The sequence below is a fragment of the Chryseobacterium turcicum genome (genome assembly GCF_021010565.1).
Taxonomy (GTDB): domain Bacteria; phylum Bacteroidota; class Bacteroidia; order Flavobacteriales; family Weeksellaceae; genus Chryseobacterium; species Chryseobacterium turcicum.
Window position 1 is genome coordinate 2,986,178 of the sequence record NZ_JAJNAY010000001.1, and the last position, 115,343, is coordinate 3,101,520.

At 33.6% G+C, this 115,343-nt stretch carries 107 protein-coding genes, 2 tRNA genes, 3 rRNA genes, 2 pseudogenes and 1 riboswitch (2 of these 115 running past the window's edge); of the genes and pseudogenes, 57 read left to right on the forward strand and 57 right to left on the reverse strand.

Going from position 1 to position 115,343, the window contains the following annotated elements; genetic code table 11:
• The 3 genes from LO744_RS13585 to LO744_RS13595 form a co-directional block, all read right to left on the reverse strand.
• Positions 1-1,288: the 5' end (the start) of a T9SS type B sorting domain-containing protein gene (locus tag LO744_RS13585; protein ID WP_230670090.1), read on the reverse strand. Its footprint begins 2,912 nt before the window's first position; only the first 1,288 of its 4,200 coding nucleotides appear in the window; its start codon is at positions 1,286-1,288; its stop codon lies off the left edge, out of view.
• Between the two features lie 290 nt (positions 1,289-1,578).
• Positions 1,579-1,923, reverse strand: a complete 345-nt coding sequence (locus LO744_RS13590) for a phage holin family protein (protein WP_230670092.1) — start codon at positions 1,921-1,923, stop codon at positions 1,579-1,581.
• 94 nt (positions 1,924-2,017) lie between these two features.
• Positions 2,018-2,416 carry a PaaI family thioesterase gene (locus tag LO744_RS13595; protein ID WP_230670094.1) on the reverse strand — a complete coding sequence of 133 codons (399 nt, stop codon included), beginning with the start codon at positions 2,414-2,416 and terminating at the stop codon, positions 2,018-2,020.
• A 272-nt stretch (positions 2,417-2,688) separates the two neighbouring features.
• Between LO744_RS13595 and LO744_RS13600 the strand changes: the two genes are divergently transcribed.
• From LO744_RS13600 to LO744_RS13610, 3 genes are all read left to right on the forward strand, one after another.
• Positions 2,689-3,426, forward strand: coding sequence for a hypothetical protein (locus tag LO744_RS13600; protein WP_230670096.1), 738 nt, complete (start codon positions 2,689-2,691; stop codon positions 3,424-3,426).
• A 39-nt stretch (positions 3,427-3,465) separates the two neighbouring features.
• Positions 3,466-3,690 (forward strand): hypothetical protein, encoded by a 225-nt coding sequence (locus tag LO744_RS13605; RefSeq protein ID WP_230670098.1) that lies wholly within the window; start codon positions 3,466-3,468, stop codon positions 3,688-3,690.
• 118 nt (positions 3,691-3,808) lie between these two features.
• The gene (locus LO744_RS13610) at positions 3,809-5,116 is read left to right on the forward strand and encodes a DEAD/DEAH box helicase (RefSeq protein WP_230670100.1); all 1,308 of its coding nucleotides are present in this window, start codon (positions 3,809-3,811) and stop codon (positions 5,114-5,116) included.
• A gap of 64 nt (positions 5,117-5,180) precedes the next feature.
• Here LO744_RS13610 and LO744_RS13615 read toward each other — a convergent pair whose 3' ends face one another.
• Positions 5,181-6,071 (reverse strand): SMP-30/gluconolactonase/LRE family protein, encoded by an 891-nt coding sequence (locus tag LO744_RS13615; protein ID WP_230670102.1) that lies wholly within the window; start codon positions 6,069-6,071, stop codon positions 5,181-5,183.
• Positions 6,072-6,327: 256 nt separating this feature from the next.
• On the opposite strand from LO744_RS13615, the gene ccoG reads away from it, so the two are divergent.
• The gene (ccoG, locus tag LO744_RS13620; RefSeq protein ID WP_230670104.1) at positions 6,328-7,770 is read left to right on the forward strand and encodes a cytochrome c oxidase accessory protein CcoG; all 1,443 of its coding nucleotides are present in this window, start codon (positions 6,328-6,330) and stop codon (positions 7,768-7,770) included.
• A 5-nt stretch (positions 7,771-7,775) separates the two neighbouring features.
• On the opposite strand, the gene LO744_RS13625 is transcribed toward ccoG, so the two are convergent.
• Positions 7,776-8,654, reverse strand: coding sequence for an AraC family transcriptional regulator (locus LO744_RS13625; protein WP_230670106.1), 879 nt, complete (start codon positions 8,652-8,654; stop codon positions 7,776-7,778).
• Positions 8,655-8,768: 114 nt separating this feature from the next.
• On the opposite strand from LO744_RS13625, the gene LO744_RS13630 reads away from it, so the two are divergent.
• Positions 8,769-9,113, forward strand: a complete 345-nt coding sequence (locus tag LO744_RS13630; protein WP_066677715.1) for a MerR family transcriptional regulator — start codon at positions 8,769-8,771, stop codon at positions 9,111-9,113.
• Between the two features lie 454 nt (positions 9,114-9,567).
• Complete coding sequence (locus LO744_RS13635; protein WP_230670108.1) at positions 9,568-10,872, forward strand: helix-hairpin-helix domain-containing protein; 1,305 nt, start codon at positions 9,568-9,570, stop codon at positions 10,870-10,872.
• 134 nt (positions 10,873-11,006) lie between these two features.
• Here LO744_RS13635 and LO744_RS13640 read toward each other — a convergent pair whose 3' ends face one another.
• The 6 genes and pseudogenes from LO744_RS13640 to LO744_RS13660 all read right to left on the reverse strand — a co-directional run bounded on the left by LO744_RS13640 (position 11,007) and on the right by LO744_RS13660 (position 16,384).
• Positions 11,007-13,130, reverse strand: a complete 2,124-nt coding sequence (locus LO744_RS13640) for a type IA DNA topoisomerase (protein WP_230670110.1) — start codon at positions 13,128-13,130, stop codon at positions 11,007-11,009.
• 207 nt (positions 13,131-13,337) lie between these two features.
• A pseudogene (locus LO744_RS20495) lies at positions 13,338-13,493 on the reverse strand (putative phage abortive infection protein); the annotation flags it as partial.
• 72 nt (positions 13,494-13,565) lie between these two features.
• On the reverse strand, positions 13,566-14,090 hold the full coding sequence (locus tag LO744_RS13645; RefSeq protein ID WP_230670111.1) for a hypothetical protein: 525 nt from the start codon (positions 14,088-14,090) through the stop codon (positions 13,566-13,568).
• Between the two features lie 131 nt (positions 14,091-14,221).
• Positions 14,222-14,776, reverse strand: a complete 555-nt coding sequence (locus LO744_RS13650) for a DUF2652 domain-containing protein (protein WP_230670113.1) — start codon at positions 14,774-14,776, stop codon at positions 14,222-14,224.
• 230 nt (positions 14,777-15,006) lie between these two features.
• Positions 15,007-16,062, reverse strand: a complete 1,056-nt coding sequence (locus LO744_RS13655; RefSeq protein ID WP_230670115.1) for a saccharopine dehydrogenase family protein — start codon at positions 16,060-16,062, stop codon at positions 15,007-15,009.
• Between the two features lie 91 nt (positions 16,063-16,153).
• Positions 16,154-16,384, reverse strand: coding sequence for a metallophosphoesterase family protein (locus LO744_RS13660; RefSeq protein ID WP_230670117.1), 231 nt, complete (start codon positions 16,382-16,384; stop codon positions 16,154-16,156).
• Between the two features lie 328 nt (positions 16,385-16,712).
• Between LO744_RS13660 and LO744_RS13665 the strand changes: the two genes are divergently transcribed.
• From LO744_RS13665 to LO744_RS13680, 4 genes are all read left to right on the forward strand, one after another.
• Positions 16,713-17,741, forward strand: coding sequence for a methionine ABC transporter ATP-binding protein (locus LO744_RS13665; protein ID WP_230670119.1), 1,029 nt, complete (start codon positions 16,713-16,715; stop codon positions 17,739-17,741).
• Complete coding sequence (gene metI / locus LO744_RS13670; protein ID WP_230670121.1) at positions 17,734-18,390, forward strand: methionine ABC transporter permease MetI; 657 nt, start codon at positions 17,734-17,736, stop codon at positions 18,388-18,390. The genes LO744_RS13665 and metI overlap by 8 nt, the downstream gene beginning before the upstream one ends.
• A gap of 144 nt (positions 18,391-18,534) precedes the next feature.
• Positions 18,535-19,344: a methionine ABC transporter substrate-binding lipoprotein MetQ gene (metQ, locus tag LO744_RS13675; protein ID WP_230670123.1), complete on the forward strand. Its 810-nt coding sequence runs from the start codon at positions 18,535-18,537 to the stop codon at positions 19,342-19,344.
• Between the two features lie 438 nt (positions 19,345-19,782).
• Complete coding sequence (locus LO744_RS13680) at positions 19,783-22,044, forward strand: glycoside hydrolase family 3 C-terminal domain-containing protein (RefSeq protein WP_230670125.1); 2,262 nt, start codon at positions 19,783-19,785, stop codon at positions 22,042-22,044.
• 519 nt (positions 22,045-22,563) lie between these two features.
• On the opposite strand, the gene msrB is transcribed toward LO744_RS13680, so the two are convergent.
• The 4 genes from msrB to LO744_RS13700 form a co-directional block, all read right to left on the reverse strand.
• Positions 22,564-23,652, reverse strand: a complete 1,089-nt coding sequence (gene msrB / locus LO744_RS13685; protein WP_230670127.1) for a peptide-methionine (R)-S-oxide reductase MsrB — start codon at positions 23,650-23,652, stop codon at positions 22,564-22,566.
• 10 nt (positions 23,653-23,662) lie between these two features.
• Positions 23,663-24,115 carry a DUF417 family protein gene (locus tag LO744_RS13690; protein ID WP_230670129.1) on the reverse strand — a complete coding sequence of 151 codons (453 nt, stop codon included), beginning with the start codon at positions 24,113-24,115 and terminating at the stop codon, positions 23,663-23,665.
• A 79-nt stretch (positions 24,116-24,194) separates the two neighbouring features.
• On the reverse strand, positions 24,195-24,467 hold the full coding sequence (locus tag LO744_RS13695; protein ID WP_230670130.1) for a hypothetical protein: 273 nt from the start codon (positions 24,465-24,467) through the stop codon (positions 24,195-24,197).
• A 9-nt stretch (positions 24,468-24,476) separates the two neighbouring features.
• Positions 24,477-25,031, reverse strand: coding sequence for a sigma-70 family RNA polymerase sigma factor (locus LO744_RS13700; RefSeq protein WP_230670132.1), 555 nt, complete (start codon positions 25,029-25,031; stop codon positions 24,477-24,479).
• Between the two features lie 533 nt (positions 25,032-25,564).
• Here LO744_RS13700 and alaS point away from each other — a divergent pair.
• A complete protein-coding gene (gene alaS, locus LO744_RS13705) occupies positions 25,565-28,168 on the forward strand; it encodes an alanine--tRNA ligase (RefSeq protein ID WP_230670134.1) in 2,604 nt (867 codons plus the stop codon).
• A gap of 712 nt (positions 28,169-28,880) precedes the next feature.
• Here alaS and LO744_RS13710 read toward each other — a convergent pair.
• Entirely contained in the window at positions 28,881-29,573 is a 693-nt protein-coding gene (locus LO744_RS13710; protein WP_230670136.1) for a hypothetical protein, read from the reverse strand.
• Between the two features lie 526 nt (positions 29,574-30,099).
• Here LO744_RS13710 and LO744_RS13715 point away from each other — a divergent pair.
• A pseudogene (locus LO744_RS13715) lies at positions 30,100-30,372 on the forward strand (DHHA1 domain-containing protein); the annotation flags it as partial.
• 575 nt (positions 30,373-30,947) lie between these two features.
• On the opposite strand, the gene LO744_RS13720 reads toward LO744_RS13715, so the two are convergent.
• A complete protein-coding gene (locus tag LO744_RS13720) occupies positions 30,948-31,478 on the reverse strand; it encodes a hypothetical protein (RefSeq protein ID WP_230670138.1) in 531 nt (176 codons plus the stop codon).
• A 525-nt stretch (positions 31,479-32,003) separates the two neighbouring features.
• Between LO744_RS13720 and LO744_RS13725 the strand changes: the two genes are divergently transcribed.
• Entirely contained in the window at positions 32,004-34,487 is a 2,484-nt protein-coding gene (locus LO744_RS13725; RefSeq protein ID WP_230670140.1) for a hypothetical protein, read from the forward strand.
• A 343-nt stretch (positions 34,488-34,830) separates the two neighbouring features.
• Here LO744_RS13725 and LO744_RS13730 read toward each other — a convergent pair whose 3' ends face one another.
• From LO744_RS13730 to LO744_RS13775, 10 genes are all read right to left on the reverse strand, one after another.
• Positions 34,831-35,448, reverse strand: a complete 618-nt coding sequence (locus LO744_RS13730; RefSeq protein WP_317207266.1) for an ISAon1 family transposase — start codon at positions 35,446-35,448, stop codon at positions 34,831-34,833.
• Positions 35,420-35,710, reverse strand: coding sequence for an ISAon1 family transposase N-terminal region protein (locus tag LO744_RS13735; protein ID WP_230670142.1), 291 nt, complete (start codon positions 35,708-35,710; stop codon positions 35,420-35,422). The genes LO744_RS13730 and LO744_RS13735 overlap by 29 nt, the downstream gene beginning before the upstream one ends.
• A gap of 294 nt (positions 35,711-36,004) precedes the next feature.
• A 5S ribosomal RNA gene (rrf, locus tag LO744_RS13740) occupies positions 36,005-36,112 on the reverse strand.
• A 147-nt stretch (positions 36,113-36,259) separates the two neighbouring features.
• Positions 36,260-39,020: ribosomal RNA gene (locus LO744_RS13745) — 23S ribosomal RNA — on the reverse strand.
• A gap of 221 nt (positions 39,021-39,241) precedes the next feature.
• A tRNA-Ala gene (locus LO744_RS13750) sits at positions 39,242-39,315 on the reverse strand.
• Positions 39,316-39,401: 86 nt separating this feature from the next.
• Positions 39,402-39,475: transfer RNA gene (locus tag LO744_RS13755), tRNA-Ile, on the reverse strand.
• A gap of 298 nt (positions 39,476-39,773) precedes the next feature.
• Positions 39,774-41,290 (reverse strand): 16S ribosomal RNA (locus LO744_RS13760).
• The 16S, 23S and 5S rRNA genes sit together here with 2 tRNA genes alongside, the layout of an rRNA operon.
• A gap of 1,065 nt (positions 41,291-42,355) precedes the next feature.
• Positions 42,356-42,718 (reverse strand): transposase, encoded by a 363-nt coding sequence (locus tag LO744_RS13765; RefSeq protein ID WP_230667909.1) that lies wholly within the window; start codon positions 42,716-42,718, stop codon positions 42,356-42,358.
• A complete protein-coding gene (locus LO744_RS13770; RefSeq protein ID WP_230667906.1) occupies positions 42,688-43,047 on the reverse strand; it encodes a hypothetical protein in 360 nt (119 codons plus the stop codon). Before LO744_RS13770 ends, LO744_RS13765 begins: the two co-directional genes overlap by 31 nt.
• Positions 43,048-43,053: 6 nt before the next feature.
• Positions 43,054-43,434, reverse strand: coding sequence for an IS110 family transposase (locus tag LO744_RS13775; protein WP_230667904.1), 381 nt, complete (start codon positions 43,432-43,434; stop codon positions 43,054-43,056).
• 547 nt (positions 43,435-43,981) lie between these two features.
• Between LO744_RS13775 and LO744_RS13780 the strand changes: the two genes are divergently transcribed.
• Both LO744_RS13780 and LO744_RS13785 read left to right on the forward strand, forming a co-directional pair.
• Positions 43,982-46,354, forward strand: a complete 2,373-nt coding sequence (locus LO744_RS13780) for a hypothetical protein (RefSeq protein WP_230670144.1) — start codon at positions 43,982-43,984, stop codon at positions 46,352-46,354.
• A 40-nt stretch (positions 46,355-46,394) separates the two neighbouring features.
• Positions 46,395-46,631 (forward strand): hypothetical protein, encoded by a 237-nt coding sequence (locus tag LO744_RS13785; protein ID WP_230670146.1) that lies wholly within the window; start codon positions 46,395-46,397, stop codon positions 46,629-46,631.
• Between the two features lie 90 nt (positions 46,632-46,721).
• On the opposite strand, the gene folP is transcribed toward LO744_RS13785, so the two are convergent.
• Positions 46,722-47,576: a dihydropteroate synthase gene (gene folP, locus LO744_RS13790; protein WP_230670148.1), complete on the reverse strand. Its 855-nt coding sequence runs from the start codon at positions 47,574-47,576 to the stop codon at positions 46,722-46,724.
• A gap of 113 nt (positions 47,577-47,689) precedes the next feature.
• Between folP and LO744_RS13795 the strand changes: the two genes are divergently transcribed.
• The 10 genes from LO744_RS13795 to LO744_RS13840 all read left to right on the forward strand — a co-directional run bounded on the left by LO744_RS13795 (position 47,690) and on the right by LO744_RS13840 (position 57,552).
• Positions 47,690-48,253 (forward strand): DUF1599 domain-containing protein, encoded by a 564-nt coding sequence (locus LO744_RS13795; RefSeq protein WP_230670150.1) that lies wholly within the window; start codon positions 47,690-47,692, stop codon positions 48,251-48,253.
• A gap of 6 nt (positions 48,254-48,259) precedes the next feature.
• A complete protein-coding gene (locus tag LO744_RS13800; RefSeq protein ID WP_230670152.1) occupies positions 48,260-49,369 on the forward strand; it encodes a BT_3928 family protein in 1,110 nt (369 codons plus the stop codon).
• A 92-nt stretch (positions 49,370-49,461) separates the two neighbouring features.
• Positions 49,462-49,812, forward strand: coding sequence for a TerB family tellurite resistance protein (locus LO744_RS13805; protein ID WP_230670154.1), 351 nt, complete (start codon positions 49,462-49,464; stop codon positions 49,810-49,812).
• Between the two features lie 26 nt (positions 49,813-49,838).
• Positions 49,839-51,965 (forward strand): S9 family peptidase, encoded by a 2,127-nt coding sequence (locus LO744_RS13810; protein WP_230670156.1) that lies wholly within the window; start codon positions 49,839-49,841, stop codon positions 51,963-51,965.
• 44 nt (positions 51,966-52,009) lie between these two features.
• Positions 52,010-52,387, forward strand: coding sequence for a GxxExxY protein (locus tag LO744_RS13815; protein ID WP_230670158.1), 378 nt, complete (start codon positions 52,010-52,012; stop codon positions 52,385-52,387).
• 113 nt (positions 52,388-52,500) lie between these two features.
• Positions 52,501-53,259, forward strand: coding sequence for a triose-phosphate isomerase (gene tpiA, locus LO744_RS13820; RefSeq protein ID WP_230670160.1), 759 nt, complete (start codon positions 52,501-52,503; stop codon positions 53,257-53,259).
• A 31-nt stretch (positions 53,260-53,290) separates the two neighbouring features.
• Positions 53,291-53,584, forward strand: a complete 294-nt coding sequence (locus tag LO744_RS13825) for a hypothetical protein (protein ID WP_230670162.1) — start codon at positions 53,291-53,293, stop codon at positions 53,582-53,584.
• 111 nt (positions 53,585-53,695) lie between these two features.
• A riboswitch (cobalamin riboswitch) is annotated at positions 53,696-53,883 on the forward strand.
• 103 nt (positions 53,884-53,986) lie between these two features.
• Positions 53,987-55,258 carry a YncE family protein gene (locus LO744_RS13830; protein WP_230670164.1) on the forward strand — a complete coding sequence of 424 codons (1,272 nt, stop codon included), beginning with the start codon at positions 53,987-53,989 and terminating at the stop codon, positions 55,256-55,258.
• An 8-nt stretch (positions 55,259-55,266) separates the two neighbouring features.
• A complete protein-coding gene (locus LO744_RS13835) occupies positions 55,267-56,379 on the forward strand; it encodes a T9SS type A sorting domain-containing protein (protein WP_230670166.1) in 1,113 nt (370 codons plus the stop codon).
• Positions 56,380-56,433: 54 nt separating this feature from the next.
• Positions 56,434-57,552 (forward strand): T9SS type A sorting domain-containing protein, encoded by a 1,119-nt coding sequence (locus LO744_RS13840; protein WP_230670168.1) that lies wholly within the window; start codon positions 56,434-56,436, stop codon positions 57,550-57,552.
• A 74-nt stretch (positions 57,553-57,626) separates the two neighbouring features.
• Here LO744_RS13840 and clpP read toward each other — a convergent pair whose 3' ends face one another.
• On the reverse strand, positions 57,627-58,313 hold the full coding sequence (gene clpP, locus LO744_RS13845; RefSeq protein ID WP_230670170.1) for an ATP-dependent Clp endopeptidase proteolytic subunit ClpP: 687 nt from the start codon (positions 58,311-58,313) through the stop codon (positions 57,627-57,629).
• Between the two features lie 229 nt (positions 58,314-58,542).
• Complete coding sequence (dnaG, locus tag LO744_RS13850) at positions 58,543-60,528, reverse strand: DNA primase (RefSeq protein ID WP_230670172.1); 1,986 nt, start codon at positions 60,526-60,528, stop codon at positions 58,543-58,545.
• Between the two features lie 133 nt (positions 60,529-60,661).
• On the opposite strand from dnaG, the gene LO744_RS13855 reads away from it, so the two are divergent.
• The 12 genes from LO744_RS13855 (at position 60,662) to LO744_RS13910 (ending at position 72,770) form a co-directional block, all read left to right on the forward strand.
• Complete coding sequence (locus LO744_RS13855) at positions 60,662-61,255, forward strand: transglycosylase domain-containing protein (RefSeq protein ID WP_230670174.1); 594 nt, start codon at positions 60,662-60,664, stop codon at positions 61,253-61,255.
• Between the two features lie 184 nt (positions 61,256-61,439).
• On the forward strand, positions 61,440-64,925 hold the full coding sequence (locus tag LO744_RS13860; RefSeq protein WP_230670176.1) for a T9SS type A sorting domain-containing protein: 3,486 nt from the start codon (positions 61,440-61,442) through the stop codon (positions 64,923-64,925).
• A gap of 101 nt (positions 64,926-65,026) precedes the next feature.
• Positions 65,027-65,434, forward strand: a complete 408-nt coding sequence (gene tsaE / locus LO744_RS13865; RefSeq protein ID WP_230670178.1) for a tRNA (adenosine(37)-N6)-threonylcarbamoyltransferase complex ATPase subunit type 1 TsaE — start codon at positions 65,027-65,029, stop codon at positions 65,432-65,434.
• A 69-nt stretch (positions 65,435-65,503) separates the two neighbouring features.
• The gene (locus LO744_RS13870; protein WP_230670180.1) at positions 65,504-66,697 is read left to right on the forward strand and encodes an alanine dehydrogenase; all 1,194 of its coding nucleotides are present in this window, start codon (positions 65,504-65,506) and stop codon (positions 66,695-66,697) included.
• A gap of 73 nt (positions 66,698-66,770) precedes the next feature.
• On the forward strand, positions 66,771-67,142 hold the full coding sequence (locus LO744_RS13875; RefSeq protein WP_230670182.1) for a hypothetical protein: 372 nt from the start codon (positions 66,771-66,773) through the stop codon (positions 67,140-67,142).
• An 81-nt stretch (positions 67,143-67,223) separates the two neighbouring features.
• Complete coding sequence (locus LO744_RS13880) at positions 67,224-67,994, forward strand: histidine kinase (protein WP_230670184.1); 771 nt, start codon at positions 67,224-67,226, stop codon at positions 67,992-67,994.
• Complete coding sequence (locus LO744_RS13885; RefSeq protein WP_230670186.1) at positions 67,972-68,682, forward strand: LytR/AlgR family response regulator transcription factor; 711 nt, start codon at positions 67,972-67,974, stop codon at positions 68,680-68,682. The genes LO744_RS13880 and LO744_RS13885 overlap by 23 nt, the downstream gene beginning before the upstream one ends.
• Before the next feature lie 199 nt (positions 68,683-68,881).
• Entirely contained in the window at positions 68,882-69,754 is an 873-nt protein-coding gene (gene bla-A, locus LO744_RS13890; protein ID WP_230670189.1) for a CGA/CIA family class A beta-lactamase, read from the forward strand.
• A 30-nt stretch (positions 69,755-69,784) separates the two neighbouring features.
• Positions 69,785-70,201: a hypothetical protein gene (locus tag LO744_RS13895; protein WP_230670191.1), complete on the forward strand. Its 417-nt coding sequence runs from the start codon at positions 69,785-69,787 to the stop codon at positions 70,199-70,201.
• Complete coding sequence (locus LO744_RS13900) at positions 70,201-71,091, forward strand: 3-hydroxybutyryl-CoA dehydrogenase (protein WP_230670592.1); 891 nt, start codon at positions 70,201-70,203, stop codon at positions 71,089-71,091. The genes LO744_RS13895 and LO744_RS13900 overlap by 1 nt, the downstream gene beginning before the upstream one ends.
• 38 nt (positions 71,092-71,129) lie before the next feature.
• A complete protein-coding gene (locus LO744_RS13905) occupies positions 71,130-72,491 on the forward strand; it encodes a hypothetical protein (RefSeq protein ID WP_230670193.1) in 1,362 nt (453 codons plus the stop codon).
• 39 nt (positions 72,492-72,530) lie between these two features.
• Positions 72,531-72,770 carry a hypothetical protein gene (locus LO744_RS13910; RefSeq protein ID WP_007845674.1) on the forward strand — a complete coding sequence of 80 codons (240 nt, stop codon included), beginning with the start codon at positions 72,531-72,533 and terminating at the stop codon, positions 72,768-72,770.
• A 51-nt stretch (positions 72,771-72,821) separates the two neighbouring features.
• On the opposite strand, the gene LO744_RS13915 is transcribed toward LO744_RS13910, so the two are convergent.
• From LO744_RS13915 to pheT, 3 genes are all read right to left on the reverse strand, one after another.
• On the reverse strand, positions 72,822-73,232 hold the full coding sequence (locus tag LO744_RS13915) for an META domain-containing protein (protein ID WP_230670194.1): 411 nt from the start codon (positions 73,230-73,232) through the stop codon (positions 72,822-72,824).
• An 85-nt stretch (positions 73,233-73,317) separates the two neighbouring features.
• Entirely contained in the window at positions 73,318-74,397 is a 1,080-nt protein-coding gene (locus LO744_RS13920) for a hypothetical protein (protein ID WP_230670195.1), read from the reverse strand.
• A gap of 77 nt (positions 74,398-74,474) precedes the next feature.
• Positions 74,475-76,877: a phenylalanine--tRNA ligase subunit beta gene (gene pheT / locus LO744_RS13925; RefSeq protein ID WP_230670196.1), complete on the reverse strand. Its 2,403-nt coding sequence runs from the start codon at positions 76,875-76,877 to the stop codon at positions 74,475-74,477.
• A 461-nt stretch (positions 76,878-77,338) separates the two neighbouring features.
• Here pheT and LO744_RS13930 point away from each other — a divergent pair, with 461 nt between their 5' ends.
• The 6 genes from LO744_RS13930 (at position 77,339) to LO744_RS13955 (ending at position 81,466) form a co-directional block, all read left to right on the forward strand.
• Positions 77,339-77,971: an NAD(P)H-dependent oxidoreductase gene (locus LO744_RS13930; protein WP_230670197.1), complete on the forward strand. Its 633-nt coding sequence runs from the start codon at positions 77,339-77,341 to the stop codon at positions 77,969-77,971.
• 27 nt (positions 77,972-77,998) lie between these two features.
• On the forward strand, positions 77,999-78,436 hold the full coding sequence (locus tag LO744_RS13935) for a MarR family winged helix-turn-helix transcriptional regulator (RefSeq protein WP_230670198.1): 438 nt from the start codon (positions 77,999-78,001) through the stop codon (positions 78,434-78,436).
• The gene (locus LO744_RS13940; protein WP_230670199.1) at positions 78,433-78,855 is read left to right on the forward strand and encodes an organic hydroperoxide resistance protein; all 423 of its coding nucleotides are present in this window, start codon (positions 78,433-78,435) and stop codon (positions 78,853-78,855) included. Before LO744_RS13935 ends, LO744_RS13940 begins: the two co-directional genes overlap by 4 nt.
• 97 nt (positions 78,856-78,952) lie before the next feature.
• The gene (locus tag LO744_RS13945; RefSeq protein WP_230670200.1) at positions 78,953-79,432 is read left to right on the forward strand and encodes a hypothetical protein; all 480 of its coding nucleotides are present in this window, start codon (positions 78,953-78,955) and stop codon (positions 79,430-79,432) included.
• 177 nt (positions 79,433-79,609) lie between these two features.
• Entirely contained in the window at positions 79,610-80,731 is a 1,122-nt protein-coding gene (locus LO744_RS13950; RefSeq protein ID WP_230670201.1) for a lactonase family protein, read from the forward strand.
• Between the two features lie 282 nt (positions 80,732-81,013).
• Entirely contained in the window at positions 81,014-81,466 is a 453-nt protein-coding gene (locus LO744_RS13955; RefSeq protein ID WP_230670202.1) for a hypothetical protein, read from the forward strand.
• A 30-nt stretch (positions 81,467-81,496) separates the two neighbouring features.
• Here LO744_RS13955 and LO744_RS13960 read toward each other — a convergent pair whose 3' ends face one another.
• The 9 genes from LO744_RS13960 to LO744_RS14000 form a co-directional block, all read right to left on the reverse strand.
• Positions 81,497-82,126 (reverse strand): peptide deformylase, encoded by a 630-nt coding sequence (locus LO744_RS13960; RefSeq protein ID WP_230670203.1) that lies wholly within the window; start codon positions 82,124-82,126, stop codon positions 81,497-81,499.
• Between the two features lie 238 nt (positions 82,127-82,364).
• Positions 82,365-83,237, reverse strand: a complete 873-nt coding sequence (locus LO744_RS13965) for a ChaN family lipoprotein (protein WP_230670204.1) — start codon at positions 83,235-83,237, stop codon at positions 82,365-82,367.
• A 287-nt stretch (positions 83,238-83,524) separates the two neighbouring features.
• Entirely contained in the window at positions 83,525-84,553 is a 1,029-nt protein-coding gene (locus LO744_RS13970; RefSeq protein ID WP_230670205.1) for a hemin-degrading factor, read from the reverse strand.
• A gap of 5 nt (positions 84,554-84,558) precedes the next feature.
• Complete coding sequence (locus LO744_RS13975; RefSeq protein WP_230670206.1) at positions 84,559-85,209, reverse strand: class I SAM-dependent methyltransferase; 651 nt, start codon at positions 85,207-85,209, stop codon at positions 84,559-84,561.
• On the reverse strand, positions 85,210-85,980 hold the full coding sequence (locus tag LO744_RS13980; RefSeq protein ID WP_230670207.1) for a heme ABC transporter ATP-binding protein: 771 nt from the start codon (positions 85,978-85,980) through the stop codon (positions 85,210-85,212). It abuts the gene before it with no gap.
• A complete protein-coding gene (locus LO744_RS13985; RefSeq protein WP_230670208.1) occupies positions 85,980-87,020 on the reverse strand; it encodes a FecCD family ABC transporter permease in 1,041 nt (346 codons plus the stop codon). The genes LO744_RS13980 and LO744_RS13985 overlap by 1 nt, the downstream gene beginning before the upstream one ends.
• Entirely contained in the window at positions 87,004-87,882 is an 879-nt protein-coding gene (locus tag LO744_RS13990; RefSeq protein WP_230670209.1) for a heme/hemin ABC transporter substrate-binding protein, read from the reverse strand. The genes LO744_RS13985 and LO744_RS13990 overlap by 17 nt, the downstream gene beginning before the upstream one ends.
• Positions 87,883-87,905: 23 nt before the next feature.
• Complete coding sequence (locus LO744_RS13995) at positions 87,906-89,015, reverse strand: HmuY family protein (protein WP_230670210.1); 1,110 nt, start codon at positions 89,013-89,015, stop codon at positions 87,906-87,908.
• Between the two features lie 10 nt (positions 89,016-89,025).
• Positions 89,026-91,146, reverse strand: a complete 2,121-nt coding sequence (locus LO744_RS14000; RefSeq protein WP_230670211.1) for a TonB-dependent receptor plug domain-containing protein — start codon at positions 91,144-91,146, stop codon at positions 89,026-89,028.
• A gap of 254 nt (positions 91,147-91,400) precedes the next feature.
• Between LO744_RS14000 and LO744_RS14005 the strand changes: the two genes are divergently transcribed.
• Positions 91,401-92,219: a T9SS-dependent choice-of-anchor J family protein gene (locus LO744_RS14005; protein ID WP_230670212.1), complete on the forward strand. Its 819-nt coding sequence runs from the start codon at positions 91,401-91,403 to the stop codon at positions 92,217-92,219.
• Between the two features lie 198 nt (positions 92,220-92,417).
• On the forward strand, positions 92,418-93,695 hold the full coding sequence (locus tag LO744_RS14010) for a T9SS type A sorting domain-containing protein (RefSeq protein ID WP_230670213.1): 1,278 nt from the start codon (positions 92,418-92,420) through the stop codon (positions 93,693-93,695).
• 260 nt (positions 93,696-93,955) lie between these two features.
• On the opposite strand, the gene LO744_RS14015 is transcribed toward LO744_RS14010, so the two are convergent.
• From LO744_RS14015 to LO744_RS14040, 6 genes are all read right to left on the reverse strand, one after another.
• On the reverse strand, positions 93,956-94,246 hold the full coding sequence (locus LO744_RS14015; RefSeq protein ID WP_230670214.1) for a putative quinol monooxygenase: 291 nt from the start codon (positions 94,244-94,246) through the stop codon (positions 93,956-93,958).
• Positions 94,247-94,490: 244 nt separating this feature from the next.
• Positions 94,491-95,375, reverse strand: a complete 885-nt coding sequence (locus LO744_RS14020; RefSeq protein WP_230670215.1) for a sulfite exporter TauE/SafE family protein — start codon at positions 95,373-95,375, stop codon at positions 94,491-94,493.
• A gap of 19 nt (positions 95,376-95,394) precedes the next feature.
• Complete coding sequence (locus LO744_RS14025; RefSeq protein WP_230670216.1) at positions 95,395-96,636, reverse strand: sulfate adenylyltransferase subunit 1; 1,242 nt, start codon at positions 96,634-96,636, stop codon at positions 95,395-95,397.
• A 121-nt stretch (positions 96,637-96,757) separates the two neighbouring features.
• Positions 96,758-97,666 (reverse strand): sulfate adenylyltransferase subunit CysD, encoded by a 909-nt coding sequence (cysD, locus tag LO744_RS14030; protein WP_230670217.1) that lies wholly within the window; start codon positions 97,664-97,666, stop codon positions 96,758-96,760.
• Positions 97,667-97,691: 25 nt separating this feature from the next.
• The gene (locus tag LO744_RS14035; protein ID WP_230670218.1) at positions 97,692-98,384 is read right to left on the reverse strand and encodes a phosphoadenylyl-sulfate reductase; all 693 of its coding nucleotides are present in this window, start codon (positions 98,382-98,384) and stop codon (positions 97,692-97,694) included.
• 86 nt (positions 98,385-98,470) lie between these two features.
• A complete protein-coding gene (locus LO744_RS14040) occupies positions 98,471-98,878 on the reverse strand; it encodes an RrF2 family transcriptional regulator (RefSeq protein WP_230670219.1) in 408 nt (135 codons plus the stop codon).
• A 166-nt stretch (positions 98,879-99,044) separates the two neighbouring features.
• Between LO744_RS14040 and LO744_RS14045 the strand changes: the two genes are divergently transcribed.
• The 7 genes from LO744_RS14045 (at position 99,045) to LO744_RS14075 (ending at position 104,925) form a co-directional block, all read left to right on the forward strand.
• Entirely contained in the window at positions 99,045-99,473 is a 429-nt protein-coding gene (locus tag LO744_RS14045) for a DUF4268 domain-containing protein (protein ID WP_230670220.1), read from the forward strand.
• Between the two features lie 2 nt (positions 99,474-99,475).
• Positions 99,476-99,787 (forward strand): hypothetical protein, encoded by a 312-nt coding sequence (locus LO744_RS14050; RefSeq protein WP_230670221.1) that lies wholly within the window; start codon positions 99,476-99,478, stop codon positions 99,785-99,787.
• Positions 99,788-100,012: 225 nt separating this feature from the next.
• Positions 100,013-101,335, forward strand: coding sequence for a DUF2314 domain-containing protein (locus tag LO744_RS20415; RefSeq protein ID WP_317207259.1), 1,323 nt, complete (start codon positions 100,013-100,015; stop codon positions 101,333-101,335).
• 313 nt (positions 101,336-101,648) lie between these two features.
• The gene (locus LO744_RS14060; RefSeq protein ID WP_230670222.1) at positions 101,649-102,467 is read left to right on the forward strand and encodes a DUF2314 domain-containing protein; all 819 of its coding nucleotides are present in this window, start codon (positions 101,649-101,651) and stop codon (positions 102,465-102,467) included.
• Positions 102,468-102,493: 26 nt separating this feature from the next.
• Positions 102,494-103,246 (forward strand): YwqG family protein, encoded by a 753-nt coding sequence (locus LO744_RS14065; RefSeq protein WP_230670223.1) that lies wholly within the window; start codon positions 102,494-102,496, stop codon positions 103,244-103,246.
• Positions 103,247-103,391: 145 nt separating this feature from the next.
• Positions 103,392-104,303, forward strand: coding sequence for a hypothetical protein (locus tag LO744_RS14070; RefSeq protein WP_230670224.1), 912 nt, complete (start codon positions 103,392-103,394; stop codon positions 104,301-104,303).
• Positions 104,290-104,925, forward strand: coding sequence for an ABC transporter ATP-binding protein (locus tag LO744_RS14075; protein ID WP_230670225.1), 636 nt, complete (start codon positions 104,290-104,292; stop codon positions 104,923-104,925). Before LO744_RS14070 ends, LO744_RS14075 begins: the two co-directional genes overlap by 14 nt.
• A 171-nt stretch (positions 104,926-105,096) precedes the next feature.
• Here LO744_RS14075 and LO744_RS14080 read toward each other — a convergent pair whose 3' ends face one another.
• A complete protein-coding gene (locus tag LO744_RS14080) occupies positions 105,097-105,771 on the reverse strand; it encodes a YceI family protein (RefSeq protein WP_230670226.1) in 675 nt (224 codons plus the stop codon).
• Positions 105,772-106,184: 413 nt separating this feature from the next.
• Between LO744_RS14080 and LO744_RS14085 the strand changes: the two genes are divergently transcribed.
• The 5 genes from LO744_RS14085 to LO744_RS14105 all read left to right on the forward strand — a co-directional run bounded on the left by LO744_RS14085 (position 106,185) and on the right by LO744_RS14105 (position 108,924).
• Positions 106,185-106,856 carry a TlpA family protein disulfide reductase gene (locus tag LO744_RS14085; RefSeq protein ID WP_230670227.1) on the forward strand — a complete coding sequence of 224 codons (672 nt, stop codon included), beginning with the start codon at positions 106,185-106,187 and terminating at the stop codon, positions 106,854-106,856.
• 15 nt (positions 106,857-106,871) lie between these two features.
• The gene (locus tag LO744_RS14090) at positions 106,872-107,201 is read left to right on the forward strand and encodes a hypothetical protein (protein WP_230670228.1); all 330 of its coding nucleotides are present in this window, start codon (positions 106,872-106,874) and stop codon (positions 107,199-107,201) included.
• A 53-nt stretch (positions 107,202-107,254) separates the two neighbouring features.
• Positions 107,255-108,295, forward strand: a complete 1,041-nt coding sequence (locus tag LO744_RS14095) for a tetratricopeptide repeat protein (RefSeq protein ID WP_230670229.1) — start codon at positions 107,255-107,257, stop codon at positions 108,293-108,295.
• A gap of 71 nt (positions 108,296-108,366) precedes the next feature.
• The gene (locus LO744_RS14100) at positions 108,367-108,606 is read left to right on the forward strand and encodes a hypothetical protein (protein ID WP_230670230.1); all 240 of its coding nucleotides are present in this window, start codon (positions 108,367-108,369) and stop codon (positions 108,604-108,606) included.
• 3 nt (positions 108,607-108,609) lie between these two features.
• Positions 108,610-108,924: a type II toxin-antitoxin system RelE/ParE family toxin gene (locus LO744_RS14105; RefSeq protein ID WP_230670231.1), complete on the forward strand. Its 315-nt coding sequence runs from the start codon at positions 108,610-108,612 to the stop codon at positions 108,922-108,924.
• Between the two features lie 51 nt (positions 108,925-108,975).
• Here the strand turns inward: LO744_RS14105 and gldG are convergent, their stop codons facing one another.
• From gldG to LO744_RS14145, 8 genes are all read right to left on the reverse strand, one after another.
• Positions 108,976-110,643, reverse strand: a complete 1,668-nt coding sequence (gene gldG, locus LO744_RS14110; RefSeq protein ID WP_230670232.1) for a gliding motility-associated ABC transporter substrate-binding protein GldG — start codon at positions 110,641-110,643, stop codon at positions 108,976-108,978.
• 4 nt (positions 110,644-110,647) lie between these two features.
• The gene (locus LO744_RS14115) at positions 110,648-111,376 is read right to left on the reverse strand and encodes an ABC transporter permease subunit (RefSeq protein ID WP_230670233.1); all 729 of its coding nucleotides are present in this window, start codon (positions 111,374-111,376) and stop codon (positions 110,648-110,650) included.
• A 73-nt stretch (positions 111,377-111,449) separates the two neighbouring features.
• Positions 111,450-112,004, reverse strand: coding sequence for a CopD family protein (locus LO744_RS14120; protein ID WP_230670234.1), 555 nt, complete (start codon positions 112,002-112,004; stop codon positions 111,450-111,452).
• Between the two features lie 14 nt (positions 112,005-112,018).
• A complete protein-coding gene (locus tag LO744_RS14125) occupies positions 112,019-112,477 on the reverse strand; it encodes a hypothetical protein (protein WP_230670235.1) in 459 nt (152 codons plus the stop codon).
• 121 nt (positions 112,478-112,598) lie between these two features.
• Complete coding sequence (locus LO744_RS14130) at positions 112,599-113,039, reverse strand: toxin-antitoxin system YwqK family antitoxin (protein ID WP_230670236.1); 441 nt, start codon at positions 113,037-113,039, stop codon at positions 112,599-112,601.
• 69 nt (positions 113,040-113,108) lie between these two features.
• Positions 113,109-114,305: a glycine C-acetyltransferase gene (gene kbl, locus LO744_RS14135; RefSeq protein WP_230670237.1), complete on the reverse strand. Its 1,197-nt coding sequence runs from the start codon at positions 114,303-114,305 to the stop codon at positions 113,109-113,111.
• Positions 114,306-114,508: 203 nt separating this feature from the next.
• Positions 114,509-114,916, reverse strand: coding sequence for a hypothetical protein (locus LO744_RS14140; RefSeq protein ID WP_230670238.1), 408 nt, complete (start codon positions 114,914-114,916; stop codon positions 114,509-114,511).
• Between the two features lie 62 nt (positions 114,917-114,978).
• A protein-coding gene (locus tag LO744_RS14145) for a M1 family aminopeptidase (protein WP_230670239.1) crosses the window boundary here: on the reverse strand, positions 114,979-115,343 show its 3' portion. The gene runs 1,558 nt beyond the window's last position; the window shows 365 of its 1,923 coding nt (coding positions 1,559-1,923); its start codon lies off the right edge, out of view — the gene reads right to left on this strand; it ends in the stop codon at positions 114,979-114,981.

Here is a 115,343-nt window from a genome sequence, read left to right on the forward strand (position 1 = left end):
TTCCATCATTGTTGGTATCGCAAAGCGAAATAGTATTCGTTAAAAGATTTTTAGTCGTAAAATTCAAGGTAAGAACCGCAACTCTAAAACATCCGGGAACATTGGGATTCTGAATTCTTACATATAAAATTTTATTGCCGTTCAAAGCATAGTTTGTAGAAATACTGTTTTGATTATTCTGTGCATCTGCTAAAGAATTATGAAAAGTAAAATTAAAATTCGCAGGATTCTGTGAAGTTACGTTGGCTTTAAAATCATTTAAATTAAGCTGAACCGGTGCATTTCCGCAAAAATTTTGGGTATAATTTCTTGAAATAGGATAAGAAGCATCAAAATCAAGCGTAAAATCATCCGTTAATGTCAAATTACTATTTCCACAAATATTAAAAATAACATTAGCAGTATATACTTCATTCTGTGTAGGGCATAAAGTAGCCTGAATTCCTGATGCTACGGTTTGTCCTGCAGAATTAGTCCATGTCACCGTTGGCTGAATCACACTTCCATTAGGTGTAAACTTCCATGATTCCTGTAAAGCCTGCCAATTTCCGGTATTTCTTGAAGGCGGAGAATATCCTAAACTTCCGGTATCGTTTATAATGCCTATTACAGCATTTTCAAACTTTCTGGTTGGGCATGGTGTCAGTTTTTTGTCTACAAAAACTTCTACAATATTTGTAGTTTCGTGCAAAACAATTTGTGACGAAGAGCGGTCGGTACACCCCGCAACTCTTCCGTCATAATAACTGATGACAAATTTTCTGTAAGGCGCTGTTCCCACTGTTGAATAATAAATCTCTGATGCATCTGCAGCAGAAAAAACCATATCGTGATACACTCCGAAAATAGAATTCTTAGGCAAACCAGCATTTGGATTTTGCCAAAGAACATTAGGGTAATTAATATTTCCCTGCTGACTTAAATCGAAAGTGACCATTCCGTTTGATCCAATCACAAGAGCTTCGAAATATTGATTGAAAAAACAAAATTTAAACGGTAAATCTATTTTTGGGGTGAATACATCATCAAAGTTAGCGTTCAGCGCCGTTCCCTGATTCATCGGAATGGGTGGATTATACGTTCCCTGAGTAAGTTGGTACGTTGTAGATTGTTTCAGCTCCGGATATTCTAAATGAAGCGGAATACAGCCATTAGCATCGAGGTCGTTTGTACAGGTTACGTGAAAATTTTCATTCCCTAAAGCGTCTTTAACTTTAATACTTACGGGAGCCTGAGAATAAACATAGCAACTGATAAACAGTAAGTAAATCTGTAAATATTTTGTCATAAAATTTGGTGTTACGAAATTATCAATTAATCAAAAAATGATTTATCAATAAATATACTTCAAAAATAACACTTTTATTTTACAAAATAAATAAACATAAATAATTATTCACAATCAATTAAAAATTAATTAATACTATAACAATAACCGAATATTAAAGCATTATACTCCCATTTAAGTACCACATAAACTCTAAAATACTCATTTTTAAAGCCTTAAAAATTCATCCATTTCATAAAAAAGTGGAAATCTTTAAAATTTCCACTTTTTTTACTTTAAAATTATATTAATTAATCTCCATCTGAAAACATAGAATTGGCAAGTGATGTCACTACAGACAGTGCAATACTGAAAATAAATGCCCACCAAAAGCCGTCTACCATCATGCTATCGATAAAGTAATCTGCTATAAGAATAATAATCGCATTGATTACCAAAGCAAAAAAGCCTAAAGTAATGATGGTTAAAGGCAAGCCAAAAAGACTTAAAATAGGTTTTACAATAAGATTTAAAAGTCCTAAAACAATTGCAAAAATAATTGCCGTTGAAAAACCATCAAAATGTACACCCGGCAAAATCTTGGTCAGTAAAAATGCGACAATAGCTGTAACCAGCAGTCTAATGATAAGGTTCATAGTATTTAATTTTTTAATATTATTGACTTTTATAAACAAAACTTATTCCAATCACACTCAATTGCCGATGAATAATGCTTTTGCTATTGTAAATCTATTTAATTTTCATCATTGTTACCAAAGAAGTTGCCACATGACTTTCAGAACTTCGGTTTTCATCGACTGTATAAATTTCAGTTCTAATGACACTGATTTTAGAACCACCTTTCACAACATACGCTTTTGAAACCAAAGCATCACCCATTGCAGGACGAAGATAATTAACCTTCAACTCTACCGTCACCACATAGCAATCTTCTTCATAATGGCTTACTGCAGCATAGCCAGACGAAACATCAACCAAAGAGGCAATCATTGCCCCATTAAACATTCCTGCTTTTCGGGTCATCAATTCCATTTTTGGGATTTTTATAGATACATAATCGGTTTCTACTTCTAATAATTCGGCTTTGTAGAATTTTAAAGTTTCTGAACGGTCGAAACTGTCGGTCATTAATTTTCTTTTTTCAGGAGTCATGTCTATAGTGAGTGTTTGAGTGTTTGAGTGTTTGAGTGTTTGAGTGTTTGAGTGTTTGAGTGTTTGAGTGTTTGAGTGTTTGAGTGTTTGAGTGTTTATGCAAATTTCTTTAAATTATTTTGAATACAAAACACAATGGTTTATGTTTATTATATGCTATTCTTTATATTTGACAGACAAAAAAAATGAATTAAGGTTAGAGCTACTACCTGTATAAATACCTATATCAAGAAGAGATTTTCAAAAATATGACACGAATTATATTATTTTATTTACTTACCACTTGTTTTTACAGTTTCGGACAAAAAACAACAACTAACACTGACATAGCAGATTCTAAAAACCCTTTATATATCGATTTAACTGAATATGATATTAATAAGCAAAAAGTTGATTATATCGCTAATTTAGATTTTAAAAATGCCATAATAACAAGTGACCTTAAATTTTCCCCTAATAAATATGACTTCTATAATGTTTATAAAAGTCCTCATCATGGTAATGTAAAACAAGTTAAAAGCTTAAAAAAAGGGAATAATTCATTTAAAATAGACAAGTTTAACGATAAAGGATACTTAATTGAGTCTGAATATTCCTCTGGTGGTAATTTTTATTACACTTATGATAAAAACAACAATTTGATTAAGGAAATTAAAATTAAAAATGGAGATACAGTTAAAGTTAAAAATCTCTACTATAACACCAATGGAAAGATTGAAAAAATAATAGAGAATAATCTAAAAGAAAAAAAGGATTACGAATTTAATTTAGATATTTTAATAACATATGATGGTGAAGGAAGACCTACAAATATCACAAACAACAATCTAAAAAGAAAATATGCAAAAGAAATATCTTACAAAGACAATAAGGTAATCATCTTATACAAGTCAAAGAATATAGAGGACAAAGAAGTTTATATATACTCACGTGAATACAAATTATTGAAGGAAGAAAATCAAAATTACATTACAATAAATAAATAAATAAATAAATATGATGAATCTAGCAGACTAATTAGCTGTATGACCTATAGAGATAACGAATATTGTTGTACTGATTTTTATAACCATGACCAGAAAGGCAATACTACGGAGAGAACTTTCACCAATCATTTAAAAAACCACAAAGAAGTAACTACTTACAAATATGAATTTGATAATTTGCAAAATGTAACTTATGAGTTTAGTTCAAATAATATTTCTGGGAAAGAATATGAAACTTACTATGAAATTGAATATTTTGAGTAATAAAAAATCCTATCAACAATACTCATTTTATTTCTAAATTATTCTAAAAAGTGATTTCTTTTAAAGTGATTTAGTAGAGGTTTTACTATTTCCATCCAAAATCTCCTACCTTTGCACCATGGAATTAGAATCTATTTATAAAAAACTGCAGATTCAGGATATGAATCAAATGCAGAAATCTACATACAAAACTTCCGAAAACAATACCGATGTTGTGTTGTTATCACCTACAGGATCAGGGAAAACGTTGGCTTTTCTCTTCCCTTTATTGAGAAATTTATCTAAAGAATCTACAGGAATTCAAGCTGTTATTTTGGTTCCAGCAAGAGAATTAGCTTTGCAGATTGAGCAGGTTTTTAAATCGATGGGGTCAGATTTTAAGGTGACGGTTTGCTATGGCGGTCATGATAAAAAAATTGAGGTTAATAATCTAAAGGAAGCTCCAGCGGTATTAATCGGAACTCCCGGAAGAATTGCCTATCATCTAAGAAATAAAAATCTTGATGTAAAAACAATTAAATATCTGGTTCTCGATGAGTTTGATAAAGCCTTAGAATTTGGTTTTCACGATGATATGGAGTATATCATTGAAAATATGTACAACCTTTTTCAAAGAATTTTGACTTCAGCAACTTCAATGGATGAAATTCCAAGTTTTACAGGTTTGAAAGACGAAAAAGTAATTGACTTCCTGAAAACCGGAGAAAACAAACCTGATATTCAATTAAAAAAGGTAATCACCACTTCTGAGGAAAAATTGGATACTTTATTTCACCTTATCTGTAAAATAGGAAATAAAAGAATGCTTATTTTCTGTAATCACAGAGAAGCAGTAGACCGTATTTCTGAGCTTTTGCGTGAAAAAGGTATTGACCGTGAAACGTTCCATGGCGGAATGGAACAAGACGAAAGAGAACGTGCATTATTGAAATTCAGAAACGACACCGCAAGAGTATTAATCACCACAGATTTGGCGGCAAGAGGTCTAGACATCCCAGAAGTAGAATCGATTGTGCATTATCAGCTTCCAACAACTGAAGATGCTTTCATCCACCGAAACGGAAGAACAGCTAGGATGAACGCGAAAGGTTCTGTTTATTTAATTATGACTGAAACCGAAAAGTTCCCATTCATCAGAAAAGACACTCCTGAAGAGTCTGTAACAGAATTTTCTACCGTTCCTAAAAACTCACCATTCCAGACGATTTACATCAGCGCCGGAAAAAAGGACAAGGTAAATAAAGTAGATATCGTAGGATATTTAATAAAAAAAGGGGAACTGCAGAAAGAAGATTTAGGTCTGATTGAAGTAAAAGACACCACTTCTTATGTAGCTGTTTCCAGAAATAAAGTAAGAGAATTACTTAAAAAACTAAGCACCGAGAAGCTAAAAGGTAAAAAAGTAAAAATGGAGGTTGCTTATTAATTTGAGATTGAGGCTAAGGTTGAGACTAAGAAAAATCAACCTTAACCTTAACCTTAACCTTAACCTATTTCAATCCTGTTGTTTTCGTTGGTAAAATGTAAACTGATTTTGAAGCAGTAATAAACAAAACATTATTCTTTTCGCCTCCGAAAGTTACATTTCCTGTCCAGTCTTCAGGAATTTTAACGTGATGTACTTTTTCACCTTGAGTATTAAAAACAGTGACCCCATCTCCTGTGATGTACAAATTCCCTTGTTTATCAAGCGTCATTCCGTCTGAACCCATCTCACAGAAAAGTTTCTTTTCAGACAATTTCCCTTCACCCAGAATATCATAAACATAGGTTTTTCCGGCATCAATATCTGAAACATAGAGTTTTTTCAACTTTACGCTTCCAATAATCCCATTAGGCTGAACAAAAGTTTCCAGTTTTGAAATTTTACCGTTTTTATTTCTGTAATACAGATTTTTCTCAGGAATTTCTACTTTAAAATCTTGCCAATACTCTCTTTTATACAAAGGATCGGTGAAATAAATTCCACCATTACCATCTAACCAAAGGTCATTGGGGCCATTTAATCGTTTTCCTTCAAAACCTTTAGATAAAACCTCAACCGACTTATCTTTACCAATTTTCCAAATCTCACCTTCATTGTCTGAACACGTAATCAGATGATCATTTTCATCGAAATAAGTTCCGTTAGCTCGACCTGTTTTATCTAAAAACAAGGATACTTTATTGGTTTTCCAATCCCAGAAATAAATCTTATCGTTGGGTTGGTCTGTAAAATAAACATTTCCGGCTTTATCTGCGGCAGGACCTTCGGTAAATGAAAATTGGCTGGATATTAATTGCGGTTCGGCATTTTCAAGCATAGCATTATAATTTGTTGACTGGCAACTGGTCAATGCCAAAAGCAAACCAACAAGACCTGCATTCAATATATTTTTCATTTCTATAAATTTAAGGCATACAATTTACGATTTGTAGAAAGCTTCCCCCAATTTAAATGAGCAATTATTTAGTTTAAGTAAAAATAACAGAATGTCTCATCTGTCCTATTCTATAAGTATATAATATTATTTATTAAAACTTAAAATTAAGAGCTTTGTACCATCATTTATTAAGGACTATTTAGTCTGAATATTATTTCAGAATTGATTCATTAGTCATCTAAAAAAGTCCTTTTTATTAAATAAAATTCAAAAGATGAGCATTCAGCAGGGAAATATAAAAATTCCGGGAAGTGATGGGGAAGCGTTCAGAGATTCTGTAGGAACAATGGACGATACAGGAAAGCGAAAATGGGTATTTCCAAGAAAACCAAAAGGTAAATTTACCAATTACAGAGATTATACAAGTTATGTCTTATTAGCGTTATTTTTTGGAATTCCATTTTTAAAAATCAATAATAATCCGTTTCTATTAATCAATCTTATCGATAGAAAATTTTTTATTCTGGGGCAATCTTTCTACCTGCAGGATTTTTTCATTTTAGCTTTGGGAGCGGTGATTTCTGTTATTTTTGTCATGCTTTTCACTGTCGTTTTCGGAAGAATATTTTGTGGATGGCTGTGTCCGCAAACCGTTTTCATGGAAATGGTTTTCCGTAAAATAGAATATTGGATTGAAGGTGACCGTAACAAACAAATGAAACTCGCCAGACAGAGTTGGGATTCTGAGAAAATAAGAAAGAGACTTTTAAAATGGTCAGTTTTCTTTATGACGTCAGTGATTATCTCCCACTTTATGTTTATGTACATTGTTGGATATGAAAACATTTTTAAAATCATTCAGGAAGGACCAGTAGAACATCCTTTGCATTTTACGGCAATGCTTTCTTTTTCATTAGTCTTTTATTTTGTTTTTGCCTGGTTGCGTGAGCAGGTTTGCACCTTAATCTGTCCTTATGGAAGACTGCAAGGCGTACTAATAGACAAGCAAACCATCAATGTCTATTACGATACAAAAAGAGGAGAAGGTCGCGCCAAATGGAGAAACGGAGAAGACAGAAAATCTTTAGGAAAAGGTGACTGTATTGATTGTGGACAATGCGTAGTCGTTTGCCCTACAGGAATTGACATCAGAAACGGTCAGCAATTAGAATGTGTCAACTGTACTGCCTGTATCGACGCTTGTGATGAGGTCATGGTAAAAGTGGGTTTACCTACTGGATTGGTACGCTATGCCACAGAAGCAGAAATTGAAACCGGAAAAAAACTCGGGATAACTTCAAGGATGCTCATCACTACAATATTTTTGGGATTATTGATTGGGTTTTTAGGGTATTTATTAAACGACAGAGGTTCTATGGAAGCAAAATTTATAAAGCCGGCCGGCTCAACATTTTTCGTGAGAGACGGAAAAATCATCAATAATTTCACCTATACTTTTTTAAATAAAACGAATGAGAAAAAAGTAATTACAATAAAAGTAACGCATCCCAATCATGCCGAAATTATCTCTTCAGGCCCGAGCAAAATCACTTTAAAAGGTGACCAGATTCTTAAAGGTTCTATCAGTATTGCTTTCCCTGAAAATGAAATAAAATCGGCCAAACAAAATATAACATTTGTTGTTTTAGATGATAAAAATGAAGTTTTAGATACTTTTGAAACAACTTTTGAAGGACCTTTTAAGCTTACATTGTAAAAGTATCAATGTTTATGGTCTTTAATAAACTGCGAGGGTGTAATCCCTGTATTTTTCCGAAATATCCTCGCAAAATAAGAATACTCTTCATATCCTAATCTGAAAGCAATTTCTACAAGACCTTCATCAAGATAAATCAGCATTCTTTTGGCTTCCAGAATTACTCTTTCAGTGATAATTTCTGAAGCTGTTTTTTGCATAACGGTTTGAGTAATTCTGTTGAGGTGTTTTGCCGAAATTTTTAGTTGTGAAGCATAATAAGAAATCGATTTTTGAGAAGTAAAAGATTCTTCAAGTAAGTTTTCAAAATCCTGATAATGCTTAAAATAAGACACACTTCCCGCTAACGCATTTTCATCTTCTTTAGAAAACGCTCTTGCTGAATGAATGTAAATTTGAGAAATAAGAGAAAGAATAAAACCTTGCTTCATCACATTCTGAGCTTGATGTTCACTTCCAATAGCTTCAAAAAGATGAATCATATTCATTAATTCCTCTGATTGAAGCTGAAGCTTTCTAGGAAAACTTGGAGAATTAAAAAACGGAAAATTTTTCAGTTTTTGGTTGACGTAATGCATTTCATAATAAGGCTGAGAAAAAAAGAAAATGTAGCCATCAGTATCCGGAGAAAGCTCCCAACTGTGCACCTGTCCCGGAGAAAGAAAAAACAAACTTCCTTCAGAAACATCATATTTTTGAAAATCTATCTCATGAATCCCTGTTCCTTTCGTAAAAATAACGGTGACATAAAAATCGTGACGATGTGGTTTCTCGATGTGTTTATGACTTGAAACCAAATGATTTTTCAGCGTATTAAAGTAAAAATCCGGAGCGTTTTTCTCTGACTGAAAAAGATTGATATGCAATACCGAGATAGAATTCATCCTGATTGATTAAGTTTGAAAGAGAACAAAAATACGCTTAACCTGCACATTTTACAACGTGTATTTGTACTAAAGCTTAAAAAATATTTATCTTTGAGTTTTTAGGATTTTATAATGAAGACAAATTTACCCGACAAACTGTATTATTCGATAGGAGAAGTTGCAAAAGCATTCGATGTAAACGCTTCATTGATAAGATATTGGGAACAGGAATTCCCCATCATCAAACCTAAAAAAAACAAAAAAGGAAACCGCTACTTCACTCCGGATGACATCAAAAACCTGAAAATCATTTATCATTTGGTAAAAGAAAAAGGATACACACTTGACGGAGCGAAAATAGCACTCACCACAAATTCAAAAATTTCTGAAACGGTGACCTTAATCGACCGTTTAGAATTTGTAAAGGCAGAATTACTTAAACTAAAAGATTCTTTGGTAGAAAAAGATTCTGAATAAAAATGTAATTTAAAAATGATTAAAGTAAAACACCGAAAACATTTAAAAACTCTGGCTGGAGTCTCATTATTTCTTATAATTTTGGGAGCTTTTTTTAATGTGAACACCTACTTAATGGCCGCTTTGATTGGAATTTTTGTAGTGTCGATTTTCCAAATTTTGAATCACAAAAAAAATGGTTCTTAAGTTTTTTTGTACTAATAAACCCACAATCAATTCAAAAACTTTCTAAGATATTGGCTTTATTGAATTAAAATTAACGGATTTTTTTGTAGAAAAGAATTCAGAACAAATCTATTTCCCCAAAAAAGCAAGTACGCCTTACAATTCACTGTAAAACAAATATTTAATTATTATTTTTTCATTTTATAAGCCTATGAATTAAATTAATTCATAACTTTATTGTATTCTGATTTCGGTAAATCGAAGTCAACCAAAACATAAATACACAACGATGAAAAAAAATTACTATCAAAAGATGGGAGTTTTGGGAATACTCCTTCTTACGCTCACCATATTTCAAAATTACACGGATAAAAGTGAAATAAAATTTCCCGAACTTACTTTTATTTCTGAAAATCTACCTGCAGAATCACTTTCTGATTTTAATCCCAACGATTTAGATGAAACTCAATGGCAAAAGCTCGGATTTTCAGAAAAACAAACCGCGACAATTTTAAAATACAAGAAAATTGTCGGTGGAAAATTTCTTTCCAAAGAGCAACTCAAAAAATGTTATGCTATTTCGGAAGAAAAATATTCTCAGTTGAATTCTTTTATTTTATTGCCTGAAACCAATTCTGAAGCGAAAGGAAATTCAGGTTTTAAAAGTTATGAAAAGAAATCTTTAAACATCACAAGGAAATTTAATCCTGACCAACTTTCACAAGCAGATTGGGAAAACATGGGATTTTCTGAAAAACAAGCCGCTGCTATTCTGAAATATAAAAATTATTTAGGCGGAAGTTTTGTGAGTAAAGAAAAGTTCAAAGAATGCTTTATCATTAATGAAGAAAACTATACGAAACTTGAACCTTATTTAATTCTTCCCGCAAAAACTCCAGCGAATTTTAATGCGTATGCTGGAAAATCGAATTCGTTTAAAACTAAAACCGTACAAACCAACTTTGACCCGAATACTTTGGATGTAAATGGCTGGATGGCCTTAGGCTTTTCTGAAAAACAAGCCAATGTCATCGTCAATTACCGTGACAGAAACCTTAAAGGAAGTTTTAAAAATTTAGAAGATATTAAAAACTGTTTTGTCATTTCGGCAGAAAAGTTTGAAGAATTAAAGCCTTTTATCAAACTGAACGTTTCTACAATGGCTAAAAATTCTGACGAGAAAAAGCCTGAACCCAAACAAGATAAAACTGATTTTTCAAAAACAGATATGAATTCTATTACATTCAAACAGCTTTTAGAGTTTGGTTTGGATGAAAAAAGTGCCGGTTCAATGATTGGTTTCAGAAAAAAACTGGGCGGATTTATGACCAAAGAACAGATTTTAGAAACTTATAATATCGATAAAGATTTGGTACAAAAATTATTAAGCATTGCTCCACTCGATAATTCAAAAGTTGAGCGACATACTTTGGTTGATGCACCTGAAGAATGGCTTAAAAACCATCCATATTTTAAATATTCTGCCGATAAAATTATTTATTACAGAATCAGCAATCCCGATGATAAAAAAATCTGGAAATTATTGAAAACCAAGCCAGAATATGAAGCGAGGATGAGACTTTATTTAAAGTAGGACGCTGGAAGTTAGATGCTGGAAGTCCGACAAGTGCCATTTTCTTAGGCAGTCAAAACTTTCACTATTTGGACAATGTCTGATTTGATGGCTAAATAAACTTCCAACTTCAGACATCCATCTTCCAGCTTTAATTATACTAAAACTGTCATAAATTCAGGCGATAGAGAAACAATTCCTTCTGTTAAACTTTCGGGATGTGCTGTGAAGCCTTTTAATTTGGAGGTTTTTCCTTTTAAAACTAAATCCATCAATTGTTTATCGGAAAGTTTTTTACCGAAAATATCAAATGAAACTTTAAAGCCGCAGTTTTTAAAATCGGAACATCCGATTGCGGTTTTTCCTTTCATCAAATTGTGTGTTTTACATTTCGGGCATTGAGTTTCTTCCCACGACTGTAATTCTTTTTTTACAGCAGGTTCACGCTTTTTCTTTTCTTTTACTTCTTCCTTTTCTTCATGCAAAGTGAATACTTTTGCTTTTCCATCTACGACTTTTTTGGTGAGCTCGGTCACCATTTGTATCAATTCATCTTTAAACTGGTTGGCTTCGTATTCTCCGCTTTCAATTTTACGAAGTTTTAATTCCCACTCCCCTGTTAGTTCGGGGCTTTTCAGCAATTCATCTTCGATGGTATCGATTAACTGAATGCCGGTTTGGGTAGCAATCAAATTTTTTCTTTTCTTCTCAATATATTTTCGCTTGAAAAGTGTTTCGATAATATTGGCACGGGTCGAAGGTCTTCCGATTCCGTTATTTTTCAGCATTTCACGAAGTTCATCATCATCCACTTGCTTTCCGGCAGTTTCCATCGCTCGAAGTAATGTTGCTTCCGTGTAAGGTTTTGGCGGTGAAGTTTTCCCCTGATGAATCATCGGGTCGTGAGGTCCTGTTTCCCCCACTTTAAACTCAGGAATCGTCTGTTCTTCTTCCTTATCTTTTTCTTTATCGGTCGGTTCTTCTTTGGCATCTTTTGCATAAACAGCTCTCCAACCCGGTTCGAGAATCTGTCTTCCGCTTGTTTTAAAGGGAATTGTTCCTACCTGAGCCTCAACCAGAGTATTAGAAATTTTACATTCAGGATAAAAAACGGCAATAAAACGTTTCGCAATCAAATCATAAATGAGTTTTTCTTCTCTCATTAAACTTTGAGAAGGCGGAATTTCGGTCGGAATAATTGCATGGTGGTCGGTTACTTTTGCATCATCAAATACCGTTTTAGATTTTGGAATCGGTTCTTCCAATAAAGGCGAAATTAAATCCTTATAAATAACCATACTTTGAAGAATACCTCCAATTTTCGGATACAAACTTTCTGATAGATACGTCGTATCAACACGAGGATACGTAACATGTTTTTTCTCGTAAAGACTCTGAATATATTTTAAGGTGCTGTCTGCAGAATATCCGTATTTTTTGTTGGCTTCCACCTGAAGTCCGGTCAAATCAAACAATCTCGGATTTTTTTCTTTTCCCTCTTTAATTTCAAATGAAACAATCTCAAAAGGATTTACTTTCAGATATTCCAAACCTTTTTCGGCACGTTCTAACGTTTTGAGACGGTCAATCGCAGCATTGAAAATTACATCACGATATTTGGTTTTCAATTCCCAATATTCTTCGGTTGAAAATGCTTCAATTTCTTTCTGACGTTGAACAAGCATTGCCAAAGTTGGAGTCTGCACTCTTCCAATGGATAAAACCGCTTTATTTCCACCAAATTTTTTGGTAAAAAGACGTGTTGCATTAATTCCCAATAACCAGTCTCCTATCGCTCTTGCATTTCCTGCGAGATAAAGATTTTTGTAATCTTCGGCAGGTTTTAATTTTTGAAAACCTTCTTTAATCGCTTCTTCCGTCAACGATGAAATCCATAAACGTTGTACCGGTTTATCGCATTTTGCTTTTTGCAAAACCCAACGCTGAATAAGCTCTCCTTCCTGACCAGCATCCCCGCAATTGATAACCTCATCACATTCGGCTACCAATCTTTCGATGACTTTAAACTGATTTTCAACCCCTTTATTCGGAATTAATTTGATACCGAAACTTTGGGGAATAATCGGCAGTAAAAATAAATTCCAAGATTTGTATTGCGGGCCGTAATCGTGAGGTTCTTTTAGGGTACAAAGATGTCCGAAAGTCCATGTCACACAATAGCCGTTTCCTTCCATATAGCCTTGTTTAGGCATAGTTGCGCCCAATACTTTAGCAATATCTCTGGCAACACTGGGTTTTTCGGCAATACAAAGTTTCATGAATTTTCGGGATTTTTGAAGAAGGACAAAAGTCGGGATTTTTTTTGGATTTCCCAATTTAGTTGAAATTTAACTCATACTCTTTTTTAACTGCAAAAGAGACATAAAATTTAATCGAGAAATTCAAATAATAGATATTGAATTTTATAAAATCTTTCGAACTCTTTGATGTTTTCTAATTTTATGTTTGAAATTAACATATCATTATTAATAATTACACATTCTATAATTTGTAAAAAATTCATTTTTAATAATTTCATTAACGTGTTTTTCTTCCCATTTTGTTCCAAATCCAGCTTTCAAGTTATAAAACAGTAATGTCTGTTCATAATTTGAAAGCTGAGCACGAAGAATTCTTAAATATTTTCTTTTATTTCAGTATGATATTGAATGAATATTATTCTTAACAATATAAGTATAAAGTTTTGTAATAAATTATTTTAAATTTATCTTTTTGAATATTAATATGCCTAAAATAGCAAACAGTATTAATAGAAGAAAATAGATACTTATATCAATAAATATTAATTTATATTTATCCATAATTGACCAAATCATTGAACCCAATCCAAAAACTAATCCTAAAATAGAAATATACGGCGTTAATTTTTGATTTTTCAAAGTAATTTCTTTCAATTTATAATCTAAAGCTTTCAAGTCTTTTTCCTTCTGCTTTTCTAAATTGAGTGAATCTTCATACTCGTTCCAGTTATTAAACCGAAGAATATTTTTTCCTTTATCAGAAATACCAGTTATTATTGTGGTTCCTGTATTATTTTTTGATGTATATATTAAGCCCTCGTCTTTCAAACCATTGACAGCTTTTTCAAAATATTTTTTATAATTTTTATAATTCTCAATCGCATTATCAAGCTCCCCCTCAAATTGAATTATATTATATGTTTGAATCATGTCTCTTACAAATACTAAAATTTTAAATTTTAAATAATTTTCTTCCATAAAATATATTAATTATCAAATCTAAACAACTTTATGTAGTTAAGCACCATCAATTATACATCGAACAAAAAACGCCTGAATTTCTCCGCACTTTAATAAAAGTAAATAACAAGGAATTAATAATAAATTTGTTAATCTACATTTCCAAAATACTGAATCGCTCCCACTTCTGAAACATGCATTTGATCTTCGTTTAAAACATATTCTTCATTCTGAGAATTCTTCAGAAAAGAATGACTATACAAAGCGTAAGAAGGCTGTTCGGCAAAGTCATTCTTCAGCATTTGATGTGCTTCTACAATCGGTTTTCCATATAATTTTCTAAAACTTCCGATGTCGTATTGCGAAAACTTACCGTAGTGAACAATAAACTTTAATGATAAATCGATGGTGGTATTCAACATTTCACTCAATTCCTGAATTTTCATATTGAAAGCACTTCTCATATTTTTCAACATTCCAGAAATCTTTTTGTACGAAGGTTTATTGTCGTAGCGATAAAATAGAATCGCGTCGCCCTCAATTTCTGAAATATTAAAATACTGATTGTTTACATCAATCAAAATAGTAAGTAGTTGTTTTACAATATATTCTCCGGTATAAAGTTTTGTATTGAACACAAATTCAGTAAATCCACTGAAATCGGGAATTAAAATAATTCCGTTGTTGCTGTTTGTATTCTCCATAATTCTAGGTTTTAAACCTTTATTCTTTTAGACGAAAAAAGTGTGATTTTACTTTATAAATCTGAGTCTTTTTAACTTAAATATTTTTAAATGAAACGTTTGCAAAGGCTTTTTATTCAGCAAAATTTATATCTAGTCATTGCTGAACGAAGTGCCCTTTCGAACGGAAAAACATTTTCAATAAAAAAAAGAAAACTTTGCAAACCTTGCGTTAAAAAACGCACACACAATTAAATATTTAATTGAAAACCTGCATCATAATTTTTAAGCTTATTTAAAAACATCGGAATATCTTTCACCAATTGATGACTGTGAAAAACACCGTTCGGAAGATTTCCATTAAGAACTAAAATTGCAATTTCTACTGCAACAGAGGCGGTAATTCGACCTTCGTTATTTCCTTTGAGACTTAGTCCTTTTGAGTTTCCATTTTTATCTTTGGCAATTACTTTTACTCCAAAAATATCAGTTCCCATTGGAAAGTTTTTAAAACTTTGAATCGCAAAATCCTGAACTTTCTTGTTTCTGAAAAGCTTGGTCAATCTTAATTTTCTGAGAAATGCAGTAAGCTCTGTAAACCATTCTACATCAAAAGCCATTCTGGTCTGCACTTTTGGGACATCTAAAGTATTGAGCAAAACATGTTGGTCTGAAAAATTAAAAAGATAAAAATTTCTCTCACCTGAAAGATTGGTTTTCAAAGGTTGGGTAAAACTTTTTAGAGCTTTTTCCTCATCATTTATTTTCAGTATGTAATTGGAATCTACATTCTCAAACATCCATCGATAGGCATGATCTCCATGTTTTTCACCTAAACCTAAAAGCATAAATATATGAACTGATTTTACATTTTCTATTTGAGAAACGACATGTTGTGCTAAAAGATTGGTAATTCCGGGAGCTAAACCTACGCTTAAAACTACTGTTGAATTATTTTGTTCGGCTAAAAAATGGAGCTTTTCAATTTTTTGCAAATTTTGGTAATCTGCTGAAATATCGATGTAGGAAATTCCTTTAGAAATACAAGACTCAACAAAGTCAGTATTCTGCTGATCGAGACACATAATAACCAATTCAACATCATTTAAAATTGAAAAATCGTTAGAATTATTAATATCCAACTGATGCGGAATAACTTTGTTTTGAAGGTGTTCTGCTTTTGCCTGAGCTTTCGAAAAACTTCGCCCTGCAATAATAATCTGATGTGGATATATCTTCATCAAATGCTCTGCAATCGAACTTCCTACCGCGCCGTAACCACCGACAATTAATATCTTCCCTTTCATAACCCCAAATATTTATGCAAATATCCTGGATTAATGAAAAAACCTGTTACAGAATTAAGGAACGATGTTACGGAATTAAGGAAAACTATTTTTAAACTTCAATAATCAGTTCTTTTTCGTAACCATTGTACTTTTCGGTAATATAACCGTGTGGATTGCAAATGACTTCCGTCTCTCCTATTTTATATCTTGTAGGCGTATGAATATGACCGTGAATCCAATAAAGAGGTTGATATTCTAAAATAAAATCTTCAAGATTGGAAGCGTAAGCTGAAGTAACAGGGTCATTTTTAATATTCTGTAAATTAAAATACTTTTCCAATTTAACCAAATCAAAACACAAAATAAAACACTGATAAACAGTATTTTAAATAATTAAGTTAAAATTAAAACATAAAAAGTCTATTATTTTAGTGGACTAATAGAAATATATGTTTTATATTTGCAACCGTATTCAAGTTAGGAAATGGAAATGAAATCAAAATTCACCTACAATTTTATGTCGAAGATGAGCATCAAACATATGATGATGTATTGCTGTATGCCTTTGTGTGGGAATTTTAGTGGCTGACCTTACTTTTATTATAACATATTTTTAAAGGCTTTACCACGTTGTAGAGCCTTTTTTTATTTAAAAAACTGTAGAAAAAATGATAGAGATAAAGAATATTTCAAAAACATTTCATCAGAAAAAACAAGCTTTTAAAGCTTTAGACAATATCAATTTAAACATAGAAAAAGGTGATATTGTTGGAATTATCGGTTTTTCGGGAGCCGGAAAAAGCACATTAATCCGAACCGTTAATTTATTGGAAAAACCCGATGAAGGACAAATTATCATCGACGGAAAAGATTTTACAAAATTAAATTCCAGACAGTTGGCTCAAGAAAGAAAAAAAATAGGAATGATTTTTCAACATTTCAATCTTCTTTCATCGAGAACGGTTTTTGAAAACATTGCACTTCCACTAGAATTGGATGATGTAAATAAAGATAATATCAAAGAAAAGGTAAATGAACTTTTAAAAATAGTAGGACTGGAAGATAAAGCGCATGAATATCCGAAAAGTCTTTCTGGCGGACAAAAGCAAAGGGTTGCCATCGCAAGAGCCCTTGCAAATGACCCTTACCTCCTACTTTGTGACGAAGCAACAAGCGCACTCGATCCGGCAACCACTCAATCTATTTTAGAATTATTGAGGGATATTAATCACCGTTTAGGAATCACAATTTTGTTGATAACCCACGAAATGGAAGTGATAAAAGCCATTTGTAACCACGTTGCCGTCATCGATAAAGGACAATTAGTATCAAAAGGAACTTTGAGTGAAATGATCACCAACAAAGAAAATCCTATTATCAAACAATTTTTAAACTCAGGTGTTATGACTATACCACAAGAACTTAATAAAAAACTACAGAAAGAGCCACAAGATGGTTTGTTTCCGCTAGTTGAAATCGAACTTAACGAAAGTATCAGCGTAGAAAAACTACTTTCTGTAATCTATGATCAATATAAAATTCCGTACAAACTTCTGAAAGCTGATGTAGAATATCTCGGTAACTCCAACTTCGGAAAACTGTTGCTACAATTACAGGGTGAAGCTGAAGAAAATCAGAAAGCCATCTATTATTTTAATCAGAATAACATTCAAAATACAGTAAAAGGATATGCTTAGTGATACACTAATTTCGCTTCTGTCAAAAGGAATTTGGGAGACCGTTTATATGACTTTTGTTTCCGGATTTTTCGGTTTTGTGTTAGGACTTCCTGTTGGAATTCTTCTTTTTGTCACCCGAAAAGGACAGCTTTTAGAAAACAGAATTTATAACAGAATTCTGTCGATTTTAGTGAATATTTTCAGGTCGATTCCTTTTATTATTTTAATTGTCTGGATGATTCCTTTCACAAGAGCTTTGGTAGGAACTTCTATCGGAATGAATGCGGCATTGGTTCCTCTAAGCATAGGAGCTGCACCGTTTATTGCAAGATTGGTTGAAAATAGCCTTTTGGAAATTCCGAATGGATTGATAGAAACTGCGAGAGCTTTAGGAGCAAGTCCTTTACAAATCATCAGAAAAGTTTTATTGCCTGAAGCTTTGCCATCGCTCATCAATAATGCAACAATTACTTTGATTACTCTTGTAGGATATTCTGCAATGGGAGGCGCTGTAGGAGCTGGTGGATTAGGACAAATTGGTTATCAATACGGATATATCGGCTACGATGCATTGATTATGAATCTCGTTCTTGGCTTGCTGGTTACTTTGGTTTTTATCATTCAGTTTTCAGGGGATCGATTGGCGAAAAGAGTTGACCATCGTTGAGTTCTAGGGTTTGAGAGTCGGAGAATTTTAGTGTTTTTCGAGAATTGATAACATTTAATTATGGTAATTCATTTGTTTTGATAACTAAATAAACATCCAACTCCAATCATCCAGCTTCCAACCATTTAAAAAAAATAATTTACAATGAAAAATATAAAAATTTTAGGATTAGCAGTAAGCTTACTGTTATTCGGAGCATGTAATTCTCCAAAAAAAGACGACCCCAATTTTATCAAAGTAGGAATAACTTCCGGTCCTGAGCAACAGATTGCCGAAACCGCTAAAAAAGTAGCTAAAGAAAAATATAATCTGGAAGTAGAATTGGTTTCTTTCAATGATTACGTGATTCCCAATGAGGCTTTAAATAATGGCGACATCGATGCGAATGCTTTCCAACACGTGCCTTATCTGAACGAACAATCAAAACAACGAGGTTATAAACTAGCCGTTATCGGAAATACTTTTGTTTATCCAATTGTAGCGTATTCAAAAAAGATAAAGAATATTAGCGAGCTTCAAAACGGAAGTACTATCGTGATTCCAAACGACCCTACCAATGGAGGACGTTCTCTTTTACTTTTACAAAAAAAAGGGTTACTCAAATTAAAAAATGGAATTGGTTCCCTACCCAAAGTAACCGATATTGTAGAAAATCCTAAACAGTTGAAAATACTTGAAATAGAAGCACCACAATTGCCCAGAGTATTAGACGATAAAGAAGTGGTCATTGCTATTATCAACAATAATTTTGCAGCTCAAGCTGGATTGGATGCCGATAAAAACGGAATTTTCAAAGAAGATAAAGATTCTCCTTACATGAATGTTATCGTTTCAAGAGAAGACAATAAAAATACAGATAAAGTAAAAAACTTCCTGAAAGCGTATCAGTCTAAAGAAGTGGAAGATAAAGCCAAAGAAGTCTTCAAAGGCGGCGCTGTAAAAGGCTGGAATTAATCGAACAATTGGTTGATAGTTGTCAGTTGATGATTAAAAATTCCCCTTCTCTGAAGGGGTGGATTTTTGCGCCAGCAAAAAGACGGGGTAGTTTATACAGCCTTACACTTTAAAAATTCTATTATTATATGCGATGCCGCTTCGGAAAAACCTTTGTCTCCGGAGCGGTATTTTTTATTTTGAAATACTCTTAAATTGAATAACATTCATTGAGTAAAACAAATCGCAAACAACCTACTTTATAAAATATTTCTTAATCAACCTTAACCACTTAAATGCCCTTAATAGTTCAAATTTAACACAAGTAATAATCTTTCAAACTCTAGAAATTTTATAAACTGTTAATCAAAATTAATCATTTCTCAAAAAATATATTTTCTCAATTTGAGATAATAAATATTTTACCTATTTTTGTAAACAATCAATAAAAAGTTTTTTATGTTGAAGAAAACTGTACTACTAAGTTTGTTTACGCTAATATCTGCCTCATCAATGGCTCAAACCAATACGACTCCTGTTTATTTAGACGAATCTAAGCCTGTTGAACAGCGAATTCAGGACGCACTTTCCAGAATGACACTGGAAGAAAAAATAGCTATGCTTCATGCACAGTCAAAGTTCAGTTCTCCCGGCGTTCCAAGATTGGGAATTCCTGAATTCTGGACAACCGACGGACCACACGGAGTTCGCCCCGAAGTAATGTGGGATGAATGGGACCAAGCCGGATGGACCAACGACTCCATTATCGCCTACCCTGCTTTGACCGCTTTATCAGCAACATGGAACAAGAAAATGTCTTGGAACTATGGTAAAGCCTTAGGTGAAGAAGCAAGATACAGAAAAAAAGACATTCTTTTAGGACCTGGAGTAAACATTTACAGAACACCTTTAAACGGAAGAAACTTCGAATATATGGGTGAAGATCCGTATTTAACCTCTAAAATGGTAGTTCCTTACATTCAGGGAGTGCAATCTAATGGAGTGGCAACTTCTGTAAAACATTTTGCATTAAATAATCAGGAAATGTTCCGTCATACAAGCAACGTGATTATTGATGACAGAACGTTGTATGAAATTTATCTTCCACCTTTCAAAGCTGCAGTAACAGAAGGAGATTCTTGGACAATTATGGGTGCTTACGATATGTATAAAAACCAATATGCAAGCCAAAATAAATATCTTTTAAATGACATTCTTAAAGGAGAATGGAAATACAAAGGTGTTGTGGTTTCAGATTGGGGCGCAGTTAACAACACAGAACAGGCAATTCACAACGGACTAGATGTAGAATTCGGAAGCTGGACCAATGGTCTTTCTGCAGGAACAAGAAATGCATACGACAATTATTATTTAGCAAAACCTTACTTAGACCTTATTAAATCTGGAAAAGTAGGAACTGCAGAGCTTGACGACAAAGTGACAAGGCTTTTACGTTTAGCTTATAAAACTACGATGAACACCAAAAAACCTTTTGGAAACATCGCTTCTGAGGAACACAAAGCCGTAGCAAAAGAAATCGGTGAAGAAGGAATTGTTTTATTGAAAAACCAAAACAACGTACTTCCTATCGACATCAACAAAGCAAAGAAAATTGCGGTAATTGGTGAGAATGCTATCAAAGTAATGACTGTAGGTGGAGGTTCTTCTTCATTAAAAGTAAAATATGAAACGTTACCTTTAGACGGAATCAAAGCGAAGTTTGGAAAAAATTCAGACGTACAATATGCAAGAGGCTATGTAGGAGACATCGGTGGTGAATACAACGGTGTGAAATCTGGTCAGGATTTGAAAGATACGCGTTCTCCGGAAGAATTATTAAACGAAGCTGTTGAGTTGGCAAAAAAATCTGACTATGTTATTTTCGTAGGCGGATTAAACAAAGCAGATTTCCAGGATAGCGAAGGAAACGACAGAAAAAGCTACGGACTTCCGTACAATCAAGACAACGTAATCTCTGCTTTGTCAAAAGCAAACAAAAATTTCACGGTTGTTTTAATTACAGGAAATGCAGTGGCAATGCCTTGGATTAAAGATGTTCCTTCAGTAGTTCAGGGTTGGTATTTAGGCTCTGAAGCAGGAAATTCTATCGCTTCTATTTTGGCGGGTGACGCCAATCCTTCAGGAAAACTGCCGTTTACCTTCCCTGTAAAATTAGAAGACAATTCAGCGCACACAATGGGTGAATATCCAGGAAATAAAGAAGAATTAGCTGCCGGAAAAGGAAAAGACCAGAAAAATCCTATCAACATTACCTACAACGAAGGAATATTTGTAGGGTACCGTTGGCATGATACCAAAAAAATTAAGCCTCTATTCAGTTTCGGTCATGGTTTAAGCTACACTACTTTCGAGTTTGGAAAAGCCAAAGCCGATAAAACAAGCATGAATCAGGATGATAAAATCACATTCACGGTTACTGTAAAAAATACAGGTAAAAAAGCGGGTGCTGAAGTGGCACAGCTTTATATTACCGATGTAAAGTCGTCTGTTGAACGCCCTGCGAAAGAACTGAAAGGTTTCGAAAAAGTATTCTTAAACCCTGGTGAGCAGAAAGAAGTGACTTTCACCATCGACAAAACTGCTTTAAGCTATTTCCATATTCAGAAACACGACTGGGTTGCAGAACCTGGAGATTTCGAAGCACAAATAGGAAACTCTTCAGATGCTATCAAAACAAAAGTGAAGTTTACGCTAAAGTAATTTATCGAAAAACAACACGTATATTTTAATATTATTTAGTGAAAATCCGCATTGTCATGATGCGGATTTTTTGTTTTTAAAGCTTTTTATTTCTTCGGATTCTATTTTTTTAGAAGCTATTTCCCGCTATCCACTCATACTCCTCACGCTAAAACTTTCCAACACCCAAGCCCTCCAACTTTCCCACTGCTAGCTGCGGGGTAACCGTTTCTATCGGGGCTAGGGAAATCATTTCGCTTAAGCTACTTAGTCAAAAATCCTTTGAGTTTTCACCATTCTTCCAAAGGAACAAAAACACTAATACATGACAATCAAAACTTTAACATCTAACAATAACTGATTAAATATTCAAAAGAATTTATTTTGAAAATCTTTGATTTTCCTCTTAAGTGTTCTAAATATTTTCGAAGCTTTAACCTTAAAGCTAATGTGACTCATGTGTTAAAAAAAAAATGGTTAAAAAAAACGTAACAGATTAAAATCCATTACGTTCTCAAGATTCGAAAATCTTTCTTTCATTTACTTTTTATTCAAAAGAGAAATATAATCTCCGTATCCTTTTGCCTTCATTTCACCTTTCGGAATAAACTTTAGGGAAGCAGAATTAATGCAATATCTCAATCCACCTTTATCTTTCGGGCCGTCATCAAAAACGTGACCCAAATGGGCATCACCGGTTTTACTTCTCACCTCTGTTCTCGCCATTCCGATTGAGTTATCATTTTTTTCATCGATTACATTTTTAGAAATCGGCTTCGAAAAACTTGGCCATCCGCAACCCGATTCAAATTTATCCGTAGAAATAAATAACGGCTCTCCAGTTGTAATATCTACATAAATCCCTTCACGAAATTCTTTATCATATTCATTAGAATAAGGTCTTTCTGTTGCATTTTCCTGAGTCACTTTATATTGTTCAGCAGTTAGTGTTTTCTTCAAAACTTCCTTATCCTGCTTTTGGTATTTCGCTTTTGGAAGCGGATTGGCATTTTTTGCCATTTCAAACAATCCTGGCTCAATGTGACAGTAGCCTCCCGGATTTTTGTCTAAATAATCCTGATGATAAGATTCCGCAGTATAGAAGTTTTTCAAAGGAATCGTCTCTACAACGACAGGCTTGTTGTAATTTTTAGATAATTTCTGAACTTCTTCTTTAATAATAGCCTCCGTATCTTTATCGGTAGAATAAATTCCCGTTCTGTACTGGTCACCTCTGTCATTTCCTTGTTTGTCGATGCTTGTAGGGTCAATGGTTTTAAAATACAAATCGATTAATAATTTCAAATCAACTTGTTCGGGGTCATATTTTACTTTTACAGTTTCGGCAAAACCTGTAGTATGACTGACTACTTCTTCATAAGTAGGATTTTTCTTGTTTCCGTTGGCATACCCAACTTCAGTTCCTACAACCCCTCTGATTTGTTGAAAAAAATGCTCGGTTCCCCAAAAGCAACCGCCTGCAAAATAAACTTCTTTTACATTTCTAGCATTCATAGTGGTCTCATTTTCTTTTTTAATTGATGAAGATTGTTGTTTTGCATCTCCGCAGCTTGTCGCAAAGACTGCAATTCCCAGAGTTATTCCGAGAAATGTGAATATATTTTTCATTTTTGTTTTATTAGGTGTGTTCATTTTTTCCATTTAAAAGCATTAAACCAAATCCTAAAAGCATCAAATCTTTAAGAATAAAAAAGTCAGTAACGGGAACGCCGTCTACAATATGCCAAACATTCGGTGTTGTAAAGAGGTAACTTAACGTCACCAAAAAAGTAACAACCATTCCGATGCCTCCATATTTTTTAAGAGATGCAAATTTCACGCTAAAGATTAATAACAAGGCAATGATAATTTCTATGACACCGATTATATTAGAAACCGCTTGTTCGCTCATAATATCATATACGAAAAACGTGAGAAAATGGTTTTCTACCAATGGTCTTATGGCAGCTGCTTCGGTAGGGGTAAATTTGAAAGCGCCAATCCAAAGCAAAATAATTGCTGCTCCGAAAAGCGAAATATAATAACCGATTTTGTACGTTGGTAAGCCTTTTTGTTGAAATGTCTGTTGCATTGTTTTTAGATTTTGAATTAATATGTATTATTTTCAAAACTATAGTCGCAATGATTTCAAAATCCTGACAATTCTTTTCTTAAAAATCTATCTTTTTTAATATCTTATTTTTAAAATCCTGAATTTCAGATTCATTAAGTATATTTTCATCTTCCTTCGATAATCTTTTTTTCAAGAGAGAATCTAAAATTTTCAATTTTTCTTCGTACGCTTTACACCATTTACAAATCTTCAAATGCATAGAAAGCTGCCAATTCTCTTTTTGAGAAATGTTGTTTGCATTGCGCTTTTCCAGCAATAAAGTCGCTGTACTACAGGGCAAAAAGAAAATATGTATTATTTTTCTAAACATTTTTATTCCTTATGATTTTGAAAACCAATTCATTTCAAGACACTCTCGCAACTGCATTCTGGTTCGCTGTAAAATCTTCCAAAGATTAGTCGTAGAAATATCTAATTCCTGACTTACTTCGGGTGCTTTTTTTTCCTCAAGGTAATACATTTTCATGGGGATTTTCCATCGCGAAGGCAAATCTTCTATGCAATCTTCCAGACTTTTATTAAAATCCTGATTGTCTAAAAGTTCAGATTCCGGGTTAGAAACATTCCAGTCATTTAAGACCGAATCATTTTTCCAGGAACCGGTTTCATCAAAAAAATGGTCGAGTTTAATCGTTGGTTCCGACTTGTATTTTTTACGGTAAAAATCAGCCACTTTATTATTAAGAATCGTGTTGAGCCAAGTTAAAGGTTTGCTTTTCCCTTCAAAAGAGTCGTAAGATGAAAAGGCGGCAATGAAAACTTCCTGAACGATATCTTCCGCCTCCAGCTTATCCGACAGCAGAAAAATAGCTCTTCTGAGCAAGGATTCAGAATATTCTTCAATCCAAATTTTTAAAGCTTCGTTTTTCGTCATTTTTTTTGATTGTATCTTTTCAGATGCTAACGAAGGTAATAAGTTAAACTCAGAAGTGCAAAGTTTTTATTAATCCTTTTTAATGGTTCATCCAAGATTCTATGATGAACCGTTTTTAAACATAATCCGATGTTAACAGTATTTTTGTCATTCCGTAGGAATCTCGACATTATAAAATTCAGCAGTTTAGATTGCTACCGGAATGACAAAATTTACGTTCTTAATTTTATGATTATTGTGGACTTTTAAAATCTATTATGAATGTTTTGAAAATGGCTGTAAACCTAGCCCCGATTGCAGTGAAAATCCTTTTTTGAAAAAAAAGATTGTAACGAAAAGCGGGAAAAAGCTCCTGAAAAAAAATTATAAATAATGAACGATTAATTATAGATTTCTTATTCTTCGAAATGACAAACTCAAAACTATATTTTACAAATACATTAAAACATAAAACTATATTTTTCTATTCCTTTAAAAACCTTAAATTTGCATCTTATCGAAAATTGATTAAAGCAAAGCAACACAATATAATTATGACATCACAAGAGATACGTCAGAAATTTTTAGATTATTTTAAAAGCAAAGACCACCTTATCGTTCCTTCTGCACCCATTGTGCTGAAAGACGACCCTACCCTAATGTTTTCTAACTCGGGAATGACGCAGTTTAAAGATTTTTTCTTAGGCTACAAAACGCCAACTGCCCCTAGAATTGCCGATACACAGAAGTGTTTGAGAGTTTCGGGGAAACATAATGATTTGGACGATGTAGGTAGAGATACTTACCATCACACCATGTTTGAGATGTTGGGAAACTGGTCTTTTGGTGATTATTTCAAAAAAGATGCGATTGCTTTTGCCTGGGAATTGTTGACAGAAGTGTACGGAATTCCTAAAGAGAACTTGTATGTAACGATTTTTGAAGGAGATGCTTCTGAGAATCTTGAAAGAGACCAGGATGCCTATGATTACTGGAAATCTGTGATTTCTGAAGACCGAATTATCAATGGAAACAAAAAAGATAATTTCTGGGAAATGGGGGCAAGCGGACCTTGCGGACCTTGTTCGGAAATCCACATCGATTTAAGAACTCCTGAAGAAAAAGCGAAAGTTTCAGGATTGGAATTGGTGAACAATGACCATCCTCAAGTGGTGGAAGTTTGGAATCTCGTTTTCATGGAATTCAACAGAAAAGCAGATGGTTCTCTTGAGAAATTACCAGCTCAACATGTAGATACTGGAATGGGCTTTGAGCGTCTTTGTATGGCACTTCAAGCGAAAACTTCTAACTATGATACTGATGTTTTCACGCCTTTAATTGCTAAAGTGGAAGAACTTTCAGGGAAGAAATATACCGGAATTTTAGAAGATGAAAAAGATATTGCAATCCGTGTAGTGGTAGACCATATTAGAGCGGTTTCTTTTGCAATTGCAGACGGACAATTGCCTTCAAACGGAGGTGCAGGTTACGTAATCAGAAGAATTTTAAGAAGAGGAATTTCTTATTCTTACCGATTCTTAGACATGAAAGAACCTTTCCTTTACAAATTGGTTGCTGTTCTTCAGGAACAAATGGGAACATTCTTCCCAGAGTTGCAGAAGCAAGGAACTTTGGTAACGGAAGTGATTAAAAGTGAAGAAGAATCTTTCTTAAGAACGATTGAGACAGGATTAATCAGAGTCGAAAAATTGATTCAGCAAACCATTTCTGAAGGTAAAAAAGTATTACCAACTCAAGAAGTTTTTGAATTATATGATACCTACGGTTTCCCAGATGATTTAACAAGAATTATCGCTGAGGAAAAAGGATTAACGATTGATGAAGCAGGATTTGAACAAGCTTTAAATGAGCAAAAGAAACGTTCAAAAGCAGATTCAGCTCAGAAAGTTTACGACTGGGTAACTTTAGAAGAAAGAGAAGAAAACTTTGTAGGTTATGATGTTTTAGAGTCTGAAACCTATATTACAAGATACCGAAAAGTAGAAAATAAAGACGGCGAATTTTATCAGGTCGTGTTGAGCAACTCTCCTTTCTATCCGGAAGGTGGTGGACAAACCGGTGACAAAGGTGTTCTTGAAAATGCTACGGAAAGTCTTGAAGTTTTAGAAACCAAAAAAGAAAACGGATTGATTATTTCTTTAATCAATGCGCTTCCAAAAGATGCAGGAGCAGTTTTCTATGCTAAAGTAAATGCTACTGACAGAAAAAATTCTCAAGCCAATCACTCGGTAACCCATTTGTTGCACGAAGCTTTGAGAGACGTTTTAGGAACGCACGTTGAGCAAAAAGGTTCGTTTGTTGGTCCTGATTATCTTCGTTTTGACTTCTCTCATTTCTCTAAAATGACGGAGGAAGAATTAGCATTGGTTGAAGAAAAAGTAAATGCTAAAATCAAAGAAAGTATTGCTTTGCAGGAATTCAGAAATATTCCGATTCAGGAGGCTTTGGAGAGAGGTGCAATGGCTTTGTTTGGTGAAAAATATGGTGACAGTGTGAGAATGATTCAGTTTGGAAGTTCTAAGGAACTTTGCGGTGGAACTCACGTAAAAAATACCAGCGAAATCGGTCATTTCAAAATTGTTTCTGAAAGTTCTGCAGCTGCAGGAATCAGAAGGATTGAAGCAATTTCTGGAGATAAATCTCAAGAATATTTCAACAGTTTAGAAAAACAAATTGCTGAACTTTCTCAGTTATTAAAATCTAAAGACGTTGTAAAATCAATTGAGAAATTAATTGAAGAAAACGCAACTTTAAAATCTGAAGTTGAAGCTTTCAAAAAAGAAAAAGCAAAAGGCGAAATTGGAGACTGGAAAAACGCTTACGAGCAGAAAGATGGTAAATTACTTTTGGTGAAGAGAACTTCTTTAGATGCAGGTTCTGTAAAAGACATCGTCTTCCAATTGAAAAAAGAAATCCCAACTTCGATAACGATTATTCTATCAGATGCAGACGACAAACCCATGATTACCATTGGCGTTTCAGATGATTTAGCTGGAATCTATCAAGCTGGAGCATTGATTAAAGATTTAGCGAAAGAAATCCAAGGCGGCGGTGGTGGAAACCCAGGTTTTGCCACAGCCGGAGGAAAAAATCTTGATGGCTTGGAAAATGCTTATCAAAAGGCGCTGAATATTTAATTATTCTATAAAATATAAATAATAAAGCAACTGTCTTAATGGCAGTTGCTTTTATTTTCACCGTATTTGAGTTTTCATAAACATCAATTCAATAAGCACATTTATAATTCAATAGGGATGGGTTTTAACCCATCCATCAAAATTAACGAGGCAATTGGCTTTAGCCAAAACTTATGATTGTTTTGGCTAAAGCCCTATTCTTGCTGTGAATTGAAAACATCAATATCGTTTTTAATCATCCCATTAAAATCAACAGCCACTTTGTCATTCCGCAGGAACCTCAACAACGCAAAAATAAAGCAGCTTAGATTGACTTCGCGAACCACTACGTTAGGTTTCCTACGGAAAGACAAACAAACCGATAAAAATAAATTCAATAGGGATGGGTTTTAACCCATCCATCAAAATTAACGAGGCAATTGGCTTTAGCCAAAACTTATGATTGTTTTGGCTAAAGCCCTATTCTTGCTGTGAATTGAAAACATCAATATCGTTTTTAATCATCCCATTAAAATCAACAGCCACTTTGTCATTCCGTAGGAGCCTCAACAACGCAAAAATAAAGCAGCTAAGATTCTTCCAGAAATCAAAGATTCGACGAAGTCAATGACAAACAAGCTGTTAAAACGAAAAGGTCGGGCTAAAGCCCAACCCTATTGAATAGATACACATCTCGAATGTCTAAAATGCTATAAATAATTCACCGTATCGCTTACTCCCCCTCCACTGGCGGTACCTCGGGCAAACCACTTGGGGTGTCGTAGATGATATAGTCGTTGTATTTGGCTTCGTTGGTTTCGTAGAAGATATCTTGGCCGATACCTGCGTATTTGATGAGCAGTTGGTAGAGCGTGTTGAGCACTTCTACCCTGCTTTCGGTGGCTAAATCCCTGTCTGAAATACCTTTCGCTTGGGTATCGATGGCGACGTCTAGGGTATTGCGTTGCATCATGAGAATGTTTATTTTCTCAGGAGTAAGACCTTCTGCGGATAGTTCGAAAAGATACTTTTCTGCGGTAAGACTCATGATTTTGGCAACCCGCACGATTTCGGCATCGCTTTGCTGGCTGATGTCGGCATTGCCAAACTCTTTGTGTTTTGCACTGTACTGTCCGAAAACATTTTCTGCCATATTAAAAATACTGCGCATGGTTTTCTCGAGGGCTTTTCGGGCGGCATCTTTCTGTTCGGTAAGATTTATTTTAATGGCTTCCAGCTGTTCATCGTTGGGGAAGCTTTCTACGATGTCGCGGGCAGTTGTCAGTTCAAATTTCTTGGCGGCGTTGTAGCCACGGTCTGCAAATTCGGTAAAGTCTCTGTCGAGTAAATCGATGTATTCATCGGCTTTTTGTTTTAGGACAGCATCGGTTAGTCTGAAAATGCGGACTACTTGTTCTTTTTTCATAATGTTATTGTTATTTGTGTTTGAAAAATATAATTAAAGTCTCATTGCTATAGATTATTTACGATTTATGTTTTCTCTAAAAGCTATGTAAAGTATTGAAATGTAACAAATTGTACTTGATTGCCTCTTCGAAGTGCTTGATTTCCTATTCGTAATGCTTGATTGCTTCATCGAAATGATTGACGCTCTCATCGAAATGCTTGATTACGTTAACGAAACACTTTATTTTCTCAACGAAGTGCTTGATTCTCTCAACTGAATGCCTGAATGCTATTTCGAAGCGGTTGAAGCGGTCATCTAACTTCTTGAGTAGTTTATCGTAATGCTTTATCGCTTTTTAAGAGGAGCAATATGTTTTGTATTATTAGTATTTTCTGAAATCCGGTGGTGCCGGAAGCGTGCGCATGAATTGCGGGGTTATTTTTAAATATCATCATTTTGTTTTTGTGTGTTGTTAAAGCAAATATAAAAATATTTTTGAATAATTATGGTAAAGTGAGATTGTTTTTTTATGAGAAAAATAGCTCTTGATATAGGTTCTTTAAAATACATTCTCTTCCAATTGAAGAAAGGAATTCCAATTTCTGTAACGATTATTCTTTCTGATGCCGACGGAAAACCAATGATTACGGTTGGTGTTTCTGATTATTTAGCTTCAAGTTATCAAGCCGGAACCATCATTAAATATTTGGTAAAAAAAATCCAAGGTGGTGGCGGTGGAAACCCAAGTTTCGCTACAGCTGGAGGAAAAAATATTGACGGTCTGGAAAATGCTTATCAGAAGGCTTTGAATAGTTAAATTACTAATAAATAGTACCATTTTTGCGGTTTCTATACAAACAATCCCTTTCAGTTTTTGAAAGGGATTGTTTGTGTTTACTGTTTTTTATTTTGTTAAATATTGAAAAAATCAAGAGAAAAAGTAATTTTCGGATTATTCTGACGAACTATTACTCTTGTTCTATAACCTTCCTTATCATTCTCTAAAATAAAACTATAAATATTTGTATTTTGGTTTTCCCAGTTTTCACTTTTTCTCTAATCATAATCTAACTTTTGGAAATTTTCATTATTAATTAGTTTCATTTTTGCTGAAAGGTAATTATGGTTTAGAACATATAGAATCTGAAACTCAATTCATTTATCTACATGCAAAAAAGTTCAATAGAATAAGGAAAACTTCTTTCATCACGGCGATTGTGTATAAAATATTGCAAACAGTTTGGGTATTGCCGAAGGTGGGAGTTTTAAATACAAAAGGCCAGTCTAAGAACGAGGTTTGAATCTTATACAAATGCTCAATTGAAGTCATTCAGCCCCGCTTGTGTCAATACCTTGTTGTGTACACTGCTTCAGCATCACTCCTTTATTGAATCAGTCGAACAGTCTCGTTTGGCTATTACTCATTCTATATTCGTCTATTAATTTCTCCTTGATCGTCTGAATATTTGTGTTCGTCATGATTTCTCTTAATCTCGTTGGGTTTATTGTCTTCAAAAAGAAATACGCCATAACAGCATGAGCGTCTAATTCTGAAAGCTGACATATATATTCTTTGTCATTTGTCCCATTATGCTTAATGTATTTTTCACCATGCAAATATTCAAATTCACCTTTTTGATAGTAATGCGTCAATTCATGAACGATTACCGAACCTGCTTTAGTCATTTGAAGCTCTGAAACATTGGTTTCATCATATGTAAGAATTGATTTTAAACTATGGCTCGTCAGAATAAATGGGTCTAAGTAATACATACTATCCGGACTGTCTGGATGAATAACTCCATTAATGTCGCTATGAATTCTGAAAACAGCATTGTACTCTGATAATTCGTCCCAAGCTGATACTTCTAATTTTCCGTCTTCCGGAATATTCGGTCGAACCTCTATGTTTAAGATGTTCATTATTTGTTGTGTTTCTATTTTTAGTTGTTCAATCATATCAGAATTAAATGTTTGGTTCGTCACTGTCAAAATAATTTTTTTCAATCAATAATTGCAGAAGATTCATTCTATTTGCATTTTGAAATCTGTTTGTCGTTCGGCATTGTGCACAACATTTGGTTTTAGCCAATGCGTCAAACCAAATTATAATTTGCTAAAAATAAATAATATCTAATCATAAAGCAACTTTAATTCAAACCAAAATGAAAAAATAAAATTTACATCTACTTAATATAAAAAATTATTCTACAAATAATTTGAAGCTAGAATTGACTGAGATTTAACATTAGAAAAATTAGCCGCCGCAAAAACACTTAAAATCCTTAAACAAAACCTCATTTCTCATTCCAACGGGAATTGAAAAATATATAAACCAGCGGTATTGCATTGAAGTACAGTTGATTTTATTTTTAACAAAAGATTATATTTTCTGTTATGGTTTTGTAACTTTCTAATCAATAGTTTTGTCTCATTAATAAAAACTCAATGACAAAACTTTTATATCCTTTATTTTTATTTTTCACGGTGTTCTATTTCGGGCAGACCCAACTGAAAGTTTTTAATAAAACCGATAAAAAACCTATCAATAATGCAGCGGTTTACTGTGACGACAATTTGTTGGGAAAAACCAATTACGATGGTATTTTATCATTCAAAACAAAGTGCAAAAAGATAGAAATTCTTGCCAGCAATTTTGAAGATGCCTTAGTGGATGTTAAAAAATCGATGGAGGTTGCCATGCTGCCCTTATCTGAAAAACAAAGTAACATCGATAAAATTATCATCACCGATAAAAGTGACCCAAAAGCATTGAGAATTTTAGATGAAATGAATAAAAGAGAGAAAGAAAATTCGCCAAAATCTTTAGATACCTATAACTTTAAATCGTACACCAAGTTTTCGATTGACGTAGACAAAGATTCTATTGATACGTTTAAAAATTTCCTGGCATCGAGGCAAGATTCTCTTTCAAAAGTTGACCACAAAGAATTTAAGCAAAAAGAAAGCGAAAAGAAAGATTCATTAATTAACGAAGATTTTATTAACGCTTCCAGAGAAAGCCAAATGTTCCTCTGGGAAAAGGCTACAGAATACAAATATTCGCAGAAATTTGGCGAGAAAACCAATATTATAGACAATAGAATGTCTGGTTTTAAAAATCCTATTTATGAGGCTTTGGCAATTAACATCTCCAATCTCAACCGAACTCCGCGACAATTAAGACCTGAAAACAGAAAGCTTTTTAATTTCTATATGTCGGATACTTTACAGTTGGACGGCAGAAAAACCTACGTGATTAAATTCAAAGAAATCACTGATAAAAAGAAGCAAAACCCTAGAAAGTTTAACGGTAAAATCTACATCGATTCTGAAACCTATGCCTTGAAAAAGTTTGAAAGTGCCAACAAAAAAAGAAATGAAGGCGACATTATTTCTGTCTGGAAACCTATTGACGGAAAATGGTTTTTAGACTATGAAGACATTAAACTGAAAATGGGTGATCAGACTTTTAACGTTGCTAAGAGAGACAGCGTAAAAACCGACAGTTTAAAAAAAGGCGCATACATCAGCGACAAGCGAAAATACCATCAAAAAATTTTTGGAAATTATCTCTATGTAAAAAACCGTTTCTTTGATTTTCAGATAAACGAAACTCAGAAAGCATCAGAGTTTAAAGGCTATTCACTGGAAATGAAAAACTCAGACGGAAGTCTTCTTAATCAATACAGAACCGATAGTTTGACCGCCAGAGAAAGTGCAACTTACACTCAAATCGACAGTTTCGTACAGAAACATGATTTTGAAAAAAAACTGAGTTTTTTAACCCAACTGATGAGAGGAAATCTGCGCTACAAAATGATAGATTTTGACTTAACAAAGTTTGCCAGCTACGATAAATACCAAGGTGTCCGTTTAGGAGCGGGTCTAAAACTCAACGAAAAATTCAGCAAAACATTTTCTCCGGATGGATATTTCGGATATGGATTTAAAGACCACACCTGGAAATATGGTTTGGGCTTAGATATGAAATTATCTTCTACAAGAACCTCTGTTTTCCGTATCGATTATGTGGATGATGTCTTTGCCGCAGGAAGATTCAGTAATAATATGTGGGATATGATGATGAAAGTAAATGACTTAAATTTAGATTTGCATAATGCTAATTTTTATAAAAATCAAAAATGGGGAGCGTCGTTTTTATATGATATCTCAAATTCATTAAGCATGAAAATTGCGGTAAACAAAGAGAAACAAGAAGCTCTTTTTGATTATCAGTATAAAAATTTAGGAAACCGTTTTGATAATGTAAGTACAACTCTATCTTTAAAATTCTCACCCAACGATAAAAATATCATGACCCCAAGCGGAAAATATACCTACGAGAAAGGCTTTCCTCAAGTTTACATGAATGTTGAAAAAGGTATTGACCAGTTAGGCGGAGATTTAGATTATTATAAAGCAGATGCATTGATTATACATCAGTTCAGATCAAAATTAGGGTACACCAATGTTAAACTTTTTGGTGGGATTTCATCAGGCATCGCTCCGATTTGGAAAAACTTTGAAATCGCCGGCCAGAACGATAAAAATCCTGATCATTGGTATTCTAACATCAACACGCCAAATAACTTAGCGTTTACGACAATGCCTTCAGGAACATTCTTTGCCGATAAGTTTATTGCATTTAAAGTTTCTCAATATTTACCGTTTAGATTCAAGACTTTTGGTTCGAGATACTCAAACATCGAGCTAGAATATCAATCTGCCATTGGAGATTTTAAAAACAGAAGCGACCATCAGTTTGATTTTCAGGTTCTCGATCACTACTACCAGGAAGTTGGCGTAATCTGGAATAGATTTTTAGGAAGAAACTTCGGGGTAGGCTTCTCTTACCGATTAGGATATTACCAAACTTCCCAATTCAAAGATAATTTTGGAGTAAAACTAAGATTTAATCTTTTAAATTAACAAAAACAGAATTGTCTTAAACAAAGCTAAAAAATAGTTAACCGTCATTTGCTTTTAAAGTAGATGGCGTTTTTTTTGAAAATAATTTGAAATTTTCTTAGAATATCTATCACAGAATTATTTGTATAATAAAAACATTAGAGTTTATCAGGAGCTATTTCCGGCTCTCCGCTGTATCTTTTTCATGACACCCTCAGCTTTTCCCTTTCGTCAAGAAAAAGGATGTCGCTGCTATCCGGGCTAGGAAACCAAGCATAAAATAAAGATTCAGATTAATAGAATATTTTATTCAAGATATAAATATGCCTCTGATGAATTTCGGATCAATGCCAAAACCTGGGGACTAGGCAAAAAGTTTTGATAATCTGAATAGGAAAAATACTTTATCTCTTACGCCTCGAAGTTGTAACCTGAAGTTTTTTATTTTAGCATTGAAAGATTCTGCTGAAGCATTTGTGCTTCGCTGGTTAAAATAATTGAGAATGCCGTTGTAGTTATGCATAATAGTTTTTGTTAAGGTATTAAAGGATTTAAATCCTGATTCTTCCACTTCTCTAAACCAATGGACTAACTTTAACATAGCGACAGATTTTTGAATGTTCTGATTATAAATTTTCCTGAGCCCATCTGATAAATTGTACGCCTTTTCTAAATCGGGATACTCCTTAAATAGGATTTTTGCTCTTTGTTTTTGTGATAAAGTCCACTTTTCTCTAGTTTTATAAAGCAGGTATCTGCTTCTTGCTAAAAGTTGCTTTCGGGTGTCATCGTTTTCAAAAACTTTAATTATAGGTTTTCGCTTCTTTTGTTTCGCTTCCGTGAGCAAGTTATTTTCTTGCTCAATGGCCTGCCAGCGATGCTTAATCCTTATTTCCTGAAGGGCTTCTGTGGCGAGTTTCTGAACATGGAAGCGATCGATAACCGGTGTTGCATTAGGAAAACATTTCTCTTTGGAGAATATTCCCCGTTTTCGTGTCTGTCCACCTTCTTCGTTTGATGTGGAGTTTTACGGTTTTTCCACGAAGCGGAAAATCATCCACCGTAATTTCTTCTAAAAAACCTTTGGAATACAAGGTTAAAGAAGAAAACTCTTTTGGAATCCTACTTTTCTCTTCGAAATAAAGATGTAAAATTTTGTTTTCTTCTTCAAAATTTATAATATCGAAGTGCTCGATTAAATATTCTGGTAATAATAATTTGAGTAGCCCGGCATCGTTAATCATACCCCAAAATTAAGTATTTTTATTTTTCTCCCCAGGTTTTGGCATTGAGCCTGAATTTCTTGAGAAAATATAATGAAATAAATGTAATGTGTATAATAGTGTCGCTCCTCCGGAGCTCTGAGGCGTTCAGTTGTTATTATCTGCTACAAAGGTTACGCTCCGAAGGAGCGCCACAATTAACAATTAACAATTAACAATTAACAATTAACAATTAACAATTAACAAAATTACCTATTTCTTGAGTTTAAAGCAAAAAAAAGTCTCATACAAATTCATGTATGAGACTTTAAAAAAAACTGGCGGCGACCTACTCTCCCGCTTTCGCAGTACCATCGGCGCTGGTGGGCTTAACTTCTGTGTTCGGAATGGGAACAGGTGAGCCCCACCGCTAAAACCACCCTAAAGGTTGTATATAAGAGGTTAGATTTTAGTAGTTAGAGATTAGTAAAAAACTAACTTCTAATATCTAGTTTCTAACTTCTGGTTTTATCGATAAGAATATTCACAAAGAGAGAACCTTTAATTGCGCAATTAAGCAGTTGCCAATTAGGCTATAAATCTACGGGTAATTAGTACTACTCGGCTATGCTGTTACCAACTTTACACCTATAGCCTATCAACGTGGTCATCTCCCACGACCCTTAAAAGATGTCTCATCTTGAGGCGAGTTTCGCACTTATATGCTTTCAGTGCTTATCTCTTCCAAACGTAGCTACTCAGCGGTGCTCCTGGCGGAACAACTGATACACCAGAGGTTTGTTCAATTCGGTCCTCTCGTACTAGAATCAAGCCCTCTCAAACATCTAACGCCCGCAATAGATAGAGACCGAACTGTCTCACGACGTTCTGAACCCAGCTCGCGTGCCACTTTAATGGGCGAACAGCCCAACCCTTGGGACCTTCTCCAGCCCCAGGATGTGACGAGCCGACATCGAGGTGCCGAACCTCCCCGTCGATGTGAGCTCTTGGGGGAGACTAGCCTGTTATCCCCGGAGTACCTTTTATCCTATGAGCGATGGCCCTTCCATACGGAACCACCGGATCACTATGTCCTGCTTTCGCACCTGATCGACTTGTAGGTCTCACAGTCAAGCACCCTTATGCCATTACACTCTACGCACGGTTACCAAGCGTGCTGAGGGTACCTTTGAAAGCCTCCGTTACTCTTTTGGAGGCGACCACCCCAGTCAAACTACCCACCACGCAGTGTCCTTCTAAAAGAAGTTAGGCTCCAAGTAAGTAAAGGGTGGTATTTCAACGTTGACTCCACAAACACTAGCGTGCCTGCTTCAAAGTCTCCCACCTATCCTACACATTACTTACTCAAAGTCAATACGAAGTTATAGTAAAGGTTCACAGGGTCTTTTCGTCCCATTGCGGGTACTCGGCATCTTCACCGAGACTACAATTTCACAGAGCTCATGGTTGAGACAGTGCCCAGATCGTTACACCATTCGTGCAGGTCGGAACTTACCCGACAAGGAATTTCGCTACCTTAGGACCGTTATAGTTACGGCCGCCGTTTACTGGGGCTTCAGTTAAACGCTTCGCATTGCTGCTAACGCCCTTCCTTAACCTTCCAGCACCGGGCAGGTGTCAGACCCTATACTGCATCTTTCGATTTTGCAGAGTCCTGTGTTTTTGATAAACAGTCGCCTGGGCCTTTTTACTGCGGCCACCATTGCTGATGGCGTCTCTTCTCCCGAAGTTACGAGACTATTTTGCCTAGTTCCTTAACCATGATTCACTCTAGCACCTTAGGATTCTCTCCTCGACTACCTGTGTCGGTTTATGGTACGGGTTGCTTCACTTCGGCTTTTCTTGGAAGCACTTTCCCTACAACAACTTCGCCCGAAGGCTAGGTCTTGACTATTCCGTCAGTCTCCAGTAAGTACGGCACTCCGTCCCCTTTTTAGTGTGAGCAAGTATGGGAATATTAACCCATTGTCCATCCACTACCCCTTTCGGGTTCGCGTTAGGTCCCGACTAACCCTCAGCTGATTAGCATGGCTGAGGAAACCTTAGTCTTTCGGTGAGCGGGTTTCTCGCCCGCTTTATCGTTACTTATGCCTACATTTTCTTTTCTGTCCGCTCCACCAAGCCTCACGACTCAGCTTCTGTGCAAACAGAATGCTCCCCTACCAGATACAACTCAAGGTTGTAAATCCATAGCTTCGGTACTCTATTTATGCCCGATTATTATCCATGCCGGACCGCTCGACTAGTGAGCTGTTACGCACTCTTTAAATGAATGGCTGCTTCCAAGCCAACATCCTAGCTGTCAATGCAGTCCAACCGCGTTGCTTCAACTTAATAGAGATTTGGGGACCTTAGCTGTTGGTCTGGGTTCTTTCCCTCTCGGACACGGACCTTAGCACCCGCGCCCTCACTGCCGTGGAACATTTATTAGCATTCGGAGTTTGTCAGGAATTGGTAGGATTTGACTCCCCCGCATCCAATCAGTAGCTCTACCTCTAATAAACTTATACACGACGCTGCACCTAAATGCATTTCGGGGAGTACGAGCTATCTCCCAGTTTGATTGGCCTTTCACCCCTACCCACAGGTCATCCGAAGACTTTTCAACGTCAACCGGTTCGGTCCTCCACTTTGTGTTACCAAAGCTTCAACCTGCCCATGGGTAGATCACAAGGTTTCGCGTCTAATACTACTAACTAAGCGCCCTATTCAGACTCGCTTTCGCTCCGGCTCCGGACCTGAAGTCCTTAACCTCGCTAGTAACATTAACTCGTAGGCTCATTATGCAAAAGGCACGCCGTCACCCAACTTGTGGGCTCCGACCGCTTGTAGGCGTACGGTTTCAGGTTCTATTTCACCCTTCTATTCGAAGTGCTTTTCACCTTTCCTTCACAGTACTTGTTCACTATCGGTCTTTCAGGAGTATTTAGCCTTGGAGGATGGTCCCCCCATATTCAAACAGGATTTCACGTGTCCCGCCCTACTCATTTATCACTTAAATATGCCTTTCATATACGGGGCTATCACCCTCTATGGCTGTTCTTTCCAGAACATTCTATTAAACATATAAAAGCTTTTGGGCTAATCCGCGTTCGCTCGCCACTACTTACGGAATCTCTTCGATTTCTTTTCCTCAGGGTACTTAGATGTTTCAGTTCTCCTGGTTTGCTCTCCTTGCGGAGTGACTGGTCTTCAACCAGACGGGTTGCCCCATTCGGACATCTGCGGATCAATTCGTGTGTGCCAATCCCCGCAGCTTTTCGCAGCTTACCACGTCCTTCGTCGCCTCTGAAAGCCTAGGCATCCGCCATACGCCCTTAACGATTTCTTTCCTAATTATTAATTAGTTCAGTATTTTTGCTTTAGCATTGCTGCTAAAATATTTTTGTAAACTCAAACGCTTAATTGCGCTCGGTTTTCTCTTTGTGATATTTTTACCGTTAATGTCAATGATCTTTATGCTATTTCTGATCTAATTCGCAAAATATTGTTTTTGGCTCTATTTGCTTCTTAAAATTAAACCATAAATCATGTTATATTACTATAACAATGTGGAGAATAAGGGAGTCGAACCCTTGACCTCCTGCGTGCAAGGCAGGCGCTCTAGCCAGCTGAGCTAATTCCCCGCTAGTTTAGATGTTAGTAGTTAGAAGTTAGAGATTAGTAAAAAACTAACTTCTAATTTCTAGATTCTAACCTCTATTTAAATTAGTAGTCTCGGGCAGGCTCGAACTGCCGACCTCTACATTATCAGTGTAGCGCTCTAACCAGCTGAGCTACGAGACTTTGTTATGAGTAATGGGTGATGAGTAATAAGTAATATTTGCATATCTCTTTTTTCTCTTCTTCATACTCAATCTCTCTTCCCTAATACTAATTTCTAGTGGGTTTTGTATTTCTTATATATATTATAAGTAATAAATAATTGGTAATGAGTAATTAATACAAGCTGTTACACTTGGCTCTTTTTACTTTAACCTTTTTACTTATACTTATATATCAACCAAATAAAAACTAAAGCTTCTCTTTAAGTAAGTGCATGGACACATTGTGTCCTTATTTTTTATCGTCCGAAGACGCTCTAAAATGAGATGTTCCAGCCGCACCTTCCGGTACGGCTACCTTGTTACGACTTAGCCCTAGTTACTTGTTTTACCCTAGGCAGCTCCTGTTACGGTCACCGACTTCAGGTACCCCAAACTTCCATGGCTTGACGGGCGGTGTGTACAAGGCCCGGGAACGTATTCACCGCATCATGGCTGATATGCGATTACTAGCGATTCCAGCTTCATAGAGTCGAGTTGCAGACTCCAATCCGAACTGAGACCAGCTTTCGAGATTCGCATCCAGTCGCCTGGTAGCTGCCCTCTGTACTGGCCATTGTATTACGTGTGTGGCCCAAGGCGTAAGGGCCGTGATGATTTGACGTCATCCCCACCTTCCTCTCTACTTGCGTAGGCAGTCTCACTAGAGTCCCCAACTTAATGATGGCAACTAGTGACAGGGGTTGCGCTCGTTGCAGGACTTAACCTAACACCTCACGGCACGAGCTGACGACAACCATGCAGCACCTTGAAAAATGTCTTGCGAAAAGTCTATTTCTAAACCGGTCATTTCCCATTTAAGCCTTGGTAAGGTTCCTCGCGTATCATCGAATTAAACCACATAATCCACCGCTTGTGCGGGCCCCCGTCAATTCCTTTGAGTTTCATTCTTGCGAACGTACTCCCCAGGTGGCTAACTTATCACTTTCGCTTAGTCTCTGAATCCGAAGACCCAAAAACGAGTTAGCATCGTTTACGGCGTGGACTACCAGGGTATCTAATCCTGTTCGCTCCCCACGCTTTCGTCCATCAGCGTCAGTTAAAACATAGTGACCTGCCTTCGCAATTGGTGTTCTAAGTAATATCTATGCATTTCACCGCTACACTACTTATTCCAGCCACTTCTACTTTACTCAAGACCTGCAGTATCAATGGCAGTTTCATAGTTAAGCTATGAGATTTCACCACTGACTTACAGATCCGCCTACGGACCCTTTAAACCCAATAAATCCGGATAACGCTTGCACCCTCCGTATTACCGCGGCTGCTGGCACGGAGTTAGCCGGTGCTTATTCGTATAGTACCTTCAGCTTTCCACACGTGGAAAGGTTTATCCCTATACAAAAGAAGTTTACAACCCATAGGGCCGTCGTCCTTCACGCGGGATGGCTGGATCAGGCTCTCACCCATTGTCCAATATTCCTCACTGCTGCCTCCCGTAGGAGTCTGGTCCGTGTCTCAGTACCAGTGTGGGGGATCACCCTCTCAGGCCCCCTAAAGATCACTGACTTGGTAGGCCGTTACCCTACCAACTATCTAATCTTGCGCGTGCCCATCTCTATCCACCGGAGTTTTCAATAATAATTGATGCCAATCATTATATTATGGGGTATTAATCTTCCTTTCGAAAGGCTATCCCCCTGATAAAGGTAGGTTGCACACGTGTTCCGCACCCGTACGCCGCTCTCTCTGTCCCGAAAGACAAATACCGCTCGGCTTGCATGTGTTAGGCCTCCCGCTAGCGTTCATCCTGAGCCAGGATCAAACTCTCCATTGTATGTTTGTCTGACTCACTCAAAGTTAATTGACGCTTTAGTTTTTCCTTACTTGGTTGTATATTATTTTTCAATGATCTCTTCTCTCTCGCTTTTTACGATACCTACATTTTCTGTCGTTTTCAGTATCGATTTGCGTGTGCAAAAGTAAAAAATTATTACTAACTGACCAAATGTTTTTTGAAGAAATTTTAAAGTTTTTTGATGACCCTAAATCCTTCTATCAACACCTAATCTATCTACTCCTGCGCTTCCCGTTTTACCGGACTGCGAAGATACTAATCTTTTTAATTCTCACAATCTTTATCGCTAAAAATTTTAAAGAGTTTTTTTTGATTTTATATCTTAAAGTGGATATTAGTTTTTTCTTTTTAAACTATATAAATAGTGGCTTCTGCGCTACTGAATCTCTTTCGTTTTTCAGTGGGGCAAAAGTAGTACTTTTTATAAACACAATCCTAATTTATTTAACATTATGTTTAATTTCAATTCATATTGAAGCTTAAACAACTGACTGGTTGGATGAATAATTTAGTTGGTGGGTTGGAGTCCCTCTTACGAAGCTCATTATATAATCATATCGTTGGGATACAAAGATGGCGATTCTACGAAGCGCTCAATTGTGATAATTGTTTATCTACACAGATAGCACTCCTATGGAGTGATGGATAGAGATTGGAGGTTTAGGTTTAGGTTTAGGTTTAGGTTTAGGTTTAGGTTTAGGAAAAATAACGTTTTATGGAGGGTTGAAACGGAAAACCAGTCCGTCAAAAAATCTTTGATTTTTTAACACCCCTCCCTGGGAGGGGAATGTAATACCATTCTGTTGTTGTAGTTGTTCTTGCTTTTGCGCCTCTTGTTGTTGGCGGGGCGTAAGGCTGATGGAAAAATGGAGGGTGGTTCTCGAGATTTTGGAAAATCAAATGGGAACACTAAAACTTCTTTATTACATAGTATCTCCTAGGTACTATCTTAAAAAGCAAATTTGTTTTAATAAATTTTATACTTTTGTAACACAGAGAGGAAACATACTGTGATATTTCACTGGAGGTTTACCTTGTGTAGTCTCAATTCGTTGGGACTACTTTTTTGCTTTTTTCAAAAGCAGACAGAGAGGAAATCACCTGCTCCTTTTCTTGGATGTTTTTTTCATAATCAGCATTATATTCTTCCTTTTTTTTCCATAAATGATAAATCATAACCAAAAGTTTTTTTTGTACAGCAACATAACTTTTCATTTTTATTCCGTGCTTTTCGTAAGTTCTGTCGAATAAATCTTTGTACTTTTTCACGCCACATTGTATCACCACAAGACAGGGCATGTGTAAAACTCTTCTTATTCTCGAGTTGCCTTTCTTTGATATTCTCGTTTTTCCGATACGCGTTCCGGACTGCGCTTCTACAACATCATAACCCGCGTAAGAAACCAACTGTTTGTAGTTTTTGAATAATTCAAAACATTAGTTTCTGCCAAAACTGTCGCTAAAGTCAATATCCCTAATCCTTTTATTTTTAATAATTCAGCGAATCTTGACGAAATTGTATCATCTGATTTTAAATGCTTTTTAATCGCATTGATGAGTTCTTTGCTTTGAGTTTCAAATAATGCAATGGTTTGTCTCAACTGACCCATCACTTCATCCGAGTGATGCATCGCAAAACCTAAAGCATCAAGCTGATTTTTTAAAACTGTTTTCAACTCCACAACGTTTTGATGCTGTCTTGTCAGTAATCTCAACTGATAAAAAAAAGAACCCATAGGTTGCTATACCTCCAAACACTGCTCTGCTCCCATTTGTGATAATCCTTTTGCATCTATCGAATCATTTTTTGATTTTAAGCCAAGAGCTTCCAAATATTTCTTGGCTTTGTTGGGCAAAATAATGGATACCGAAAAACCTTTCTCAAATAAATAATAAGCACAGTTCTCGTGATAAATCCCCGTAGCTTCCATACAAACCACCAAAGGAAGAGTTTCTTGCTGATGATTCAATATCCAATGCTCCAAATCTTCAAAACCTTTCTTGGTATTGAGGATGACGCAACTGGATTTAAACCTCACTTTCTGCTTTTCATCAATAATACTGAGGCAGGCATTGATTTTCTTGCTGGAAACATCAAGGCCTACTGAATACTTTAAATTCATCGCTTTACCATTTTGTGATAAACAAAAAACTGCAATGATCTTGGCTCATTGTTTATGCAGCATCTTTGGACAAAACCAAGTGCTTAAGTACTATTGAGACTTTAATGCAATTAACAATTAAAACCAGGTGGATTAGCCTAAGGTGTACAATATCATCTAAAATGTATCTCGCCCCGATAGAATTTTGCAACCTGGTTTTGTTTATCTATTAATACTATTTCAAAGATATGGAGTTTATACATTTGTATAAAACAAAGATATGAGCCCCGATGGGAACGGCATCCTTTTTTTTTGCATGGGGAAAGCTTTGGCAAAAAAAAGATATAGTGGACAGCGGGATTAAGCTCCTAAAAAAACATCCTATTATATATAGAAGCATTGCGAGTACAATACAAAGACTCTATATCAGAATTATATCATTGATTTTTCTGATATTTTTTGATTTAAAATAAGTTAACTCCAAAAATTTTCTTAGAACAAGAAATATCAGTAATTTTGAACCGAGCATAATGGTATGAAAGAGAAGCTGAGTTTAATTTTTTTATGGATGTTTATTTTTGGTTTTTCACAATCAAAAATCACTGTATTTAATGAAGCTGATAAAACTCCTATTGCCAATGCAAGCGTTTCGTGTAACGGCAAACTTTTAGGTAAAACTGATGCTGCGGGCTTTTTGGAATTTAAGACTAAATGTAAAAACGTTCAAATTGAAGCATTAGGCTTTTATAAAGAAAGCTCTTTTCTAGAAGGCATCACAGAAATTTCACTTACCCCAACTTCATCTAAAACTTTTGCGATAGAAACGGTAATTCTTGAAGATAAAAGTGACCCGAGAGCTTTGGAAATCCTTAGAAAAGTAGATAAATACTTTAAAAATAACTCCCCGGAAAGCCTTGATTCTTATGCCTACAAATCTTACGAGAAGGTTTCATTAGATATCGACCAGGATAGTATTTCAGCATTTAATAATGTATTCACTAACAATTTAGGTTTATTCAAAAACAATAAAAAAGAAGATTCTTTACAGGATATTTCTGCCAGAAAGATTTTTGCGAATAGTAAATTGTTTCTTTGGGAAAGAGCTCAGGAGTTTTTGTACTCTAAAAAATATGGTGAAAAAATCAATATTCTCGACAACAGAATTTCCGGACTGAAACAGCCTATCTACGAAATGATTGCGCTGCAAAGCAACAGAAATAAAATACCCAATCAGATAAAACAGGAAAACCGAGGTTTGTATCGCTTTTTTCTTACCGACAGTATTGAAATTGATGGAAGGCAGACTTATGTCATTCGCTTTCGGGAAGTCAATTATAAAAAACCGATGAAAAAGAGAAAATTCAGCGGCTCTATTTATATTGACACTCAAACTTATGGTATCAAAAAAATTGAAAGCATCAGTAAAGAGAAAAACGAAGGAAATATCACGAGTATCTGGACTTTTTTTAACAATAAGTGGTTTCTATCTGAAGAGAGTGTAAAGCTTCGCATGAGCAGAATGATGATGGGACAAGACAATGAAAATCCCGAAAAAGAGAAAGAAAAAAAGAGGAGCTTCGGAACATACGCCTATCTTAATTCGAAATATTTCAATTACGTCTCTCCTATTGAGGAAGATGCCAAAGATTTCAAAGGCTATACATTCTCGGTGAAAAATACCAGTGGAAATACGCTTCATCTTTATCGCCCAGAACCTTTATCTGAAAGAGAAAGCCATACTTATAAGACTATTGACAGTTTGGGAAAAGTTTATAAAATCGACCGAACTGCCAGAATTTTAACCGGTTTAATTAACGGGCAGGTTCGTGTAGGAAGTTTTGATTTTGACATTGGTGAAATCGTCAATTATAACTTGTATGAAGGTTTCAGGCTTGGTTTAAAGGGAAAATTAAATGAAAATTTTAATCCTTATTTCTCTCCGGATTATTATTTCGCTTATGGTTTGAGTGATGACAAATTCAAATACGGAATTGGAGTTGATATGAAAACGACCCTTGAAAAAAACTCTTATTTTAGGCTGGAATATTATGATGATGTAAATTCTTCAGGTGAATTTTACCGCCGACTTTGGAGCTTCAGAATGCGGATGATGAATTATGGAAACAACATCAATAACAACAAATATTACCGTTACGAAGGTGCATCTTTATCTTACTTAAATGATGTAACCAACGGTTTGACATTGGCTTTTGCGACAAGAAGAAATACTGAAGAAGCTTTATTTGACTATGATTTTAGGGGAAAAGGAGGTTCTTTTGAGAATTTCAATACGTTGGTCACTTTAAAATATTCTCCAAACTCAACCAATATTATGACTCCGCAGGGAAAATCTTTGATTGATCAGAAATATCCCGAGCTTTATTTTAATTATGAGCAAAGTGTGAAAGTTTTTGGTGGAGATTTTAATTACACCCGTTTTGATGCTTTATTTGTTCACAATTTCAAAACAAGATTAGGAAATACAGGAGTTCGTTTATACGGAGGTTTTCTTTTGGGTGAAGCACCTATTTGGAAAAATTTCACTACAAACGGGTTGGCTTCTCCAAGTAGAGACATCAATTTTAACCTTACATCCTATCTCGGTTTTGCTACATTGGAGGGCGGAAAATATTACAACGATAAATTTATTGCATATTATTTCACTCATAAATTACCGTTCTATTTTAAAAGCATCGGTCAGAATGTAACAAGTTTTGATTTTGTGCTTCGTGGGACCATTGGTGATATGAAACATCCCGAATATCATGATTACAGATTCGAAAAACTAGATCATTTGTATCAGGAAGTTGGTTTGGAATGGAATAATTTTTTATCTTCCTATTTCAATCTCGGATTATTTTACCGAGTAGGATATTACACGACAACCAATTTTAAACAGAATTTTGCAATACAATTTAAGTTAAAACTTTTGGAGTTTTAAAATAAGTAATGAGTATTAAGTAATCAATAATTTTAGTAAAATGAAAAAAATAGAAATAAAAGCAGAGCAGTTTTTTGAATTATTAAGACTGAAAGATACTTCGATGTGGTCTCTTTTCTCTCAAATGATAGACGGCGAAGAAAAAGAAATCATCTTTTTAGATAACGACGAAAAGATTCTTTTCAATTACATCCTTCCCTCAAAACCCGAAAAATTGGAAGAAGACCGTAAGGAATTTTCTAAAGAGTTTTCGGATAAATTATCGAACCTTAATTAGGTTGGAGGGTTTTAGCGTCGGAGAGTTTTAGTATGGAAGTTAACTTATAAATTAGTGCTACATTTCTAAAACTCTCCCACACTCCCACTCTCAAACGCGACCACTCTCCCACTCCATCAATGTTTTCTTAGCTTCTAAAACATCATGTACACGAAGAATTTTCGCACCCTGTTTTAAAATCTGTAAATGCAATTTCTGGGTTTCTTCATTGATGTCTAATGGAGATTTTCCTAAAGGTTTGTAAATAAAAGATTTTCTTGAAATCCCGATCAGTACAGGATATTTTCCAAATCCGAGAAACTGGGTTTCATTAATCATTTTCATTTGATCTTCAACACTTTTTCCAAATCCAAAACCGGGATCTAGAATAATATCTTTGATTCCTTTTTGCAATAATTCGTTTGTTTTTTTTGCAAAATACTGATTAACATTCAACGTAATATCATCAAAATTTACTTTATCATGCATCGTTTCGTAAGAAGGATTGACGTGCATTAAAATATATGGAAGTTTAGTCTCAGCGACCATATCAAACATTTTTTCATCAAATTGTCCGCCTGAAATATCATTCACTAGATCAATTCCTTCATTAAAACCAAACTTTACTGTTTCAGCATAGAAAGTATCTAATGAAACTAAAGCTTCAGGAAACTCTTTTTTAATTTCATTAATCACGTTTCCGATTCTTCTGATTTCTTCATCACTACTCAAAAATTCGGCATTGGGCCTCGTAGATTGCGGGCCAATATCTATCATTTCGCCTCCATCCTTCAATATTTTTTCTGCCTGTTGTAAAGCTGACTTTTCATTATTAAACTTTCCACCGTCCGAGAAAGAATCGGGAGTAAGATTCAGAATACCCATGATTTTTGGTGAATTTAAATCGACTAATCTTCCGTTACAGTTTAATGAATGATAATTGATTATTGATAGATGATTTTTCATAGGACAAAAATACTTACTTCTTGCTTGAAAGCTACAATTTATAGCTAAAAAACTAATATCTGATTCCTGCTACCTAAAACCTAATTTGTATCTTTGAAAGATTAAGAAAATTTATGTCAAAAACTTCAGAACAGTTCGGAAAAGTAATTAGTGAATGTCGTGATCTTTTCAGTAAAAAAATGAAAGATTACGGTGCAGCTTGGAGGGTTTTGCGCCCAAGCTCGATTACCGATCAAATATATATTAAAGTCAACAGAATCCGTACGTTACAGATGACGGATGTGAAGATGATTGACGAAAGCGAGGAAGGAGAATTTATCGCTATCGTTAATTATTCAATTATCGGATTGATTCAGCTGGAGAAAGGCCTTTCGAATGATTTTAATGAAAACCCTGAAGACATTCTAAATCTTTACGACAAATATGCTGCAGCCGCTCAAGCGTTAATGGAAAAGAAAAATCACGATTACGGCGAAGCGTGGAGAGATATGAGAATATCTTCTATCACCGATTTAATTTACCAGAAAGTTTTGAGAACCAAACAAATTGAAGACAATCAGGGAAGAACAATTGTTTCTGAAGGTTTGGATGCTAATTATTTTGACATGCTGAATTACGCAGTTTTCTGTCTGATTAAATTTTCTGAACAAACAATTCCAAACGAACCAAAAAACTAAATTAATATGATCAAAGGTTTATTACGTTTCATTATTGCCATCATTTTTATCGCATCAGGTTTTGTAAAAGCGGTTGATTTGGTAGGTTTTTCCTTTAAAATGGAAGAATATTTTTCGCCATCGGTATTCAATATGCCATTTTTGGAGAAATTTGCCCTGCTTTTTTCAATTATTGTAGTCGTTCTTGAACTATTTTTAGGCTTTTTATTATTACTAAAATTAAAACTGAAATTCACGCTTTCTGCATTGATTGCACTTTGTGTTTTCTTTGGATTTTTAACGTTTTATTCAGCTTATTTTAATGTAGTAACCGACTGTGGATGTTTTGGAGATGCCATTAAATTTACCCCTTGGGAAAGCTTTGTGAAAGACGTTGTTCTTTTGGTTGGGTTGATTATTCTTTTTGTTTTATACAGAAAAGAATTTAAGAAAACTGATGATTATGGAGCTGAGAATAAACCTGAAAATAATAAATTGAAGTCAATCCTTTTTGGACTTTTCTGCGGAATTATGATTTTCATAATGGCTCAAGGAATTATGAACGAACCGATTATTGATTTCCGTGATTATAAAATCGGGACTGATCTGAAAGCCGAAAAAGATAAAATCAACAAAAACCCTTCTGAATACAAGACAGTCTACTCGATGAAAAATTCTAAAACTGGAGAAGTTTTAAAAGTAAATCAGGACGACTATGTAAACCAGACAAAGTATTGGGAAGAAGGTACCCCATGGAAAATTGAAGAAGGTAAAAACGAATCTCAACTGATTAAAGAAGGTTATAAATCTGAAATCGTAAAATTCAAAATTGAAGATCCTACAGGAAATGATTTAACCGAAGAAATCATCAATGCGCCAAAAGCAATTCTCGTTTTCTCATACCATCCAAAAGAGGTTTCTCCTGAATTGCTTAAAAATGTAGAAGCAAAAGTAAATGCTCAAAAAGGAGTTGTAACTTATGGTGTTTCTACCGAACAAAATACTTTTAAAACCATTAAAAACGCAATGATGGACGGTACAGCAATAAAAACAATTGCAAGAAGCAATTCTTTTGTACTGGTTTTAGAAAAAGGAAAAATTGTTGACAAACAACCTGCAAAAAACTATATTGACTGATAAATAAAATTAGTCAATTGTGAATGGTTAATTATCAATTATTAGCCTTGAAAATATGAAATACTGAATATTAAACTTTAAATATAAAAACAATGCATAAATCAAATAAATCTATCGCCGGTTATCACTTATTAATGATTCTTTCGTCTGTTGACGGAGAATTTGCTCCTGAAGAAGGAATGTTGGTACAACAATATCTGGCTGACGAATTTCCTTTTACTATTAATCTAGATGACGAATTGGAAACCATCGCATTGCTAAAACCTGAAGAATGGAAGGCTCATTTTGAGTTTCATGGACGTTGTTTCCTGGATGATTCTACGGAAGAAGAGCGTTTAAATTTCATCAAGTTTGCTAAAACATTGATTAAAGCTGATGACATTGTGACTGATGAAGAACACACGTTCTATGTTCTTTTGAAGAATCTTTGGAACATAAAGTAACGTCACGTCAATACTGAAATATAACCATGAAAAAAATTTGCTTATCCCTATTAGTAATGAGTGCAACAACATTTCAGTCACAGTTATTTCCTGATTTAAAAGCTCCGATTGCTGACAAAAAGCAGCATTTAAGAAATATTCATAACGATAAAATAAATGATCCATATTATTGGATGATTGACTATTTCAAAAAAGGAAGAGATTCTACACAGGTTGTAAATTATCTTACTGCTGAAAATTCTTATTGGGAAGGCATGATGAAAGATACAGAACCTTTCAGAGAGAAGCTTTTCCAGGAAATGAAAGCTAGAATTAAGGAAAAAGACGAATCTGTACCTGTTTTCAGGAAAGGGTATTATTATTACACCCGAACAGAAACCGGAAAACAGTATTTTAAATATTGCAGAAAAAAAGACCACCTCAGTGCTCCGGAAGAAATACTTTTGGATGTAGATCAGCTAGCTGAAGGTCACGCATATTATTCGGCATCTGGTTTCAGCATTAGCCCCGATAATTCTAAAATGATTTACGGAGTTGATGATGTTTCCAGAAGGCAGTATACATTATTTTTGAAAGACCTTACAACGGGAAAAACAACCGATTTAGGCATCAAAAACACGACGGGTTCTGCAACGTGGGCAAATGACAACAAAACCATTTTCTACACCGGAAAAAATCCTGAAACGCTTTTAACGGAGAAAATTTTCAGACATTCTTTAGGAACTGACCCTTCGAAAGATGCTTTGGTTTATGAAGAAAAAGACAAAACCAATTACATCGGTGTCGGTAAATCTAAGAACGAAAAAATCATTATGATTGTTTCTTCGGCTACCACTTCTTCAGAAACAAGATACATCAATGCAGATGAACCGAATGCAAGTTTCAAGGTTTTTCAGTCGAGGATGAAAGATGTTTTGTACGATGTTACTCCTTTGGAAGATAAGTTTTTAATCACCACCAACAAAGACGCACTCAATTTCAAAGTGATGGAAACTCCTTTGGATAAAACAAGTGTTGAAAGCTGGAAGGATTTTATGCCTCACAGAAAAGACGTTTTGATGGAAGGAATCAGTGAGTTTAAAAATTATCTTGTTTTCAGTGAAAGACAAAACGGGCTTTCGCAATTGGTGATTTTAGATAGAAGAACCAACAAAAGAGAGTTTTTAAAATTCGATGAAGCGGCTTACACGGTTTATGCATCAGGAAATCCTGAATATAATACGGATTATTTCAGATTCGGATATACCTCGATGATTACGCCGAGTTCGCAATACGAGCAGAATTTACAGACAGGAAAAAGAACTTTACTAAAACAGCAAGAAGTTTTAGGTGGTTACAATAAAGCAAATTATGTAACTGAAAGACTTTTTGCCTTTTCAAAAGACGGAGCCAAAATCCCGATTTCTATTGTTTATAAAAAGGGATATAGAAAAGACGGTAAAAATCCGCTCCTACTCTACGCTTACGGTTCTTACGGAAGCTCGATGGATGCTACATTCAGCAGTACAAGACTGAGTCTTTTAGACAGAGGTTTTGCATTTGCAATTGCCCACATTCGTGGGGGTCAGGAAATGGGAAGACAATGGTATGAAGACGGAAAAATGATGAAAAAGAAAAATACATTTACCGATTTCATCGATGTAGGAGAATATTTAGTTAAAGAAAAATATACGTCCCCAAAACATTTATATGCTCAAGGAGGAAGTGCAGGCGGACTTTTGATGGGTGCTGTTATTAATATGAAACCAGAATTGTGGAATGGAGCTATTGCTCAGGTTCCTTTCGTAGATGTTGTAAACACCATGTTAGACGAAAGTATTCCTTTAACAACGAATGAATACGATGAATGGGGAAATCCTAATAACAAGGAAGCGTACAGTTATATGAAATCTTATTCTCCCTATGAAAATATCAAGAGAAAAAACTATCCGAATTTATTGGTAACAACAGGTTTACACGATTCTCAGGTACAATATTTTGAACCTGCAAAATGGGTAGCAAAATTGAGAGATTTAAAAACAGATAAAAATGTTTTATTCTTAAAAACTGACATGGAATACGGTCATGGTGGTGCTTCCGGAAGATTTGATTATCTAAAAGATATTGCATTGGAATATGCGTTTATGTTTAAATTGGAGGGAATTAGTAAGTAAAAAATTTAGCTCACGCAGATTTAGCAAATTTTGCAGATTTAAAAATGACGGAAAATGAAATTTCATATATTATTCGTAAATGCATTTTTAATGTTTACAATCAATTAGGTCCTGGTCTATTAGAATCAATATACCAAAGAATACTGATTTATGAACTTGAAGAAAATGGTTTAAACGTAAAATCAGAAGTTTTGCTTCCTGTTTATTATAATAACAAAAAATTTGATTTGAATTTCAAAATAGATATTTTGGTAGAGGATAAAGTAGTTTTAGAATTAAAATCAGTAAAAGAATTGGAAGCAATACATTATAAACAACTTTACACTTATTTGAAATTATCTGACAAAAAACTGGGGTTACTTATCAATTTTAATACTACAAATATTATAGAAAATATAAAAAGAGTTCTCAACAACCTTTAAATCTGCTCAATCAAAATAATCTGCGAGAAAATTCAGCTCACGCAGATTTAGCAAATTTTACAGAATAAAATTTAATTTAAGTAAAAAAGAAATAAAAAGATAATATAGAAACTATGAGAAGAAAAATAGTTGCAGGAAACTGGAAAATGAACAAAAATGTAGTTGAGGCTCAACAATTAATGATTCAATTACTAAGCTACAAAAACAATAACGCAACCAATTGTGAAGTTTGGATTGCACCGCCTGCTTTGTATTTAACCATGGCAAAAGATATCTTCGAGAAAAACGAAATCGGAGTTTTCTCTCAGGATATGAGCGAATTTGAAAGCGGAGCTTACACTGGCGAAATTTCTGCAGATATGTTGGAGTCTATTGGCGCAACGGGTTCTTTAATCGGACATTCTGAAAGAAGACAATATCACGGTGAAAACGACGAAAGCTGCAATAAAAAAGTAAAATTAGCTTTAGACAAAGGGTTGATTCCTGTTTACTGTAATGGTGAAACTTTAGAACAAAGAAAAGCAGGTCAACATCTTGACGTAGTAAAAACTCAGACTGAAACGGCTCTTTTCACACTTTCTGCAGAAGAAATTAAAAAAGTGGTGATTGCTTACGAACCAGTTTGGGCAATTGGAACCGGAGAAACTGCAACTCCTGAACAGGCTCAGGAAATTCACGCTCACATCAGAGGAATTATCGCTGCAAAATACGGACAGGAAATTGCAGACGAAATCTCTATTCTTTATGGAGGTTCTGTAAAACCTGATAACGCAAAAGAAATTTTCTCTCAACCTGATATCGACGGTGGTTTGATTGGCGGAGCTGCTTTAAAGCTGGAAGATTTCTCTAAAATTATTGAAGGTTTTAACTAAAATATAAATTAAAAATTACATCAAATAAATAATGAAGAAATTTATCTTACTTTATTTTGCCATTCTTTTATTTGATGTAATTTATTCTGTTTTTTACAGTTCTATCGTATCTGCAATAAACATAGAATTTCTCAAATATCCTTTTATCATCATTAATTACCTGAGTTGTTCTCCGGCAATATTTTTCAATAGGCTTCTTCCTTTTTATTTGCCATTACCAACTTATCAATCGTTTTTAATTCTCTTTGGGAACGTCTTTTTACAGACTCTTCTCATCTATACTATCTTTTTCAAAAAGAAAAATAATCAAAAACACATCAGCTAATCGGTTTCAATTAAGCAATTCGTAAAATCACAAAGCTTTATTAATAAATTTACAAACATAATATTGATTAATAAAAACTAATCGTAAAAATAAAATCAATTTTTAAATAATATCTTTGCAAAAGTTTAAGGTTGAACCCATGCGTTCATTAATAGGGAATCAAGTGAAAAAATAATTCTTGAGCTGTACCCGCAACTGTAAGCTATTCAACTTATTATAAATACACCACTGAACTTTAGGTTTGGGAAGGTTATAAATAAGATGCAAGCCAGGAGACCTGCCTTAGATTAATTTCAACTTTCGGGAGTAAAAGTTTATGAGATAAAATCTTCAGAGATTTTTTCATGATAGTTTTTTCCTGCAGTGAAGTTTCGGGAACAAAACTTTAAATATAATTATATCATGAAGAAAATCTATTTTCTTATTCTTGCATTTGTAATTTCATATGCAAATGCTCAAACTGAAGGAATTTTAGTCCTCAACGAAGGCGGTATCGGAAGCAGTACTGCAGAAGTATCTTTCATCAACAATCAATCGGTTGTCACCAACAATTATTTTAAACTTAAAAACAATAATGCGATATTGGGTGACACCGGTCAGGACATTAAAGTTTTTGGCGATAAGATTTTTGTAGTTTTAAATTATTCCAATACAATCAAGGTCATCAACAAATCTGATTTTTCTTTGATTACAACGATTTCAACCAATCTTGCTAACCCAAGATATATTGCTTTTAGCGGAAATAAATTTTATGTAACCAACTGGGGAAACAACGGTCCTACAAACTACGTATCAGTTTATGATTTAAGTACTTATGCTCACGAAACGAACATTCCTGTAGGAGACGGACCTGAAAAAATCTTTGCCAAAAACAATAAATTGTATGTTTTACTGAAAGGAGGTTTCGGACTTAATCATTTTATGGATATCATCAATACGACGACCAATACTGTTGAATCACAGGTAAATGTAGGAGACTCACCGAACAGTATTTTTGAAAAAGACAATTTACTATACATTATGAGTTCGGGAAATCCTTATGCCTCTACTTCTTTCGGAACACTTACGGTTTATAACACAACCACTCAGACTACAGCTTCTACTACAACATTTCCGGTCGGTGTAAAACCTTCTTATATGGATACCGACGGAACGAATATCTATTATATGAATGAAGCATCAATCTACAAAACACCTATTGCTTCGCCTTCAATTACTACCGCTCCAATTGCCGTTACACCGATTACTGTAAACAGCTACGGAACTGCGTACGGATTTAATGTTGTTAATAATAAAATCTATGCAGCCGACCCTTCAGGATATACCGCTACAGGAAAAATCTATGCTTACGATTTACAAGGTTCTTTGTTGAATACGTTCACAGTAACTTCTCTACCCAATCAAATTATTGCTTATAATACCGCATCTCTTTCAACTGCTGAAAACACAAGAGCTTCTAAGTTATCATTATACCCTAATCCTGCAAGCAATAAATTCTTTGTAAAAGGGTTAAACTCAGGAAACATTCAAGTTTATGATGCAAACGGAAGAATGATTATCAATACTGAATACACTCAAAACGGAATTGATGTGAGTACACTTTCTAAAGGAGTTTATATTGTAAAAATTACTGATAAAAACATCAGCTTCAACGAAAAGTTAATCATTAAATAATCTTTGAAATGCAGAAAATTTTAAGCTTTATATTCACTTTTGTTGTTACATTGTCTTTTGCGCAGTTTACAGCAAATGACGTTAAATTTTTCGTTGGAAGTGGTACTCAAACAGCGTACGTTGTTGTAGATTTCAAAGATGGAACCGATGACAGGTCTTATGCATGGGGTGTAAGATTCAATGTAGGAGAATCTTTGACTATTAATAATTTATTACAAAGAATTCAGACCGCAGAACCTCAGTTTACATACCAACAAAGTGGTGGATTTTTAAATACTGTAGGATTCAACGACCATTACAGAACTTCGGGGTCAGACTGGTGGAGTACTTGGTCTGGAAATTCGGCTTCAACCTTTTCTGGTAACGGAGGAATCGGAGGAAGTGTACAGGACGGAAGATGGTACGGATTTTCTTACGGATTTTCAAACCCATCCATGCAGGCACCTGCAACACCAATTCCCGCATACAGTTCTCTATGGTACAATTCAAATCAAATGACCAACTGGATTGGAACCGGTTCTAATAAAAGTTTAGTTGTTGTCGATTTCGGAACTGATAATACCAATGGAGCTGCCAATTCTTTTGTTTTTGGAATTCAATATAACGGAACAATTACGGCTGAACAGGCTTTACAGTTGATTGACGCTCAAACCAGCACATTTAATTATACTTCAGCAGCAAATCAAGTTTCTACTTTATCATTAAATTCTTATTCAGGAACAGCAAGCGGAACAAATACTTGGAAACTATACAAGGGAACCAATGTATCAAACTGGAAAACCAATGCTGACCTTTCTACAATAACTTTAGGAAATAATGAATGGTTTGGATTGAGCTTCGGAACAAGAAGACCGTTTACGCCAACAGAAGCGAACATTACTTTAAGCGTTTCTGATGCGACAAAGCAAAGCTTTAAAATATACCCAAATCCGGCGAGTGATTTTATTGTTATTGAAACTCAGGAAAGCGTTAAAGACGTGAATATTTTCTCTGTTTCAGGGCAAAAGGTAATCAATACCCAAAATAAAAAAATCAATATTCAAAGTTTGCAGTCTGGTGTTTATTTTGTTCAAATTAAAACAGATACATCAACCACAACGCATAAAATCATCAAAAAATAATTCAATAGAGAGCATCTTTATGGTGCTCTTTTTTTTTCACTTTAAAATTCATCAATGAAAAAATCAATACTTTTTCTTTTACTATTTATATTTCAATTTTCATTCGCTCAATTAACCGAAAATGACGTGAAATTTTGGGTTGGCACAGGTTCTAAAAAAGCTTATCTAATCGCAGATTTCAATGATTCAGACAATCCGACCTCTTATGTTTGGGGATATAGATTCGATGATGCCAATCTAACCATGGAAGATTTGATTAATGCTATCGACGCTGCAGATTCAAAAGTTACCGCAGAAGTACCAAGCGGATTTTTATATAGTTTTGATTACAACCACCACACTCCAAATACTGATGATTATTGGTCAACCTGGTCAGGAACTTCTTCAAATAACATGACAACAAATAATGGCGTAAATAATGACCCATTAGTTGACGGTAAATGGTACGGTTTATCTTATGGATACGGTTTTACTCCAGTAACAACTTTGGGACCGCCTTCTACGCCAGTTCCTGCCTATAATTCTGCATGGTTTAATTCTTCTCAAATTATTAATTGGATTGGAACAGGAAGTAATAAAAGTGTCGTTGTCATAGATTTCAATACAAATAATTCAAACGGAAACGCTGATTCTTTTGCTTTTGGAATTCAATATAACGGAACGATTACTGCTGAACAAGCTTTGCAATTAATAGATTCTCAAGTGAGCGAATTTAATTACACTTCTGCAGCCAGCCAAATTTCAGCATTATCACTGAATAATTTTTCAGGAAATGCCACAGGAAACCATTCTTGGAAATTATACAAAGGAAAAGACCTTTCAAGCTGGAGAGGGCAAACTAATCTGTCACAAATTCAATTGGTGAATAATGATTGGTTCGGATTAAGCTTCGGAACAAGAATACCTTTTACTCCGAATGTTACCAATATTACTTTAAGCGTTTCTGATGCTGTAAAGCAAAACTTTAAAATCTATCCTAATCCGGCAAGTAATTTTGTGATTATTGAAACTCAGGATACTATTAAAGATATCAATATCTACTCTATTTCCGGACAAAAAGTAATCAATACTCAAAATAAAAAGATTAATATTCAAAGCTTACAATCAGGTATTTATTTTGTTGAAATCAAAACTGAAAAATCAGTAACCACTCATAAGATTATCAAAAAATAAACAATTCTAAAAACACGATGAAAAAAATCGGCGCACCCTTTGGATGCGCCGATTTTGTATACTAACTTGATCAATTATTTCTTCTCTTTTGTTCTTTGTAAAACCTCATCTACCATTCCAAAATCTTTAGCTTCGGTAGAAGTCATCCAATAATCTCTGTCTGACGCTTTCTCAACCCATTCGTAAGTTTGACCAGAATGCTCAGAAATAATGTCATACAACTCTTTTTTAAGTTTCAACATCTCTCTTAAGTTGATTTCCATATCAGAAGCAACCCCTTGAGCACCACCAGAAGGTTGGTGAATCATTACTCTTGAGTGCTTCAAAGCAGAACGCTTTCCTTTTTCACCCGCAACCAATAGAACGGCTCCCATAGAAGCAGCAATACCTGTACAGATCGTAGCAACATCTGGCTTGATAATCTGCATCGTGTCATAGATTCCTAAACCTGCATAAACACTTCCTCCAGGAGAGTTGATGTAGATCTGAATATCTTTTGAAGGATCTGCACTTTCTAAGAAAAGTAACTGAGCAGTTACAATGTTTGCCACCTGATCGTCAATTCCTGTTCCTAAGAAAATAATTCTATCCATCATCAAACGAGAGAAAACGTCCATTTGGGCAACGTTTAATCTTCTTTCTTCCATGATGTAAGGCGTAAGATTCGTTGGACCATACATTCCCATATACTGATCGGTAGCCAAACCGCTGTTTCCTAAGTGTTTCGTAGAGAAATCTCTGAATTCTTTTTTAATGTCCATATTTCTATTGGTATTATTTTTTAAAATTTATTTGAAATGTAAATTACAACTTTTATTCCTAAAAATTTATAAGACTTTTTGTCAGTTTAGGCTATTGTTTTTATGTTACAGGTTTTAGGTTTTAGGTTGCAGCTTTCAAAATTGTGAACTCTACGTTGAAGATTAATTATTTTTCTCAGTTATAAATCATCGAATTTCAAACCATCAACCGACAACCGACAACCAAAAACTATCTCTTTCTATCCACATAAATTCCCTTGATAGGCGAATATTCTATAATTTCGCTCAGTCTTATAGAAGCCTGCTTCAGCATGGTGATTTTCTTGATGAGTTCAAAATATTTCACCTCATCACTATTGCTGTATTTTTCGAGCTCAGCAATAGTTTCTTTAATTAAATAATCAATGTAGCGATACTTATGAAGCAAAACATCACCTTTTATTTGATCGGCAACTTTATCACCATAATTTGGTGGATGAATATTTCTAGAACTCCAATTTTCTAAATCATCTAAGGGAAGCAATGCATCAACCACTTTTGTGGTAATCTTTTCGTCCATAAAACTGACAAAAAAACTTCCGCTTCTAAGCTCATCGTTTTGAATACCATCTTTTACCTGATTGATGATAATTTCGTTTCCTTTTACCAGAAACTGATATTGCTCTTCCTCAAAATGATGCAGAATTTCTTCGATGACCGTAATTTGATAATCAGTATTGTTGTCATCTTTTCGCTTTAAAACAACATCTCCAAACATAAGCATATGATCGACTAATTTATTCTCCATGAATAAAACATCATACAAAAACGGGTCGCCTTTTTCTTCATCAAAAGGTACAATCTCCATTTTTACAGGAGCTGCATTGTCCTTTTGCTGTTGTACGTGCTGATTTTGGTTTTGGGTAACTTGTCTCTGAACATCGAGTTCATTAAATAAACTTTGCTCAGAAAGTCCAAATTTATTAGATACTTCCTTTAAATAGACTTCTCTTTTTAAAGCATTTTGTACGAAACCAACAGATTTTACAATATCTCGTATGGCTTCAGCTTTTTTTATCGGATCATTTCCTACTTCCTTTAAAAGAATTTCAGCTTTAAAATCGATAAAATCCAGCGCCTGATTTTCGATGAACTTTTCGACATATTCCTGAGGATGTTTTCTCGCAAAAGAATCAGGGTCATCACCATCGGGAAAAAGAAGAACTCTGATGTTCATTCCTTCTGTCAAAAGCATATCAATACTTCTGAAACTCGCCTTAATTCCCGCATTATCACCATCAAAAAGAATTGTCACATTTTCTGTGAGCCTTTTAATGAGTTTAATTTGCTCGGTCGTTAAAGAAGTTCCGGAACTCGCTACCACATTTTCAATTCCGGACATATGAAGTGAAATCACATCCATATACCCTTCCACCAAAAGACAGATGTTTTTTCTCGAAATCGCCTGTTTGCTTTGGTTTAAACCATACAAAACATTCGATTTATGATAAATTTCTGTTTCCGGAGAATTGAGATATTTAGCCGTTTTAATATTATTTCTAAGAATTCTGGCTCCAAAACCTAAAACTCTGCCCGAAAAACTATGAATTGGGAACATTACCCTTTCACGAAAACGGTCAATTCCGTTCGGAGCATTTTCAGGGAAAATAGAAAGTCCTGATTTTTCTAAAATCTCTTTAGAATAGCCTTTTTCAAGAGCAAATTCAGTGAAAGAATTTTTCTTTTCGGGCGAAAAACCGAGTTGAAATTTTTTAATAATATCATCTTTCAGTTCACGCTCTCTGAAATACGAAAGACCAATCGCTCTTCCTTCGTCATTTTCCCAAAGAATATTTTGAAAATAATCATTGGCAACTTCATGTATTTTATAAAGAATATCTCTTTCAGACTGAGCATTTTTTGCTTCTTCAGAAAACTCGCGCTGATCTTCTGCAATCTCAATTCCGTATTTTTTTGCAGCGTGACGAAGTGCTTCAGGATAGGTAAAGTTTTCGATTTCCATTAAAAAAGAAATCGCCGTCCCTCCTTTTCCGGTTGAGAAATCTTTCCAAATCTGTTTGCTTGGAGAAACAACAAAACTTGGCGATTTTTCTTCATGAAACGGGCTTAAACCCTTAAAATTTGATCCCGCTCTTTTCAGCTGTACATATTCGCCAACAATCTCCTCTACTCGGATTGTGGAAAATATTTTATCTATCGTCTCTTTGGAAATCATGCTGCAAAAATAAGTAAATTTAAATTGAAGTAACAGTAAGAAATTGAGATCTTCAAACTTATATTTCAATGAAAATTTCAAAAACTGAAATTAATATTGAATGATTATATTTAGCAATCAAGATTTTTAGATTATGAAGATTTTAAAAAGAATTTTATTGTCGATATTTTCAATAGGTAGTATTTTTTTACTCTATATAGAATTTGGTGGAAACTTTGTGTTGGATAAAAATGCCAAGAAAATTATTACATTTGATATAAGAACTAGTAGAAAATTGCCATCAAACATTACTTTATTTTATAATACGATTTACAAAAACTCTTTATCGAAAAATTCATGGGATTTCTTTCTAACTTCAGATTCCTCTCAAAAAGATTGTCCATGTTATCTAATGACACATAGAATAATGCCCCAGTTAAACATTAAAAACAGATCTGCTTTTGATTATATTCTTGTAACCCGATATATTGAGCATAATTTTAGCCAAACGGAATGTTTAAATTATAATTTGAGCAAGTTTGATTTCTTAGAAAACAGAAAAGGAATTGAGAATGTTTCAAAAGCATTATTCAATAAGTCAGTTGAAAACCTAGATCCAATAGAAATAGCAGAAATATTTGCATTATTCGAGCAACCTCTAAAAAATAACAGAAATAGAAACCCTGAAAATACTAAAAAAAGAACTGAACACTTCTATCATCTATATTTAAACAATAAACAATTCTAATTGAAATAGATAAAAAACTACATTATTAATAATTTTCACACTCATCGACCTCTCATTCCTGACAACTTTCTCACATTCATTATTACATTAAAAATCACCATTCATAGAGCTTGATTTAAATCATATCTTTTATTTTAATTAATTCTAAATAAAAATAATAAGTTTACAGCACGAAAATTTATGTATGATGACAAATCGATTTTTTAAGCTGTTGAAAAAGACAGCTACAAAAACAAAACTCAGCTTAATAGGAGCTTTAGTTTTGTCAGGCTGGCAAATAAATGCCCAAACAGTTTCCCTTTATTCTTTTTCACAAAGCTCGGGAACTTACACTACTCTATCAAACCCAACTAATATTGCTGTTGCTACAGCGAGCTCAGGAGCTGGTTTTTTGGATGAAAATGTTTACACGCTCGACAATGTTATTCCGTTTCAGTTTTCATTTAATGGCAGTACTTATAATTCGGTAAAAGTTCATGCGAATGGGTTTATCAGTTTTGGAGCTACAACTTCTAATTCTACAGATCCTATTTCTTCAGGTTTGGCTTATTCAGGAGTGATTTCACCTTTAGGAGCAGATTTAGCCTCAATGTTTGATATTAATAATTTATCAAGTTCAATTGATTATTCTGTGGTAGGAACTGCTCCCAATCGTGAATTTATAGTTCAGTGGAGCCATTTCAGACCTTATTCTTCCAATCCCACAGCAAATACTTATCACGATTGGAATTTCCAGGCTAGATTGCATGAAAACGGAACCATAAAATATGTTTATAGCATGGCTTATCAGGGAACACCAGGTGCTACGAACGCAAAAGTAGGTTTAAGAGGTACTGCAAGCAACGATTATGTGAACAGAACTGCTTCAGGAAATACTTCAAGTAATTGGAATAATTCAACAGCAGGAACAAATTCGTCTTCAGGAATGGCTACCAATTATAATTTTTTGCCTTCCCAAGGTTTAACATTCATGTGGACTCCGCCTTCAGCTTGCGTTGCGCCTACTTCACAGCCTACCGGTATAAATTTAACGAATACAGGAATTATCATCAATGGTAGTTTTACAGCAAGTTCACCTGCAGCAGATAAGTATTTAATTTTAAGAAATTTGGCGGGAACAACTCCGAATGCTCCGGTAAACGGAACGGTTTACTCAACAGGGAACAACACTTCTTTGAACAGTTATGTTGCTTATTACGGAGCAAACACAACTTTTGAAAACAATTACAATCATGGAATCAAAGGAAACAATCAGTATACTTATACCATTTATTCTGTAAGCTCAAACTGTTCTAATGGACCTCTGTATAATGTTCAGAATCCTTTAACAGCAAATATTACAAACTGCCCAATCAGTGTAAGCGGAATTACGACATCAAATGTTGCTACCAATTCATTCAACGTTAATTGGTCTGCTTCAGAAAATGGAACTGCAAATATGATTAATACTGTTTTAGAGGTTGCAACAGACAGTAATTTTACCAACATGGTGGCAGGTTCTCCATTTACTTTGCCAATAACAACCGTCTCACAGGCAATCAGTAGTTTACAGCCAAACATTCAATATTATATTAGAGGAAAAAATGTGAGTACTCAATGTGAAAGTTCATATTCTAGTACTTCAACGGTTTATACAACTTGTCTTGCTACTTCTGCATTCAATGAAAATTTCGATTCGGTTACAGGAACAAGTAATCTTCCCAACTGCTGGAGTAAAATTTTAACCTCAAACAACAGTTCTACTCCTACCATCAGTTTAACGACAACAGATAATTTTTCTGCACCAAACAATATCAGTTTCTACGGAAACGGAGCAACAACTACTGATGCAGCGACAAAAATTATTTTGGTAAGTCCGGAACTGAATAATATCAATAGCGGGACTCACAGATTACGTTTCAAAGCAAGAAGAACGGCAGCTGATACAAAAGTTCAGATTGTTGCTTTAACAGGAAATACAGCTTCTGCAAATGTTGAAATAATTCAAACGCTTCCTTTAACAACCAGTTATGAAGAATATGTAGTTTACATCAACAACTACAGCGGTTCTGCAAACTATCTTGGCATTAGAAGATATGATGGAGGTACTTGGTCTTATATGTATGTAGATGATGTAATTTGGGAACCCATTCCTAGTTGTCCGGAATTAGCTACCATTACTTTAAACAGTACAACTCCGGTTGGAGCCAATATTTCTTGGGTAAATGTTAACAATCAACAACCTGCAAACGGTTATGAATATATCGTTACAACAACCAATACCGCTCCTGCTAATAGTGCAGCATTGACAACTTTAGCAACGGGAACAAATTCTGTAGACCTTAACTCTCTTGCAAACGGAACTTATTATTTCTGGATAAGAAGACTTTGTTCGGCAACTGAAAAAAGCCCTTGGAAATCTATTTCATTTACAACCATCCCAACAGCTCCGGCTCCTTGGAAAGAAGAATTTTTAACATCAAACTTCCCTAATGGATGGACGAACGGAACGAGCCCTCAATCATTTATTTTGGGAACTGCAAGAGGAGCAACAGGAAATGGTGTATCTGCAAACAACTTGTATAAAAATATGCATGGAAATGCAACATCAGGAACTTTTAGCACAATTACAGTGGGACCTTTGAATGCAGCTGATTATACTTTTAGTTTTGATTACAAACAATCAAATTATAACAATCCTTATGCGCCTTTAACAAACTGGGGAAATTTTGAAGTACAAGTTTCTACAGATTTTGGAACAACATGGGCAACTTTGGGAACAGTTGATAACGAAGCCGGAACCGGAAATTATATTACCAAAACATATTCTTTAGCAAATTACCTGAATCAATATGTGAAAATTAGAATCAATGCGAACAGAACCGCAGGAGATTATGACCTTTCTTTTGATAATTTTGAAATAAAATCTCCAGGAAATTCAAATCCTTTCTGTTTACCGACTTATCAGTATAATTCTGATGGAAATATGATTACAAAGGTTACCTTTAGTACCATTGATAATACTTCACCAGCTACATCTGGAACTACTCCATCGTATGAAGATTTTACGGCTATTTCTACCGATATCAATCAGGGAAATACGTATCAGATTTCTGTAAAAGGACCTTCAAGTACTTTTCCAAGTGATGTGATGGCGTATATAGATTTTAATCACAATGGAATTTTTGACGATGCCGGAGAAAGTTTTTATATCGGACAATTGACTTCTGCAAATCCTGCCAATGCAAACACCATTACATCCAATATTAGCATTCCTTCAACTGCCGTTTTAGGAAATACTAAAATGCGTATTGTGAAAAACACCAATGTTGCTGCCTATTCTAACCCTTCTGCACCCAATTCTATTTCTGGGCCTTGTGCTACAGATTTAAGGTCGGGTCAGGTAGAAGATTATGCCGTAAACATTGTGGCTGGAAGCTTATCAACAACTGAAAGTAATATTTCAAAAGGGGGAATCAGAATTTATCCAAATCCTACCACATCAATCATTAAAATTGATTCTAAAGAAAAAATTAAATCTTTCGAACTTTATAATATCTCCGGACAATTGGTTAAAAAAGGAGGGAAAGTAGAAGAAATATCTTTAGAAAACAATGCTTCAGGAGTTTACATCATTAAAATCACTCTAGAAAACAATGAAATAAATGTTTCGAAAGTGATTAAAAAATAAAACCAAATATCTTATCATAACCCCAAAACTGGCTGAATTTTATTCAGTCAGTTTTATTTTGAGCATCACTTAAAATTTAGCTTAAATAATTATCTTTGCTTATGCAATTTACTATTCATAAGATTAGCGACTGGCAAAAAGTCGTAGATTCTATTTTACCGGAACTTAAACACAATATTTTGCTTTTAAAAGGAAACTTAGGAGCAGGCAAAACAACGTTTACCCAGTTTCTGCTTAAAAATTTAGGTAGTGAAGATGAAGTAAACTCTCCTACTTATTCTATTGTAAACGAATACAGCTCCCCAAAAGGAAAAATTTATCACTTCGATTTGTATCGTTTAAAAAATATAGAAGAAGTGTATGACATCGGTATTGAAGAATATCTCGACAATGCATTTTTGTGCATTATAGAATGGCCTGAAGTGTATGAAGATGAGCTTTACGGATTAAATTACCATTCGATGAGCATCAATAATAGTGAAGGAAACAGAGAAATTACATTCGATTAAATAGTATATCTTTGCTTATAGAAATCGATTGTAAAATAAAATTTCTGTAAGTCATAATTTAATAAAAAAATGAGTACTACAAATATTTTTACTCCTTTTTCCGAAGAAGAATTGATTCCGAAGGAAGAGAAGTTGGAAGTGATAAAGAAAGGGAAACAGTTTAGCATAGGAATCCCTAAAGAAACCTGTCTTAACGAAAGAAGAACATGCATAACGCCCGATGCTGTACAGGTTTTGGTAGAGCACGGCCATGAAATCATCATCGAAGCTGGAGCAGGACAAGGTTCATTTTTCACCGATTTACAATACTCAGAATCGGGAGCTCGAATTACTCAGGATGCCAAAGAAGCATTTTCTCAGGATTTGGTTTTAAAAGTAAATCCACCTACAGAAGAGGAAATCGATTATTTCAAACCCAATACTTATCTGGTTTCTGCCCTTCAGATTAACTTAAGAGATAAAGAATATTTCTTAAAATTAGCCGAGAAAAAAATCAACGCTATTGCTTTTGAATTTATCGTTGACGAATACAAACAATTGGCTTTGGTAAGATTGGTTGGCGAAATTGCAGGTACCGTGTCAATCTTATACGCTTCAGAATTACTGGCTTTATCAAACGGTTTAATGCTTGGTGGAATCACCGGAGTAAGACCTACAGAAGTACTAATCATAGGAGCAGGAATCGTTGGCGAATTTGCCACAAAAGCAGCTATCGGTTTAGGGGCAAGTGTAAAAGTTTTTGACAACTCACTTTCAAAATTGAGAAGACTTCACACATTGGTTGACAGTAGAGTTCCTACCTCGATTATCGACCCTAAAGAATTAAGCAAAAGTTTAAGAAGAGCCGACGTTGTTATCGGAGCTTTACCAAGACTCAATATGCAGCCCATCATTACTGAAGAAATGGTAATGAAAATGAAAAAAGGCAGCGTTATCATCGACATCGTCATCGATAACGGAAAAGCCATCGAAACTTCAGAATTGACGACAATGGATGACCCTTACATCATCAAACACGGCGTTATTCACTGCGGATTACCGAATCTTACCTCAAAAATGCCGAGAACAACCACAAAAGCAATCTCCAATTTCTTCCTTTCTTATATCTTAAATTACGATATAGAAGGTGGTTTTGAAAATATGCTGATTCGCAAAAACGAAATGAAACAAAGTTTGTATATGTACAAAGGCAGACATACCAAAAAAGTGATCTGCGACCGTTTCGGCCTTACATACCACGACATCAATCTCTTAATATTCTAATAATTTTCGTAAACAAAGAATCGATCATTATTTATCAATGATCATTCATCAATTATAGATTGTAAAATCAACTATGAAAAAAGTAAAATTCTTTTTAATCGGGCTTATTCCCGGACTTATCATCGTATTTTTTGTACTTAATGCTAAAGGAGCAAGCTGTAGTGGATACCTTCCAAACAGCCGTGTTATTGCCGAAACACTTTCAAAAGAGTTCGAATATTCTGAAAATTTTAAAAATGAAATGAAAACTCTAAAAGTGGACGAAAAATTTTTAAAAGACAGCATTATTACTTTAGGCAAAATAGATTTTGAGCGCAGTCATGCTCAGAAAAAACCATGTCCGGATTATGTGATTACTTATCCTAAAGAAAATCCTACATACGAAATCACTTTTGAGAAGTGTGAAGAAAAAGCAGTTCTTAGTTCTTTAAAGAAGCTTAAATAAAATATTTTTCAGCCACGAATACACAAATAATCGTTGATTATTCGTGTATTCGTGGCCATAAAATCTAAATATTTCCCTACAATGGATGGCAATTACTACATGATTCATGATTATCTGATTTTCATCGGAGTGTTTGCTATTTTCTTTTTTTTAACCGTTGGAATTTATCTTTTCAGTCAAAATCAGCGGTTGAAGATTAAAAACATTAGACTTTTTGAAACCAATAAACTGATTGAGCAGAAACTGAATGAAGTTCAGCTAGAACATATCGGAACGAAGCTCAATCCGCATTTATTTAAAAATATTCTCAACTCGGTACAGTCGCACGCTTATCAAACCTACATATCGCTCGACAAACTGGCCAATGTTCTGGATTATATTTTGTACGAAAGCAACAATAAATTTGTAAGCCCAAAAGAAGAACTGAGTTTTGCGTTAAGCCTTATTGAAATAAATAAAATCAAGGTTAATCCGCTTTTTGATTTTAGAATTAAATCGAAAATTGATAAATCTGATTCTGTCTTTGAAGAAAAGATTTTTGCACCACTTATTTCAGTTGATTTAATTGAGAATGCTTTTAAACATACCGATTTTTTAGCTCAAGATTCTTTCATTTCTATTCTATTGGAGCTTGAAGCGGGTATTTTTTCAATGAAAATAAGCAATAAAGCTTCCCTGAAAAATGCATTACACAAAGACCACAGTGGTTTTGGAAGCCAGTCTTTAGACCAAAGATTAAAGCTTATCTACAACGATTTTTATACCCTTCATAAAAGCTCAAAAAACGGTATCTTCACCGCAGAATTAACAATCAATTTAGGAGAATTCTATGATAAAATGCGTTATTCTTGATGATGAGTTACTAGCAATAAGCTACCTGAAACTTTTATGCGAGCAAATTGAAAATGTAGAAGTTGTAAAAGCTTTTAACGACCCTAAAATCTTCCTCAACGAAATAAAAAATATAGACTGTAATCTCTGTATTTTAGATATCGAAATGCCTGGAATGACCGGATTACAGGTTGCTGAATTGATTTCAGATTCAAAAAAAATCATTTTCACAACGGCTTACAAAGAATATGCTGCAGAAGCTTTTGACCTGAATGTTGTAGATTATGTACGGAAACCCATCAAAAAAGAAAGATTAATTCAGGCCTTTGAAAAAGCAGCAGACCTTTTAACAAATACTCAGAAAAAAGAATTCATTGATTGGAATACCAACATTGGTAAATCCACTATTTTTACAGAACAGATTGCCTATATAAAAACTTCAGAAATCGACAGCCGCGACAAAGACATCATTCTGAAAGACGGAACAAAAATCGTTCTTAAAAATCTTAATTTTAAATCTCTTCTGGAAATGCTTCCTTCTAAAGATTTTGCACAAGTCAACAAAAAAGAAATTATCGCTTTGTCTTCTGTAAAAGTTTTGTCTACCAACGAAATAATTACGACAATACCAACCGATTCTGACCATTTTTTAAAACTTCAGATTGGTGATACGTACAGAAACTCTTTAATGGAAATGTTCGGAAAATAGAAGTAAGTAGTTTTAAGTTAACGGTTGTCAGTTAATGGAATTAAATTGACCCCTTTAAAAACTTATATGAACTATAAAATGGGTGAGTTTAAACTTCACTTATTTCTTTTGTGGTTTAAAAAATGTCATACTCTAAAAAAATCTTAAATTGCAAGTCTATTTTTATCCTTGAAAAATTTTGCTTTTTAAACAAAATACTATGAAAAAAACAGCTTTTCTTTTTCTATTGATTTCGGCATTTACTTTTGCTCAGAAATCTATTTTAGCACAAAAGGTCGATTCAATCATAAAAGATAAAAAAGCCGTTGTTGGCGTTTCTGTTTTAGGTTTTGAAGATGGTTTTAAATACAATAAAAATGCAGAAACAAAGTTGCCCATGCTTAGTGTATTTAAGTTTCATATTGCAGCTACCGTACTCGATTTGGTAGATAAAGGAAAGTTTTCATTAGACCAGAAAATTTTAATTAAAAAAAGTGATTTGCTTGAAAATACTTGGTCGCCTATTCGAGAAAAATATCCTGAAGGAAATATAGAGCTTCCTTTAAGCGAAATTATCAATTATACCGTTGCGTGGAGTGATAATAATGGTTGTGATATCTTATTGAGACTTATCGGAGGTCCCCAAGTCGTTCAAAAATTTATGGATTCTAAAGGGGTGAAAAACTTCCAAATCAAACATAATGAAGAGCAGATGCACAAAGGATCCAAATATTTGTATGAAAATTATACGACAACCAATTCTTTGAGCCAGCTTTACAAAAAATTCTACGATGGTAAAATTTTGTCTGAGAAATCAACAAAGTTTTTATACGAAATCATGCTGAACACCTCTACTGGCGGAAATAAACTGAAAGAACAATTGCCCAAACAATCTATTGCCCACAAAACCGGTTCTTCAGGTAAAGATGGGGATTTAACAATTGCAGAAAATGATTCAGGAATCGTTACGCTACCAAATGGCAAGCATTATGCAATAGTAGTATTTATTAGCGATTCTACAGAGACAGACATAGTAAATTGCAAGATGATTTCAGACATTTCAAAGGCGGTTTGGGATTATTTTAATAAGTAAAATTTAAAGCTTAATTTTAAAACCATTAAAATGAAAAAATTATTTTTAACAATAGCAGTATTCAGTTGCGTATTTTTCTTTGCTCAAAAAAGTCAAAATTACGTTGAAATAAGCTACAACAGCATTTGTTGCGGTACGCCTTCAAGCACTCCGGTGATGAATTATATTAACAGTTTTCAAGGTAAAAAAAATACTCTTGAAATATACCGACAGTCTCGCTTAGGGAGAGAGGGTGAATATAAACTGTTTATCGGAATTGATGCGCTGTCAAAAAGCAAAAAAGCAAAATTTATAAAAGGTCTTGAAGCGGCGATAAATTCTCAGAACAAATCTAGAAATGAAAGCAGTGATGGAATTGTAAATTTCGACAGCCAAAAAATAGTTTCAAAAGAAAAACTAAGTACATTAAATAATCTAACTATATATAAAAAAGAAAATTTAAAATGATTAAAAACATTGTCGTTATCGGAGCGGGAACCATGGGAAATGGTATTGCACATACATTCGCACAAAGCGGTTTTAGTGTAAATTTAGTAGACGTTTCTCAGGAAGCTTTAGATAAAGGATTGAAAACCATTACTACAAACCTTGACAGAATCATTGCAAAAGGTAACCTTACAGAAGAGCAAAAAGCAGAAACTTTAGGAAACATCAAGACGTTTACTCAATTAAAAGATGCGGTAACCAACGCAGATTTGGTAGTAGAAGCGGCGACAGAAAATCAAGATTTAAAATTAAAGATTTTTGCTCAGATGGATGAGTTTGCTCCAGAAAACTGTATTTTATCTACAAACACTTCATCTATATCTATTACTAAAATTGCTGCTGCGACCAAAAGAGCAGATAAAGTAATCGGAATGCATTTTATGAACCCAGTTCCAATCATGAAATTGGTAGAAATCATCAAAGGCTACTCTACTTCAAAAGAAACTTTCGACTCTATTTACGAAATGAGCAAAACCTTAGGAAAAGTTCCGGTAGAAGTAAATGATTATCCTGGTTTTGTGGCGAACAGAATTTTGATGCCGATGATTAATGAATCAATTGAAACTTTGTACAACGGTGTTGCAGGGGTTGAAGAAATTGATACGGTAATGAAATTGGGAATGGCTCATCCAATGGGACCACTTCAACTGGCAGACTTTATCGGTCTTGATGTTTGTCTAGCTATTTTAAATGTAATGTATGACGGTTTCAAAAATCCTAAATACGCACCAAATCCATTATTAGTAAATATGGTAATGGCTGGAAAACTAGGTGTAAAATCAGGAGAAGGTTTCTATGACTATTCTGAAAGCAGAAAAGCAGAGAAAGTAGCCAAAATGTTTGCAAAATAAATTTCTTAATTATGAGTTACGAGTTATAAATTATAAATTTGAAGGCAAAAGCTGTAATCTATAATTTAACAACTGCTATCTTGATAAAATTAAAAGAAAAAAACATTCAGATATCAATGGTCATCATTACTTTAGTGATGACCATTTTGCGTTTTCTACTCAATGAAAAAGGAAGAGTAACGCCCGACGGAATCAGGTTTATGAGGTCCGCGCATGTTTTTCCGGATATTGATAATACGATTACACCATTCGGGTATATTTTGAGTATAAAGTTTTTCACACTATTTGGTCTCGACGAATTTTGGTCGAGTAAATTAGTGGGTATCTTTTCTTTTCTAAGTATCATTTTTATTGCAAAAAAAGCGAATTTTTATTTCCGGGAGGCAGTGCTTACTTGCTCTTTGTTTGGATTCGTAAGTATTTTTGCTGCTACTTTCAGCGAAACTTTAACGTTGTTGTCTGTTTTTATTCTGATATTCGTTTCCGAACAGGTTTTAAAAAGTAAATGGAACTCAAAAAAAGAAATCATTTATCTATCATTAAGTCTGATTTTGATATTCAATATTCGGTACAGCGCACTTTTTATAATTGGAGGAACAGGACTATTAGGATTGTTATCTTTAAGAAAAAAGTATGGAAAGTCATTTTTATTGGCAGCGGTCATAGCCGGAATGTATATTATCTGTTATAAACTTTTGTTCATCGATATATTTAATAAAAATTATGTCAATGAGTCTTTAGAAATGGGCTTAAAACCTACAATCCAATTGCTTACAGAGTTTTATCAAGGACTTACAACAAGCTTCAATCCGTTTGTACATATTGCAAATCCGGGTGGCGGAATCATTAATTGGGGAATTTATGGAATCGGTTTTTTAAACATTTTACTCCTCATATTTTTCCTTTTTCGCAAAAAACTGTCAGATATTGAAAAGTATATGCTCTTTATTGGTGTTTCAGGCATTATTTGCTCTTTTTTAATTCAATATTTTTATTCAGCAGATGCATTAGGATATCGATTATTAGCTCCTTTTACATTTCCAATCTGGCTTATTTATTTTAAAAGATTATTTGAAAATTTTGGATTAAAGGTTTACTTAATAGGCGTTATGAGTCTTTGTACAGGTTTTGCGTTTACGATTCTTTCTAAAGGAAATTATCTTGAAAATAGAAAACAAATTTCCACTTATTTAAAAAAGGAAAAACTAGACAAAGTACCTTTAATATTTTATATAAATGATATGGATGACCTAGAAAAAGTACAAATCTCTGAGCTCATAGGTACGGTAAATTCTAATATTTATATCACTAGCCAACCAAAAGATACCCTAAAAAAGACAACGTTAACACCTTATAAAGTTTTACAAAAAATTAAAATCGACAAGAACAAATACCAATAATTTTATTATCTTTGATTCAAAGTTAAAACATTAAAAAAAATGAAATTACCAAAGTTTTTATTAGCAGACAATTCGGAATTTCCTGAAGATTTATTCGTAGTACATACAGAATATCCAAGATTCATCTTAAACGTTGAAGAGGAAGAAGTAGAATGGCTTGATGATTTGGAGGGTGACGATGAAGAAACTATGGCAGACGAAGCGACTAAAGTAGTTGAAGCAGCGTTCAAATGGTGTGACGAAGAGTTGGCTAAGTACGACGAAGAAGAGGAAGAATAAGAAAATCTCACTTATAAAAAAAGGAACTCAATTTTGAGTTCCTTTTTTATTTTATTCAGATTTGTTGAATTTTAATAACAACAAATTATCCTGATACAATTCTAAAGTATTTCCAGAAACCACATATTTATTGGCTTTCTGAAGCATATCTAGAAAGTTTTGCTCTACACTCATATTGTCACAAGCCATTTTAGTAGACCCCATTTGCGAAGCTTCAAACTTTCCTGATGCCGTTTCCATGGTTATCCCACCAAAATATTTGTTGCATCCAGAGTTTCCATTGATTTTTGAGCCTTCTACATTCAAAGTAGGAACCTGCCCTTTTACATTATCAGCTAACACCCATTTTGTATTGGCGATTGAAGGTTGTGCTTTACCAACTTTTGATGAAGATGCGTCTTTCATTGTTCCGCAAGATGCTAAAACAGCAAATGTGCATATACTTAAAAAAAGATTTTTCATTTTACTTTTTGATTTAATTCAAATTTACGGAAATTATTATTAGTTTATTTCTAAAATAGAGATTTATGTTGAATGTATTCTGAAGTTATTTAATTTTAATAAAATGTTTTTTAAGATTTTCAGCCTCCTCATCCTTCTGAAAATTCATCCCAACAAGATTGGAATGTCCCATTTTATATTCTTTATTAGTCAATAAAAAAACTTTTTTTCTTAAACTCTGATCTAAGGTACTCATTCCTACACCCTTCCGTCTTTTGTCGATATCTTTCACCAAAGCATTTCCTTTTTCGCCTCTTTTTTCAGGAAAAAACCATTCATGCACGTAGCAACAATCTGCTTTTTCAAGCATTTTTGTTAAGTTATCGTTCGGTCTTTTAGGGTCGCCTTCATTTTTTAAAAACTGTATAATATCGAAGTGTTTTGTTACATAACTACTTGTTCCATTATTTAAATCTAAAAGAAAAGCCGCATTTTCAGGAGTAATTTTCCCTTTGTTTAAAGCCTTTAGTATTTCATCCGAAAAATTGACAATTTGCGGGTGGTAAATATTTGTTGCTATCTGATGCAAAATAATATAATAAAAATTTTGAGAAAAAACTAAGTCTGCGGAACTTAAACCTAAATCATATTCATTAGGAAATCCTTGCTTCTGAATCAAACTTAAAAGTTTTGTACTTGCAATACTATCATACTTTATAATTTCTTTTTGATATTTCGGGTAATCTCCACCGGAAAGTTTTCTGTAATACTGATCAATACTAAATAGAGAATCCAATTCTTTTCGGTAATTATCATCAAACTTAAGATTACATTTCAGTTTCTTATATTTTTCACTGTTTGGAAAGTAAGATGAAAGAAAATTTTCTTCAAATTTATAATTCATACAGCTTAAAGACTGATACTGTTTAAAAGCATTTTCACACTCTTTCTTGTTTAGCAGAACTTTCATGTGATTATACAAATCATTTGCATGAGGTTTTTCAAAAATATTAAAGGCTTTCTGATAATAAAGATCTGCACTGTCTAATTCATTGGTCACAATTTTATCCTCTGCCGAATTTATGGCTTCATAATAACTGATTAATTTTTTATTGGTAAGTGTACCACTTTGAGAATGGAAAGAAGTGAAGACGAGTAAAAAAATAAGAATTATAAATGATTTCATATTAAATTAGGTATGGTTTTAAAACAAAAAAAACGGACAAATGTCCGTTTCAAATATATGATAAAAATATGTTTTTTTTACGATCTCAATTCTGCATTAAATTCCTTCTGGAAAGATTTAATTAGAGAATCCATTACGTGAGAAATTTCTTTTTCTTCTAAAGTTTTTTCTTCGTTCAGCAATTCAAAGCTCATTGCGTAAGATTTTTTGCCTTCCGGAAGGTTTTTCCCTTCATAAACATCAAAAAGATTAATGTTTTTAATGAATGGAGATTTATTCTTTTTAGCCGTCTGATACAATTCCTGATAAGAAATATTCTTATCAATCAATAAAGCTAAATCTCTTCTTATTTTATTGAACTTAGGAATATCTTTAAACTTCAACTCATTTTTAGAACGCAATTCCTGAGCAAATTCAAGCTCAATTTCTGCGTAGAAACAATCTTGGTCTATATCAAAATCCTTCAGCATTTGAGGTGCTACTTTTCCGATTCTCACCAAAGTTCTCTCCTCAGATTTGTATTCAATCGCATCAGAGAATCTTTCATCATCCAAAGCAATTTCTTTATAATCAATCGCTAATTTCTCCAACAAAACTTTCACATATGCTTTCAGGTTGTAGAAATCTGTTGCAGATTTTGGCTGTAACCAGTTCTCAGCATCATTTCTTCCTGAAACCAAAATAGACATTTGTTTTCTTTCTTCGTATTTTTCTCTTTTATGATAGATTTTCCCGAATTCGAAAAACTTAATATCCTGATTTTTTCTGTTGATATTGTACACTGCATTCTGTAAAAGCCCTTCTAATAAAGACTTTCTCATAAATGCTAAATCACCACTTAAAGGATTCAATAATTTTACAGCATCAGTTTCGTCTTTTACAGAAGTTAATGAATTATTCATTACTTCATTGAAACCTAAGCTCTGTAAAGTTCTTGCCCAAGAGTTTTCTAACTCATCCTGGTCATTTGCACTTAATTTTACAGGCGTAAAAGATATTTTCTGTGGTGCATCGATTTTATTGTATCCGTAGATTCTTAAAATCTCTTCAATAACGTCAATTTCTCTTGTTACATCAGCTCTGTATGCAGGAACAGAGATTTCAAAACCATTTTGGATATCATTTAAAACCTGAATTTCCAGTGCTTTTAAAATTTCTTTTACTTTTTCTCTGTGAATTTTTGTTCCTAAAATCTGTTCGATTTTTGAAAATCTGATGATAATATAGCTATCTTCAATTTTCTTTGGATACTCCTCCAACAAATCTCCTACCAACTTTCCTTCAGCCAATTCTTCAATCAGTTTTATAGCTTGAGTAATTGCTGTTCTTGTAATATTCGGGTCAACCCCTCTTTCAAATCTGAAAGAAGCGTCAGTATTTAAGCCATGAAATTTCGCTCCTTTTCTTACCGCAACCGGATTGAAATAAGCACTTTCCAAGAAAATAGTTTTTGTTTCGTTTGAAACTCCAGAATTAGCACCACCGAAAACTCCGGCAATACACATCGGATTATCTTGTCCGTCTTTAATGATAATTTCAGAACCGTTCAACGTTCTTTCCACACCATCCAAAGTAGTGAATTTTGTTCCTTCTGCAACCGTTCCTACTTTTACTTTTTTATCTGCAATTTTATCTGCATCAAAAGCATGAAGAGGCTGACCAAAACCGTGAAGAACATAATTGGTAATATCTACAACATTATTGATTGGGCTTAAACCGATGGCTTTTAATCTGTCTTTCAACCAAGCTGGAGAATCTGCAACTTTTACGTTTTCGATTACTGCTCCAATGTATCTTGGCGTCAATTCTGTATCTTCAACTTCAAGTGTAAAACTATGTGAACCTTCATTGTTTAAAGCTACAGAAGATACTTTTTCAAACTCAGATTTTTGCTGATTAGTAGAAAGAAATGCGTGCAAATCTCTTGCAACTCCGTAATGCGACATTGCATCGGTTCTATTTGGCGTTAAACCAATTTCAAGAACTTCGTCATTTGTTAATTCAAAATATTCTGCAAAGTTTTTTCCCACTTCGTATTTGGTTTCGTCTAAAACCATAATCCCGCCATGGTCATCGCTCAAACCTAATTCGTCTTCTGCACAAATCATTCCCTGAGAAACCTCACCTCTTATTTTTGCTTCTTTAATTTCGAAAAAACTTCCGTCTTTAGCATAAATCTTAGTTCCTACTACTGCAACAGGCACAGTTTGTCCTTCTGCAACATTCGGAGCACCACAAACGATATTTAAAACCTTTCCGTTTCCTACATCTACCGTTGTTTTGTTTAATTTATCAGCATTAGGATGTTTCTCACAAGTCAAAACTTTTCCTACAACAATGCCTTCAAGACTTCCCTTTACACTTTCAAACTTTTCGATACCTTCTACTTCAAGACCAATATCGGTAAGAAATTCACCGATTCTTTCGGTTTTAAGTTCTGTTTTGATGTAGTCTTTCAGCCAGTTGCTTGATATTTTCATATGCAGATTTCTATTTTTTTATGGTCATATGGAATCGCGTCATTTTCATCAAGGTTTTTCCTTTCCCAATTTTTGGCGATTTCATTAGTAGAATTTTAAATATTTAATCTTCAAAGTATGCTTTCATTATTTTTTACGAGTAAAAAACACCTCTGAATTTTGCGTCTACAAATGTCGTGTTTTTTTAAGAAATGACGAAATTACTAAGGGTTAAAAAAATCATATTAAAGCTTATTTATAACTTAAAAACATAATAATTAATGATTAATATTTGTAGTAAGTAGAGAAAAGATAATAGACAAAAGATAAAAGACTTATAACCTGACTTTTATTATCATAAAAAAATAGCATTAATTATTTTGCAGAACTGAATAGATTTTATCTAAAATAGGTTTATCAAAATTAAATTGTGCGCAATTTAATTTAACTATATCTTTGTCTTATAATTTAAAACAAAAAAAATGTCATTAATAGAAAATTTAAACTGGAGACACGCAGTAAAAGCTTACAATCCGGAAAAAAAAGTTTCACAGGAAGATTTAAATAAAATTTTAGAAGCGGCAAGATTAGCTCCTACTTCTTCAGGGTTACAGCCTTTTAGAATTGTAGTGGTAGAAAATCAAGATTTGAAAAACAAAATGGTACCAGGAGCGCTAAATCCGGAAGTGATGAGAGATTCTTCTCATGTATTGGTTTTTGCAGCTTGGGATGAATATTCGAACGAAAAAATCGACAAAGTATATGACCACCATACTGATGTAAGAGATTTACCAAGAGGTCGTTTTGGCAGCTACACCGATAAAATTAAAGAAATATATGGTGCTCAAACTCCCGAAGAGCATTTTGCACATACAGCAAGACAAACTTATATTGCTTTAGGATTAGCCATGGCGCAAGCTGCAGAACTGAAAATAGATTCTACCCCTGCAGAAGGTTTTAGTAATGAAGTGGTTGATGAAGTTTTAGGTCTTAAAGAATTAGGTTTAAAAAGTGTAAGCTTGCTATATCTTGGTTACAGAGACGATGCCAATGACTGGATGGCTTCTATGAAAAAGGTAAGAATTCCTATGGAGGAATTTATTATTAAAAAATAACAATTCATCAACTTCAATTTCTCGCTTATGGAAAATTCCGAATCTTTAAAATTAGAAAATCAAATTTGCTTTCCGTTATATGTGATTGCAAAAGAGATTACCGGGCTTTATCGTCCGTTTCTTGATGAGTTGGATATTACTTATCCGCAATATCTAGTGATGATGGTTCTTTGGGAAAATGACGGACTTCCCGTAAATAATATTGGCGAAAAACTCTATTTAGACAGTGGTACTTTAACACCGCTTTTAAAAAGACTGGAAGCAAAAGGATTAATTGTAAGAAAACGTAAGAAAGAAGATGAAAGAGTTGTTCAGGTTTTTATTTCAGAAGCTGGAATAGCCCTTCAGCAAAAAGCTTGTGAAATACCTTCTAAGATGTATCAAAAAGTAGGAGTTTCTAAAGAAGAATGGGCAGAACTCAGCAACAGCGTAAAAAAAATCTTAAACAAAATAGACAATAAATGAAAACATTATACACCACAAAAGTTACCGCAAAAGGCGGAAGAAACGGACACGTAAAAAGCGAAAACGGAATTATTGACCTTGAAGTAAGAATGCCAAAAGCTTTAGGCGGTGCCAATGACGACTTCACAAATCCTGAAATGCTTTTTGCAGCCGGATATTCTGCTTGTTTTGACAGCGCACTAAATTTAGTGATTGGCAAATCAAAAATAAAAACTGGTGAAACCACAGTAACAGCCGATGTAAGCATTGGGCAAATAGAAAATGGAGGATTCGGTTTAGCGGTAGAGTTAGAAGTAAATATTCCTGAAGTTTCTCTGGAAGAAGCTCAAGAATTGACCGATAAAGCGCATCAAATTTGTCCTTATTCTAATGCCACAAGAAATAATATTGAGGTAAAACTTACGGTGACTAATAACTAAGTGTTTTTCTTTTAAATTAATATAAATCTGTTTTTTAGGAAGCAGATTTTTTTTGTATTTTGTTTGAAATTTATTTATAATTTTCACATAATATAAAATGACAAAAAATGAATTTCTATTGCTATTAAGAAAATCTTCAATGTATTCATTTGATTTTGCAAAAAGATATGTAACAGATGAACTTCCCAATGATTTCAGGTATTCTATTTGCTTAAATGTTTCTTATGATGAACCAAATCTCACACAATTTGACTTATATCCAAAAGATGATAATAAGAAATTCAAATTAATTGATGAAAATGAAGTTGTAGAACTACTATGTAGAAAAGATAAAGTTCCTGTTTGGATTGACATTTCTGTTGAATCGGTATATAAGGATAAAACAATTTTAAGCCTTTATTGTGCCGGTCGTTATTCGGATAATGAAAACGAATTTTATTACATTAAACAAGGTACAGGACCATTTGGTATTAAAGGTCCTATTTTTCCTATCGGTTATAAAGAAGGACAAAAATTTAAATTAAAAAATAATTATAGAAAATCATTCTTGACTCTTTTAAAATACTGGCTTCAATAAAAATTTTAATTTATAACGAAACCTTGTCAAGGTTAATAAACATGCGAATTATTAACCTTGACAAGGTTAGATTCATTGATAAATCTGTTTTTTAGAAAGCAGATTTTTTGTGGATTTATTTTATATTTGAGACGATATAAAACGCTTTCTTCTTTCTAATTATTTCAACCATATTTTGTGAAAAATCTTCTTATTTTAATTATTACGACATGCACTTGGATTAGCTTTTATTCTCAAAATACATACGCTTTTTTTGGTTCGTTCAATTGGGATAAAAATACAGAAGGAATCTCTGTTTACCAGTTAGATACCGAGACAGGAAAATTATCAAAAGTTACTTCTTACAAAGGTATTATAAACCCGTCTTTTCTTACCTTATCGTCCGACGGAAAATATGTTTTTGCCTGTACAGAAAGTAAAACAAAAAACGGAGGAAGTGTAAGTAGTTTTAAATTTAATCTTGAAAACAAATCGCTTACCTATATCAACAGCCAAAAAAGTGGTGGTGAAAACCCTGTTTATCTTACAGCACATAAAAATGGCAAATGGCTTATTAATGGAAATTATACAGAAGGAAGCGTTTCTGTTTTTCCTGTTTCTGAAGATGGAAAAATTGAGCCTTTTGTTCAAAATTTTCAGTTTTTAGAAGGAAGTATTGATTTCAACAGACAGGAAAGAGCTCACATTCATTCCACTGTTTTTTCTCCTGATTTTGATTATATTTTTATGCCAGATTTAGGAGCTGATAAAATCAGAATTTATCAATTTAATAATGAAAAAACACAGCCTTTACAAAATGTAGAAACTCCGTTTATTACAACTATTTTAGCAAGCGGTCCCAGACATTTCACTTTTCACCCAAACGGAAAATATGCTTACTGTATTGAAGAAATGGGTGGAGCTATAAGTGCATATTCTTACGAAAATGGAATCCTTAATAATCTCCAGCGAATTAGTACTCATCCTGAAAAATATAAAGATAACTTTGAAAGTTCTGATGTTCACATTTCACCTGACGGAAAATTTTTGTATGCTTCTAACCGTGGAAAGGAAAATAATATTGCCATATTTTCAATTCAAAATGATGGAAAACTAAAAGCTGTAGGTTATCAGTCAACAAAAGGTAAACATCCAAGAGTATTTGGTATTGACCCAAGCGGTAAATTCTTAATTGCAACCAATACAGGAACTAGTAATGTGGTTGTATTTAAAAGAAATACAGAAACAGGATTATTAAAAAAAGTTGGTAAGAAAATTAAGATAAAAAATGTTTCCAGCGTGCAAATAAGAAAATACTAATTCATCTTACAAAAGAATAAATTTCATTATTTTTGGCTTAAAACTTCCTCAAAAATTTAAATTAAAAAATAATTATAGAAAATCATTCTTGACTCTTTTGAAATACTGGCTTCAATAAAAATTTTAATATATAACGAAACCTTGTCAAGGTTAATAATTCGCATGTTTATTAACCTTGACAAGGTTGGATTCATTGATGAACATAAATTTCAAAAAAACATCAACCTAAATTAAATTTATTACCCAATTCACTCAAAAAAACTTTATATATTTAAAATTATTATGAAAGCAAATAAAGGGGATATTAAAGATGATTCTAACTTCAAAATTTTGTTTGAGAACAAAGTAACGATAGTTGGCCATATTTATGAAATAGCATATTACCATAATAAATTAACAAAAGAAGAGCTTCCCATTTTTGAATTTGAAAATGATCCTACTTGTGCCATCATCGGACAAAATAATGATTGGTGCTTACTAGGTGGTGATGTTTTAATTTTAAAAACTTGGAATGACAATGCCTTGAAGTTTATTAATAACCTAGAACAAATTTTTGATTTAAAATGTATTGATGCATATACTGCTCAAATTTTAACAGATCCTTGGTCAGAAAATTCTGCAATTTGGCAAATTTCAATTGACTTAAATAATATTACACAACCATTAATTTTGTCGAAAATAAGAGATTGCAAAGAATATTTTAACAAACCATACTCAGAAAATATAGAATGGTAAAACATAGTCTTGTGTATAGTGGTTTTATAATTATCTCCCTACAGAATCACTTTTCTTAAAAGCATCCACTTTCAAATACTCGTCATTCTCTTCTTTTTTCTTTTTATCTGAAATTAAAATTCCGAAAAGGTGATCGATCTCGTGTTGGAAAATCACTGCTGTAAAACCTTCTACCATTTCTGAGAATTTCTGGCCTTTCAAATCAACATATTCCAATTGAATGACTTTGCTTCTATAAAATTGATCATGAAAATCAGGAATCGACAAATCTCCTTCCGGACCGAGGTTTTGTAATTCTGACCTCCATGTAATCACGGGATTGATAAAGTATTCTAACGGTTCACCCTGTTTATCAAAACGCTGTACCCAAATTATTTTGCGGTTGATTCCTACTTGCGGAGCGGCAATTCCTACTCCACCGTCAGTTGAAAGAAGTGATTTTTCCATTCTTTTAACCAAAGTTGCCGTGTTTTTGTCAAGCGGATCTATTTCGGTAGAAAGACTAAGCAAAGTAGTATGTTGATGAGAATCGGTGGTCTGATAAATTGGCAATGCTGAATTAATATCGCCTTGATTAATCAAAGAAATTTCAGATTTTGAAAGTTTCTGAGCATTAATAAAACCGATGAAAAGGATGAAGAGTAAAGAGATTTTTTTCATTTTCAAAAGAATGTTAAGCAAAGATAAAGCATGTTTTTTTAAACACAAAGTTTGTCATCCTGAAAGGATCTAAACTTTTATTTAAATATTTAGATTCCTACCGGAATGACAAACTATGCATATATTTTTAATCTCACGCAGATTATAGAGATTTCGCTGATTTTTCATATGCTTGATTTGCTAAATCTGCGTGAGATTAAAACTTGACTCTTTTACCTTTTTACTTGGCTCTTTAAACTTAATAAGTCTTGGTCATATCCGCCGGAATAATCAGATTAAAATCTGTCGGGATATATTCTTTTTCAGGAACTTTTAATTCGTCATCTTCAGATTCGAAAACAGAAATAACTGCCATTTTCAAATTCGGGTTTTTCTGTTTGATGTACCAATAAATTCCACCAAATTCTTTACTGTGAAAGTTTCCGTTGTAATGAATAAATGTTTTTCCCGGTTGCAGATTATTTAGTATAGATTCAGCCATTGTTGCATCTTTCGTTGCCTGCGCAGAGATAAAATTCATCAGCTTTGTTCCTTCCGCATGATCACCCATCATTTTTTTCATTTCAGGATAACCAGGGGTGTCTAAAGTTACATTAATCGGTAACTGAGCGATGTAAGACTTTTCTTTTTCACTTAGCTTATTTAATGATTCCAAACCTTCTTTTGCCGTCTGAGAAGCATATCTTCTTGGAATATTAGTTGCAATAAAATTCAGATTTTTATCTTTTGCAAAATCGACCAAAGGTTTGTAATCTGTGGTATAATTGTTCCACAAACGAACAGAATCTTTCAAACTTTTAGCTTCAATTTTACCTGCAAGATATTTATTAAGCTGTGGCTGATTATCTCTTTCAAACATTTCAGCTCCCAAAGTAATCTGTTTATCTTTCTTTTCATATAATGCTTCCGTTATTTTCAGCTGCAACCAATGTACAATCGAATTATTATGCAATTCACCAAAGAAAACGACATCATAATCTGCAAGTTGCTTCATCATTTTTTCGGGCTTGATGGCTTTACCTTTTTGGTTATAGAATTGATAAGGCTTAAAATTCTGAGCTTTAAAAACAGAAAAGCCTAACACTAATAGGACTATAAAAATATTTTTCATTGTATATTTTTTGATTTTTTAAACACGAATGTCACTAATCTTCTTTACAAATATCATCAATTTGTTTTAACAAGAAAAGTTTTAACACAGAAGCCACATGAGACTTTAGATTATTTTTGAAAATATTTTAGACCATATGAGAGAAAATCAAAGATTTTCATACTTATGTGATCTAAAATATGCTCATTTTTTTAAAACTAAAAAAACTATTGTGACTGATGTGTTAAAATTAAAAAGACCGTTTTGAATCTTAAAACAAAACGGTCTTCATCCAATCATCTAATTATTTATTTTTCAAGATCTGCTACCAAATCTTTCCATTCTTGTAATTCTGGAATTCCTGGTTTTCTTTTTCCGAAAAACTGTACGATAAATTCACCTTCATTGTTGAAGACTTCGATTGCAGTTACTTCACCATCTTCCGTTGGTTTTTTCACGATCCATGCTTCAGCGATTTTAGTTACATCCAAATGTAAATTGAAATCAGGGTCCATAACGTTGAACCACTGTTGGTGCCACATTGTTTTTTTAACTTCTCCAGTGTGGATTTGTATAATCCCTCTGTTTCCTACAAAAACCATAATCGGAAGTCTCTTTTCAGAAGCGTCTTCCAAAACGTTTACTACTTTTGAAGAATCAATTTTTTTAGCATACCCTTCTGGAGCCAATCTCAAAGCCTGAGTTCTAGAAACACCGAATTTTCTGGTCATCATAAAGAAATCGTGCGTATCTTTTAATTCAGTCCAAGCTTTTTTGAAACCTTCAGCATCAATTTCTGAATCTGCTTTTTCAGGAGCTTTTGGCGCTACAGCTTCAAATTCAAAAGTTTCATTTTGATTTTCAGCTTTAAACTGAGCAACAATCGGTTCGAAAGCTTCTACATTGCTGTCTTTCGTTAAATATATTTTGTGAAGTGCTAAACCGTCTTTTCCAAAGAATTGAAGACTTCTTTTATCGCCTTCCACAACTGCAAAAACAAATTTCCAGTGATTTTGGAAAATTCTTAAATCGATATCTTCACCTACAAAAAGTTGTGCATGTGGGCTGCTGAAATCACCATTAAGGTAAGTTCCTTTTCTTTCGTGTACACATTCGTCATTTCTTGTTAGAGCCATTACTTTTCCTAATTTTTCAACTTCTGTTAAGATGTTGGCAAATTCAGGTTTAAGCACAGTAACTTCTTCTCCTACGTTAGTTAATAATAATTCTGCTTCGCTTACATTTAGTTCTGCAGCTGCATTTCTTATTCTCATGTGTGGGTTTTCTGCTTTCAGAGCTTCCCATCTTACTTTCAAATCGTTAACTATTGTATTCATTTTATTTATTTTTTTATGGTTAAAACTGTATATAATCTTGTGACGGTTTCGTTGCCTGCTTTACTTTGTACTTGCTCTTCTTTTTCAGAAATTTTCATTCTTTTAAAATGACTTTTAGAAACTGTTTCCTCCATTTCATCTGAATTATACAATGTAAAATCGAATTGCGTGAAAGGCAAAGTTTCCATGAAATTTCTTTGGCCGAACGTCAAAACAAACGTTCCATTAGTTTTTAAAACCCTATAAATTTCATTTAAATATTCAACAGGATTTTCCCAGAAATAAACGGTATTTACTGTAAATATTTTATCAAAAACTTTATCTTCAAAAGGAAGTTTTTTTCCTTCGTACAAAATAAATTCAGCCTGAGATTTGAAATTTTGGTTTAATCTTTTGGCTTCATTATGCATTGTTTCAGAAATATCGATTCCTGTATATTTTATGTTTTGAGCTAAGTGTAAAAGACTTTTGACGTGTGCTGCATTCCCGTGACCAATTTCAAGAATATTTTCATCATCTTCTATTAAAAGCGTTTTAATGCTTTCCAGCGTCATTCCGATATTGGTGGCGTTCATCATTTCGCCTATTTGAATCCCTTTTTCACCTTGCGGGTTAGCAAGATTTTGCGCTAATATTTTTAAATCTTTTTGTTCCATTTATCCAAAAATAATCATTGGGTTTTTAGTAATCGGATGGTCACAAATGGTACACGGAAAATTGTACGCCGCAGTGATATTTTCAGCGGTAAATACCTGTTCTGGAGTTCCATAGGCAGAAACCTGTCCCGATTTCATTAATAAAATTTTATCAGCATACTGGGCAGCAAGATTTAAATCGTGCAGTACAACTACTGCAGAATTTTCATGCTTTGTGAAATTTTTGATGATTTCTAAAGCTTTATACTGATGTTTTATGTCTAAATTATTCAGCGGTTCATCCAGAAAAACCAATTTTTGAGTGATTTCATTATCTAATTGAGCCAAAACTCTAGACAAATGCACACGCTGTTTTTCTCCACCCGACAAAGTATTGTACTCTCTGTCTTTCAAATGATAAACATCGGTTTGGTACATCATATTATTCATCGCTTCGAGGTCTTCCTTTCTTGGCTGAGAATCGAAATACGGGTAACGCCCCATCATCACAACATCTTTCACTTCTAAAGGAATGTCGTTTGAATTGTGTTGAGAAAACTTTGCTTTATGTTTTGAAAGTTCAGCAACTTTCCAATCTCTGATATTTTTATCTTTAAATAAAATATTATGATTGGTTTTCACTTCATTTGCTAAAACGCTCAATAGACTTGATTTTCCGGCTCCATTTGGACCAACAATTGCTAAAAATTCACCAAAGCCTAAAGAAACATCCACATCATTCAGAATATGAAATTCTTTATGTTTATAACTGATTTGTTGAGCTTCTATCATTACACTGACTTTTTAAATTTCAACAAAATAGCAATAAAAATGGGTGCTCCCATCATTGCCGTTAAAATTCCGATGGGTAATTCTGACGGCTCTACTACACTTCTGCTTACCGTATCTGCTGTCAGTAATAAAACACTTCCTAAAATGGCCGATAGTGGCAAAATAAAATTGTAGTTGGATTTAAATAAAAGCCTTAAAATATAAGGTACAATCAACCCTACAAAACCAATCGTTCCGGAAAATGCCACGCAACTTCCCACCATTAATGAAACGATGATAACGATTTGTTTTTTTAATTTTTCAACATTAATTCCTAAATGCTGTGCATCTCTTTCGCCTAACATCATCGCATTTAAAGCCTTTCCTTTCGGTAAAAGGATGAAGTAAGAAACCGTTAAGATTACTGCCAAAATAATATTCTTAGTCCATGTTGCAGCTGCTAAGCTTCCCATATTCCAGAACGTTAAATCTCTCAGTTGCTCATCTTTTGAAATATAAATCAAAAAACCTGTAATCGAAAAACCGATAGCAGAAATAGCAACGCCCGTTAAAAGCATCATCACCACATTGGTTTTTCCACCGCTTGTAGAAATCTTGTACACCAACAACATCGCAAGAAGTGAACCGGTAAAAGCTGCAATTCCGACGAGCGAAAATTGTACTACTTCAGGAAGATATTCTCTAAAATGCCCTCCTAAAACAATTGTTATTGCTGCCATTAATGTAGCTCCTGCAGTCAATCCTATTAAATCTCCTGTTGCCAAAGGATTTCTGAATAATCCCTGCAAACTGGTTCCTGAAACCGAAAGCATGCTTCCGATAATAATTGCCATCACGATTCTTGACGCTCTTACCTCCCAAACAATATATTTATCACTTAAAGATAAGTCGGAATCTCCTCTAATTACTTTCCATAAAACTTCAAACGCAGATTTATCACCGAAATCATAAACCCCTGTATTAAGAGACCATACTGCTAAAAAAAGAAGCAGTACGGTACTTAACATTATATAAAAGTATAATTTACTTTGTGCTTTCAACTAAAAGTTTATTTAATGAAACTGCAGCCTCGCCTAGTCTAGGCCCGAAACCTGAAACTAAACCACCATCCATTGCGATAATTTTTTTGTTTTTACCGGCATTGGTTTGAGAAACACCCGGCATTTTTAAAGCACCTTCGTTTCCACCTGAACTCTGTAATCCGCTTGAGAAGAAGAATAATACATCAGGGTTTGCTTTTACCACCGCTTCCGGAGTTAAAGGTTTGAAATCTTCGAAATCATTTACGGCGTTTTCGCCTCCTGCAAGGTTAATCAAAGCAGCCATTGGTGTATTTTTCCCTGCAACCATCATCATATTTCCTCTAGCATAGATGAATAATACTTTGGGCTTTTTAGCAATCGGCTGAATTTGTTTTAAATCAGCATCGATTTTATCGTTTAATTTCTGATAATCTGTATTTCCGATAGCTTTTGCAACATCAGCAATTAATTTTTTGGTTCCTTCTACCGTATATTCTTGCTTAAAAGTTTCAGTTTTAATTCCTGACGCTTTTATTTTCTCCATTAATTCTGGATTGATATCTTTATCTGACCCTAAAATCAATGTTGGAGAAACTGCCATGATAGGTTCAATAGTAATCGACCTTACATGACCAAGATTTTCAGCAGTTGTTTTTAAAGATTCAGGATAAGTGCTTGTAACATCAGTTGCTACAATTTCTTTTTCGTGACCTAAAGCGGCAACAATCTCAGTAATTCCACCGTTTAAAGTTACAATTTTATTGTTTGATTTTGGAGTTTCAGAAGAAACTTCAGTTTTATTTTCTGTAGGTTTTTGCACTTCTTTTTGGCAAGAATACACTGCCATAAGAACAGAAGCTGCAAGGATGAATTTTTTCATTTTATACTGATTATTATTTGATTTTAATATAATGGTTTATATTCAAAAGAAGCAAATCCCCTTTCTCCAGCTTGACCATACTCATCGGTTTTGTCTTTTGTAAGTCTTGTGAATCTTAGTTTAAAATAATTTCCATCTGGGTCTTTGAGTATATAGAAACGGTCTCCATACACCTCAAGACCATTCGTTCCAACAGGATTTCTCCAATTTGCTCCGATAACTCTGTGATCATTATAGATAAATTTCGATTCAACAATATCTGAAACTTTAAAATTAGTGTATGCTTCAACTCCTGAAGCCGGTGAAGGAATTACCACCTCATATACTCCTGCTCCACCTATATTATTATTATTTACAAAATCTGCATAAATGTAGCTTCCTGATCCTGAAATTGTATTAGTAAAAACAGTAAAACAAAGATCCCATTTTTTCTTTTCAGGTTGAATAAGAACTTCCTTCTTGTCTATTACACTTATAAAATTGTAATTGTAAGCAACATTTTTAGTAACTGTGGTTTCGTAATAATTCTTTCCATCTATATCTGCAGATTTTATGGTGTACCCATTTCCGGCTCTCATAATCTGAACTTTTTTCCAACCTCTTTCATCTCCTCCAGTAGCTACAGAACCAAGAGCAACAGCTCCACTATAGTTTTTTTTACCCATATTTACTAAGTAAATACCATTTTCTGCAGAATTGGCTTTAATTTCTGAAATTGCAGTATAACCTGAAGGAAAATTACCTTTTACATCATCTATATAGATTTCATTAGCTGCATTAAAATTAGCTACCAATACTTGTGTCTGTAAAACGGCCACAGTAGATTGGGTAACTTGTGTTAAGTCTGTAACATTAGGAATTTTAGCTGCTGCCATCATAATTGACGAATTTAAAACCACTTTAAACTCATTCCCAGAATAAAAAGCAAAATCCCAATCTGTTCTTTTTGTTAAAGTTTTGGTCTCAGTACCTAAATCAATCCAAAGCTGATTTGGTTGTGTAGGACCTCCCACATAAGCCTCAACAACATTCCCATCTGTTTTTGGAACCGCAACAGGATCTTCGTTATCATTCAAACATGACTGCGATATAAAAGAAACTCCTATTAATAACCCAAATAGTATTTTTTTCATTTTAATTTATTTAAAAATTATAATTTAATCTTGCGAAGTAGCTTCTGCCATAGAAAAGATTTGCTGCAGAATCGGCTCCATTATGTGCAGTACCACTTATTGTAGTATCTCTTACTGATGAAACATCAAAAATATTTTTCACTCCTAAACTCAATTCAAAATGATTATTGTAGAATGGTTGTGAAACTATAAAATTCATCATACTGAAGTCTTTTCTTTCTCCAATTACAAAATACGAAGAAGATAAACTTGCTACTTCTACAGGAATTTTAGTTTTTCCAGTATACTTATAATATAATGAAAAAATTGTCTTCGTTTTTGGAAGTGTATAATTTGCTGACAAATTAGCTTCAAAAGTATAGAAAAAATCATTTGGAGATACTGCTGTACCAGATCTTAATTCTCTTGAAATACCGTAATAAGAAGCATTTGCAGCTACAGCAAAATTATTTTTTTGAGCTCTAAAATTTGCCTCAAACATATAAGACTCAAATTTATCAATGTTGATATATTTGTACTGTAAAGGAGACTGTTTAATAAGAGCCAATTCAATTCTGTTTTTCAGATTAAGATAAGTACCACTTGTTCCGAATCTCAAATTCCAACCAGAACTTGTATTTATTTTCTTTTCGCCGTTCAATGAAACAGTCATTCCTTCTTCAGGAATAAGATGTTGATTTCCTTGAATATCGTGATTACTGTCTACCATAAAAGTATACAACTCATCAAAGTTTGGGAATCTGTTTGCGCTCCCTACAACCAATCTAAGGTTATCATTTTCTGTAATTTTTGCTCTTGCAGTAACAGAGTAATTATGTTGTGTATCAAATTTATCACTTATTGCTAAGCGATATCCCGGACGAACAGATAACCAGCTATTGGCATTCCATTCTGCGGAAATAAAATTGGCATAATTGAAAATTTTTCTTGTTACGTCATTCGCTCCTTGAAAAACCCCTGCAGCATTTCCAGCAAAACCAGAAGTATGATCTAACTCATATCCTAATTGAAAATCAATTTTATCATTGTTTAAGAAGTTACTGAAGACTCCTCTTGAGTAAATAACATCTGCTTTATTGTAAGACTTGTATTCATTTTTTTTCTCAGCCTGTCTGTTAGGAACATCATACTCAAAGTCTCTAAATTTTCTATCTTGCGTCTGATAAGAAAAATCTCCGGTATAGTTTATAGTACCCAATTTTGCTTGTACATTCAACTGATTAAGATATCTTGTGGTAAGATAATCTCTATCTGTTGCCATATAAGTTCTATTTCCTTCTCCGAGATAACGCTCGTTAAGAATAGGATTATAAAAATTTAGTTTTTCATTTAAATATCCAAACTTATAAAAGATTGATGTTTTATTTTTATTATATCGCAAAATACCGTCAACATTCAACACATCTTTCGGTTGCCAGTCATACCCTCTTTTTGCATCATTGGTATCGCTAAAATATTTATAACCTTCACGTGTTCCCTTAAAGCCTTGAAAATCATTATGATTAACATTTACCCCTACATACCAATTATTATTAAGATTGTATCCTATATTAAGATTTTGAACATGTCTTCCTTCTCCTTTTTTATACCAATCATACTCTTTACCTACCGTTTCTTCCTGCAACGAAGCTGATAAACTAAGTTTTTTCTGACTATTTTTCTTGGTAATGATATTAATAACACCTGCAACGGCATTAGAACCATAATCAACACCCATTGAGCCTCTTACCAGCTCAATTCTTTCTATATTATTAACATTTAGTTTAGTTAAATCAATATTATTCCCTAAACCTATATCGCCTACAACTGGGATATTATCAATTAGAATTTTGGTGTATTCGCCACCTAATCCCATTAGACTTGCTGTAGAATTTCCAGAATTTCGGTCTGATACTATAAGAACATTTAAACTTTGATTAAGTACTTCTGCAACATTAGTTACAGCCATATTTTTAATTTGCTGTGCATCAATTACCTCAACCTTATAAATCGATTTATTGATTGACTGTTGCATATATTGCCCAGTAATAACAACTTCTTCTATTTTTTTCTGATTTAGAGAATCTTTTTCCTGTGCATTCATCAAAAAAACTGTAGACAATAACACAATTGAAAGTACCTTCTTCTTCATAAACTCAAAATTTTCGACAAATATAGCGCTTTATTTAGAATAAGTAAAAATAATTAGAGTTTTGTGAGATGATGTTTTTAATATTTGATACTGATAACCGAATTTATAAAATGATAACGGGTTTTAGATTTATTTTTCTAAGTATTTAATATAAATCTACTTATAAAAATAAAAACAAGATAAAAATCATTGTTTTATTTAGAATAGTTAAAAACTAATGCTTAATTTTGCATCATATTAAAATAATAGAAAAAATGAAATTAAAATTACTTTTTACAGGATTAGTTTTTTCAGCTTTCGCAGCGAATGCTCAGGTAGCTACTTTAAACGAGAATTTTAACAATTTTACTGCGGGAAGCACAACTTTCCCACAGAATAATTGGTCTGCAGTACTTCCTCCAATGACTACTCCACCGCCACCAATGATGATTGTTTATGCAGAAGCAAGTGACGCTACCAATAAATATGTATCTTCATATTCAGGAAGCAATAAAGATACACCTCAATATTTGGTTTCACCACAGATTGTAGCACCTACAGGAAATAAAACGCTTTCATTCAAAGCAAGAAGAAATGTACAGAATGCTGCTCCGGTACTTTTACAAGTAGGATTAGCTTCAAGTCCTACAGATATGACTACTTTTGTAGCTGTAGGAGCACCAGTTACACTTACAGACAACACTACTTATCAAACTATAACTAGAGCAATTCCAAGCTCAACTTCTAATTATATTGTTTTTAAAACAGTAAATGCTGTTCCTGGTGTACCTCATACAGCATCAGATTTTGATGATGTGGTTTATGACTTAACAACTAATTTATCTGTGTCTGATAATTTCAAAAACAATAAAGACATTCAATTTGCTGTTAATTTAGAGAATACTGCATTAGAATTTGTTGGTAAAACAGAAATTAAAAATATTGATGTTTATTCTGCTGCCGGTCAAAATGTAGCTTCTGGAAAAGTAAACAACAACAGTTTTAGTATTAATACTCTTCAAACTGGTGTTTATTACATCTTAATTGAGACTAAAGATGGTAAAGCTATTAAGTCTAAATTTATCAAGAAATAATTGATTTCAAATATATTCTAAAAAAGTTGACTACAATTTGTAGTCAACTTTTTTTGTTACACAAATGATTATCAAAGTTTTAAATCAAAATTTCATTTCTAAAAATTTTAAAACAAGACAAATATCATATTTTTATTTAGAATTATTAAAAATAATTACATAGTTTTGTAGAACAATTCTAAATAAGAAAACAAGGTTATGAAAACAAAACTATTATTGGGGTCTCTTTTTGCACTAACGGTTCAGCAAACTGTATTGGCACAGGTAGATGCAAACGGATATACTACAGTAAACCTTACAATGGGGGCAAGCTATCAAAACAGAGCGTTCTTTGATTTTAGTGCAAACACAATTGTATCTCAACCCGCAAATACTTGGGATGTTGCTTTCTACAGAAATTCTACTTACGGATACGGAACAAGAGTAAATGATGCACTCAATATAAAAGTTTATGAAGCTTCTAATAATCTTGCAAACTGGAATAATATCAATATCGCTGATCTTTCTACTTGGGGTGCGCCAAAATATAATCCAGACCAAACGACACAATTAGAAAATGGAGCCTTCGAGCAAGGTTCGGCACCTGCAGGATGGGGACAGTATAATGGAGGAAATCATCATGTAGAGGGAAAAATTATTTTTGTTATTCAATACCCAGATAATTCTTACATCAAATTTGCAATCGAAGATTACTACGGAGGCTATACTTTCAAATATTCTAAATGGAATGCTACAAACTCTACTTGGGGAGCTACAGAAACAAGAACTTTAGCAAACGGTACCGATGATGCATATTTCAACTACTTCTCTTTCACAACAGGAGCAAAAGTTCCAAATGCAGAGCCTTCAAAAGCAAATTGGGACTTAATGTTCACAAGATACTGGACATTTTTTGGAAATATCATGATGTACAGAATGGCAGGAGTTATTCAAAGCCCAACAGTAACTATTGCAAGAGTACAACCGGAAACTCAGGATACATCTACTTATAGTCTTCCTGCTTCTACTGCTTTTTCAAGTAATATCACAACAATGGGTCACTCATGGAAACCAACTTCTGGAGCTCCTATTTCAGATGTTGCTTATTACGTAAAGCAAGGTTCAGAGTATTACAGAATGTATTTCCTTACAAATGGTGGTGAATCAAACGGAAATATGTATTTCAAATATAAAAACATCACATCAACTTTAGGGATTACAGAAGTAAGTAAAAAGGCTAGTTTCGGTATCTATCCAAACCCAACAACGGCTGATAAAAAAGTGACTGTTTTATTTGATGTTAAAGAAAAAGCAAACAACAAAGGAAGTGTTGAAGTTTATGATCTAACAGGAAAAAGAGTTTATAATGCTGAGCTAAGCAATCAAACTGGTTTCTACAAACAAGATCTTAATCTATCTCACCTTTCAACCGGAAATTACCTCGTAAAAATTACTTACGGTGGAAAAACGGAAACCAAAAAACTTATTGTAAAATAAGAATAAGTGAATATGCGTCACTGTGAATTGTCAATAGTCAATCTTTAAAATTGATAATCGACAGCAAAGCTAATTAACGATTCACTTTTAAAAAGAATACTTTCTATTTTTTCTAATAAAAAGGCAGTTTCAAGAATGATGAAACTGCCTTTTGCATTTTCTAGCATCTAGTATCTAGCATCTAGCATCTAGCATCTAGCATCTAGCATCTAGCATCTAGCATCTAGCATCTAGCATCTAGCATCTAGCATCTAGCAAAACTAATAAATCTTAAAACCTTTATAAACCTGTATGGTTTCTTCTAATATTTTAGATGCATTTTTTCTAAAATCTAACAGGTGGTCTGCTCCATTATGATAATTATGATGCTCTACACTTTCCCACAACTCGATTAGGAAAAATGTTCCTTTATTATCTTTATCTTCTATTAAATCATATTGCAGGCATCCATCTTCTTTTCTGGTCTCTCTTACCAAAGTCTGAAATAACTCTACAGCATCCATTAAATTATTTTCTTTAAATCTGAAAAGGGCAACGATATGTAAATTCATGTATTATTTTTAGGCTGTAAATGTAAATTATTTTTGATTTTAATTGAATTCAAATTCTGCTAAATTTTTCACAAAAAAAAGTTTATTTACATTAAATATTAAACGTAAAATGCGCAAAGATTTTTTAAAATTTTCTGTATATTTTTCGTCCGCAAAGGCGTTCCACTCAGCTAAGAAAAATCACAATTTTCAAAACTGGAATCTAACACCTCGAATCCCGTAACTCGAATCCCGAATCCCGAATCTAAAAAACTGATTTAAAAATAGTAATCGAGCTCATTACAATCACCAAGGTTCCTATGATGATAAACATATTTTTCACGGGAAGTTTTGCAGTAAGCATCGCAGAAAACGGTGCGGTGATAATTCCACCAATCAAGAGTCCTAAAATAATATTCCAATGCTGGATTCCTAAGGTTAAAAAGAATGTGACTGCTGCGGTAACAGTCAGAATAAATTTTGCAACGGTAGAACTTCCCACAGCAAATCTTGGTGTAAAAGAGTTTTTAATTAAAGTTCCGGTCACCAAAGGTCCCCATCCTCCACCAGCAAAAGAATCAATGAAACCACCAATAACTCCCAATCTTGTAAGATTTGTTTCTTTCTTTAGCGCTTTATTTTGTTTAGGTTTAAATGCATTTGACAAAATCTGAATTCCCAGATACAAAGTATAAAAAGAAATCACCGTTTTTGTAATTTTCGAATAATATTCGCCAAGATACGTCAACGAAACAGCTCCAATAACAGCTCCGATAATTGCAGGAATCGCCAATTTTTTCACCAGACTTTTACTTACATTTTTTAATTTAATATGACTGATACTTCCAGCGGCTGTTGTAAAACTTTCGGCAGAATGAATACTTGCACTTACGGCATGCGGAGGAATTCCTAAAAATAAAAGTGTTGTGGTGCAAATCACACCATATCCCATTCCCATTGACCCCGCAACAATTTCAGCAAAAACTCCTACCAAAAGCATCCAATAAAAAATATAATTGTCTTTGGCAAGAATAATTTCAAGTTCATCCAAATATCCTAAACTATACAGTGACAGAAATGTGATTGCTAAAACTGCAACCGTAATAAAAAGTACATTGAGCCTGAACTGAATTTTTTGTGAAATTACCATATCATCAAAGGTTTGAAAATTATAAAATCATCACCGCTCCAACGGTAGAATTACTTGTCTCATCAATAAGAATCGCATTTCCGGTAGATTTACGTTCTTCAAAACTGTCAAAAACCAGAGGTGATGCAGTTTTTAATTTTACTTTGACCACTTCATTCAATTTAATACTTTCGGTAATTGGTGTTTTTTCAAGCGTATTGACATCAATTTTATATTCAATTTCTTTAATGATGGCTTTTAACGTTTTGCTTTTATGTTGAATGAAATATTTGTTTCCTTCGTTCAATTCTTTTTTATCAAGCCAGCAAACAACAGCTTCAAACTCATTTTCAACTTTCGGCTGTTGATTGGTTTTTACTAAAAAATCACCACGACTGATGTCGATATTATCTTCAATATGAATCACGGCAGGCTGATTAGTAAAAACAAAATCTACTTCTTTTCCTCCGGTTTCAATTTTTGAAATCTTAGTCTGAATATTTTGTGGAAGTACCGTAATCTCATCTCCTTTTTTATAAATTCCTGAAATTACTTCTCCGGCATAGCCTCTATAATCATGCAATTCATCAGTCTGTGGACGAATGACATACTGCACTTGAAATCTCGGATTTTCACTTTCCTTATTTTCATTAATTTCAACATTTTCAAGGAAATCTAAAAGTGTTGAACCTTGATACCAACTGGTTTTATCGGATTTTGAAACAATATTATCTCCATTAAAAGCCGAAATCGGAAAATAATTTACGTTTTCCAGCTTCAGTTTTTTGGCAACCAATTCATACTGCGCTTTGATATCATTAAAAATTTCTTCAGAATAGTCTACCAAATCCATTTTGTTGATAGCCACCACCACATTTTTCATTTTTAATAATGATGCGATAATCGAATGTCTTCTAGTCTGCTCAATCACGCCTTGTCGAGCGTCAATCAAAATTACAATCAATTGCGAATTAGAAGTGCCTGTAATCATATTTCGTGTGTATTGAATATGTCCTGGTGCATCCGCAATAATAAATTTCCTTTTTGGAGTCGAAAAATATCGGTAGGCAACATCAATCGTAATTCCCTGCTCTCTTTCGGCTCTCAAACCATCAGTAAGAATGGCAAGGTCAACTCCATTTTCGTTTTTATTTTTTGATTGTTTTTCCAAAGCTTCTAGCTGGTCAATCAATATATTTTTGCTGTCGTAAAGAAGTCTTCCAATCAACGTACTTTTGCCGTCATCTACACTTCCTGCTGTTATAAATCTTAATATATCCACGTAATTAAATTAGTAATGAGTAATTGGTAATGAGTAATTTTTTCAAACCGCTCATTTTTTATAATTTAATAATAAACTCCGAGTAAAATATGCATTACATTTTGCATTGCTTATTATTTATCTAAAAGTATCCTCCTTTTTTTCGGTCTTCCATCGCTGCTTCGGTCACTTTATCGTCAATTCTTGTTTCGCCGCGTTCGGAAATTCGGGAAGCGGTAATTTCGTTTACGACTTCATCTAAAGTTTCGGCAGAACTTTCAACAGCTGCGGTACAAGTCATATCTCCAACGGTTCTGTAACGCACTTTTTTATTCACAACCGTATCATTTTCATCAATTTGAATAAAATCTGAAGCGGCGATTAACTGTCCGTCATATTCAATCACATCACGGTCATGAGCAAAATAGATGGAAGGAAGTTGAATATTTTCTTTTTTGATATAATTCCAGACATCAAGCTCTGTCCAGTTTGAAATGGGGAAAACTCTTACGTTTTCACCTTTATTGATTCTTCCGTTGTAAATATTCCACAATTCCGGGCGTTGTAATTTCGGGTCCCATTGTCCGAATTCATCACGAACAGAGAAAAAACGTTCTTTTGCTCTTGCTTTTTCTTCATCTCTTCTTGCTCCGCCAATACACGCATCAAACTGAAATTCTTCAATAGTATCTAATAAAGTATGGGTCTGTAACCAGTTTCGTGAAGCAAATTTTCCTTTTGGTTCGGTTAAATTTTTAGCTTTAATCGTATCTTCTACTTTTCTTACAATCAGTTCCGCGCCAAGACTTTCTGCAAAATAATCTCTGAATTGTAAAGCTTCAGGAAAATTGTGTCCCGTATCAATATGTACAAAAGGAAATGGAATTTTCATCGGAGCAAATGCTTTTTTCGCCAAATGAACCAAGGTAATGGAGTCTTTTCCACCGCTGAAAAGCAAAGCCGGTTTCTCAAACTGAGCCGCAATTTCACGCATGATATAAATGCTTTCGGCTTCCAATTGCTCGAGATAATTTAGTTTATAGTCACTCATTATTATTTTAAAGATTAAATTAGAATTAATGTGAATGCAGACCACATTCTTTTTGTGAAGTTTCCCACCACCAACGTCCGGCTCTTGGGTTTTCGCCTTCTTCGATGGCTCTTGTGCAAGGTTGGCAACCAACACTGATGAAGCCTTTTTTATGTAAAGCCAGTTCCTGAACTTTATGCAGTTCTAAATAATTTAAAACATCTTCATAACCCCAGTTGATAAGCGGGTTGTATTTATATAATTTCCTTTCTTCATCCCACTCTAAAATTGGCATATTTTCACGGTTTTCCGATTGTTCTGCACGAAGTCCGGTTATCCATACTTTTGCATTTTCTAAAGCTCGGTTGAGAGGCTTTACTTTACGAATAAAGCAACATTCTTTTCTATTTTCTACAGAATGATAAAAAGCGTTGACTCCTTTTTCAACCAAATATTTTTCTACATCGGCAGATTCGGGAAAATAGACTTCAGTTTTCTTTTGATAACGCGCATTATTTTTTGAAAGCAAATCGTAATGCTCATAAAAAAGCCTTCCTGTATCTAATGTGAAGACTTTAATCGGTAAATTATTTTTAAAAATAGCGTCGGTAATGACCTGGTCTTCCTGACCAAGGGATGTTGAGAAAATAATCCCTTCTGAGAATTTAGAGGAAATAAACTGTAATCCATCCTCCAAAGTAAGCTGCTGCAAAGTGTTGATATCCTCTTTTGAAAACATAATTTTCTGTTTGATATCAGCAAATATCGAACAAAAATATTATCCTACCAAATAAGTAGACTTATAAAATTGAAAATATGATCTAATTAATCTATTAAATCAAAGAGTGTTTTTTTCTCTAAAATTTTAAGTGAAGCATCTCTCACTTCAATCAAAACATCATGTAAACTGCAATGGTCTTCGTTACAATCTGCACATTTTTCGTAAAAATTAAGACTTACGCAAGGAAGCATGGCAATCGGGCCATTCACCAGACGAATGATTTTTGCCAATGTTACATTTTGAGGATTTTCTTTAAAAAAATAACCGCCCCCTTTTCCTTTTTTGCTGTCGAGGATATCTGCTTTTTTTAGCTCCAGCAAGATATTTTCAAGAAATTTCAGTGGAATTTTCTTGTTTTCTGCAATTTCAGAAATAAGAACAGGACCTTCATTTCTCTTTTCTACAAGATATGAAAGTGCCTTAAAAGCATATTGGGATTTTTTTGACAGCATTACAGCAAAAATAAGAAAAAGTTTGGATATTGAAGTTGGAAGTTTGATGATGGAAGCTGGAGGTTTAAAAAAATTGGATTAATGACAAATCGCTGATACCTTAACCACACTAGCTTCCAGCTTCTGACACCTAACTTCCAGCCAAAAAAAAACTTATCTTTGCCTCATGTTCAGTAAAGAAGAAGCACAGCAAGTAAGAAAAGAGTTTTGGATGGCTTTCGGAAAATCGTTTCCGAGAAAATGGCTTTTATACAATACCAAAATCAAAGATTTTTCATTTAAATTTTATGCAGATAAGAAAAAAGCAGAAGTTTCTTTGGATATCGAAATGAAAGATGAAATTTTTAGAGATGCTTATTATAATAAAATCTGGTCGCTTGAAGATATTCTGAAAGATTTTATTGGTGATTTTCATAAAGAGGAATTGTATACTTTAGAAAACGGAAAAGTCATCAGCAGAATCTGGATTGAAAAAGATGGAGTTTCTATTTTAAATAAAAATACATGGCAACAAACTTTTGAATTTTTTGTTGAAAAGATGGATGGCTTTGAAAGATTTTATTATGAATATGAAGATTTTATAAAAGATGTTTAGTTATGAAAATAAGATATTGCTGGAGATGCAGAATGGATGTTCCAATGTTAGATTCTGAAGAAGGTAAAATTGCATCAAAATTGCTTGCTGAAGGATTTCAGGAAAGCAAAAGACTTAAAAAACATGTTCCTGAAAACTTTAAAAAATTATTAGATTATTATAACGGTTTAACTGGTTTTGAAGAAACAAATCCAAATGCTATTATGCATCATTTTATAAATCTATATGGTCCTGATTGCGAAAACTGTGGAAAACCTTACAGAACTGAGACTGCTACTTTTTGCCCCAAATGCGGAAATAAAAGAAAAGGCTAAATAGAAGTCTATAAGAGGCGTAATTTTAAACTCTTCTCTACCAAAAGCTTCTTTCGAGAAAAATTTATAAATATTTAAACAAGTTCTATAGTTTAAACTCTTGTTTAAATATTTTTTGTACTTTAGTTTCGCCAAAAATATCAAGATATATTTATTCATCATGCTTTTCAGCAGAATACATTTTGATATTGAGTTTAACCAAAATCACGAAATATTTAAATTACTATGGAAAATAACTCGTTTATTTTTACAGACGGAAGAGACCCCAAAATGATTGAAGCGTATAAAAATGCGCAGGAAAACTTTAAATATTTCTGGAGAGAAGTCTCCTGGGAATATAGAAGAATTATTCCCGGATTGAATTTAGCCTGTGTAAAAGCCTCTTTTTCTGAGACAGATCCCAACGGAGAAGAAATCGTAGAACATATGTGGATGAACGACATCGACTTTGACGGCGATACAGTAAGCGGATACCTCATTAACGAACCCAATAATTTAACGACCATACAACTGGGAGATTATTTTGAAATTCCTTTAGATAAAATCAGTGACTGGCTTTTTGCGATCACTCCTAGCCAAAAGAAATCCAAGGGTTTATCAAAACTATTTTCTTCGTCTTCAAAGCCTATACCAAAAGCTTACGGTGGATTTACCATACAAAAAATGCGTGCCGATATGTCGGATTCTGAAAGAAAAGACCACGATGAAGCGTGGCAACTTGATTTTGGAAATTACAATGAAGTGGAAGTGGTCAACGAACAAAAAGAAAAGCCTGAAAACCTTATCGAGCATCCCATGAGCAGAAATATGAAAGACGATTTCGTGAAGTTTTTAGAGGATTACCCAAATGAACTGACCCATATCGATGAAAACGGATTTACTATTCTGCACCGAGAAACCATTGCCGGAAACTTAAGCTCAGTCGAAGTTCTACTCAAAGCCGGAGCCAACAAAAATTTAAAAACACAGAAGGGAAAATCTGCTGTTGATTATGCTAAACAGCTTAATTGGGAACATTTAATTCCTGCTTTTGAAAAAACTGACAACCCACCTTTCAACAAAATACAATACTTAAATTACTTTCAGCAAAACCCTAGGCGTAACTTAACTAATTTATTTCAAACCCCGAATACTCCATTAAAAGAAGAGGAAATAAAACTATTAGAACAAAAATGGAATAATAATCAGCCATTCCCTATTGTTGTAAAAGAGTTTTTATCGATTGCTGGTTCTTATAATTGGATATTTGAAGGTGGAAATCAAGAGTCTATGAGAAACACTATACTTAGTCTCAGTAAAATTATTAATTATAGAATTACCAGACCGTTTGTTGCCATCGATACAAGTATTTCAGATCCACAATATTTTATTATCTTTTTAGACGAAAATCAAATTGATCCTTTTGTTTATGAATTGAATTTATATACAGATATAGAACTAGAGCATTACGAATGTCCTAGATTGGAACAGACAGACATAAAACTTTCAGATTATTTAAACGGTGCAGTTGAAAATTGTAGATTGTGGCAAGAAAAGGGTCTAATCTAAATTATTTTCCCTGATATAGAAATCTAATATAAAAAAACACTTATGAAAAAAAATATTCTACTTCTCATTCTACAGTCATTTTCTTTATGAATTGGAGCTTCCCAAAGACTATCAATACAATCCCGAAAACCATCTAAAGGATCTAGAGAATTTATAGTTAAAAAAAAATTAAAATAGACAAAACTTAAACCTCCGTTTAAATAATTTCCGTATTTTAGATACTTTAAAATACTAAACCCCTTTGTTCTTCAATCTTTTGAACAGAATAGTTTTGATATTTTTTAACCCTAAATCACAAAACTTTTAAAACACTATGGAAAATAACTCGTTTATTTTTACAGACGGAAGAGACCCCAAAATGATTGAAGCGTATAAGAATGCGCAGGAAACCTTTAAATATTTCTGGAGAGAAGTCTCCTGGGAATATAGAAGAATTATTCCCGGATTGAATTTAGCCTGTGTAAAAGCCTCTTTTTCTGAGACAGACCCCAGCAGAGAAGAAATCGTAGAACATATGTGGATGAACGACATCGACTTTGACGGTGATACAATAAGCGGATACCTCATCAACGAACCCAATAATTTAAAGACCATACAATTGGGAGATTATTTTGAAATTCCTTTAAACGAAATCAGTGACTGGCTTTTTGCAATCACACCTAGCCAGAAGAAATCCAAGGGATTATCAAAATTATTTTCTTCGTCTTCAGAGCCTATACCAAAAGCTTACGGTGGATTTACCATACAAAAAATGCGTGCCGATATGTCGGATTCTGAAAGAAAAGACCACGATGAAGCGTGGCAACTTGATTTTGGAAATTACAATGAAGTGGAAGTGGTCAACGAACAAAAAGAAAAGCCTGAAAACCTTATCGAGCATCCCATGAGCAGAAATATGAAAGACGATTTCGTGAAGTTTTTAGAGGATTACCCAAATGAACTGACCCATATCGATGAAAACGGATTTACTATTCTGCACCGAGAAACCATTGCCGGAAACTTAAGCTCAGTCGAAGTTCTACTCAAAGCCGGAGCCAACAAAAATTTAAAAACACAGAAGGGAAAATCTGCTGTTGATTATGCTAAACAGCTTAATTGGGAACATTTAATTCCTGCTTTTGAAAAAAACTGACAACCCAACTTTCAACAAAATACAAAATGATACCAGAATTTCTTCACGAGTTTAAAACTCAACTTGAAACATACAAACTTGAAACGATAAAAGTTTCTGCCACTCCCCTCGAAAACGAAGAATCTCTTCAAATTTTAGACAGTAAATTTTTAGGAAAACCTTATCTCCAAAAAGGGATGGAGTATCCGAAAAATAAAGAAAATAAGCCCATGGCTCTTTGGGCACAAATCAATTTTTCCGAAGTTCCGCTTCTCGACGGTTATCCTAATCAAGGAATATTACAATTTTTCGTATCTCCCGAATGGTTTGATATGGATGATTACAAGGTCGTTTTTCATGATACCATCACTGAAGAATTTCAAACTGATTTTTCTTTTTTAACAGAAGAAATTTATGAAGAATCTCCTATTTATCGTGAACATAAACTCGAATTTAGTAAAGAAATTGAATATGGAAGTTCTGAAGATTTTCGATTTGACATGAGTTTTAATGATAAAGATTTTTGGGATTTTCAGGAAACGCTTACCGATAATCAAAAGGAAGAAGTAAACGAAATCATCGATGGAACGGGACATAAAATAGGCGGTTACGCTTATTTTACCCAAGCAGATGTGAGAGATTACAACCAAAATCTGAAACAAGATGTACTTTTATTACAAATCGATACCGATGACGAAATTATGTTTGGAGACTCTGGTGTTGCCAATTTCTTTATTAATCCTGAAGACTTAAAAAACAAAAATTTTGAAAAAGCTTGGTTTAATTGGGATTGTTGCTAAGAAGAAACAGATTTTAAAAGAGAGACTTTCGGGTTTCTCTTTTTTATTATTTTACAAATTTTCCTCAATTGGTGATATTTAATATCCATTTTATATCTTTGAAAGCTTATAAAAAGTAGAGACTTCTTTTCTTAAAAAAAATTAATTGCATAAAATTTACAAACATTTTCAGTTTAGATTTAATCAAAGTTTTAGGATTTTCAATTTTAATCCTAAAGTAAGTTTACCGGTTATTTTGGTTTTTGGTGCTTTGATGATTATTAAGCTTCCTCAATCATTTCTATATTCACTACTCTATTTTTCTATTGCTTTGGTTTTCCATATTAATAGAAAAGATATTCCGTTTTTGAAGAAAATATTTGTAAAAAATTGGAGACTTATTGTTTTTCTTGAATCTTCTTTTATTTATACCATTTTTTTAATGGCAAATATCAATTATAAAACTGAGAAATTCGGAATATTGATGTTTTTAGCGCTCATTACTCTAAGCTTTTTAGAGCCTAAATCTAAACCGTTTCCCACGTTTCAATGGAATTTTATTTCGAATCATCTTTTTGAATGGAAAAGTTATCTTCGGAAAAATACGTGGATGTTTATTTTCACTTACCTAATCCTCCTACTTTCTGCTTATAACCAGGCAAGTTTAATATTATGTGGAGTTTTTCTTTTAGATTACCTTTCGCATGTGTATGAAAATAATGAGAATAAGGAAATGCTTGAAGTCTATTTTAAAAAAATAAGTTTTAAGGAGAAAATTCAGAAAAATGTAGTTTTTTTCAATGCATTGCTTCTCCCTGTTTATATCGGTTATCTTGTTTTAAATTTTAATGAAAGCTTATATCTTTTATATTATATTTTCTTTATGAATTGTTATTTTTTATTAATTCTAACCAGAAAATACAGACTTTATCATCATCATGAAAAGGCAAATTACTTCAGTATTGCGGTTTTTATAGAATATTTCGTGTACAGTATGTTGATTATTCCTGCCTTTATTATGATTCGTATCAATACAAAAGAAGCACAGCAAAACATCAGCAATTATGTTGGAAATTAAAAATCTATCCGTAAGTTTTAAAGATAAAAATGTTCTTCAAAATTTGAATCTTGAAATTGAAGAAGGAATTATTTTGGGCATCCTTGGAAAAAATGGAGCCGGAAAAACGACATTGTTTGAATCTCTTTACCAAAGTCAAAAATACAATGGAGAAATTTTATGGCAAAACCAAAAACTTCTTCGCGAAAACATTTCTTACCTTGAAACGGAAAACTATTTCTACCCTTACATAACGGGAAGAGAATATCTTTCTTATTTCGCAAAAGATAAACTATCGGAAACGATAGAACTCGCTGAAAAATTTCAACTTCCGCTGGATAAGTATGTGCAATATTATTCGAGCGGAATGAAAAAAAAATTAGCTTTAATTGGAATGTTGATGCTCGACAAACCCATCAATATCTTAGACGAACCTTTTAACGGAGTAGATTTTGAGGGAGTTCATTTATTATACGATATTATTCATGAATTGAAAGAAAACAAAAAATTAGTGATTATCAGTTCGCACATTATCGAAACTCTTTTTCATACTTGTGACCGAATCGTTACTTTAGAAAATGGAACTATCAGTAATATTTTTGAAAAATCAGATTTTGAAAAACTTCGACATTTTAAATTTTAGATTATCTTGAAATGTGTCGCTCCTACAGAGCTCATAAAAAACTCAATATCTTCTCTACAAAGGTTCTGCTCTTACAGAGCAAAAAATAATTATAATTCGATTTCTCTTTTAAACAAAAAAAAGACATCTGTATTGCTACAGATGTCTTCGTAATTTATTTGGTGTTCAGTATTATTTTTGAGCAGCTTTTACATCGATACCGATTTCAATATCTTTGCTGATCATCCATTCAGCTGGATCAGTTTCGTCAGTTCCGAATTTGATTCCCCAGTCAGCACGGTTTACTGTAAACTGAGCTTTCAACGTAGCAGATTTTTCTACGATTTCTACTTTTGCAGGGAAAGAAACGTTCATAGTTTTTCCTAAAAGCGTAAGGTTTCCGCTTACCGTTTTGTTAGCTCCTTCTACAGCGTTTTGGGCACCTGCAGCAAGTTCTTCAACTTTAGTGATTTTGAAATCAGCAGTTGGGTGTTTTTCAACATCAAAGAAGTCAGCATTTTTTAGGTGACCTTCAAGATCTGTATATTTTTTGTCTTTTTCAGTTACAGAAGCTGGATCTACTTTGATTGACTTCATATCAATTACAAACTCACCAGATGCCAATTGATTATCAGCAACTGATAATTCACCTGTAGAAACTGCTAAAGTTCCCCAACGTGGAGCAAAACCTCCTTTGTGGAAAGCCTTCCAGTTTACTTTAGATGCTGCAGTATCAACTGTAAAAACATCACCTTGCTTTTCAGCTACAGATTGCTCTTGACCTGCCGTTGCAGCTTCTTTTTTATCACCACACGATGCAAGAAGTAAACCTAAACTTGCCAAAGCGATTACGCCAATTTTCTTCATTTTTTAAAAGTATTTAATATTAATATTGTTTGTTGTTCTGTTTAATAAAACCTCAAAACGATTATTTTATTGTTTTGACTTTGCAAACCTCCGAAAATTTGAAGGCTTTCTTATTGACATAGGATAAGAAAAGACTAAAAATATAAAAAAATTTTGAAACATTAGATTCATTAAGTCTTTTTTGATTGAAAAATGCCAGTTTTTGCCAATATTTTTTTGGTTTTAATTATTCCGCGGCCCGATAGCTTCTTTCTCTTTGGGTTTTGATGCTCAGGTAGTCAGAAAAAATAAAATCGATTGGGTTAGCATTATTCAGAGTTCCTATCGCATGATTTTTCTTAGGTAAGTGATATTAATGTTAATTTATTTTATATTTGCTCAGCTTACATCAAGCATTAACTATAACCCTATCAATGAAAACAAAAATTCTGGCAATATCTCTTTTATTTTTAAGCATCCACTCTTTTGCCCAAAAAACATATTATAAAATTAACGGTGGAAACGCGGTTGACGAAACAAAATATGTAGCTGAAAAAGAAAAAATCACAAAAACCGGAATATTGGAAGAACTTCTTTTAAAAACCGAAAAAAAAGAAAATTCTATCATTCATATTGTAAAACTTGGTGTGCTTTCTACAACACCCGATGGATTTGATCCTTATGGAGAAACAAAAAAATATATCGGAACAAGATTTGAGATTGAGAAATTTGTAAATGAAAACAACAAAAAATTTGACAAAGATTTTCTTAACGGAAAGCCTACTTTCATTAATTTTTGGTTTACAAAATGTCCGCCTTGCATAGAAGAAATTCCGTTCTTGAATAAGCTGAAAGAAAAGTTTAACGGTAAAGCAAATTTCATCACAATTTCTTTTAACGATAAAAAAACGATTGAAGAATTTATCAAACAGCAACCTTTTAATTTCACTCATATTCCAAATGCTAAAAATCAGATTGATGAGCTGAATATTTCAGCGTTTCCTACAAGTCTTATTTTAGATAAAAACGGAATTGTAAAATTTGTTTTCGGAGAAGTAAGTGATGATGTTAAAGATATTGAAGTGATTTTTGAGGGGCTTTTATAAAATACCAAAGTTATTATGAAATGGGAACCAATAACTTTCGATGAATTAGCTTTAGAAATTTCAAAAGGTGAAAAAGAAATGAGCTCAGAAAACTTTCAGTTTTGGAATAAAATAAAATTCACTCCTAAAAAATGGACTGAACATGAATTTGGAAACGAAGGCAATGGTTTCTGGGCAGTCGCAAAATATAACAACTTTGTTTTGTACTATAATGACATAGAGGAAGGATTTAATATTTCTAAATTTGAAAAAGACAGAGAAATAAAAGAATATGGAGCTGAGCAGGACGAATTACAATATGCTTTAATAAAGCTCAGAAAAATGATAGAGTATTACAAAATGTAATACAATAAAACCAATTATAAGCAGAAAAAAATAAATTTCAAAACCAATACAACGTGAAAAAAATTCTATTATTAGCCTTTTTCCCTATTTTAAATTTCTCTCAAGACAAAAATGCTGCTAAGCTTAAAGTTAATGAAGGTATCGTTCTTCATGATGAAGGAAAATTTAATGAGGCACTTAATAAATATGAAGAAGCTTTAAAACTTGATAAGAATAATCTGTTTGCATTTTCAGAAAAAGCAATGACACTGGAAGCCTCAAAAAAATATGATGAAGCAATTGAAATTTGTAAATTAGCCATTACAACGCATAATAAAGAAGATATTAAAACCATATATCTTACTTACGGAAATAGTTTAGATCATTCAAAGAGGCCACAAGAGGCGCTGAAAATTTTCGATGAAGGAATAAAGAAGTATCCTGAATTTTATCAGCTTTATTTCAATAAAGGAATTACTTTAGTTAATGATAAACAAATTGAAAAGTCTTTAGAATTATTTGAAAAATCTTTAAAACTAAATCCCAATCATCCAGGGTCTTTAAATGCTTTAGGTGCATTGAATCGTGATAAAAGAATTATATCAATTTTGGCATCTTTAAGGTATCTTTCTGTTGACAATAAAACATCTCGTGCAAAAGGAAACTTAGATTCTGTAATAAATTTAATGGGACAAGGTGTTAGCCAAACTGACGAGAAAAATATTACATTAGCTATTGATTCTAAAACATTGGAGGATGTAAGCAAAAATAAAAAAATAACTAATAATTTCTCGACTGTAGATATGGTTTTATCTATGACTGCCGCTTTAGATTTTGATGAGAAAAACAAAAACAAAACTCAATGTGAAAAAGCTATTGATAAATTTGACAGTATATTTGCTGTACTGAAGGAAGATCAAAAAAAACAAAAAGGTTTTTATTGGGAATTTTTAGCTCCTTATTTTATTGAAATGAAAGAACAAAAATTGGTTGAGCCTTTTACTTACATTGCTTTTTTACCTTCTCAAGCTGACGATGTGAAAAAATATCATGAGAATAACAACAAAGAAATTCAACGTTTTTATGAATGGAATAAAAACTATGTTTGGAAGTAATAATTAAAACAAAAATTATTCCCCGAAAGAATCTATATCCAAATTTGTATCTTTGAATAAATTATGACATCATGGATTTACAAACCAGAAAATTAAATCTAATCACCTATCTTGCTCAACTTCAAGACGAAAGTTTTTTTGAAAAAATAGAGGAATATATTTTTTCAAAATTAGAAAAAGAAGATCACTCTGAGTTTGCTCCCTTTACTACTGAGACTTTAATGAATCGTATTGAAAAGTCTGAAGAAGATTTTAAGACTGGTAAATTTAAAACTCAGGAAGATTTAGAAAATCAATCTGCAAATTGGTAAACGATGAAAATCATCTGGTCTGAATTTGCTATTGAAAACTTAAAAAATATTTTTGATTATTATTCGCTTAAAGCGAACAAAAAAGTTGCTCACAAAATTCGAAAAAAGATATTTGATTCAACAAAAAGATTAATACAAAACCCAGAATCTGGGCACATTGAGTTCTATCTAGAACAGCTAAATCAGCAACACCGATATATTATATGTGGCAACTATAAAATCATTTACAGAATTGAATGTAATGATATCTTAATCAATGACATTTTTGATACTAGGCAAAATCCCATTAAAATGATTGATAAAAAACGAAACAATTAATATATAAACAAAAAAGAGAAACCTCACAGTTTCTCTTTTTCTATATTCATTTTATCCGAATTTCTTTTTTCTTAACCAAAAGAACAATCCTCCTAAAAGTCCAATAATTGCTAAAGGAAGCAATAAATTCAGATATTGCCAGTTTGTTCTTTCATCAGCGATTCTGTGGCGGTCGAGAAGTCTTTCTTCGATATTTCTGTTTCTTAATTCCATCAGATTACTGTCATCGAGAAGATAATCTAAAGCATTTCTCAGGAATTGCTCATTACCGAATTGCTCTTCAGTTAACATATCAACTCCCAAAGGTAGAGCCTGTCCTTTGATTACTTTATTTCTACCCACATCTCCATCGGCAATCACAATCATTTTGTTTTCCGGGCTTGACGTTTTAAATCCTGGATAAGATTTTCTTTCGATTCTTGAGGCATACGCAGAATTAAATTTTCCTTCCAAAGCAACCGCAAAAATCTTCGGTGTGCTTGGTTTTTCCATCTGCCCAAGACTGTCTACACTGGCAATTTCTTTCAGTTCGACATAGTTTGGAACCTGCTTTAATAAAGTTCTTTCGCTAGATTCAAATAAAACATGGGTTTTAAATTTTCTTCCACCCAAAGTATCAATTGATGTAGGAAACTCTAGTTTTACAGGATTGATATTTTTAGTAATCGGGTGGTCATGTTCTGCGATTCCCAATGGAAAATAAGGCCACGGAAGACTTGTATATTGCGCATTTCCACCAACTTCTCCGGTCACCAATTTTAAAAGCGCATATTTTTTCACATCTTTTACCAAAGCATTGTTGATTCTCAGACCATAATTAAAGAAAAAATCGGTCATGTTGATATCTAAAGGGAAAGGCATTACTTTTTTAGACTTCGTCAACGTATCCATTTCAGCGTTTACAGCATCAATCATCCAAAGCGTTTTACCGCCATTCATAATGTATTGGTCAAGAATTACTTTTTCACCGTCTGTGAAAGCTTTTCTGGGTTTTGCAATGACCAAAGCACTCATCTGTTTCAATAACGGAACGTCTGCCTGAGTGATTTCCACATTATTTTTTGGAACAATCGGCCCTGCATCATAGCTTTCCGTTGCTAATCTCATAAAGCTTTCAAATTCTGTCGGACTCAACTCATCCTGATTGACCAAAATTCCGACTTTCTTTTTCTTATTCGTCGCGACAGCTTTAATATTCGAAACTAAATTATATTCTAAATTTTCAATTGATTTTCTCAACTGGTCATCTGCATTAATATTCGACTGCTGTACAACCAAAGGAATAGAAATACCACCACCATTATATTTTACCACCGCATAAGGGAATAAATAAATCTGGGTAACTTTTCCATCTTTAAAATCCGGAAGAACCGAAGGCTGCATTCCCATTGCCATCAAAGTGTCCTGCGACATTTTGGTTTTCATGGGGTCGATGAATTTAAAATCAATTTTCGGGTTAATTTTTCTGAATTCTTCCAGCATAAATTTAGTTTCACTCTGAAGCTGTTTAAAGCTTGCCGGAAAATCTCCTTCAAGGTAAACATCTACCGTTAAAGGTTTTTTTACCGATTCTAAAACTTTTATCGTATTTTCTGAAAGCGTATATCTTTTTTCTTTTGTTAAATCTAATCTGATGCCTGAAAATGCAAGAACCAATGCAACGACAAAAGTTCCAATCAATAAAATGGCAAATGGAGATTTTAGGTTAATCTTCTTCATGTTTTTACTTCTTTTTATTGATAAAATGATTAGACAATGTTAAGGTAAGACCAATGATGAAAACAAAATAAGCAACATCTTTAAAATCGATAAGACCTCTTGTAAATGCTAGAAAATGTTGATAAAAACCTACATTCTGCAAAATAAAATCTGCACCACCCAACAATTTATAACTTGCAAGTTGCTCAATTCCGAAATACATGATGAAACACATGAAAACTCCCAACAGATAAGCCATAATCTGGTTTTGAGAAAGCGATGAAGCTAAAATCCCTACTCCGGAAAATGCTGCTATCAGAATAATTAAACCGAAATAACTTCCGAAAGTCATTCCCATATCGATGTTTCCTTCAGGAACTCCCAAAACGTAAACCGTATAAAAGTAAATTACTGATGGAATCAGACATAAAATTCCAACGACCCAAACCGAAAGAAATTTCCCAGCAACCAAATCTGAAACTTTCAGAGGTTGGGAAAATAACCAGTTTAAAGTTCCTGTCTGTTGCTCTTCTGCAAAAGTTTTCATCGACAATGCCGGAATAATAAACATCAGTAACCAAGGTACCAAAACGAAATAACTCTGTAAAGATGCTATTCCGATGTCGAAAATATTAGAATCATTTTCGAAGAAAAACAGAAACAAAGTCGTTATCAAGCTGAATGCCGCAATGATAATCCATGCGCTCCAGTTCCCAAAATAACTCCAAAGTTCTTTTTTAAATATTGCAATCATATATTAATTTGATATTTGAGGTTTGAGATTTTAAATTCTAGATTCAAAAATTTAATTTCTCACTTATCACTTTTTACTTTTTATCTTTCCCTTTTTTATTCACAAGCTTCACCGTCATCATGATTAAAAATACCAGTACGAAAAATCCGGTAATTAATTGCCACCAATATTCAATAACCTGAGATTTTAAAATAACGGTAAAAACGACCAAAAATAAAATAAATGTGGCAATTTCGTTAGCCTGTCTTAGTTTTAAATTGGCTGTTTCTAGTGTTTTTCCGTTGATTTTTGCAAGATGTTTTACTTTTTTCCAGCACCAGTAATGGTAAATTGCCAATCCAATCAGGAAAGTCAGTTTTAAATGAAACCAAGGCATTTTCATTAAACCGGAATTCAGAAAAATCATGATCAATCCACAAATGGTCATAATAATCCCAGCTGGAACGGTGATAATATTCCATAATCTGCGAGCCATAAATGTATATTGCTCTCTCAGAATCGTCTTTTTGTCTTCGGAAAAGGCATCAGTATCTTTATAGTACACAAAAATTCTTACGAGATAAAAAATTCCCGCAAAATAGCTGACCATAAAAATAATGTGTAAGGCTTTTATTATTGTGTAAAGCATTTTAAATCAATAAATTATTTTATATGAATAATTTCACAATCTTTATCAAAGTTTTTCAAATAATCGAAAAATAAACTTTTTTTCTTTCTTAATCGAAAATAACCTGAAAATATAATAAATCCTAGAATAGCTAGATAAATGGGTATCAAAGAATAAGTTCCATCGTAATTTTTAATTACAAGAAGTAATATAAAACTTAAAAAAATTAAATAAAGCAATACTTCATAATATTCAAATCCAACAGATAGCTCAAAACTTTCCTCATTATCTCTATTCAAAATAAAATTTCCTTTGAAGGTTGGAGAATCACCTCCTCCCATCAATTTTATTTTAAATCCATTTTCACTTACTTTTCCCTTAAAGCTTTTACCAAAATAATTGGGGAAACCTTGAAATATATCTTTTTCAATATTTTCTAAAACCTCACATTTTGGCTTAGAAAACTCTAATATATATCTTGATTTAAAAAACATTTAAGTGAAAATTAAGCGCAAATATAATGATTTTGTTACTCAACTTAAGCTAAAAAACTTCATCAATATTATGTCTAAAAAATTATTTAAGATTTGTTGAAAATTTAAGGTTTAGAAAGGTTTATTGATTGATTGAAATACTGTCGATTTTTTTACCATCAGTGTATTTTTTTATATGCTTCAACTTTCCGTTTTCGTCATAAAACTTCCAGTCTCCGAAATAATACCAATGGCGTTCGTTTTCAGAAATATCAAGCTTTGATTGTCCACGCTCCATAATGTTTCCATTTTTATGATACACAAACATTTTGATTTTCTTCTTTTGTATTTTTTCTTTTTGATAGAGTTTATCGTCAATAAATGTTTTCCAAACGCCAATTTTTTCACCTGTATTGTATTTTCCTATAACAATTAAGGTATCATTATCTACAGGATATTTCTCTATCCATTTTCCATGTCTCTTTTGAGATTTTTCGGAAATCTTAATGTATTGATTCGTTTTGGTTTTGCATGAAGCGAAAACAAAAAATGATAACACGATGAGTAAGAAATTTTTAAGCATAAAAAAACAGAATTTCTGTAAATATAGAAATTCTGTTTTTATTCTACAATTGTAGAATAGTTTATTTTTTTAAGAAATTACTCCTAATTCTTTTCCTACTTTCTCAAAAGCAGCAATTGCTTTATCTACATGTTCTCTTGTATGTGCCGCAGAAAGTTGTACTCTGATTCTCGCTTTTTCTTTCGGTACAACCGGATAGAAGAAACCAATTACATAGATACCTTCATCCATTAGTTTCTCAGCCATTTTCTGAGCCAATTTTGCATCGTACAACATTACAGGAACAATCGCAGCATCACCATCAGGAATATCAAAACCTTTTGCTTTCATCTCTGTTCTGAAATACTCTGCATTTTCCATTACGGTATCACGTAAAGAAGTGTCATCAGAAATCATTTCTAACACCTTCAAAGCAGCACCAACAATTCCTGGCGCCAAAGAGTTTGAAAACAAATAAGGTCTAGAACGCTGTCTCAACATATCGATGATTTCTTTTTTACCAGACGTAAATCCGCCTAAAGCACCACCTAAAGCTTTTCCTAACGTAGAAGTAATAATATCTACTCTACCCATTACTTCGTTGGCTTCGTGAGTACCACGACCCGTTTTTCCGATGAAACCAGTTGCATGAGAATCATCAACCATTACCAAAGCATCGTATTTATCAGCCAAATCACAAACTCCTTTTAGGTCGGCAACAATTCCGTCCATTGAGAAAACTCCGTCTGTAACGATAATTTTGAATCTATGATTTTTTTCAGAAGCAGCAATTAATTGAGCTTCCAAATCTGCCATATTATTGTTTTTATAACGGTATCTTGCCGCTTTACAAAGACGTACTCCGTCAATAATTGATGCGTGGTTTAATTCATCAGAAATAATCGCATCTTCATCTGTAAATAATGGTTCGAAAACACCTCCGTTTGCATCAAAACATGCTGCGTAAAGAATTGTGTCTTCTAAGCCTAAAAATTCTGCAATTTTCTCTTCCAACTGCTTGTGAATATCTTGAGTTCCGCAGATAAAACGTACCGAAGACATCCCGTAACCATGAGATGCAACCATATCCTGCGAAGCTTTCATTACTTCAGGATGATTTGATAATCCTAAATAATTGTTGGCGCAAAAGTTCAGAAGTTTTTTTCCATTAGCTTCTATTTCTGCACTTTGCTGAGAAGTGATGATTCTTTCTTTTTTAAAAAGACCATCATTTTCTATATTATTCAGTTCATTTTTTAGATTTTCAAGATACTTTTCAGAGATCATTATAATTAAATTTAAGTTGCGCTAATTTAATAAAAACGTATTAAAGAAAATAAGTTTCGACATCTTTATTGTTTTTTTGGTTATTAATCATCTACAAGCCCTCATCAAAAGAGCTATTTCACCTCTTTAGTTTAACATCAAAAGCAAGAAACAAAAAAAGCTTTCACGAATGAAAGCTTTAAAAGTGCAAAAATGATTTGCAGTTATTTTTTTACTTCAATTTTTTTATAAACAATTCCCTGTAAAGATTTTACACGATCTGTACATTCATCGGAAATATGTGTCATCACAAGATTCTCACCAATTACGTCACATTTGTATTTGCCTTTTGCTCCTACATTACAAGGTGTTCCCCCTGAATTTTTCACTATATTGATTTCGCCATTACTCAATGTGTAAGTCATCGTTTCGATTACTTTATTATCGAGCAGTACATCAATTTTATCTTTCGAGAATTTTAAATCAATCTCAGCTTCATGAGGAATTTTCGCCAATCCTCTCCATTGTGTGTCTAGTAAAGGATTGTCTGATTTTTTAGATTCACATGAGGTGAAATTAAACATTAAAAACGCCAATAAAAGAAAATTGACAAAGAATAAATTTGTTTTCATAAGTATTAATTATTTTGTTTATAAACAAATATACATTGAAAATCAATACAATGATTTATTTTTTATTCTTTTACAAATTTTAAATTAGAATTTAAAATCTTGATAAAGTAAACTCCTTTCTGTAGCAGAGATACGTCTATTTTTTTATCCGTTTTACCTTTTTTCACCAACCTTCCGTCTGCCGTAAAAATATCATACCCAGTTTCTTTTTTCAACCCCAAAACAAACAGTTGCTCTTTCACAGGATTAGGATAAATGCTGAATTCTTCAGTTTTAAAATCTGCAGTACTCAAACTATTATCCTGAGAAACTGTTGAGTTTTTTTCTACTATTTGGTATTCATAATTAAACTGTACGCTAGCAATCGGAAAAGTTACAGCTTCTGTGAAATATTGATTATTGAACGTATTATTTAAAGCAAAAAAAG

What these genes read in the sequence shown, in the direction of transcription:
- bla-A (WP_230670189.1), top strand. Translation starts at nt 68,882, where the DNA reads ATGAAAAAAACAGCTTTTCTTTTTCTATTGATTTCGGCATTTACTTTT.
- LO744_RS14100 (WP_230670230.1), top strand. Translation starts at nt 108,367, where the DNA reads ATGGATTTACAAACCAGAAAATTAAATCTAATCACCTATCTTGCTCAA.
- LO744_RS13645 (WP_230670111.1), bottom strand. Translation starts at nt 14,090, where the DNA reads ATGGAAGAAAATTATTTAAAATTTAAAATTTTAGTATTTGTAAGAGAC.
- LO744_RS14045 (WP_230670220.1), top strand. Translation starts at nt 99,045, where the DNA reads ATGTTCAGTAAAGAAGAAGCACAGCAAGTAAGAAAAGAGTTTTGGATG.
- LO744_RS20415 (WP_317207259.1), top strand. Translation starts at nt 100,013, where the DNA reads ATGGAAAATAACTCGTTTATTTTTACAGACGGAAGAGACCCCAAAATG.
- LO744_RS13935 (WP_230670198.1), top strand. Translation starts at nt 77,999, where the DNA reads ATGGAAAATTCCGAATCTTTAAAATTAGAAAATCAAATTTGCTTTCCG.
- tsaE (WP_230670178.1), top strand. Translation starts at nt 65,027, where the DNA reads ATGCAATTTACTATTCATAAGATTAGCGACTGGCAAAAAGTCGTAGAT.
- LO744_RS13800 (WP_230670152.1), top strand. Translation starts at nt 48,260, where the DNA reads ATGATCAAAGGTTTATTACGTTTCATTATTGCCATCATTTTTATCGCA.
- LO744_RS13880 (WP_230670184.1), top strand. Translation starts at nt 67,224, where the DNA reads ATGGATGGCAATTACTACATGATTCATGATTATCTGATTTTCATCGGA.
- pheT (WP_230670196.1), bottom strand. Translation starts at nt 76,877, where the DNA reads ATGAAAATATCAAGCAACTGGCTGAAAGACTACATCAAAACAGAACTT.
- tpiA (WP_230670160.1), top strand. Translation starts at nt 52,501, where the DNA reads ATGAGAAGAAAAATAGTTGCAGGAAACTGGAAAATGAACAAAAATGTA.
- LO744_RS13990 (WP_230670209.1), bottom strand. Translation starts at nt 87,882, where the DNA reads ATGAAAAAATTCATCCTTGCAGCTTCTGTTCTTATGGCAGTGTATTCT.
- LO744_RS14060 (WP_230670222.1), top strand. Translation starts at nt 101,649, where the DNA reads ATGGAAAATAACTCGTTTATTTTTACAGACGGAAGAGACCCCAAAATG.
- LO744_RS14040 (WP_230670219.1), bottom strand. Translation starts at nt 98,878, where the DNA reads ATGCTGTCAAAAAAATCCCAATATGCTTTTAAGGCACTTTCATATCTT.
- LO744_RS13815 (WP_230670158.1), top strand. Translation starts at nt 52,010, where the DNA reads ATGACGGAAAATGAAATTTCATATATTATTCGTAAATGCATTTTTAAT.
- LO744_RS13650 (WP_230670113.1), bottom strand. Translation starts at nt 14,776, where the DNA reads ATGGAGAATACAAACAGCAACAACGGAATTATTTTAATTCCCGATTTC.
- LO744_RS14035 (WP_230670218.1), bottom strand. Translation starts at nt 98,384, where the DNA reads ATGTTTTCAAAAGAGGATATCAACACTTTGCAGCAGCTTACTTTGGAG.
- LO744_RS13835 (WP_230670166.1), top strand. Translation starts at nt 55,267, where the DNA reads ATGCAGAAAATTTTAAGCTTTATATTCACTTTTGTTGTTACATTGTCT.
- LO744_RS14080 (WP_230670226.1), bottom strand. Translation starts at nt 105,771, where the DNA reads ATGAAGAAAATTGGCGTAATCGCTTTGGCAAGTTTAGGTTTACTTCTT.
- msrB (WP_230670127.1), bottom strand. Translation starts at nt 23,652, where the DNA reads ATGAAAAATATATTCACATTTCTCGGAATAACTCTGGGAATTGCAGTC.
- LO744_RS13915 (WP_230670194.1), bottom strand. Translation starts at nt 73,232, where the DNA reads ATGAAAAATCTTTTTTTAAGTATATGCACATTTGCTGTTTTAGCATCT.
- LO744_RS13965 (WP_230670204.1), bottom strand. Translation starts at nt 83,237, where the DNA reads ATGAAAAATATTTTTATAGTCCTATTAGTGTTAGGCTTTTCTGTTTTT.
- LO744_RS13680 (WP_230670125.1), top strand. Translation starts at nt 19,783, where the DNA reads ATGTTGAAGAAAACTGTACTACTAAGTTTGTTTACGCTAATATCTGCC.
- LO744_RS14005 (WP_230670212.1), top strand. Translation starts at nt 91,401, where the DNA reads ATGAAATTAAAATTACTTTTTACAGGATTAGTTTTTTCAGCTTTCGCA.
- LO744_RS14105 (WP_230670231.1), top strand. Translation starts at nt 108,610, where the DNA reads ATGAAAATCATCTGGTCTGAATTTGCTATTGAAAACTTAAAAAATATT.
- gldG (WP_230670232.1), bottom strand. Translation starts at nt 110,643, where the DNA reads ATGAAGAAGATTAACCTAAAATCTCCATTTGCCATTTTATTGATTGGA.
- LO744_RS13860 (WP_230670176.1), top strand. Translation starts at nt 61,440, where the DNA reads ATGATGACAAATCGATTTTTTAAGCTGTTGAAAAAGACAGCTACAAAA.
- LO744_RS13770 (WP_230667906.1), bottom strand. Translation starts at nt 43,047, where the DNA reads ATGGGTTCTTTTTTTTATCAGTTGAGATTACTGACAAGACAGCATCAA.
- LO744_RS14090 (WP_230670228.1), top strand. Translation starts at nt 106,872, where the DNA reads ATGAAATGGGAACCAATAACTTTCGATGAATTAGCTTTAGAAATTTCA.
- LO744_RS13830 (WP_230670164.1), top strand. Translation starts at nt 53,987, where the DNA reads ATGAAGAAAATCTATTTTCTTATTCTTGCATTTGTAATTTCATATGCA.
- LO744_RS13595 (WP_230670094.1), bottom strand. Translation starts at nt 2,416, where the DNA reads ATGACCGACAGTTTCGACCGTTCAGAAACTTTAAAATTCTACAAAGCC.
- LO744_RS13910 (WP_007845674.1), top strand. Translation starts at nt 72,531, where the DNA reads ATGAAATTACCAAAGTTTTTATTAGCAGACAATTCGGAATTTCCTGAA.
- LO744_RS13995 (WP_230670210.1), bottom strand. Translation starts at nt 89,015, where the DNA reads ATGAAAAAAATACTATTTGGGTTATTAATAGGAGTTTCTTTTATATCG.
- metQ (WP_230670123.1), top strand. Translation starts at nt 18,535, where the DNA reads ATGAAAAATATAAAAATTTTAGGATTAGCAGTAAGCTTACTGTTATTC.
- folP (WP_230670148.1), bottom strand. Translation starts at nt 47,576, where the DNA reads ATGAAAAATCATCTATCAATAATCAATTATCATTCATTAAACTGTAAC.
- ccoG (WP_230670104.1), top strand. Translation starts at nt 6,328, where the DNA reads ATGAGCATTCAGCAGGGAAATATAAAAATTCCGGGAAGTGATGGGGAA.
- LO744_RS13725 (WP_230670140.1), top strand. Translation starts at nt 32,004, where the DNA reads ATGACAAAACTTTTATATCCTTTATTTTTATTTTTCACGGTGTTCTAT.
- LO744_RS14020 (WP_230670215.1), bottom strand. Translation starts at nt 95,375, where the DNA reads ATGGTAATTTCACAAAAAATTCAGTTCAGGCTCAATGTACTTTTTATT.
- LO744_RS14010 (WP_230670213.1), top strand. Translation starts at nt 92,418, where the DNA reads ATGAAAACAAAACTATTATTGGGGTCTCTTTTTGCACTAACGGTTCAG.
- LO744_RS13930 (WP_230670197.1), top strand. Translation starts at nt 77,339, where the DNA reads ATGTCATTAATAGAAAATTTAAACTGGAGACACGCAGTAAAAGCTTAC.
- LO744_RS13665 (WP_230670119.1), top strand. Translation starts at nt 16,713, where the DNA reads ATGATAGAGATAAAGAATATTTCAAAAACATTTCATCAGAAAAAACAA.
- LO744_RS13775 (WP_230667904.1), bottom strand. Translation starts at nt 43,434, where the DNA reads ATGAATTTAAAGTATTCAGTAGGCCTTGATGTTTCCAGCAAGAAAATC.
- LO744_RS13720 (WP_230670138.1), bottom strand. Translation starts at nt 31,478, where the DNA reads ATGAACATCTTAAACATAGAGGTTCGACCGAATATTCCGGAAGACGGA.
- LO744_RS13605 (WP_230670098.1), top strand. Translation starts at nt 3,466, where the DNA reads ATGACCTATAGAGATAACGAATATTGTTGTACTGATTTTTATAACCAT.
- LO744_RS13870 (WP_230670180.1), top strand. Translation starts at nt 65,504, where the DNA reads ATGAGTACTACAAATATTTTTACTCCTTTTTCCGAAGAAGAATTGATT.
- LO744_RS13700 (WP_230670132.1), bottom strand. Translation starts at nt 25,031, where the DNA reads ATGACGAAAAACGAAGCTTTAAAAATTTGGATTGAAGAATATTCTGAA.
- LO744_RS14065 (WP_230670223.1), top strand. Translation starts at nt 102,494, where the DNA reads ATGATACCAGAATTTCTTCACGAGTTTAAAACTCAACTTGAAACATAC.
- LO744_RS13945 (WP_230670200.1), top strand. Translation starts at nt 78,953, where the DNA reads ATGACAAAAAATGAATTTCTATTGCTATTAAGAAAATCTTCAATGTAT.
- alaS (WP_230670134.1), top strand. Translation starts at nt 25,565, where the DNA reads ATGACATCACAAGAGATACGTCAGAAATTTTTAGATTATTTTAAAAGC.
- LO744_RS13590 (WP_230670092.1), bottom strand. Translation starts at nt 1,923, where the DNA reads ATGAACCTTATCATTAGACTGCTGGTTACAGCTATTGTCGCATTTTTA.
- LO744_RS14120 (WP_230670234.1), bottom strand. Translation starts at nt 112,004, where the DNA reads ATGCTTTACACAATAATAAAAGCCTTACACATTATTTTTATGGTCAGC.
- LO744_RS13600 (WP_230670096.1), top strand. Translation starts at nt 2,689, where the DNA reads ATGACACGAATTATATTATTTTATTTACTTACCACTTGTTTTTACAGT.
- LO744_RS13690 (WP_230670129.1), bottom strand. Translation starts at nt 24,115, where the DNA reads ATGCAACAGACATTTCAACAAAAAGGCTTACCAACGTACAAAATCGGT.
- metI (WP_230670121.1), top strand. Translation starts at nt 17,734, where the DNA reads ATGCTTAGTGATACACTAATTTCGCTTCTGTCAAAAGGAATTTGGGAG.
- LO744_RS13625 (WP_230670106.1), bottom strand. Translation starts at nt 8,654, where the DNA reads ATGAATTCTATCTCGGTATTGCATATCAATCTTTTTCAGTCAGAGAAA.
- LO744_RS13940 (WP_230670199.1), top strand. Translation starts at nt 78,433, where the DNA reads ATGAAAACATTATACACCACAAAAGTTACCGCAAAAGGCGGAAGAAAC.
- LO744_RS13840 (WP_230670168.1), top strand. Translation starts at nt 56,434, where the DNA reads ATGAAAAAATCAATACTTTTTCTTTTACTATTTATATTTCAATTTTCA.
- LO744_RS13855 (WP_230670174.1), top strand. Translation starts at nt 60,662, where the DNA reads ATGAAGATTTTAAAAAGAATTTTATTGTCGATATTTTCAATAGGTAGT.
- LO744_RS13980 (WP_230670207.1), bottom strand. Translation starts at nt 85,980, where the DNA reads ATGATAGAAGCTCAACAAATCAGTTATAAACATAAAGAATTTCATATT.
- LO744_RS14115 (WP_230670233.1), bottom strand. Translation starts at nt 111,376, where the DNA reads ATGATTGCAATATTTAAAAAAGAACTTTGGAGTTATTTTGGGAACTGG.
- LO744_RS13805 (WP_230670154.1), top strand. Translation starts at nt 49,462, where the DNA reads ATGCATAAATCAAATAAATCTATCGCCGGTTATCACTTATTAATGATT.
- LO744_RS13975 (WP_230670206.1), bottom strand. Translation starts at nt 85,209, where the DNA reads ATGGAACAAAAAGATTTAAAAATATTAGCGCAAAATCTTGCTAACCCG.
- dnaG (WP_230670172.1), bottom strand. Translation starts at nt 60,528, where the DNA reads ATGATTTCCAAAGAGACGATAGATAAAATATTTTCCACAATCCGAGTA.
- LO744_RS14125 (WP_230670235.1), bottom strand. Translation starts at nt 112,477, where the DNA reads ATGTTTTTTAAATCAAGATATATATTAGAGTTTTCTAAGCCAAAATGT.
- LO744_RS14015 (WP_230670214.1), bottom strand. Translation starts at nt 94,246, where the DNA reads ATGAATTTACATATCGTTGCCCTTTTCAGATTTAAAGAAAATAATTTA.
- LO744_RS13710 (WP_230670136.1), bottom strand. Translation starts at nt 29,573, where the DNA reads ATGAAAAAAGAACAAGTAGTCCGCATTTTCAGACTAACCGATGCTGTC.
- LO744_RS13960 (WP_230670203.1), bottom strand. Translation starts at nt 82,126, where the DNA reads ATGAAAAAAATCTCTTTACTCTTCATCCTTTTCATCGGTTTTATTAAT.
- LO744_RS14000 (WP_230670211.1), bottom strand. Translation starts at nt 91,146, where the DNA reads ATGAAGAAGAAGGTACTTTCAATTGTGTTATTGTCTACAGTTTTTTTG.
- clpP (WP_230670170.1), bottom strand. Translation starts at nt 58,313, where the DNA reads ATGGACATTAAAAAAGAATTCAGAGATTTCTCTACGAAACACTTAGGA.
- LO744_RS13735 (WP_230670142.1), bottom strand. Translation starts at nt 35,710, where the DNA reads ATGATTAACGATGCCGGGCTACTCAAATTATTATTACCAGAATATTTA.
- LO744_RS14050 (WP_230670221.1), top strand. Translation starts at nt 99,476, where the DNA reads ATGAAAATAAGATATTGCTGGAGATGCAGAATGGATGTTCCAATGTTA.
- LO744_RS13810 (WP_230670156.1), top strand. Translation starts at nt 49,839, where the DNA reads ATGAAAAAAATTTGCTTATCCCTATTAGTAATGAGTGCAACAACATTT.
- LO744_RS13895 (WP_230670191.1), top strand. Translation starts at nt 69,785, where the DNA reads ATGAAAAAATTATTTTTAACAATAGCAGTATTCAGTTGCGTATTTTTC.
- LO744_RS13825 (WP_230670162.1), top strand. Translation starts at nt 53,291, where the DNA reads ATGAAGAAATTTATCTTACTTTATTTTGCCATTCTTTTATTTGATGTA.
- cysD (WP_230670217.1), bottom strand. Translation starts at nt 97,666, where the DNA reads ATGAGTGACTATAAACTAAATTATCTCGAGCAATTGGAAGCCGAAAGC.
- LO744_RS13655 (WP_230670115.1), bottom strand. Translation starts at nt 16,062, where the DNA reads ATGAAAGGGAAGATATTAATTGTCGGTGGTTACGGCGCGGTAGGAAGT.
- LO744_RS13635 (WP_230670108.1), top strand. Translation starts at nt 9,568, where the DNA reads ATGAAAAAAAATTACTATCAAAAGATGGGAGTTTTGGGAATACTCCTT.
- LO744_RS13920 (WP_230670195.1), bottom strand. Translation starts at nt 74,397, where the DNA reads ATGAAATCATTTATAATTCTTATTTTTTTACTCGTCTTCACTTCTTTC.
- LO744_RS13630 (WP_066677715.1), top strand. Translation starts at nt 8,769, where the DNA reads ATGAAGACAAATTTACCCGACAAACTGTATTATTCGATAGGAGAAGTT.
- LO744_RS14075 (WP_230670225.1), top strand. Translation starts at nt 104,290, where the DNA reads ATGTTGGAAATTAAAAATCTATCCGTAAGTTTTAAAGATAAAAATGTT.
- LO744_RS13785 (WP_230670146.1), top strand. Translation starts at nt 46,395, where the DNA reads ATGAAAAAAATAGAAATAAAAGCAGAGCAGTTTTTTGAATTATTAAGA.
- kbl (WP_230670237.1), bottom strand. Translation starts at nt 114,305, where the DNA reads ATGATCTCTGAAAAGTATCTTGAAAATCTAAAAAATGAACTGAATAAT.
- LO744_RS13970 (WP_230670205.1), bottom strand. Translation starts at nt 84,553, where the DNA reads ATGAATACAATAGTTAACGATTTGAAAGTAAGATGGGAAGCTCTGAAA.
- LO744_RS13885 (WP_230670186.1), top strand. Translation starts at nt 67,972, where the DNA reads ATGATAAAATGCGTTATTCTTGATGATGAGTTACTAGCAATAAGCTAC.
- LO744_RS13875 (WP_230670182.1), top strand. Translation starts at nt 66,771, where the DNA reads ATGAAAAAAGTAAAATTCTTTTTAATCGGGCTTATTCCCGGACTTATC.
- LO744_RS13640 (WP_230670110.1), bottom strand. Translation starts at nt 13,130, where the DNA reads ATGAAACTTTGTATTGCCGAAAAACCCAGTGTTGCCAGAGATATTGCT.
- LO744_RS13610 (WP_230670100.1), top strand. Translation starts at nt 3,809, where the DNA reads ATGGAATTAGAATCTATTTATAAAAAACTGCAGATTCAGGATATGAAT.
- LO744_RS13695 (WP_230670130.1), bottom strand. Translation starts at nt 24,467, where the DNA reads ATGTTTAGAAAAATAATACATATTTTCTTTTTGCCCTGTAGTACAGCG.
- LO744_RS13955 (WP_230670202.1), top strand. Translation starts at nt 81,014, where the DNA reads ATGAAAGCAAATAAAGGGGATATTAAAGATGATTCTAACTTCAAAATT.
- LO744_RS13780 (WP_230670144.1), top strand. Translation starts at nt 43,982, where the DNA reads ATGTTTATTTTTGGTTTTTCACAATCAAAAATCACTGTATTTAATGAA.
- LO744_RS14085 (WP_230670227.1), top strand. Translation starts at nt 106,185, where the DNA reads ATGAAAACAAAAATTCTGGCAATATCTCTTTTATTTTTAAGCATCCAC.
- LO744_RS14130 (WP_230670236.1), bottom strand. Translation starts at nt 113,039, where the DNA reads ATGCTTAAAAATTTCTTACTCATCGTGTTATCATTTTTTGTTTTCGCT.
- LO744_RS13795 (WP_230670150.1), top strand. Translation starts at nt 47,690, where the DNA reads ATGTCAAAAACTTCAGAACAGTTCGGAAAAGTAATTAGTGAATGTCGT.
- LO744_RS14140 (WP_230670238.1), bottom strand. Translation starts at nt 114,916, where the DNA reads ATGAAAACAAATTTATTCTTTGTCAATTTTCTTTTATTGGCGTTTTTA.
- LO744_RS13615 (WP_230670102.1), bottom strand. Translation starts at nt 6,071, where the DNA reads ATGAAAAATATATTGAATGCAGGTCTTGTTGGTTTGCTTTTGGCATTG.